This is a genomic window from Serratia sp. DFXYC6 (assembly GCF_057196085.1).
In genome coordinates this window covers 2636929-2737420 of the sequence record NZ_JBXUNV010000001.1, presented here as the reverse complement: position 1 = coordinate 2737420, position 100492 = coordinate 2636929, and the positions used below count along the sequence as shown (strand labels likewise).

The 100492-nt window shown below is 61.4% G+C and carries 99 protein-coding genes, 1 other RNA gene and 1 riboswitch (1 of these 101 cut by a window edge); of the genes, 48 read left to right on the top strand and 52 right to left on the bottom strand.

Annotated elements, in window-relative coordinates; translation table 11 throughout:
* Positions 1–149 precede the first annotated feature (149 nt).
* The 3 genes from AC2CGQ_RS13410 (at position 150) to pnuC (ending at position 2402) form a co-directional block, all read left to right on the top strand.
* A non-coding RNA gene (locus AC2CGQ_RS13410) (RtT sRNA) lies at positions 150–273 on the top strand.
* A 321-nt stretch (positions 274–594) separates the two neighbouring features.
* Positions 595–1656 carry a quinolinate synthase NadA gene (gene nadA / locus AC2CGQ_RS13405; RefSeq protein ID WP_060558799.1) on the top strand — a complete coding sequence of 354 codons (1062 nt, stop codon included), beginning with the start codon at positions 595–597 and terminating at the stop codon, positions 1654–1656.
* Positions 1657–1676: 20 nt separating this feature from the next.
* Positions 1677–2402: a nicotinamide riboside transporter PnuC gene (pnuC, locus tag AC2CGQ_RS13400; RefSeq protein WP_015376983.1), complete on the top strand. Its 726-nt coding sequence runs from the start codon at positions 1677–1679 to the stop codon at positions 2400–2402.
* A 36-nt stretch (positions 2403–2438) separates the two neighbouring features.
* On the opposite strand, the gene zitB is transcribed toward pnuC, so the two are convergent.
* From zitB to AC2CGQ_RS13385, 3 genes are read right to left on the bottom strand one after another with little or no spacing between them, the layout of a single operon-like run.
* Positions 2439–3401, bottom strand: coding sequence for a CDF family zinc transporter ZitB (gene zitB, locus AC2CGQ_RS13395; RefSeq protein ID WP_015376984.1), 963 nt, complete (start codon positions 3399–3401; stop codon positions 2439–2441).
* Complete coding sequence (locus AC2CGQ_RS13390; protein WP_484593711.1) at positions 3401–6601, bottom strand: ATP-binding protein; 3201 nt, start codon at positions 6599–6601, stop codon at positions 3401–3403. Before AC2CGQ_RS13390 ends, zitB begins: the two co-directional genes overlap by 1 nt.
* The gene (locus tag AC2CGQ_RS13385; RefSeq protein WP_033634136.1) at positions 6598–7203 is read right to left on the bottom strand and encodes a response regulator; all 606 of its coding nucleotides are present in this window, start codon (positions 7201–7203) and stop codon (positions 6598–6600) included. Before AC2CGQ_RS13385 ends, AC2CGQ_RS13390 begins: the two co-directional genes overlap by 4 nt.
* A gap of 212 nt (positions 7204–7415) precedes the next feature.
* Here AC2CGQ_RS13385 and aroG point away from each other — a divergent pair, with 212 nt between their 5' ends.
* The 3 genes from aroG (at position 7416) to AC2CGQ_RS13370 (ending at position 10972) form a co-directional block, all read left to right on the top strand.
* Positions 7416–8468 (top strand): 3-deoxy-7-phosphoheptulonate synthase AroG, encoded by a 1053-nt coding sequence (gene aroG, locus AC2CGQ_RS13380; RefSeq protein ID WP_033633901.1) that lies wholly within the window; start codon positions 7416–7418, stop codon positions 8466–8468.
* Between the two features lie 268 nt (positions 8469–8736).
* A complete protein-coding gene (locus tag AC2CGQ_RS13375; RefSeq protein ID WP_099981829.1) occupies positions 8737–9927 on the top strand; it encodes a YjgN family protein in 1191 nt (396 codons plus the stop codon).
* Between the two features lie 7 nt (positions 9928–9934).
* Positions 9935–10972 (top strand): M48 family metallopeptidase, encoded by a 1038-nt coding sequence (locus tag AC2CGQ_RS13370; protein WP_099981828.1) that lies wholly within the window; start codon positions 9935–9937, stop codon positions 10970–10972.
* Positions 10973–11018: 46 nt separating this feature from the next.
* On the opposite strand, the gene gpmA is transcribed toward AC2CGQ_RS13370, so the two are convergent.
* The 9 genes from gpmA to modE form a co-directional block, all read right to left on the bottom strand.
* Positions 11019–11771 (bottom strand): 2,3-diphosphoglycerate-dependent phosphoglycerate mutase, encoded by a 753-nt coding sequence (gene gpmA / locus AC2CGQ_RS13365; protein ID WP_004939834.1) that lies wholly within the window; start codon positions 11769–11771, stop codon positions 11019–11021.
* A gap of 216 nt (positions 11772–11987) precedes the next feature.
* Entirely contained in the window at positions 11988–12335 is a 348-nt protein-coding gene (locus AC2CGQ_RS13360; protein ID WP_033633898.1) for a PsiF family protein, read from the bottom strand.
* A gap of 197 nt (positions 12336–12532) precedes the next feature.
* Positions 12533–13576 carry a galactose-1-epimerase gene (gene galM / locus AC2CGQ_RS13355; protein WP_484593710.1) on the bottom strand — a complete coding sequence of 348 codons (1044 nt, stop codon included), beginning with the start codon at positions 13574–13576 and terminating at the stop codon, positions 12533–12535.
* Positions 13570–14721, bottom strand: coding sequence for a galactokinase (galK, locus tag AC2CGQ_RS13350; RefSeq protein WP_484593709.1), 1152 nt, complete (start codon positions 14719–14721; stop codon positions 13570–13572). Before galK ends, galM begins: the two co-directional genes overlap by 7 nt.
* Positions 14718–15770 (bottom strand): galactose-1-phosphate uridylyltransferase, encoded by a 1053-nt coding sequence (gene galT, locus AC2CGQ_RS13345; protein WP_004939829.1) that lies wholly within the window; start codon positions 15768–15770, stop codon positions 14718–14720. Before galT ends, galK begins: the two co-directional genes overlap by 4 nt.
* Positions 15771–16056: 286 nt before the next feature.
* Entirely contained in the window at positions 16057–16875 is an 819-nt protein-coding gene (locus tag AC2CGQ_RS13340) for a CPBP family intramembrane glutamic endopeptidase (protein WP_484593708.1), read from the bottom strand.
* A 166-nt stretch (positions 16876–17041) separates the two neighbouring features.
* Positions 17042–17614, bottom strand: a complete 573-nt coding sequence (locus AC2CGQ_RS13335; protein ID WP_033633892.1) for a cysteine hydrolase family protein — start codon at positions 17612–17614, stop codon at positions 17042–17044.
* Positions 17615–17708: 94 nt separating this feature from the next.
* Positions 17709–19196 carry a molybdate ABC transporter ATP-binding protein ModF gene (gene modF / locus AC2CGQ_RS13330; RefSeq protein ID WP_049278112.1) on the bottom strand — a complete coding sequence of 496 codons (1488 nt, stop codon included), beginning with the start codon at positions 19194–19196 and terminating at the stop codon, positions 17709–17711.
* Positions 19197–19286: 90 nt separating this feature from the next.
* Positions 19287–20078, bottom strand: a complete 792-nt coding sequence (gene modE, locus AC2CGQ_RS13325; RefSeq protein WP_049187129.1) for a molybdenum-dependent transcriptional regulator — start codon at positions 20076–20078, stop codon at positions 19287–19289.
* A gap of 188 nt (positions 20079–20266) precedes the next feature.
* On the opposite strand from modE, the gene AC2CGQ_RS13320 reads away from it, so the two are divergent.
* The 9 genes from AC2CGQ_RS13320 to modC all read left to right on the top strand — a co-directional run bounded on the left by AC2CGQ_RS13320 (position 20267) and on the right by modC (position 28979).
* Positions 20267–22429, top strand: a complete 2163-nt coding sequence (locus AC2CGQ_RS13320; RefSeq protein ID WP_484593707.1) for a TonB-dependent siderophore receptor — start codon at positions 20267–20269, stop codon at positions 22427–22429.
* Between the two features lie 4 nt (positions 22430–22433).
* Positions 22434–23429: an ABC transporter substrate-binding protein gene (locus AC2CGQ_RS13315; protein ID WP_484593706.1), complete on the top strand. Its 996-nt coding sequence runs from the start codon at positions 22434–22436 to the stop codon at positions 23427–23429.
* 1 nt (position 23430) lies between these two features.
* Positions 23431–24186 (top strand): class I SAM-dependent methyltransferase, encoded by a 756-nt coding sequence (locus AC2CGQ_RS13310; RefSeq protein ID WP_082996997.1) that lies wholly within the window; start codon positions 23431–23433, stop codon positions 24184–24186.
* 1 nt (position 24187) lies between these two features.
* On the top strand, positions 24188–25213 hold the full coding sequence (locus tag AC2CGQ_RS13305; RefSeq protein ID WP_280598067.1) for a FecCD family ABC transporter permease: 1026 nt from the start codon (positions 24188–24190) through the stop codon (positions 25211–25213).
* Complete coding sequence (locus tag AC2CGQ_RS13300) at positions 25210–25998, top strand: ABC transporter ATP-binding protein (RefSeq protein ID WP_060558821.1); 789 nt, start codon at positions 25210–25212, stop codon at positions 25996–25998. Before AC2CGQ_RS13305 ends, AC2CGQ_RS13300 begins: the two co-directional genes overlap by 4 nt.
* 145 nt (positions 25999–26143) lie before the next feature.
* Complete coding sequence (locus tag AC2CGQ_RS13295; RefSeq protein ID WP_004939813.1) at positions 26144–26293, top strand: AcrZ family multidrug efflux pump-associated protein; 150 nt, start codon at positions 26144–26146, stop codon at positions 26291–26293.
* A 158-nt stretch (positions 26294–26451) separates the two neighbouring features.
* On the top strand, positions 26452–27225 hold the full coding sequence (modA, locus tag AC2CGQ_RS13290; protein WP_015377002.1) for a molybdate ABC transporter substrate-binding protein: 774 nt from the start codon (positions 26452–26454) through the stop codon (positions 27223–27225).
* Complete coding sequence (modB, locus tag AC2CGQ_RS13285; protein ID WP_484593705.1) at positions 27222–27911, top strand: molybdate ABC transporter permease subunit; 690 nt, start codon at positions 27222–27224, stop codon at positions 27909–27911. The genes modA and modB overlap by 4 nt, the downstream gene beginning before the upstream one ends.
* Complete coding sequence (gene modC / locus AC2CGQ_RS13280) at positions 27912–28979, top strand: molybdenum ABC transporter ATP-binding protein ModC (protein WP_004939810.1); 1068 nt, start codon at positions 27912–27914, stop codon at positions 28977–28979.
* Positions 28980–29010: 31 nt separating this feature from the next.
* On the opposite strand, the gene AC2CGQ_RS13275 is transcribed toward modC, so the two are convergent.
* Together AC2CGQ_RS13275 and AC2CGQ_RS13270 are read right to left on the bottom strand one after the other, a co-directional pair.
* Positions 29011–29829 carry a pyridoxal phosphatase gene (locus AC2CGQ_RS13275; RefSeq protein WP_033633884.1) on the bottom strand — a complete coding sequence of 273 codons (819 nt, stop codon included), beginning with the start codon at positions 29827–29829 and terminating at the stop codon, positions 29011–29013.
* 96 nt (positions 29830–29925) lie between these two features.
* The gene (locus AC2CGQ_RS13270) at positions 29926–31896 is read right to left on the bottom strand and encodes an acyltransferase family protein (RefSeq protein WP_166729682.1); all 1971 of its coding nucleotides are present in this window, start codon (positions 31894–31896) and stop codon (positions 29926–29928) included.
* A 754-nt stretch (positions 31897–32650) separates the two neighbouring features.
* Between AC2CGQ_RS13270 and pgl the strand changes: the two genes are divergently transcribed.
* Positions 32651–33646 (top strand): 6-phosphogluconolactonase, encoded by a 996-nt coding sequence (gene pgl / locus AC2CGQ_RS13265; RefSeq protein WP_015377007.1) that lies wholly within the window; start codon positions 32651–32653, stop codon positions 33644–33646.
* Between the two features lie 64 nt (positions 33647–33710).
* Here pgl and AC2CGQ_RS13260 read toward each other — a convergent pair whose 3' ends face one another.
* Together AC2CGQ_RS13260 and dmeF are read right to left on the bottom strand one after the other, a co-directional pair.
* The gene (locus AC2CGQ_RS13260; RefSeq protein WP_015377008.1) at positions 33711–34193 is read right to left on the bottom strand and encodes a kinase inhibitor; all 483 of its coding nucleotides are present in this window, start codon (positions 34191–34193) and stop codon (positions 33711–33713) included.
* Between the two features lie 32 nt (positions 34194–34225).
* On the bottom strand, positions 34226–35194 hold the full coding sequence (dmeF, locus tag AC2CGQ_RS13255; RefSeq protein ID WP_088381340.1) for a CDF family Co(II)/Ni(II) efflux transporter DmeF: 969 nt from the start codon (positions 35192–35194) through the stop codon (positions 34226–34228).
* A 78-nt stretch (positions 35195–35272) separates the two neighbouring features.
* On the opposite strand from dmeF, the gene AC2CGQ_RS13250 reads away from it, so the two are divergent.
* Together AC2CGQ_RS13250 and AC2CGQ_RS13245 are read left to right on the top strand one after the other, a co-directional pair.
* Positions 35273–35548: a metal/formaldehyde-sensitive transcriptional repressor gene (locus AC2CGQ_RS13250; RefSeq protein ID WP_004939805.1), complete on the top strand. Its 276-nt coding sequence runs from the start codon at positions 35273–35275 to the stop codon at positions 35546–35548.
* Positions 35549–35550: 2 nt separating this feature from the next.
* Positions 35551–35952 (top strand): YkvA family protein, encoded by a 402-nt coding sequence (locus AC2CGQ_RS13245; RefSeq protein WP_484593704.1) that lies wholly within the window; start codon positions 35551–35553, stop codon positions 35950–35952.
* Positions 35953–35956: 4 nt separating this feature from the next.
* Here AC2CGQ_RS13245 and bioA read toward each other — a convergent pair whose 3' ends face one another.
* Positions 35957–37231 carry an adenosylmethionine--8-amino-7-oxononanoate transaminase gene (gene bioA / locus AC2CGQ_RS13240; protein WP_484593703.1) on the bottom strand — a complete coding sequence of 425 codons (1275 nt, stop codon included), beginning with the start codon at positions 37229–37231 and terminating at the stop codon, positions 35957–35959.
* Between the two features lie 88 nt (positions 37232–37319).
* On the opposite strand from bioA, the gene bioB reads away from it, so the two are divergent.
* From bioB to bioD, 4 genes are read left to right on the top strand one after another with little or no spacing between them, the layout of a single operon-like run.
* Complete coding sequence (bioB, locus tag AC2CGQ_RS13235; RefSeq protein WP_025160023.1) at positions 37320–38357, top strand: biotin synthase BioB; 1038 nt, start codon at positions 37320–37322, stop codon at positions 38355–38357.
* The gene (gene bioF / locus AC2CGQ_RS13230) at positions 38357–39508 is read left to right on the top strand and encodes an 8-amino-7-oxononanoate synthase (RefSeq protein WP_462199305.1); all 1152 of its coding nucleotides are present in this window, start codon (positions 38357–38359) and stop codon (positions 39506–39508) included. The genes bioB and bioF overlap by 1 nt, the downstream gene beginning before the upstream one ends.
* Positions 39492–40259: a malonyl-ACP O-methyltransferase BioC gene (gene bioC / locus AC2CGQ_RS13225; RefSeq protein ID WP_015377013.1), complete on the top strand. Its 768-nt coding sequence runs from the start codon at positions 39492–39494 to the stop codon at positions 40257–40259. The genes bioF and bioC overlap by 17 nt, the downstream gene beginning before the upstream one ends.
* Positions 40252–40932, top strand: coding sequence for a dethiobiotin synthase (gene bioD / locus AC2CGQ_RS13220; RefSeq protein WP_004939795.1), 681 nt, complete (start codon positions 40252–40254; stop codon positions 40930–40932). Before bioC ends, bioD begins: the two co-directional genes overlap by 8 nt.
* A 53-nt stretch (positions 40933–40985) precedes the next feature.
* On the opposite strand, the gene AC2CGQ_RS13215 is transcribed toward bioD, so the two are convergent.
* Together AC2CGQ_RS13215 and AC2CGQ_RS13210 are read right to left on the bottom strand one after the other, a co-directional pair.
* Entirely contained in the window at positions 40986–42620 is a 1635-nt protein-coding gene (locus AC2CGQ_RS13215) for a hypothetical protein (RefSeq protein WP_015377015.1), read from the bottom strand.
* A 129-nt stretch (positions 42621–42749) separates the two neighbouring features.
* The gene (locus AC2CGQ_RS13210; protein ID WP_350981073.1) at positions 42750–43460 is read right to left on the bottom strand and encodes an ATP-binding cassette domain-containing protein; all 711 of its coding nucleotides are present in this window, start codon (positions 43458–43460) and stop codon (positions 42750–42752) included.
* A 454-nt stretch (positions 43461–43914) separates the two neighbouring features.
* On the opposite strand from AC2CGQ_RS13210, the gene AC2CGQ_RS13205 reads away from it, so the two are divergent.
* From AC2CGQ_RS13205 to AC2CGQ_RS13195, 3 genes are all read left to right on the top strand, one after another.
* Positions 43915–44037, top strand: a complete 123-nt coding sequence (locus AC2CGQ_RS13205) for a hypothetical protein (protein ID WP_254901096.1) — start codon at positions 43915–43917, stop codon at positions 44035–44037.
* 531 nt (positions 44038–44568) lie between these two features.
* Positions 44569–46581 (top strand): excinuclease ABC subunit UvrB, encoded by a 2013-nt coding sequence (gene uvrB / locus AC2CGQ_RS13200; RefSeq protein WP_004939786.1) that lies wholly within the window; start codon positions 44569–44571, stop codon positions 46579–46581.
* Between the two features lie 100 nt (positions 46582–46681).
* The gene (locus AC2CGQ_RS13195; RefSeq protein WP_004939783.1) at positions 46682–46948 is read left to right on the top strand and encodes a VF530 family protein; all 267 of its coding nucleotides are present in this window, start codon (positions 46682–46684) and stop codon (positions 46946–46948) included.
* A gap of 6 nt (positions 46949–46954) precedes the next feature.
* Here AC2CGQ_RS13195 and AC2CGQ_RS13190 read toward each other — a convergent pair whose 3' ends face one another.
* Entirely contained in the window at positions 46955–47872 is a 918-nt protein-coding gene (locus tag AC2CGQ_RS13190; protein ID WP_004939781.1) for a gluconeogenesis factor YvcK family protein, read from the bottom strand.
* A 260-nt stretch (positions 47873–48132) separates the two neighbouring features.
* Positions 48133–48277, top strand: a riboswitch (molybdenum cofactor riboswitch).
* Between AC2CGQ_RS13190 and moaA the strand changes: the two genes are divergently transcribed.
* From moaA to AC2CGQ_RS13160, 6 genes are all read left to right on the top strand, one after another.
* A complete protein-coding gene (gene moaA, locus AC2CGQ_RS13185; RefSeq protein WP_118892345.1) occupies positions 48264–49250 on the top strand; it encodes a GTP 3',8-cyclase MoaA in 987 nt (328 codons plus the stop codon). Its footprint overlaps the riboswitch before it by 14 nt.
* Before the next feature lie 24 nt (positions 49251–49274).
* Positions 49275–49790, top strand: coding sequence for a molybdenum cofactor biosynthesis protein B (gene moaB, locus AC2CGQ_RS13180; protein ID WP_015377018.1), 516 nt, complete (start codon positions 49275–49277; stop codon positions 49788–49790).
* A gap of 3 nt (positions 49791–49793) precedes the next feature.
* Positions 49794–50273, top strand: a complete 480-nt coding sequence (gene moaC, locus AC2CGQ_RS13175; RefSeq protein WP_004939770.1) for a cyclic pyranopterin monophosphate synthase MoaC — start codon at positions 49794–49796, stop codon at positions 50271–50273.
* A complete protein-coding gene (gene moaD / locus AC2CGQ_RS13170; RefSeq protein WP_004939768.1) occupies positions 50270–50515 on the top strand; it encodes a molybdopterin synthase sulfur carrier subunit in 246 nt (81 codons plus the stop codon). The genes moaC and moaD overlap by 4 nt, the downstream gene beginning before the upstream one ends.
* Before the next feature lie 2 nt (positions 50516–50517).
* On the top strand, positions 50518–50985 hold the full coding sequence (gene moaE / locus AC2CGQ_RS13165; protein WP_004939764.1) for a molybdopterin synthase catalytic subunit MoaE: 468 nt from the start codon (positions 50518–50520) through the stop codon (positions 50983–50985).
* Between the two features lie 130 nt (positions 50986–51115).
* Positions 51116–51826 carry a Bax inhibitor-1/YccA family protein gene (locus AC2CGQ_RS13160; RefSeq protein WP_004939761.1) on the top strand — a complete coding sequence of 237 codons (711 nt, stop codon included), beginning with the start codon at positions 51116–51118 and terminating at the stop codon, positions 51824–51826.
* Positions 51827–51896: 70 nt separating this feature from the next.
* On the opposite strand, the gene AC2CGQ_RS13155 is transcribed toward AC2CGQ_RS13160, so the two are convergent.
* From AC2CGQ_RS13155 to AC2CGQ_RS13135, 5 genes are read right to left on the bottom strand one after another with little or no spacing between them, the layout of a single operon-like run.
* On the bottom strand, positions 51897–53003 hold the full coding sequence (locus AC2CGQ_RS13155) for an ABC transporter permease (protein ID WP_076740464.1): 1107 nt from the start codon (positions 53001–53003) through the stop codon (positions 51897–51899).
* Between the two features lie 12 nt (positions 53004–53015).
* A complete protein-coding gene (locus tag AC2CGQ_RS13150) occupies positions 53016–54170 on the bottom strand; it encodes an ABC transporter permease (RefSeq protein WP_004939756.1) in 1155 nt (384 codons plus the stop codon).
* Positions 54167–55903 carry an ATP-binding cassette domain-containing protein gene (locus AC2CGQ_RS13145; protein WP_076740463.1) on the bottom strand — a complete coding sequence of 579 codons (1737 nt, stop codon included), beginning with the start codon at positions 55901–55903 and terminating at the stop codon, positions 54167–54169. Before AC2CGQ_RS13145 ends, AC2CGQ_RS13150 begins: the two co-directional genes overlap by 4 nt.
* 8 nt (positions 55904–55911) lie before the next feature.
* Positions 55912–56898 carry a secretion protein HlyD gene (gene hlyD, locus AC2CGQ_RS13140; protein ID WP_076740462.1) on the bottom strand — a complete coding sequence of 329 codons (987 nt, stop codon included), beginning with the start codon at positions 56896–56898 and terminating at the stop codon, positions 55912–55914.
* An 18-nt stretch (positions 56899–56916) separates the two neighbouring features.
* Positions 56917–57615 carry a CerR family C-terminal domain-containing protein gene (locus AC2CGQ_RS13135; RefSeq protein WP_021503995.1) on the bottom strand — a complete coding sequence of 233 codons (699 nt, stop codon included), beginning with the start codon at positions 57613–57615 and terminating at the stop codon, positions 56917–56919.
* 297 nt (positions 57616–57912) lie between these two features.
* Between AC2CGQ_RS13135 and rhlE the strand changes: the two genes are divergently transcribed.
* From rhlE to dusC, 3 genes are all read left to right on the top strand, one after another.
* A complete protein-coding gene (gene rhlE, locus AC2CGQ_RS13130; RefSeq protein ID WP_076740461.1) occupies positions 57913–59292 on the top strand; it encodes an ATP-dependent RNA helicase RhlE in 1380 nt (459 codons plus the stop codon).
* Positions 59293–59405: 113 nt separating this feature from the next.
* On the top strand, positions 59406–60365 hold the full coding sequence (locus AC2CGQ_RS13125) for a D-2-hydroxyacid dehydrogenase family protein (RefSeq protein ID WP_015377025.1): 960 nt from the start codon (positions 59406–59408) through the stop codon (positions 60363–60365).
* Positions 60366–60449: 84 nt separating this feature from the next.
* Positions 60450–61382 (top strand): tRNA dihydrouridine(16) synthase DusC, encoded by a 933-nt coding sequence (gene dusC / locus AC2CGQ_RS13120; RefSeq protein ID WP_004939740.1) that lies wholly within the window; start codon positions 60450–60452, stop codon positions 61380–61382.
* Between the two features lie 41 nt (positions 61383–61423).
* Here dusC and AC2CGQ_RS13115 read toward each other — a convergent pair whose 3' ends face one another.
* The 8 genes from AC2CGQ_RS13115 to AC2CGQ_RS13080 all read right to left on the bottom strand — a co-directional run bounded on the left by AC2CGQ_RS13115 (position 61424) and on the right by AC2CGQ_RS13080 (position 70616).
* Complete coding sequence (locus tag AC2CGQ_RS13115) at positions 61424–61690, bottom strand: hypothetical protein (RefSeq protein WP_015377027.1); 267 nt, start codon at positions 61688–61690, stop codon at positions 61424–61426.
* A gap of 246 nt (positions 61691–61936) precedes the next feature.
* The gene (fbpC, locus tag AC2CGQ_RS13110; RefSeq protein ID WP_015377028.1) at positions 61937–62983 is read right to left on the bottom strand and encodes a ferric ABC transporter ATP-binding protein; all 1047 of its coding nucleotides are present in this window, start codon (positions 62981–62983) and stop codon (positions 61937–61939) included.
* An 11-nt stretch (positions 62984–62994) separates the two neighbouring features.
* Positions 62995–65073 (bottom strand): ABC transporter permease, encoded by a 2079-nt coding sequence (locus AC2CGQ_RS13105; RefSeq protein ID WP_015377029.1) that lies wholly within the window; start codon positions 65071–65073, stop codon positions 62995–62997.
* A 67-nt stretch (positions 65074–65140) separates the two neighbouring features.
* Positions 65141–66172 (bottom strand): ABC transporter substrate-binding protein, encoded by a 1032-nt coding sequence (locus AC2CGQ_RS13100; protein ID WP_311266166.1) that lies wholly within the window; start codon positions 66170–66172, stop codon positions 65141–65143.
* Complete coding sequence (gene uhpC / locus AC2CGQ_RS13095) at positions 66169–67491, bottom strand: MFS transporter family glucose-6-phosphate receptor UhpC (protein WP_255448225.1); 1323 nt, start codon at positions 67489–67491, stop codon at positions 66169–66171. The genes AC2CGQ_RS13100 and uhpC overlap by 4 nt, the downstream gene beginning before the upstream one ends.
* A gap of 66 nt (positions 67492–67557) precedes the next feature.
* On the bottom strand, positions 67558–69099 hold the full coding sequence (locus tag AC2CGQ_RS13090) for an MASE1 domain-containing sensor histidine kinase (protein ID WP_484593702.1): 1542 nt from the start codon (positions 69097–69099) through the stop codon (positions 67558–67560).
* Positions 69099–69728, bottom strand: a complete 630-nt coding sequence (locus AC2CGQ_RS13085; RefSeq protein ID WP_484593701.1) for a response regulator — start codon at positions 69726–69728, stop codon at positions 69099–69101. Before AC2CGQ_RS13085 ends, AC2CGQ_RS13090 begins: the two co-directional genes overlap by 1 nt.
* A 123-nt stretch (positions 69729–69851) precedes the next feature.
* Positions 69852–70616 carry an arylamine N-acetyltransferase gene (locus AC2CGQ_RS13080; RefSeq protein WP_197763667.1) on the bottom strand — a complete coding sequence of 255 codons (765 nt, stop codon included), beginning with the start codon at positions 70614–70616 and terminating at the stop codon, positions 69852–69854.
* Positions 70617–70774: 158 nt separating this feature from the next.
* On the opposite strand from AC2CGQ_RS13080, the gene AC2CGQ_RS13075 reads away from it, so the two are divergent.
* Positions 70775–71395, top strand: coding sequence for an HD domain-containing protein (locus AC2CGQ_RS13075; RefSeq protein ID WP_021503991.1), 621 nt, complete (start codon positions 70775–70777; stop codon positions 71393–71395).
* On the opposite strand, the gene AC2CGQ_RS13070 is transcribed toward AC2CGQ_RS13075, so the two are convergent.
* From AC2CGQ_RS13070 to pyk, 3 genes are read right to left on the bottom strand one after another with little or no spacing between them, the layout of a single operon-like run.
* On the bottom strand, positions 71355–72287 hold the full coding sequence (locus tag AC2CGQ_RS13070; protein WP_015377036.1) for an AEC family transporter: 933 nt from the start codon (positions 72285–72287) through the stop codon (positions 71355–71357). The genes AC2CGQ_RS13075 and AC2CGQ_RS13070 overlap by 41 nt on opposite strands.
* 7 nt (positions 72288–72294) lie before the next feature.
* A complete protein-coding gene (locus AC2CGQ_RS13065; protein WP_156865299.1) occupies positions 72295–73029 on the bottom strand; it encodes a TSUP family transporter in 735 nt (244 codons plus the stop codon).
* Positions 73029–74462: a pyruvate kinase gene (gene pyk, locus AC2CGQ_RS13060; RefSeq protein WP_484593700.1), complete on the bottom strand. Its 1434-nt coding sequence runs from the start codon at positions 74460–74462 to the stop codon at positions 73029–73031. Before pyk ends, AC2CGQ_RS13065 begins: the two co-directional genes overlap by 1 nt.
* A 304-nt stretch (positions 74463–74766) precedes the next feature.
* Between pyk and AC2CGQ_RS13055 the strand changes: the two genes are divergently transcribed.
* Positions 74767–75519, top strand: a complete 753-nt coding sequence (locus AC2CGQ_RS13055) for an SDR family NAD(P)-dependent oxidoreductase (RefSeq protein WP_021503990.1) — start codon at positions 74767–74769, stop codon at positions 75517–75519.
* Here the strand turns inward: AC2CGQ_RS13055 and AC2CGQ_RS13050 are convergent.
* Positions 75504–76400, bottom strand: coding sequence for a LysR substrate-binding domain-containing protein (locus AC2CGQ_RS13050; protein WP_076740460.1), 897 nt, complete (start codon positions 76398–76400; stop codon positions 75504–75506). The genes AC2CGQ_RS13055 and AC2CGQ_RS13050 overlap by 16 nt on opposite strands.
* A 117-nt stretch (positions 76401–76517) precedes the next feature.
* On the opposite strand from AC2CGQ_RS13050, the gene AC2CGQ_RS13045 reads away from it, so the two are divergent.
* Positions 76518–77297 carry a HalD/BesD family halogenase gene (locus AC2CGQ_RS13045; protein ID WP_015377040.1) on the top strand — a complete coding sequence of 260 codons (780 nt, stop codon included), beginning with the start codon at positions 76518–76520 and terminating at the stop codon, positions 77295–77297.
* 38 nt (positions 77298–77335) lie between these two features.
* Here the strand turns inward: AC2CGQ_RS13045 and ansP are convergent, their stop codons facing one another.
* Together ansP and AC2CGQ_RS13035 are read right to left on the bottom strand one after the other, a co-directional pair.
* On the bottom strand, positions 77336–78802 hold the full coding sequence (gene ansP / locus AC2CGQ_RS13040; protein WP_004939697.1) for an L-asparagine permease: 1467 nt from the start codon (positions 78800–78802) through the stop codon (positions 77336–77338).
* 432 nt (positions 78803–79234) lie between these two features.
* Positions 79235–79672, bottom strand: a complete 438-nt coding sequence (locus tag AC2CGQ_RS13035; RefSeq protein WP_004939694.1) for a PACE efflux transporter — start codon at positions 79670–79672, stop codon at positions 79235–79237.
* A 112-nt stretch (positions 79673–79784) separates the two neighbouring features.
* Here AC2CGQ_RS13035 and AC2CGQ_RS13030 point away from each other — a divergent pair, with 112 nt between their 5' ends.
* Complete coding sequence (locus AC2CGQ_RS13030; RefSeq protein ID WP_004939692.1) at positions 79785–80678, top strand: LysR family transcriptional regulator; 894 nt, start codon at positions 79785–79787, stop codon at positions 80676–80678.
* 16 nt (positions 80679–80694) lie between these two features.
* Here AC2CGQ_RS13030 and AC2CGQ_RS13025 read toward each other — a convergent pair whose 3' ends face one another.
* Together AC2CGQ_RS13025 and AC2CGQ_RS13020 are read right to left on the bottom strand one after the other, a co-directional pair.
* Positions 80695–81258, bottom strand: a complete 564-nt coding sequence (locus AC2CGQ_RS13025) for a DedA family protein (protein WP_021503987.1) — start codon at positions 81256–81258, stop codon at positions 80695–80697.
* A gap of 50 nt (positions 81259–81308) precedes the next feature.
* A complete protein-coding gene (locus AC2CGQ_RS13020; protein ID WP_021503986.1) occupies positions 81309–81986 on the bottom strand; it encodes a DJ-1/PfpI family protein in 678 nt (225 codons plus the stop codon).
* 91 nt (positions 81987–82077) lie between these two features.
* Here AC2CGQ_RS13020 and AC2CGQ_RS13015 point away from each other — a divergent pair, with 91 nt between their 5' ends.
* The 3 genes from AC2CGQ_RS13015 to pbpG all read left to right on the top strand — a co-directional run bounded on the left by AC2CGQ_RS13015 (position 82078) and on the right by pbpG (position 85252).
* Positions 82078–83022 carry a GlxA family transcriptional regulator gene (locus AC2CGQ_RS13015; RefSeq protein WP_015377043.1) on the top strand — a complete coding sequence of 315 codons (945 nt, stop codon included), beginning with the start codon at positions 82078–82080 and terminating at the stop codon, positions 83020–83022.
* Positions 83023–83067: 45 nt separating this feature from the next.
* Entirely contained in the window at positions 83068–84171 is a 1104-nt protein-coding gene (locus AC2CGQ_RS13010) for an adenosylhomocysteinase (protein WP_075684756.1), read from the top strand.
* A gap of 151 nt (positions 84172–84322) precedes the next feature.
* Positions 84323–85252: a D-alanyl-D-alanine endopeptidase gene (pbpG, locus tag AC2CGQ_RS13005; RefSeq protein ID WP_048322449.1), complete on the top strand. Its 930-nt coding sequence runs from the start codon at positions 84323–84325 to the stop codon at positions 85250–85252.
* A 34-nt stretch (positions 85253–85286) separates the two neighbouring features.
* Here the strand turns inward: pbpG and AC2CGQ_RS13000 are convergent, their stop codons facing one another.
* Entirely contained in the window at positions 85287–85742 is a 456-nt protein-coding gene (locus AC2CGQ_RS13000; protein ID WP_004939676.1) for a GNAT family N-acetyltransferase, read from the bottom strand.
* Positions 85743–85818: 76 nt separating this feature from the next.
* Here AC2CGQ_RS13000 and AC2CGQ_RS12995 point away from each other — a divergent pair, with 76 nt between their 5' ends.
* The 3 genes from AC2CGQ_RS12995 (at position 85819) to AC2CGQ_RS12985 (ending at position 88288) form a co-directional block, all read left to right on the top strand.
* A complete protein-coding gene (locus tag AC2CGQ_RS12995) occupies positions 85819–86223 on the top strand; it encodes a VOC family protein (protein ID WP_015377047.1) in 405 nt (134 codons plus the stop codon).
* Positions 86224–86302: 79 nt separating this feature from the next.
* Positions 86303–87265: an alpha/beta fold hydrolase gene (locus tag AC2CGQ_RS12990; RefSeq protein ID WP_254071067.1), complete on the top strand. Its 963-nt coding sequence runs from the start codon at positions 86303–86305 to the stop codon at positions 87263–87265.
* A 102-nt stretch (positions 87266–87367) separates the two neighbouring features.
* Entirely contained in the window at positions 87368–88288 is a 921-nt protein-coding gene (locus tag AC2CGQ_RS12985) for a DUF808 domain-containing protein (protein ID WP_004939666.1), read from the top strand.
* Positions 88289–88330: 42 nt separating this feature from the next.
* On the opposite strand, the gene AC2CGQ_RS12980 is transcribed toward AC2CGQ_RS12985, so the two are convergent.
* From AC2CGQ_RS12980 to AC2CGQ_RS12945, 8 genes are all read right to left on the bottom strand, one after another.
* Entirely contained in the window at positions 88331–88414 is an 84-nt protein-coding gene (locus AC2CGQ_RS12980; RefSeq protein WP_016928643.1) for a small membrane protein YohP, read from the bottom strand.
* 103 nt (positions 88415–88517) lie between these two features.
* Positions 88518–89057: a GNAT family N-acetyltransferase gene (locus AC2CGQ_RS12975; RefSeq protein ID WP_015377049.1), complete on the bottom strand. Its 540-nt coding sequence runs from the start codon at positions 89055–89057 to the stop codon at positions 88518–88520.
* A gap of 111 nt (positions 89058–89168) precedes the next feature.
* A complete protein-coding gene (locus tag AC2CGQ_RS12970; protein ID WP_015377050.1) occupies positions 89169–90194 on the bottom strand; it encodes a MerR family transcriptional regulator in 1026 nt (341 codons plus the stop codon).
* 233 nt (positions 90195–90427) lie between these two features.
* On the bottom strand, positions 90428–90877 hold the full coding sequence (locus tag AC2CGQ_RS12965; RefSeq protein WP_004939660.1) for a type II toxin-antitoxin system PemK/MazF family toxin: 450 nt from the start codon (positions 90875–90877) through the stop codon (positions 90428–90430).
* A gap of 152 nt (positions 90878–91029) precedes the next feature.
* Positions 91030–91842: a MetQ/NlpA family lipoprotein gene (locus tag AC2CGQ_RS12960; RefSeq protein ID WP_015377051.1), complete on the bottom strand. Its 813-nt coding sequence runs from the start codon at positions 91840–91842 to the stop codon at positions 91030–91032.
* A 130-nt stretch (positions 91843–91972) separates the two neighbouring features.
* A complete protein-coding gene (locus AC2CGQ_RS12955) occupies positions 91973–92824 on the bottom strand; it encodes a DUF1460 domain-containing protein (protein WP_172574557.1) in 852 nt (283 codons plus the stop codon).
* A gap of 104 nt (positions 92825–92928) precedes the next feature.
* Complete coding sequence (locus AC2CGQ_RS12950) at positions 92929–93471, bottom strand: GNAT family N-acetyltransferase (RefSeq protein ID WP_103085812.1); 543 nt, start codon at positions 93469–93471, stop codon at positions 92929–92931.
* On the bottom strand, positions 93471–93938 hold the full coding sequence (locus AC2CGQ_RS12945) for an acyltransferase (RefSeq protein ID WP_004939644.1): 468 nt from the start codon (positions 93936–93938) through the stop codon (positions 93471–93473). Before AC2CGQ_RS12945 ends, AC2CGQ_RS12950 begins: the two co-directional genes overlap by 1 nt.
* 205 nt (positions 93939–94143) lie before the next feature.
* Between AC2CGQ_RS12945 and AC2CGQ_RS12940 the strand changes: the two genes are divergently transcribed.
* Positions 94144–94734, top strand: a complete 591-nt coding sequence (locus AC2CGQ_RS12940) for a Yip1 family protein (RefSeq protein WP_004939641.1) — start codon at positions 94144–94146, stop codon at positions 94732–94734.
* A gap of 57 nt (positions 94735–94791) precedes the next feature.
* Here the strand turns inward: AC2CGQ_RS12940 and AC2CGQ_RS12935 are convergent, their stop codons facing one another.
* Positions 94792–95643, bottom strand: a complete 852-nt coding sequence (locus AC2CGQ_RS12935; RefSeq protein ID WP_088381354.1) for a DMT family transporter — start codon at positions 95641–95643, stop codon at positions 94792–94794.
* Positions 95644–96241: 598 nt separating this feature from the next.
* On the opposite strand from AC2CGQ_RS12935, the gene AC2CGQ_RS12930 reads away from it, so the two are divergent.
* From AC2CGQ_RS12930 to AC2CGQ_RS12920, 3 genes are read left to right on the top strand one after another with little or no spacing between them, the layout of a single operon-like run.
* Positions 96242–96958, top strand: coding sequence for an ABC transporter ATP-binding protein (locus tag AC2CGQ_RS12930; protein ID WP_088381355.1), 717 nt, complete (start codon positions 96242–96244; stop codon positions 96956–96958).
* 16 nt (positions 96959–96974) lie between these two features.
* The gene (locus AC2CGQ_RS12925; RefSeq protein WP_166444959.1) at positions 96975–97931 is read left to right on the top strand and encodes an ABC transporter substrate-binding protein; all 957 of its coding nucleotides are present in this window, start codon (positions 96975–96977) and stop codon (positions 97929–97931) included.
* Positions 97928–98935: a FecCD family ABC transporter permease gene (locus AC2CGQ_RS12920; protein ID WP_015377058.1), complete on the top strand. Its 1008-nt coding sequence runs from the start codon at positions 97928–97930 to the stop codon at positions 98933–98935. The genes AC2CGQ_RS12925 and AC2CGQ_RS12920 overlap by 4 nt, the downstream gene beginning before the upstream one ends.
* Before the next feature lie 63 nt (positions 98936–98998).
* Here AC2CGQ_RS12920 and dld read toward each other — a convergent pair whose 3' ends face one another.
* On the bottom strand, positions 98999–100492 hold the 3' portion of the coding sequence (dld, locus tag AC2CGQ_RS12915; protein WP_261438196.1) for a D-lactate dehydrogenase. The gene runs 213 nt beyond the window's last position; only the last 1494 of its 1707 coding nucleotides appear in the window; its start codon lies beyond the right edge, outside the window; the stop codon is at positions 98999–99001.

Below are 100492 nucleotides of genomic sequence, written 5' to 3'. Positions count from 1 at the left end.
GTCGTTAGCTCAGTTGGTAGAGCAGTTGACTTTTAATCAATTGGTCGCAGGTTCGAATCCTGCACGACCCACCAATTCAGAAAAAAGCGCCTTTTGGCGCTTTTTTCGCATCTGCGCCACCTGCTCCCGACTTCATCTTCTCGCAGGCATAGTTTACCGAGTCGTGCAGGATGAAGAACCGTAGAGGTTCGAGCATCGCGTAGCGATACGACAACGCGCAGCGTTGCCCGCAGGGTGAGGCCACAGGCCGAATCAATCCTGCACGACCCACCAATTCAGAAAAAAGCGCCTTTTGGCGCTTTTTTCGCCTCTGCAGCACCCCAACCTGAATCCCTGCTTTCTCGTTTCAACACTGCATCGATCGGCATCTCGCTCTTCTCTGAACGCCATACGCCCTCACCAGGACATTATCCGTCGTGATCTGCGTGGTCAATGTCTGTATTTTTAATCTATTAAACACTGAGTGCGTAAACATGAAAATATCAGCGGACTTTTCGCGCGGTTTTAGGTATTTTGTTTAGTATATAAAACGAGGGGCGTTGCGGCAGGCGATATTCACGCGGCAGGCGCCCAGCCTAGCATGAGATTGCAGCGATGAGTGAAATGTTTGATGTCAACGCGGCGGTGTATCCCTTCCCGCCGAAACCGGTACCGCTGGACGTAGCGGAAAAAGCCTTTTATCGCGAGAAGATCAAAACCCTGCTCAAGCAGCGCAACGCGGTAATGGTCGCCCATTATTATACCGACCCGGAAATCCAGGCGCTGGCGGAAGAAACCGGCGGCTGCGTGGCGGATTCGCTGGAAATGGCGCGCTTCGGCAGCTCGCATCCGGCTTCCACGCTGTTGGTGGCCGGCGTACGTTTCATGGGGGAAACCGCCAAGATCCTCAGCCCGGAAAAGCAGGTGCTGATGCCGACGCTGTTTGCCGAATGTTCGCTGGATCTGGGCTGCCCGGAAGAGGAATTTCATGCGTTTTGCGACAGCCATCCCGATCGCACCGTGGTGGTCTATGCGAATACCTCGGCGGCGGTCAAAGCGCGCGCTGACTGGGTGGTGACCTCCAGCATTGCCGTCGAACTGATCGAGCATCTGGATAGCCTGGGCGAGAAAATTATCTGGGCGCCGGATCGTCATCTCGGCAGCTACGTGCAGAAGCAGACCGGCGCCGACGTGTTGTGTTGGCAAGGCGCCTGCATTGTCCATGACGAGTTTAAGACCCAGGCGCTGCGGCGCATGAAGGCGCTCTATCCGCAGGCGGCCATCCTGGTGCATCCCGAATCGCCTCAGGCGGTGGTCGAGCTGGCGGATGCGGTGGGATCGACCAGCCAACTGATTCAGGCGGCGAAAACATTGCCGCATCAACAGCTGATTGTCGCCACCGATCGCGGTATCTTTTACAAGATGCAGCAGGCTTGTCCGGACAAGGAACTGTTCGAGGCGCCGACCGCCGGAGAAGGCGCGACTTGTCGCAGCTGCGCGCACTGCCCGTGGATGGCGATGAATGGCCTGAAGGCGATTGCCGAAGGGCTGGAGCGGGGGGGCGCGCAGCATGAGATCCACGTGGACGCCGCGCTGCGTGAAAAGGCGCTGGTGCCGCTGAACCGCATGCTGGATTTCGCCGCTCAGCTTAAGATGCAGGTTAAAGGCAACGCTTAACCGTTTAAAAGGATGACCTCATGAGCTTCTTCAGTACCAGCAATATTCTGGTGCATATTCCGCTTGGCGCGGGCGGTTACGATCTGTCGTGGATCGAAGCCATCGGCACACTGTTCGGGTTGCTGTGCATCTGGTACGCCAGCAAGGAAAAAATCATCAACTACCTGTTCGGCCTGATCAACGTCACGCTGTTCGCGGTGATTTTCTTCCAGATCCAGCTGTACGCCAGCCTGCTGCTGCAGCTGTTTTTCTTCGGCGCCAACATTTACGGTTGGTATGCCTGGAGCCGCCAAACCCAGGATAACCAGGCCGAGCTGCAGATCCGCTGGCTGCCGCTGCCGAAAGCGTTGGTCTGGGCGGCGGTTTGCGTCATCGGCATCGGCCTGATGACTTTCAACATTGACCGCGTGTTCGCCTGGCTGACGCAGATTGCGGTGGCGGTGATGCAAGGGCTGGGGCTGAACGTGCAGATGCCGACGCTGCAGCCGGACGCGTTCCCATTCTGGGATTCGGCGATGATGGTGCTGTCCATCGTGGCGATGATCCTGATGACGCGCAAGTACGTGGAAAACTGGTTGCTGTGGGTGGTGATCGATGTCATCAGCGTGGCGATCTTTGCCTACCAGGGCGTGTATGCGATGGCGCTGGAGTATGTCATTCTGACGCTGATCGCCCTGAACGGCTCCTGGCTGTGGATCAAGAGTGCCGGGCGCAACCATTCCAATCCGTTATCTTCCGCTCCGTAATAACAGCAGAGGGCGCCGTGATGGCGCCCTCTTGGCTTAGTGGCGATGCCCCAGGTGCGAATGCGCTTCGGCATGTGAGTGTTCACTCGGCTCCGGCGCCCGGTTGATGCCGCAGTCCGGCGTCTCACAGTGCCGGTACTCCATCTGAATGGTCACGTGGCCAATCTTGTAGTGTTCCAACAGATAAGCCTGAATGCGTTGCAACAGCCCATCGTGGTCATGCGGCGGGATCACCTGCGCATGCAGCGTCATCAGCTTCTGTTCGCCGATCTGCCAGACGTGTACGTGGTGGATATTGCGCACTTCCGGGATGTTCAGGCACAGGTCTTTTTGCAGCTTGGCGATGTCGACCTCCTGCGGCGTGCCTTCCAGCAGCTCGTGGAAGCTCTCCTTCAGCAGCCGCCAGGCGCTGCGCAGCACCAGACAGGAGACCAGCACCGACAGGATCGGGTCAATCGGCGTCCAGCCGGTGGCAAGAATGACAATGGCGGCGACGATGGCCCCCACCGAGCCGAGCAGGTCGCCCAGTACATGCAGCGCGGCCGCCCTCACGTTGATATTTTTCTCTTCGTTGCCGCGATGCAGCAGCCAGAAGGCGAACAGGTTCGCCAGCAGCCCCGCTATGGCGATGATCAGCATCGGAGTGCCCATCACCGGCTGGGGTTCGAAGAAACGCCGTATCGCCTCCCATAGGATGAATACCACGATCACCAGTAGCGCCGCGGCGTTGAGGAAGGCCGCCAGGGTGGTCAGGCGCAGATAGCCAAAGGTGTGGCGCGCGTTGGGCTTGCGCTGGGAAAAGTGCACCGCCATCAGCGCCACCAGCAGCGCGGCGGCATCGGTCAGCATGTGTCCCGCGTCGGCCAACAGCGCCAGCGAGCCGGACAACAGGCCGCCGACCACCTCGGCCACCATAAAGACGGCGGTGACTAAAAAAGCGGTCAGTAGGCGTTTACTATTACTGTCTTTCGGCAGGTGTACGTGTGGAGTGTCCGACATTATTCATCCTTATGCATAGCGAAAGTGGGGGCGGCGGCGAGCAGAGCGTCCAGCTCCGGTTCTATCTGCGCCACTAACGCCTTTAATTTAGTATAAGCGGCGGCGGCAAGCTCGCCCCGACGTGCGGTTTCCACCAGTTGCTGGCACAGCTGCGCGGCTTCCGGCAGCTGCAGCATCAGCAGGCTGCCCTTGATGCGGTGCGCCGCCTGTTCCAGGCGTGGCCAGTCGCTCGCGGCGACGGCATCCGCGAGCCGCTGCCGGTCTTGCCGCAGCGTGTCGCTGAGCGTCTGCGCCAGCCGCTGCATCATGGCGCGATCGCCGCCCGCCATTTCGGCCAGCGTTTGCCGCAGGTCAGTAAGGACTGACTTTTCTTCCTGAACCTGCGGTTGCTGAGCCAATACCTGGCCGATCGCCGCCAGTGAAATCGGCTTGGTCAGGAAGTGGTCGATCGCCACCAGCCCTGGCGGGATGCGGGTAAACTCCTGCACGTCTGCCGAGCAGAGCACGATGCGGCAAGGCGGGCGCCGTAGCCGCTGTTCGTCGCGGCGGATCAGCCTGGCCAGCGTCAGGCCGTCCGGGCGCGGCATGTTATAGTCGATAAACAGCAGATCGAAAGGTTGCCGGCGCTGAGCCTTCAGCAGCGCATAGCCTTGTTCAAAGCGGGCCGGCTGCAGCCCGAAGTGGCGCAGCTGGCGTTCCAGCAACAACAAATTGGTGGGATGGTCGTCGATCAGCGCGGTACGCAAGGTGGAAGACGGCAGAGCAAAGGTGTGCTCCTCCTGGGCGCCAGCCGTCGCGGCGCCGCTCAGCTCGACCGGTATCGCGACCTCGACGCGGGTGCCGACGCCCGGCTGCGAGTGCAACTCGATGCGGCCGCCCATCTGTTCGACGATTTCTTTGCAGATCGACAGGCCCAAACCGGTACCTTGCACCGAGATGCGTTGCGCGCCGCGCGCGCGGTAAAACGGTTGGAACAGTTTGCCTATTTCATCGGCGGCGATGCCGCAGCCGCTGTCGTTCACCGTTAATCGCAATTCCCCCTGCCGCTCATCCTGCGCGCGCCAGCCGACGTAGACCTGAATGGCGCCGCGCGGCGTGAACTTTATCGCGTTGTTTATCAGGTTGTTAGCCACCTGAAGTAAACGCTCACCATCAATAATCACCGCCTCCGGCAGAGCCGGATCCGCCACCACGCTCAAGGTCAACGGCCGTTCGCCGATCAGCGGTCTGTAAAGGGCGTCGATGCGCGCGACCCAGGGGCGCAGCGCCACCGGTTTCGGCGCCAGCGTCAACGACCCGGTTTCCAGCCGCGCGTGATCCTGCAGGTCGTTGAGCAGGTTGAGCAGCGATGAGGCCGAACTGTAAATCACCGGCAGGCCTTCCGGCGCAGGTTGGCGTTTGAGCTCCAGTTCCAGCAGGCCGAGGATGGCGTGCATCGGCGTGCGCAGTTCATGGCTGACGGTGGCGAGGAATTTGCTCTTCATGCGGTTTTCCGCTTCGGCGCGGCGGCGCGCCTGCTCGAGCTCTTCGCGTTCGCGTTTTTCACGGCGCTGCAGCATGAAACGGCGCAGCGTCAGCGCCAGCAGCAGCACGGTGGCGGCGGCCAACAGCGCCAGCAGCCAGGTGGTCTGCGGCGGCATGCGGTTGTCGTTCACCGCGTCGATCAGGTTGCTGCGGTCGACGATCCACTCGTCGCGCAGCGATTGCAGGGTATCCGCCGGGATCTGCATCAGGTTCTTATCCAGGATCGCCAGCAGCAGCGGCCGATCGCGGCGCACGCCGAAGGCCACCGGATAGGGGATGTTGTTGGCGGCGAAGGCCAGCTTGATGGCGCCGGAATAGCGCGACAGCGCCAAAAAGTTGGCGGAGATGACGTTATCCACCAGTGCATCCAGCTGGCCGTTGGCCAGCGCGTCGTACATCGACTTGCTGTCGGCGAAGCTGACGGTCTGTTCCTGCTCCGGCACCAGCCCCTGAGCCAAATCGCCCTGCAGCACGCCGATGCGCTTGCCGGCCAGATCGCTCCAGGTCGAGACGCCGTTGGCATACTGGCCGACGTAAACGCCCCACAGCGAACGGTGGATCGGCATGCTGGCGCCGTAGCGCGCCTTGACGCCGCGCGCCAGCGGCAGGGCGGCGCGGAAGCTGGACTGGCCGGACTGCACCAGCTGATCGGCCTGCTCGGCATTGCGCGCCCACAGCGGCGCGAAACGCAGCCCGGTGTTTTGCGCGATGATGTTGAGAATATCGATGGCGTAGCCGCGCGGCTGGCCGTCGGAACCGCGGTAGGCGAACGGGAAGTTGTTCTCGATGGCGGCGTAGTAAACCACGCGGTGGCTCGCTACCCAATTCTTCTCCATCGTCGTCAGATCGGCATTGCCGGTATCGAGGTAGCTGGGGATCTTTTTGCTCCAGCGGCTCTGCAGGGCATTCATCAGTTCCATCGGCGCGTCGGCGATGGCGGTGTTCAGCGTGTCTATCAGCCGCGGATCGGCGGCGGCGAACACGAAGGAGAGGTTGCCCAGGTTCTCGTTGCTTTCAATCTGATAGAGCTGGCCAAGCTGCAGTTGGTCGATGATAAAGCTGGCGCTGGCCTCGTCGGCGATAAAGTAGTCGCTGCTGCCGTTCAGCAGCGAATAGACCGCCTGCAGGTTGTTGTCGTAGCGCTGGATCTGCGATGCCACCGCCTGCAGGGCGCCGCCGGACTGCATGTCGGTCAGCGCGCCGATCGCGACGCGGGCGTTGGCGGAATTGAGCATCACCGGCCGATCGTTGCTGCGATCGCGCAATACGCGCAGGTTGCTGACGTAGTAAGGCTGGGAGATCTCCAGCCCGTGCAGCGCTTCGCTCTGCGGGATGCCGTACAACAGATCGACCTTGCCGTCGTGCAGCGCCTGCTCCAACTGGGTCAGGTCGGCGAAGCCGTAAATGGCGAAGCGGATGCCGGTCACCTGCTGAATATAGCCGAGGTAGTCGGCGTTCAGCCCATACAGATCGTCATCCACAATGATGTTGTACGGGCTGGTGTTCTCACTGATGATGCCGACGCGCAGCGTGCGATCGCGCCAGGGATTTTTCTCGCCGACGATCAGCATATTCTCGGGGGGATTCAGGTTGCTGACCAGCTGATAGCGCACCGGCTCCCCCGCCTGCGCCAGGCCGCACCACAGGATCAGCAGCAGCAGGGCGCGGCGCATCATGGCGCCAGCTCTTTAAACACCGCTACCAGCTCCAGCAGATTACCGGCGCCGGTTTTGCGCTGGATGTTTTTCTTGTGGGTGCTGACGGTCTTGTTGCTGATGTGCAGCCGGTCGGCGATCTGCAGGTTGGACAGCCCCTGGCTCAGCAAACCCAGCACCTCGAGCTCCTTGGGCGTGAGCAGCCCGCCGTCCGCCGTCGGCGCTTCTTCGGCCAGCGCGGCGGCGGGGAAACTGGTTTCACCGTCCAGCACCTGCTCGATCGCTTGCACCAACTCCGCCAGCGAGCTGCCTTTGTTGACGAAACCGTCGGCGCCGGCGGCATGCGCCATGCGCGCATACACATCGGCCTCTTGCGCGGTATAGATCAGGATCTTCTGTTGCGGGTAGCGGCGGCGGATTTTTTTCAACAGCTGCAGCCCGTCGACCTGCGGCAGGCCGATATCCAGGATCACCAGGCTGAAAGCGGTCTCGGCCAGCAGAGCCAGCGCCTGGACGTCGTCCTGCGCCGCCTGCAGACGGTAGGGGCGGGATGATTTCATTAGCGCCGCTTCCAGTGCGACATGAACCACCGGGTGGTCATCAACTAATAACAGAGAAGGCATGTTCAACTCGGGTCGCTTTATATTCCGATCGCTAGCATAGCGAAAAAGGAGGCTCTGCGCTCCCCTGATGAAACAGCACAATCTGCTGTTAATTTGGCGGTTCCAGCGGAGGGGGGCAAAGGTGATTTACAGCGCCATTCCCACAGGCTAGATTGTTGGGATCTACACCGTTACGCACTGCGAAATACCCCTCGATACCGAATGGAAAAGCTATGAATTACCAAAACGACGACTTACGCATTAATGATATTAAGGAACTCCTGCCGCCGGTGGCTCTGCTGGAGAAATTCCCGGCCACTGAACGCGCGGCAAAGACGGTGTCCCAGGCCCGCAGCGCAATTCACAATATCCTTCGTGGCAGCGACGATCGCCTGCTGGTGGTGATTGGTCCTTGCTCCATCCACGATACCCAAGCCGCCAAAGAGTACGCGGGGCGCCTGCTGGCGCTGCGTGAAGAACTGAGCGGCGAGCTGGAAGTGGTGATGCGCGTATACTTCGAAAAACCGCGCACCACCGTGGGCTGGAAAGGCCTGATCAACGATCCGCAGATGGACAACAGCTTCAACATCAACGACGGCCTGCGCCTGGCGCGCAAGCTGCTGGTGGAGATCAACGACAGCGGCCTGCCGGCCGCCGGCGAATTCCTCGACATGATCACGCCGCAGTACCTGGCGGATCTGATGAGCTGGGGCGCCATCGGCGCGCGCACCACGGAATCGCAGGTGCACCGCGAGCTGGCCTCCGGCCTCTCGTGCCCGGTCGGTTTCAAGAACGGTACCGACGGCACCATCAAGGTGGCGATCGACGCCATCAACGCCGCCGGCGCGCCGCACTGCTTCCTGTCGGTGACCAAGTGGGGCCACTCGGCGATCGTTAACACCAGCGGCAACGGCGACTGCCACATTATCCTGCGCGGCGGCAAAGAGCCGAACTACAGCGCGGCGCACGTGAAGGACGTCAAAGCCGGCCTGAGCAAAGCCGGGCTGCCGGCGCAGGTGATGATCGACTTCAGCCACGCCAACAGCAGCAAACAGTTCAAAAAGCAGCTGGACGTGAGTGCGGACGTGTGCGGGCAGATCAGCGGCGGTGAAAAAGCGATTATCGGCGTGATGATCGAAAGCCACCTGGTGGAAGGTAACCAGAGCCTCGAAAGCGGCGAGCCGCTGGTTTACGGCAAGAGCGTCACCGACGGCTGCATCGGCTGGCAGGACACCGAAACCGTGCTGCGCGATCTGGCGGCGGCGGTGAAAGCGCGCCGCGGTTAATCGCAAACAATGAAAAGGGCCCGATAGCGGGCCCTTGTTTTATCCTTGCCATTGCACTTCTCTATATTCCACGACTTTAAGGCTTACAGTTAATGGGCCAATTAAGTCATTAAGCGACCCCCTTCGCATTATTCCTATTTAAGAAAAGAATAATTGTCACTGCTCGCGGCATTGTGCTTATATAAGACGCTTTTTTTATTCCATAAACCCCGCGGGCCTAATAAGCGGGGGAGTGGTATGACCTTTTTCCTTTCAGGATGAAAGAATTATGACAAACAATACCTCGCAGCCGCTGGGGCTGCACCGGATTAAATTCCATGGGAAAGGTGGTGAGTACTTCGCTATTTGGTTAGTCAATGCATTATTGACCGCCCTGACCCTGGGCATCTATTCCGCCTGGGCGACGGTGCGCCGTCGCCGCTATTTTTACGGCAACACGGAATTGGACGGCGATCGTTTCGACTACCATGCACAACCGCTGCAAATTCTGAAAGGGCGGCTGTTGGTGATCGGCGGCATCATCGTGTTTTATATCTTGCTGGCGATAACGCCACTGTTGGGGCTGCTGGCTTTGCTGGTGTTGCTTGCCCTGCTGCCGTGGATCGTTATCCGCAGCTGGCGCTACAATGCGATTATGTCGAGCTATCGCGGCGTGCGTTTTAATTATGTCTGCCGCACCGGGCGCGCCTATTGGGCTTTACTGTTCTGCCCGTTATTGCTGATTATCGGGCTGTATGTCGGTCTGATCATCTTGCTCGGCATTGGCAGCGGTCTTGGCAGCATCAACGCCATCGCTTTTATGCTGGTGCTGACGTTGATTTTGGCCGTGCCGGCATTTGCGGCGGTAAATGGTATTATTAGCGCACTGCAGCATGATCTGTACGTTAATAACCTGTTCTTCGGGCGCACACCGTTTATTGCCGAACTGAAGAAATCAGCCTTTATCAAATTTGCCTTGATCGGCCTGCTCATATTCCTGCCATTCATGTTGGTCGCGTTGGTATGCATCGGTTCGTTCTTCTTTACTCTCTATCAGATGGTGTTGATGGGGATGTTAACCAACGAAGCCATTGATGTGCTGGTGCTGGACAATATCAGCAGCCTTCTGCTGATGATGGTGGTGCTGTTGATTGGCGCGCTGGTGGCCAGCAGCTACCAGGTCGTTGCCCAGCGCAATTATCTGTTTAACCAGGCAAGGCTGAACGGCGACATCAAGCTGCATTCCTCAATGAAAACGCTGCCATACATGGGATTGTTGATCACCAATACCCTGATTACCCTGTTCTCGCTCGGTTTGGCGACGCCGGTGGCGGAAGTGCGTCATGCCCGTTATCTGGCGGCCTGCACGGCGGTTGAAGGCGATCTGGCGCTGCTGGACATTACGGCGCATCAGGAAAGCGCCAACAGCGCGGTGGCCGAAGAAGCGCTGCAGGCGCTGGATCTGGGCGGCAACTTCTGAGGCGCCGATGATCCTTGAAGGCGCTTATCAGTTGCCGGGACGGGCCGCACGTGAGGCGGCTCGTCTGCTGGTGAACGAAAGCGGCGAAGGCGTGACGTTGCAGCGGCAGGATGAACAGCGTTACATCCCGCTGACGGACATCACCGTTTCTGCCGCGCTGGGTAATATTCCGCTGACGCTCACCTTCAAGGGCGGCGGGCGCTTTGTGCCTGACGACGACGCGGCCTTTCGCCGCTGGTTCTATCAGCGCCGTTCGCCAGGGTGGGTGCATCGCCTGGAACGCCATAAACGCGGCGTCGCCCTGGCGCTGCTGATGACGCTGCTGGCGGTAGTGGCTTACGTTTACGTGGTACTGCCGTGGGCGAGCAGCGAGATCGCCATGCGCATCCCCACCTCGGTGGAACAGACGCTGGGCAAACATACGCAGACGTTTTTGGACCAGAGCGGCTTCGCGCCCTCTGCACTGCCGGTCGAGCGGCAACGGGCGTTGCAGCAGCTATTCCGGCAGGTGATGCCGGCCGAGATGCGCCAGGAGCGCACGCCGCTCTCGCTGAAGCTGATGGCGGCGCCCGGTGCGCCGAACGCCTTTATGTTGCCCGACGGCACGCTGGTGCTCAGCGATAGCCTGGTCACCTTGTCAAAAAACGACGATGGCCTGGCGGCGGTGATGCTGCATGAGATGGGGCATCACGCTCATCGTCACCCGATGCGCATGTTGGTGCGTTCGTCACTGGTGGCGTTGACGCTGATGTGGATGACGGGTGACGTCAGCGGCATCGGCGATACGCTGCTGCAGTCTGCGTCCTTCGTGAATGAGATGCAGTTTTCTCGCGGGATGGAGCGTGAGGCGGATGCGTTTGCGATAGCGGAAATGCAGCGCCAGGGGCGTTCGCTGGCGGAAATGGCGGCGATCTACCGCGCGTTGGCGCAGGCGCCTGAACGAGAAAAGACCGATGACTGGGCGCTGCCTGCCTGGCTCAGCACCCATCCGGCGATGCAGGAACGGCTGGACGCGGTGAATGAGGCGATGGCGCAGCAGCAATAAAAAAGCCCCCGGTGAAAACCGGGGGCTTTTTCGTGAACGGGCGAAATTACTTCGCTTTACCCTGGTTCGCTACGGCCGCTGCTTTTGCTGCGATCTCGTCGGCGTTACCCAGGTAGTAACGTTTGGTCGGCTTGAAGTTCTCGTCGAACTCATACACCAACGGCACGCCGGTTGGGATGTTCAGCTCGAGGATTTCATCTTCGCTCAGGTTATCCAGGTATTTCACCAGCGCGCGCAGCGAGTTGCCGTGCGCCGCAACGATCACGCGCTCGCCGCTCTTGATGCGTGGCAGGATCTCTTCGTCCCAGTAAGGGATAACGCGATCGATGGTCAGCGCCAGGCTTTCGGTCAGCGGCAGCTCTTGCTCGGTCAGAGAAGCGTAGCGCGGATCGTGGCCAGGGTAACGTTCGTCTTCTTTGGTCAGCTCAGGTGGGGTCACCGCGAAGCCGCGACGCCATTGTTTCACCTGCTCGTCGCCGTATTTTTCTGCGGTTTCCGCTTTGTTCAGACCCTGCAGCGCGCCGTAGTGACGTTCGTTCAGCTTCCAGGATTTTTCGGTTGGCAACCAGGCCTGATCCAGCTCGTCGAGGATGTTCCACAGGGTGTGGATCGCGCGCTTCAGTACGGAGGTGTAAGCGAAGTCGAAAGTGAAACCTTCTTCTTTCAACAGCTTGCCTGCTGCTTTCGCTTCGGTGCGGCCCTTGTCGGACAGATCAACATCATACCAACCGGTGAAGCGGTTTTCTTGGTTCCACTGGCTTTCGCCGTGACGCACCAGAACCAGCTTAGTTACAGCCATAGCTTAACTCCTTAATAATCTGACATTTCAATGATAACGAAAATCATTATATTGCCGCGGGCCGGGGCTCGGCAATCGATAGTGTCTAACCATAGCCAATTTCTTGCCGCAAAGTAAGGGCTGGCGAAAGGAAAAAGCTGAATCGTTCAGGCTGAGGCGGAAGGGGGAGAAACGGCACGTCGGAATCGCTCCGGACGCGCCGTGGCGTGGGGAAAATCAGGCCGATTTTTTCAGGCAGTTGCTCATGAAGGTTTTACGCGCGTCGCCCTTCAGATCCTTGGTCTTGGCGTCGGCATTGCAGCTTTTCATTTTCTGCTGCTGCGGCGTCAGGGTTTTGCCGGACGCAGCGGTGCCTTCGGACTTCAGGCAGGTGCTCATAAAGGTGGAGCGATCGGCGCCTTTCAGCGACTTGGTGGATGCCTGCTGGTTGCAATCGGTCATGCGTTTCTGTTGGGCCGCCTGCGCCGGCGAAGGCGTTTTCGTCGCCGTCGTCGCGTCGGCCGCCATCAGATTGGTGCTCAGCATTAAGCCCGCCAGCAATGGAAGTGCAGTAATCAGACGCATAGGTGTTCCTTCAGCTATTGATTGGCCGCCATCGGCCGAAAATTGTGACGTTGCACAAGGCGTTGTGCTTATCACGGTAGCCTGAGTGTAGTGCGCGCTTTGGAATAAGGGAAGGTGGGCGCCGTTGGGGGGATGGCGCTAAAAGGTAAGCATTTATAACAAATTGCCCCCGGCCGCACGGCGAGGGGCGTAGCGGGTCAGATAGGATAAAACTGATAATGCGTGGCGCTGCGGTAGCGGCTCCCCGGTTGCAGCCAACAGTCCGGCTGCGGCCACTCGGGATGGTGCGGGCTGTCCGGCAAAAACTCGCTCTCCAGCGCCACGCCGGCATGGTTGGCGTAGCTGCCGCCATCGCGCGCCGGCGTGCCGGCCAGATAATTGCCGCTGTAGAGCTGCAGCGCAGGCGCGTCGGTGAACACGCTCATTTGCACTTGCCCGTCGGCGGACCACAAATGCGCCGCCGGGCTCTCCAGCGCCCCGCAGGTACGATGCAGCAGAAAGGCGTGATCGTAGCCTTGCACCCGCTGCTGGTCGCGATCGCGCAGGAAATCCTGCAGCAGCGTTTTCGGCTGGCGGAAATCCATGCCGCTGCCGTCCACCGGCGTCAGATCGGCGCAGGGAATGCCCTCGGCGTCGACAGGCAGGTAGCGATCGGCGAACAGCTGCAACCGTTGGGCGCGGGCGTCGGTGCCGGCGCCGTCCAGATTGAAATAGGCGTGGTTGGTCAGATTGACCGGGCAGGGGCGATCGACCTGCGCCAGATAGTTGATTTCCAGGCGATTATCCGAGGTCAGGCGGTAACAAACCTGCACGTCGAGATTGCCGGGGAAACCCTGATCGCCCTCCGCCGAATGCAGCGCATAGCAGACCTGCTGCGCATCATGCTGCACCCGGCGCCAGCGGCGGGCATGAAAACCGTCGGGGCCACCGTGCAGCTGATGGGCGCCCTGATTGGCGGCCAGCGCATGGAGTTTCCCGCCGATGGGCAGACTGGCGTTGGCGATGCGGTTGGCGTAACGGCCGACGGTGGCACCCAGATAGGCGCCCTGACGTGGGTAGTCCGCCGGGCTGTGGCAGCCCAGCAACAGCTCGCGATTTTCACCGGATTTGAGCGGCAAGACGGCGGACAGCCAGGTGGCGCCCCAGTCCATCAGCGTCACCGTCATGCCGCCGGCGTTTTGCAGTAGTGTCAGCTGGTAAGGTTGCCCATCGGGCGCCGCTGCCGCGGTTGCCGTCAGCATGTACCGGCTCCCTGCGAAGCCTGGCAGACATAGAACGTTTCCTGCAATCCGCCGGTTTGCCGCGGATACTCGTGCGCCACGGCGGCACGCACCGTCTCCACGAGATCCTGCGGCATCAGCGCGACGATGCAGCCGCCAAAGCCGCCGCCGGTCATGCGCACGCCACCGCGCGGGCCGATCGTCGCTTTGACGATCTCGACCAACCGATCGATCGGCGGTACGGTGATTTCAAAGTCATCGCGCATCGAGGCGTGGGATTCCGCCATCAGCTGGCCCATGCGCTGCAGGTCGCCGGCCGCCAGCGCGTCGGCCGCCGCCAGCGTGCGGGCGTTCTCGCTGATGACGTGCCGCGCGCGTTTGGCCACCAACGGATCCAACTGATGTTGACGCGCTGCAAACTGTTCGGGGCTGACGTCGCGCAGCGCCTTGACGCCGAAGAACCGCGCCGCTTCTTCGCACTGTGTGCGGCGGGTGTTGTACTCGCTGTCCACCAGCCCGCGTTGCACATTGGAGTTGATGATCACCACCGCGACGCTGCCCGGCATCGGCACCGCACGGGTCTCCAGCGAGCGGCAGTCGATCAGCAGAGCGCTGTCGCGCCGGCCGAGCGCGGAGATCAACTGGTCCATGATGCCGCAGTTACAGCCGACGAACTGGTTCTCCGCCTCCTGGCCGTTCAGCGCCAGCGCCACGCCGTCCAACGGCAGCTGATAGAGCGCCTGCAGCGCCTGGCCCACCGCCACCTCCAGCGCGGCGGAGGAGCTGAGCCCCGCCCCTTGCGGCACATTGCCGGCGATCACCAGATCCGCGCCGCCGAAGTCGGCGTTGCGGCGCTGAAGATGTTTCACCACGCCGCGCACATAGTCGGACCAGCGCTGATCGGGGTGGCTGACGATCGGCTCGTCGAGCGAGAATTGATCCTGCTGATTCTGATAATCGGCGGCCAGCACGCGGATCTGACGGTCGTCGCGCTTGGCGCAGGCGATGACGGTTTGGTAATCGATGGCGCAGGGCAGCACGAAGCCGTCGTTGTAATCGGTATGCTCGCCGATCAGGTTCACCCGCCCCGGCGCCTGGATGGTCAACGCCGGCGCGTAGCCGAAGTGTTCGGTAAACAGGGAATGGGTAAGCGGTTTCAGGCTCATGCTTGGGCTCCGGCTTCACGGTAATGTATATCGCTGACGGCGCGCAGACGCTCTGCGGCCTGTTCGGCGGTCAGATCGCGCTGGGTTTCCGCCAGCATCTCGTAACCGACCATAAACTTGCGCACGCTGGCTGAACGCAGCAGCGGCGGATAGAAATGGGCGTGCAGCTGCCAGTGCCGGTTGTCGGCACCGTTGAACGGCGCGCCGTGCCATCCCATCGAATAGGGGAAGGAACACTGGAACAGGTTGTCGTAGCGGCTGGTCAGCTTCTTCAGCGCCAGCGCCAGATCGCGGCTTTGCGCCGCACTGAGATCGGTAATGCGCTGCACCGCCGCTTTCGGCAACAGCAGCGTTTCAAACGGCCAGGCGGCCCAGTAGGGCACCACCGCCAGCCAGTGTTCGGTGTTCACCACAATGCGCTCGCCTGCGGCCAGCTCGCGCTGCGCATAATCCAGCAGCAGCGGGGAGGCGTGTTCCCGAAAATAGTCGTGCTGCAGGCGATCTTCGCGTTCGGCCTCGTTCGGCAGAAAGCTGTTGGCCCAGACTTGCCCGTGCGGGTGCGGGTTGGAGCAGCCCATCGCCGCGCCTTTGTTTTCGAACAGCTGTACCCAGGGATAGTGCTTGCCCAGCTCATCGGTTTGCGCCTGCCAGGCGGCGACCACCTGTTCCAGCGCCGGCAGCGCCAGTTCGGGCAGGGTCTTGCTGTGATCGGGAGAGAAGCAGATCACCCGGCTGACGCCGCGCGCGCTCTGGCTGCGCATCAGCGGATCCTGGCTATCGGGCGCCGGTGGCGTATCGCTCATCAGCGCGGCGAAATCGTTGGCGAAAACATAGGTACCGCGATAATCCGGATTGCGATCGCCGGTGACGCGCGCATTGCCCGGGCACAGGAAACAGTCGGGATCGTGCGTTGGCAGCGTTTCCGTCGGGACGGCTTCTTGTTGGCCCTGCCAGGGGCGCTTGGCGCGGTGCGGTGAAACCAGCACCCACTGGCCGCTGAGCGGGTTGTAGCGGCGGTGCGGATGATCGATAGGGTTAAATTCCGTCATACGGTTCCTTTCTAGGCGCCGACGAAAGTGTAATCGCTTCCAATTACCGTCTTGAGACGCCCGTTGCTGAACAGGGAGAGGCTATTGCGCAGAAAGATAGCACGCCCGCGGCGGTAAAAAGGTGATCTAACGCGAAAAATGGAATCGTTTACACTTCATAGAAAAGCGCAGGAAGGGCGAAGAAAAGCGGGCGACAACGTGATTGAGGGCATTGCGGTGAGGTGCCGGTGATAGCGTTTTCACCCGACCAGCCGGCAGAGAGGGGGCTCTCTGCCGGCTTCAGCCGTTAAGAATGCTGGTACAGCGGATAGGTGAAGAACAGCAGATGGGTCAGATTAAGCCCGAAATGGAACAGAATCGGCACCCACAGACGGCCGCTCCACATCCACGCCAGGCCGTAGATCACCCCGGCGAGGGTCGCGAAGATCACCATCAGCGTACCGCCCGCCAGATGCGCGGCGCCGAACACCAGGGAGGCGACGATCAGCGCCGGCCAGGCGCCCAGCCAATGGCTGAGACGCTGTTGCAGGTAGCCGCGAAACAGCGCTTCCTCAGCCATGCAGACGAAGAACAGGTTTGCCATCACGAAAGGCAGGATCCAGGCGGGCGCATGCAACTCGATTTTTAAGCCGCCCAGCGCGACGGCCAGCAGCAACAGCGCCGGCACGGCCAGCAGCAGCGCAATCCAGCCCGCTTTGCCAGCGTTGCCGCCGCGTTCGGCGGAAAACAGCGTGGGCAAGCAGGCGAACAGCAGGAAGGGCACCATCGCCTTATCGAAGTTGTAATACATCGTGAACGGCGCGCTGAGCGGGCCGGCTTTTTCGCCGTCGATCATCAGCTGATTGTGGATGCCCGGCACCAGATGCAAGAACAGCGCCACGCAGCCGGCGACCACCAGCCCTTCGAGCGCAATCGCCAGATTACGCTGCTCGCGAAAATGGTGGCGCAGCCCCGCCAACGCCACGATGGCCAACAGGCAACCCAGGCTGAGCGGCGTCAGTACCCCATGATAAAGCCCCATGCCCGCCGAGGCGGCCAGGATCACCCAGGCTATCAGCCGATTAAACGGCAAGAAAAATAACGAAGCAGCCAGTACGCCCCACATAATATGTCCCTTTAAATATGTACACGGCGCTCAGCGCCTTTGCGGCGTGCGATGATGGCGAAATTGAGCGCTAGAGCGGATAGTAGCACACCAAGATGACGCTAAAGGTCGGGGCAGTGATGCATTTGTGCATGATGCTGGCCCACACGACCGGCGGCGATGAGGGTTAGCCTTTCATCCAGGCCTGCGAACGGGTGATTTCGGCCAGGTTTTGCAGGGTATCCAGGCTCTGCTGGTGGATCTCCTGCGTGGGGGCTGCGCACAGATCGTGCAGTACGGTCACCTGAAAGCCGGCGTCGTGCGCCTGCCGCGCGGTGCTCTCGATGGCGAGCGGCGTGCTGACGCCCGCCAGCAGCAGATGGTGGCACCGATGTTGCCGCAGCCAGGCTAACAAATTGTTACCGGAGAAAGCGCTGACTGCCGTTTTTTCAAACAGCAGATCGGTCTCTTCCTGATGCAGTTCGGGCATCCAGCGGCAGCCCGGGCCGTTTAACCGCAGCGCGCCGATCTGCTTGAGATGGTTGAACAGCGGCGAATGGGGCGGAATGTCATGATAATCGTCGGCGAATCCCACCCGCACCCAAATCACCGGGATTTTTCGCACCCGGGCATAGGCCGCGGCGGCATTGACGTTGGCGAGCAGGTGGGTCGCCGCCACCTGTTCGCGGCAGTGGTTGGCGCGCCCTTTGGGCCCGATCAGATCTTCGATCAGGTCGATGATAATCAACGCAGCGGACATGGCGTCTCCAAAAATGGCCTTCTTCCTTTCTATGATAAAAGGCCAAATGTGATGTGCTGCGGTGAAGTGTTGCCGGATATGTTTACGCCGCGTTTCAGGCGGAGGCCGCCTCCAGCCGTTGCTGTTGGTAACCATAGCCGCCTTCGCCGTCGGGCACGAAGCTGAGGCGGTGAGTGATGCACTGCGGCGCATCTTCGGCATGGTGCGAGACGAACAGCAGCTGGGTAGCGCCCTGGCCGATCAGCACGTCGATGAAGCGGCGCACCAGCTGGCGATTGAGCGGATCCAGCCCCTGCAGCGGCTCGTCGAGGATCAGCAGCGCCGGGTGTTTCACCAGCGCGCGGGCGATCAGCGCCAGCCGCTGTTGGCCCCAGGAAAGGCTGTGGAACGGGGCGTCACCGCGCGCGCCGTTGAGCCCGAGCAGCGCCAGCCATTGTTCGGTCAGCTGCCGCTGACGATCTGAAACCGCCTGATAAATGCCGATCGAATCGAAAAACCCTGACATCACCACGTTGCGCACGCTGGTGTTGACGCGATAATCCAGATGCAGGCTGCTGCTGACGTAGCCGATATGGCGTTTGATTTCCCAGATGGTTTCCCCGCTGCCGCGGCGGCGGCCGAATAGCGTCAGATCGTTGCTGTAGCCCTGTGGATGATCGCCGGTGATCAAGCTGAGCAATGTGGATTTGCCGGCGCCGTTCGGGCCGACGATCTGCCAGTGTTCGCCGGGATTTACCTGCCAGTCGAGGTGATTGAGGATCGGCCGATCGTCATAACTGACCACGCCGTCACGCAGGACGATCAGCGGCCGATCCGCCTGCAGGGCTACTTTTTGCGTCGGATCCTCGGTTTCCGGCAGCGCCAGCCCGCTGAGATTTTCGCTGTGCGCCAGCTGCGCCACCAGCGCGTCCGCCATCACCTGGCTGCGCGGCCCGCGGCTGGTCAGGGTGCAGTCCGCCAGCACGCCCACCCGCCGGACAAAATCCGGGATTTCGTCGAACCGGTTGAGCACCAGCACCAGGGTCTGGCCCTGGGCGGAAAGCTCGCTCAGCAGCGTGGCGAGCTGCGCGCGCGAGTGCACGTCCAGCCCGTCGAAAGGCTCGTCGAGGATCAGCAGGTCAGGCTCGGGCATCAGCGCCCGGCACAGCAGGGTCTTGCGCGTTTCGCCGGTGGAGAGGTATTTGAAGCGGCGCGTCAGCAGGGCGGTGATGCCGAACTGTGCGGCCAGCCGCTCACAGCGCGCGGCGTCTTTCACCTCTTCCTGAATGATCTCAGCCGCGGTGCGGCCGGTGTCGTCCTCGTCCGCGCTGAGCAGATCGGTGTTGTTGCGTTGCCACTCGTCGCTGACCATTTTTTGCAGCTGTTCAAAGGAGATGCGCACCGCATGCTGAAAGTCGCTGCGGCGCTCGCCGCCGAGCAGAACCAGTTCGTCGGCCAGCGCCCGCGCCAGGGCAGATTTGCCGCTGCCGTTGGCGCCGACGAAGGCCCAGCTGTCGCCGGCCTGGATTTCCAGCGCGTCCAGCGTCAGGGTGCGGGTATCGCTTAAGCGGAATGAACCTTGCGAAATGTGCAACGACGACATCACCTGTTCCTTTTTTTGCAATTATTTGCCTTAGAAATAGGCGCATTGCAGGGGGATGTCAATCAACAAAAATGCAACGTTACGTTGCGCTTAACACAACGTGGCGACAATCACGTGGTCGGCGTTGAACAGGGCGTGTACGGCGGCGCCGACGCTCAGCTGCAGACGCTGCAGCTCCGCCGTCGTCAGCGTGGCGCACAGGGTTTCGCCGCCCGCCAGCGTCACCAGCACCTCACTGTGTTCGGCGCCTGGCTGAATGCCGGCCACCACGCCCGCCAGCGCGTTATCCGCGCCGGCATGTTCCGCCGTCTCGACGCTTAACCGCACCCAGGGCGCCTTGATCAGCGCCAGCACCTCTTTGCCCGGCGTCAGCTGCAGCCGGTCGGCGCTTTGCTGGGTAATGGCCGCCGTCAGACGAGTGCTGCCGTCGTTCAACAAAATCGCCAGGTGCTGCTGCACCTGCTGATGATCGCGTTCGATGACGGTACCGAAGAACTGATTGCGCGCGCTGGTTTGCAGCGAGAAGCGCGAGATGGCCGCCAGCAGGCTGTCGAGCGGCAGATCGTCCTGCTGCAACACGTCGAAGGCCTTTTGCTGCACCTGGCCCAGCAGGTCATACAGCTGGATCAGCCGCTGGCCATAGTGCGTCAGCTGTGCGCCGCCGCCGCCTTTCCCGCCGGTGGCGCGGTCCACCACCGTTTGTTCCGCCAACTGGTTCATCTCATTGATGGCATCCCAGGCGCTTTTGTAGCTGATGCCCGCCAGTTTGGCGCCCTGGCTGATGGAGCCGGTGTGCTGCACCTGTTTCAGCAGCGCGATGCGGCGCGGATCGGCGAACAGCTTTTGCTGGAGTTTGAGAGTCAGAAGAATTTCGGCCTGCATAGCGCATCCTGTCGGCGGCAAAAACCGTATTGTCGCCGATTTGGCGGCAAAGCGCCAAACGCAGTGCGCTGGAGAGCGGGGTAATAAAGACTGGCATTGCTTTGTTGTTATAATATAACATAACAGAAAAACGATAAGGCTTTACGCCGGCTGCGGCCGGTTTTTATTTCACCACAGGGATGCTCCACATGAGTACGACACGCCGGCGTCTTGTCACGCCCAGAAAATCTTTATGCCTGGCCGCCGCCTGGGTCGGTGGCGCACTGACGGCGCCGCTGGCTTTCGCCGCCGACTGCGATAAAGCCCGCAGTGCCACGGGATGCGAAGAACATCTCACCGTGGAGGCGGCGGCCCCCGCCGGGCGCTACGATGCGTTGAACGCCGTGAGCCGCAGCGCGTCACAGCTCGGGCTGACCGCTCGGGAGACGCCGCGCAGTGTCGATATCATCAGCGCAAGAGCGATCCAACAGCGGGGCGATCGCTCGCTGGCCGCCGCCGTCGAGCGCGCCACCGGTCTGTCCGGCGTCGCTTCGCCAACGTTGTCCAATAACTTTTCCGCGCGCGGTTTCCGGCCGATCGCCTGGCTGTATAACGGCGTGGAGATGCCCGGCAGCACGCTGCAGCTGGGCGATCCGGCGCATTACGACAGCATCGAGGTACTGCGCGGGCCGGGATCGGCCTTGAACGGCCTGAGCGCCGCAGGCGGCAGCGTCAACCTGATCTCGCGGCGGCCGACCTTCAGCCGCCAGCCGGTTGAACTCGACTATGGCTTCGGCAGCTACCGCAGCCAGCGTTTGCATCTGGGAGCCGGCGGCGCGCTGGTGGACGATGCGGTGGCGTACCGGTTGGACGTCAGCGGCAACGACAGCGGTAGCAACGTGCAGGACGAGCGCGATCGGCAGAAGCGGGTTTCCGGCTCGCTGCTGTTTAAGCTGACCGACGATGCGCTGTTGACGCTGAGCCTGGACCGCATGCTCAACCGCACCAATAACCCTTACTACGGCACGCCGCTGCTGGATGGGCGCATTGCCGGTGAGCTGCGCGACATCAATTACAACAACCTGACCGACAGCCGCATCCAGAGCAACGCCACCGCATTTCAGGCCAGTCTGGACTGGTTTATGACGCCTGAAGTGGAGTGGCATAACCAATTCTATTACTACAGCGGCTTTCGCGAATGGCGCAACGTCGAGCGTTTCCGCGTCGCGGCGGCGGCCCGGCCCGGCGACGTCAACCGCGACTCTTTCGGCGCCCTGGCACACGACGACGATCTGATCGGCAACCGCAGTTCGCTGGTGTTCGACCGCGCCATTGCCGGTTTCGATAACCGGTTGCTGGTCGGCTTCGATCTGAGCAAGCGGCATTTTCAGTACTACTCCAACGGTTTCCCCGGTTCCGAAGACGTGCCGCTCGGCGCGCCGCCCAGAGAGCCGTTCGCGCAGGGCACCGATCGCCAACGCGCGCCGGTGCGCCACGTCACCCAGAATCAGTACGCCGCCTTTCTTGAAGATCGCTTCAGCCTGACCGAGCGTTTAGCGTTGCTGGGCCAGTTGCGCTACAACCATATGGACATGGACTGGCGCTTCCAGGGGCCGCAGGAAGAGAGCCGCGCGCGCACCTACGTTTTCAGCACCTGGAGCCTGGGCCCCAGCTATGCATTGACCGATAACCTCACGCTCTACGCCAACTACACCACCGGCCAGGAGCCGGGCAACGATCTGTTCTTCCTCAGCCCGACGCAGACCGATCTGCCGCTGACGCGAGCGCGCCAGTGGGAGGCCGGTGCCAAAGGGCAGTTTTGGGGTAACAAGGGCGAGGCGACGCTGGCGCTGTACGAACTGCGCAAGGACAACCTGTTTGTGCCCGACGCGCAGCGGCCGGATGCGTTGAACGCGGTAGGCAGGCAGACGTCACGTGGCATCGAGCTTGGCGTGGTGCTGCGTCCCGACGATCGCTGGGAGCTGGCCGGCAACGCCGCCTACACGCACGCCCGCTACGACGACTATCGCGGCGGTAGCCCGCTGCGCAGCTACAACGGCAATCGCCCGGCCTATATCCCGGACTGGACCGCCAACCTCAGCGTGCATTATCAGGCGACGGAACGTTTGGGGCTGGCTTCTTCGCTGCGCTACGTCGGCAGCAGTTACAACGACGATGCCAACCGGCGCAAGATGCGCGCGTACACCACGCTTGATCTGGCGGCGGATTATCAGCTGACGCCGATCGTCGATGTCGGTTTCCGCATTCGCAACGCCACCAACCAGCTGTACGCCTATCAGCGCACCTACCCGGATCAGGCGCTGATCGCGCCGCCGCGCAGCTATGAAACCTTCGTGTCGGTCAGGTTCTGACGGCGTGAAACGTTCGCTTTACCTGTTGTTGTGCGCCCTGGGATTGGGCTGGGGCGCGCCGCTGCGTGCCGACGCCGTCAGCCTGCACAATTGCGGGGTAACGCGCGATTACCCGCAGCCGCCGCAGCGGGTGCTGGTTTACGCCAACCCGGCGCTGGAAAACCTGCTGGCGCTGGGGCTGGCCGGCCGTGCGATCGGCGTGGTCGGGTATGACCGCGCGCGCGATCTCGCGCCGACGGCGCCGGCCGAGGCGCTGCGGGTGCCAGCCAGCCCGGCGCCGCCCACGGCGGAAGCGTTGCTGCTGATGCGGCCGGATTTTGTCTATTCGGCCAGCTATTACTGGCTGCACAGCCCGGAAACGCCCGATCGGGCGCGGCTGGCGGAATGGGGCATCGGCACTTATCTCTCTCCCGGCGCCTGCAGCGGCCAGCAAAGCGCGATCGCCGCCGCGCTGACGTTCGAAGACATTTTCACCGAGCTGCGGGAGCTGGCGCGTATCTTCAACGTCAGCCGCGCCGGTGAAGCGCTGATCGAACGGCTGCGCGGGCAGTTGAGGGCGCTTGAGCCGCAGCGCGCACAGCTGGCGCATTGGCGGCTGCTGTGGTGGTATGCCGGCGCGCAGACGCCCTACGTGGCGGGCTGCTGCGGCGCGCCAGGCTTGCTGAGCCGCAGCGTCGGCAGCGAGAACATGTTCGGCGATCTGCCCGAGCTGTGGCCTACGGTGTCCTGGGAGGTTATCGCCGCCCGCGATCCGGATGCGATCGTGCTTGGCGATCTGCCGCGCAGCGGCTTCGGCGACAGCGCGGCCGACAAGATCGCCTTTCTGGAGCATCACCCGCTGACCGCGACGCTGCGCGCCGTGCGTCAGCGGCGCTACGTGATCCTCCCCGGTTACGACATGGACCCTTCCGCCCGCACCGTGGCGGCGCTGGGCCGTTTGATTCGGGGCCTGGCGGCCTTGCCGCCGCAGGCTCCGACGCTTTCCAACAAGGAACCTTGATATGACTGCCGTTTCATTCTCTTCGCTGCTGGACTCCTGGGATCGCCAGCAGGCGGCCTACATCGCCGAACGCGAAGCGCGTTTTAACGCCCAGCTGGACGTGCTGGCGCTGGCCGTCGGCCAGGATTTTCACGTGCTGGATCTGGCCTGTGGCCCGGGATCGCTGAGTCTGCGTATTTTGCAGCGCTTTCCGCAGGCCAGGGTGACCGCCATCGATCTCGATCCGCTGCTGCTGGCGGTGGCGCGCGGCGCACTGGCGGAGTATGGCGATCGGATCCGTATCCTGCAGGCCGATCTGGCGGATCCGGCCTGTTTTTCCGTGCTGTCCGGCCCCGCGCCGCAGGCGGCGGTGTCCAGCACGGCGCTGCACTGGCTGATGCCGGAGCAGCAGCTGGCGCTGTTCCGCAACGTCGCCGGGCTGCTGGCCGCCGGCGGCGTATTCCTCAATGCCGATCATCAGCGCTATGACCATCGCCATCCGCGGCTGAAAGCGTTGGCGGAGCGGCATGATGAGCAGACCCAACAATGCGCCTGGGACAGCGGCGTTGAGGATTGGGATCGTTGGTTCGCCGGCGCACTGCAATCGCCGGCCTTGGCCGCTTATCAGGCCGAGCGCGAAGCGCTGTTCGCCGGCCGCCCGGTACCGCCGCCGACGCCGGTGGGTTTCCAGCTTGCGGCCCTCAGACAGGCCGGTTTCAGCGAGGTGGGGACGGTATGGCAGCTGTTGGACGACTATGTGATTGCAGGCTGGAAATAGCATGAGCCGGCGGTTACTGCCCGGCCGTGAGAGCGGCTGGTTGTTGCTGCTGGCGGCGGCGCTGCCGCTGGCCCTGCTGGGCGCCACCTTGTCGGGGCCCGCGCCGATCGCGTGGCGCGACGCCTGGCGCATTGTACTCGGCGTCAGCGGCGGCGCAGCGTCCGATGCCGAGGTGTATCAGCGCATCATCTGGTCGCTGCGGATGCCGCGCGCGCTGCTGGCGGCGCTGGCCGGCGCCGGGCTGGCGTTGGCGGGCACCGTGCTGCAGTCGCTGACCCGCAACCCGCTGGCCGATCCCTGGGTGCTGGGGATCTCCTCCGGCGCCGGCGTGGGGGCGGTGACGGTGTTGGTGTTGGGGCTGGGGGGCGGCCTGCTGTCGGTGTCCGGCGGGGCGTTTATCGGCGCGCTGGGAGCGTTTGCGTTGGTGATGTTGCTGGCCGGGCGTTCGCTGCAGGGGGAGTCCACGCTGTTTATTCTGGCCGGGGTGGCGGTGACGCAGCTGCTCTCCGCGCTGACTTCGCTGATCACCCTTTGGCAGGCGGACGCCAACGCCACGCGCGGCGTGATGTTCTGGCTGCTGGGATCGTTCAGCGACGCGCGCTGGCCGCAGGTCGGGCTGTGCGGGCTGGCGCTGGCGGCGACGCTGCTGCTTTGCTGGCTGCGGGCGGGCGAACTGGACGCGCTGGCGTTTGGCGGCGTGACCGCCGCTTCGCTGGGGGTGACGGTGGCCCCGCTGAAGCTGCTGCTGTATGTGGCGGCCACCGCGCTGACGGCGGCGATCGTCGCGTTCAGCGGCGCGGTGGGGTTTATCGGGCTGACGGTGCCGCACGTCGCCCGGCGGCTGGTCGGTTCGCGGCATCGGCTGCTGTTGCCGGCCAGCGCGCTGTGCGGCGCCCTGTTCGCCGTGGCGGCGGACACGCTGGCCAGAACGCTGTTTGCCCCGCGCGAGCTGCCGGTCGGCGTGCTGACGGCGCTGCTGGGGGTGCCGATATTCCTGCTGTTGCTGTATCGAAAGGTCAATGCATGACGATTGAAAAAGCGCGATCCGGCCTGTGCGCCGAGGCGGTGAGCTGGCGAGCGGGGGCGCGTACGGTGCTGGAAAATCTCAGTTTCTGCGCCTTGCCCGGTGAGATCACCGGCGTGCTCGGCGTCAACGGCAGCGGTAAATCGACGCTGCTTAAGCTGCTGGCCGGGCTGCAGACCGCCGCCGGGGGCCGCGTTTGGCTGGAAGGGCGCGAGCTCGCTGAGTTTTCCGCGCGGGAACGCGCCAGGCGCATCGCCTTTCTCGAGCAATCCGCCCCCGGCGCCTTCGCGCTGCCGGTGAAGGAGGCGGTATTATTGGGGCGCCTGGCCCATACCGGCCGCTGGCGCGGTTTCGGCGCCGAGGATCGCCGCCTCGCCGGGCAGGCGATGGAGCAAGTGGGCATCAGCCACCTGGCCGACCGCGATTGGCAGCGGCTGTCCGGCGGCGAACGGCAGCGGGTGCATCTGGCGCGCGCGCTGGCGCAGCAAACGCCGTGGCTGCTGCTGGACGAGCCCGCCAACCATTTGGATATCGCCCATCAACAGCAGTTTATGGCCTTGCTGCGGCGGCTGAAACTCAGCGTGGTGGTGACGCTGCACGACCTTAATCTGGCGGCCTGTTATTGCGATCGGGTCGCGCTGCTGCAGCGGGGCGGGATCTGTGCGGCAGGCGCGCCGCGGCAGGCGCTGACGCCGGAGAACATTCACGCGGTATACGGTGTGGAGGCCAGGCTGGCGGCGCCCGCCGGCTATGCGCCGCCGTTGATCTATTACCCCGCGCCGGGATGAGGGCGGCTGAAAGGGCACGTTTGGCCGATCACAATTTCGCCTCGCTGGCTAAAATAACTCCGTTTTATCGATTTTTTTGGGTTAGAATAACCGGATATGCGGTGAAAGGTATTTGCCGCTCAATGGGCAGTTAAGCGAGGCTATCATGTTGGAATTATTGAAAAGTCTGTTGTTCGCCGTGGTGATGGTGCCGGTGGTGATGGCGCTCATTCTCGGCCTGATCTACGGTTTTGGCGAAGTGTTCAACGTCTTCTCCAAAGTGGGCCGTTCGAAAGAAAACCGCACCCAGCACTGACCGTTCCCCATCCCGATACCCGCCGGTATTCCCCGGCGGGCATTCCTCAAGTTATCTCACGCTTTGCCGATAAACCGCATGACAAGCTTTCGCGCAACGTTATATTATTTTTTATATAACGAAGAGTGATAATGCACGTTAACTTGCGGAGAAAAACAATGAAACAGCAATGGACCAAATGGGTTGGCGGGATCGTTCTGGCATCGGGCCTGGTGGCTCAGGCTTCGGCGGCGGAAAAGATCACCGTGTTCGCTGCCGCGTCGCTGACCAACGCGCTGCAGGACATCGCCACCCAATATCAAAAAGGCAAGGACGTGCAGGTGGTTTCCTCCTTTGCGTCGTCCTCGACGCTGGCGCGCCAAATTGAGCAGGGCGCTCCGGCCGATCTGTTTATCTCCGCCGATCAGCAGTGGATGGATTACGCCATCGACAAGCAGCAGATGGTGAAAGACACCCGTTACACGCTGCTGGGCAACGAACTGGTGCTGATCGCCGCCAAGAGCGATAAGCAAGACAAGATCGCCATCGACAAGCAGACCGACTGGGCCAAGCTGCTCAACGGCGGCCGCCTGGCGGTGGGCGATCCGGATCATGTGCCGGCCGGCATCTACGCTAAGGAAGCGCTGGAACACCTGGGCGCCTGGAGCGCATTGGAGCCGAAACTGGCACGCGCCAACAATGTGCGCAGCGCCATGGCGCTGGTGGAGCGCGGTGAAGCGCCGCTCGGCATCGTCTACGGCTCCGACGCGGTCGCCAGCGACAAGGTGAAAGTGGTGGGCGTGTTCCCGGAAGACAGCCACAAACCGGTTGAATATCCGATGGCGATGGTGAAAGATCGTCAAAATCCGACGGTCAGCGCTTTCTATACCTATCTGAAGAGCCCGGAAGCGGCCGCTATTTTCGAACATTATGGATTCACCCCGCGTAAATGATTCTGAGTGAGTACGAGTGGCAGGCGGTTGAGCTGAGCCTGAAAGTCTCCGGTTTGGCGGTGGTCTGCAGCCTGCCGTTCGGCATTCTGATGGCCTGGGTGCTGGTGCGTTGCCGCTTCCCCGGCAAGGCGCTGCTGGACGGCGTCATTCACCTGCCGCTGGTGCTGCCGCCGGTGGTGGTCGGCTATTTGCTGCTGATCGCCATGGGGCGGCGCGGCGTTATCGGCGAGTGGCTGTACGACTGGTTTGGTTTCAGCTTCAGTTTCAGCTGGCGCGGCGCCGCGCTGGCATCGGCAGTGGTGGCGTTTCCACTGATGGTGCGCGCCATCCGGCTGGCGCTGGAGGCGGTGGATACCCGGCTGGAGCAGGCGGCGCGCACGCTGGGCGCCAATCCGTGGCGGGTGTTTTTCACCATCACGCTGCCGCTGTCGCTGCCCGGCGTCATTGTCGGCGTGGTGCTGGCCTTCGCCCGTTCGCTGGGGGAGTTTGGCGCCACCATCACCTTCGTCTCCAACATTCCCGGTGAAACCCGCACCATTCCGCTGGCGATGTATACGCTGATTGAAACGCCGGGGGCGGAGGCCGCTGCCGCGCGTCTGTGCGTGATCGCCATCGTGCTGTCGCTGGCTTCGCTGATGGTGTCCGAATGGCTGGCCCGCTGGAGCCGCAAACGGATGGGGGTGTAAATGCTGGAGCTGGATTTCTCGCAGCAGCTGGGCGACCTCAATCTCAACGTCCGCGCCGATTTGCCGGCGCAGGGCATCACCGCGATTTTCGGCCTGTCCGGCGCGGGCAAAACCTCCCTGATCAACGCCATCGGCGGCCTGACCCGTTTGCAGCAGGGGCGTATCGCGCTCAATGGCCGTACGCTGGTGGATACCGCCTCCGGCCTCTGCCTGCCGCCGGAAAAGCGCCGTATCGGCTATGTGTTTCAGGATGCGCGGCTGTTCCCGCACTACCGGGTGCGCGGCAACCTGCAGTACGGCATGGCGGCCGGCATGCGCGCGCAGTTCAATACCATCGTCGAGCTGCTGGGCATCGGGCCGCTGTTGAACCGGCTGCCGCTGACGCTCTCCGGCGGTGAAAAACAGCGGGTGGCGATCGGCCGCGCGCTGCTGACCGCGCCGGAACTGCTGCTGATGGATGAACCGCTGGCTTCGCTCGATCTGCCGCGCAAACGCGAGCTGCTGCCGTATCTGGAGCGGTTGGCGCAGGACGTGAACATCCCCATCCTTTACGTCAGCCACAGCCTGGACGAGATCCTGCGCCTGGCCGAGCAGGTGATGGTGCTGGATCGCGGTGAAGTGCGCGCGTTCGGCGGGCTGGAAGAAGTCTGGGCCAGCAGCGCGCTGCGGCCGTGGCTGCAGCGTGAAGATCAGAGCAGCGTGCTGCGCGTCAGCGTGATTGAGCATCATCAACGTTATGCCATGACGGCGCTGGCGCTTGGCGATCAAAGGCTGTGGGTCAGCGGCATCGACGCTGAATTGGGCACCCAACTGCGCATCCGCATCAACGCCGCCGACGTCTCGCTGGTGCTGCAGCCGCCGGTCAACAGCAGTATTCGCAACGTCTTGCCGGCCAAGGTGAGCGAGTGTCTGGACGTGGACGGGCAGGTGGAAGTGAAACTGGCGGTCGGCGAACACGTGCTGTGGGCGCGCATTACGCCATGGGCGCGCGATGAACTGGCGATCCGCCCCGGGCAGTGGCTGTATGCGCAGGTGAAGAGCGTGTCTATCAGCCGCGAGAGCCGCTAAGGCAGGCCCTCCCGGCGGGAGGGCGAAAAGATTACAGCACGCGGGTGCGGATCACCTCGGCGATGCCCGGCTGCAGGTTATCGGCGATCACCAGATCGGCGCGTTCCTTGATGGCGTCATCGGCATTGCCCATCGCCACGCCCAACCCGACCGCTTCCAGCATGCTGATGTCGTTGTAGTTGTCGCCGAACGCCACCACCTGATCCATGCTCAACCCCTGCGACTCTACCCATTGACGCAGGCGTTTGCCTTTGCTGTTGCCGCCTTTGGCGATATCCACCTGATCGTGCCAGGACCATTCGCACGCCAGCCCCAGCTCTTTTTCCACCGTGTCGGCAAACTCGCGCAGCGCCGGAATATCGGCGTGCGAGGTGGCGAATTTCCAGATCGCCTGCGCGTCGTCGGCCGCCTGCGTCAGGCTGCCGACCTGCAGCAGCGTCGGGCGCTGCGCCGCCGGCAAAGTTTCGGCCCAGGCCAGCGAGCGAATCACGTGGCCGCTCGGCTCCTGATACAGCATGGCGTCGTCAACGTACATCAGCCCGTGAATGTCGGTCTGTTTGAGCATCTGCAGCACCTGCTTGGCCTGATCTTTCGCCAAGGGATCGGCGGCCAGCACCTTTTTCTGCTGAAAATCATACAGGTAGGTGCCGTTGCAGCAGATGGCCGGGGTATCTATCTGCAGCGCCTGGTAAAACGGATGGATGGCGACGTGGTGGCGGCCGGTGACCACCACCACCTGGACGCCGGCGGCGCGCGCCTGCGCCAGCGCTTCCAGCGACTGCGGTAAGATGCGTTTTTGGTTGTCCAACAGGGTGCCGTCAAGATCGAGGGCGATGACGCGGTAGCTCATAGGGTTCTCGTTATCGTTAGCCATAAAATTAATCCGATGGTACCTCTTCGCCCTGATGCAAACAATTCGGCCTGCCTGCTATCGCCGACCGATGACTTATTTGGACGCTGATGAGAACAGAGTTTTGAACATCGGTACCAGAAGTTTGTTGCCATATTCGCTAAGATGGTTATCGTCAAAATAGATGGGCCGCCCATTGTGAGTTCCCGCGCACTTGCCGTCTTCGCACAGGTAAGGAAGCGGATCCAAAATTTTTACGCCACATTTTTTCGCCGCTTCATCTTGAGCTTGCCAGACAAAAGCATGACGTTGTCGGTAATCTGTTTCGGAGATGGATATGTCGGGCTCTGAACCGCCAAAACTCAGCAGGCGCGACAGTGTTTTTGGCACATTGACGAGCATTTCCGGCACCGGACGCACAACATAAATTTGCCGTTCTGTAGCCATTTCACACAGAGTGTCGACGAGTGAAGTTTTGAACTCGGACAAAAATCCCGGCTCAGGGGTACGATATACCTTCGAAAAATACACCGATGGTTGGTTCTGCTTCGCGCCCGCAATTTGCTGGCCGAAGGCGTAAGCACTGGTTCGGTTAATCACGACTGCGGGGATATTGTTGTCCAGCGTGGATAGTTTTTCTTTTATCCACTGATTGAATGCGCTGCACTGAATATTATCGTCAAGCGCGCCGGGAACAACGTTGGCTCCGAAGAGCGTTGGGCAGCCTGCATAAGTGAGATTGAGAAGCCCATCAGTTTGATTTGGCAGGGCGGACTCGACTGCAGAGATCATCGCATCGCCGTGGCTATCGCCAACGATGATAACCCGAATATTTTCGCCTCCATAGATACAGGATGGCGAGCTGAAGCCGGACTTGGCGAAGCATTCATCTCTGTTGGCGAGCATGTTGGTACTTTCGTTGGCGATCAGATCGATTTGCTGCGGTAACCTGCCGGAGAAATTAACGGTAAACAGTGTGACACACAGCGCAGCAACCAGCATGGTAGCGATTCCGATTGTACACACTGATTGACGCGTTGTTTGCCTTGAAAGCCACTTGCGGACAGGGGTTTCTATAAGACGAAGCGACAACTCGCCAAGCAACACGCTGGCCAGTAATCCCGCAACTACCCATTTCATCTCGGATTGAGCATTGGTGTAGACAAGCAGCACCACAATCGGCCAATGCCAAAGGTAAATAGAGTAGGATGAAACACCCAGACGTGCAGCGACGGGGTTTGAGGTCAAGGGGGAATCCTGGCGGCCGGCGGCAAGCACCAACATGGCGCCGATAACCGGCAACAGGGCGTTGTAACCGGGCCAGGGTTTACTGGCATCACATCCCACGATGGCTATCGCGATGCATAGCATCCCAAGCCATTCCGTATAAATACGTCTTTTTCCGCTGAGCGTTCGGTTTTGCGTTAACCGCCAGACGATTCCTCCGGCAAGCATTTCCCAGGCTCGGGTTGGGATAAGAAAAAAACCGGCGGAGGGCGCGAGGGAAGACATGATGATTGATAAGCCAAAGGAGACCGCGCCGGCTAAAATGATGAAGCGCATGAAGCCGTTTTTGCCCCCCAATCGCCATATCAACATAAGGGCCAGCGGCAGGATAATATAGAACTGCCATTCTACGGATAACGACCAAGTATGCAGCAGCCATTTTTCATGGGATACGCTGTCAAAATAGCCGGCTTCTTTCCAAAACTTCACGTTAGACAGGAAGAGTATGGCGGTAAAGGCATGTTTTGCCAGTTGACTGTAATCCAGCGTTGGTAACCAGAACCATCCCAGGCACAGTAAGGTCGAACAGAGCGCAAGTAGGGCGGGAATGATGCGACGGGCTCGAGCCAGGTAAAAGCGCCAAAGTGAAAAACGATCTTGTTCCAGGCCGGTAATGATGATCTGCATCATCAGGAAACCGGATATGACGAAGAAAACATCTACGCCGACAAAGCCGCCGGCAAAACCCGGGATGCCGAAATGAAAAAGTACGACAGCGATCACTGCCCAGGCTCTAAGCCCGTTGATGTCATGTCTGAAATTCTGTGAAGAAGAAAGCATATCTATTACTCAGTAAATGTATTTTGGGTTTTTTATAGTCATCCATAAGGAGTGCGGGCACGCTTTTCCATGGTGTTATTGCAATCGCGATTGAAGTTTTTATTCATTCCTCTTAATTATTTTTCATTTGTATTTATGTAATCAGTCAAATTAATTCATTAGGTGAATTATTAAAGGGGCACGCCACTGGCATAGGAGGCATGCCAAACTCGACATAACTGCTATGTCCAGCGAGTCATGGGCGTGTCTGTGTCGACCTTGGGCGGCAATATGTTATGTATAGATTAATTGATATTTTTTATATTATTAATATATCTATATCTATATCTATATCTATATCTATATCTATATCTATATCTATATCTATATCTATATCTATTATGATTTGTTTCTTGTTATTTATATTAATTATGTTTTTAGTGACGCCAGGTGGTTATGTATATTGCTAATGTAAAGGTGACTAACCGTGCGGCGGCAAATTCTATTTTAAATTTTGAGCAGGCCTTTTAATTTATCAATAATTCGTGAGTCTGTCTTCCATTCTCTATGACTGCTCGTTTCCGATAAGAAAATCGCAGCAGACGCTAGGATGATGGCTTTTGGCATTTTGAACGTAGATGTTGTCTGGGGGGAAAGTATGTGGCTTGGGGATTTAAGCGTAATGCGGTAGTGCCATGTGACGGATGTGCGGTAAGCTAGGGACAAGCGAACGGCCTGAAACCGGTTCCTCTTTTACCCTTTGCAAGGAGAACACATGAAGCAAATCGTTTATGTCGCCAGCCCGGAGAGCCAGCAGATCCACGTCTGGCAGTTGGACGACGCCGGCGCGCTGGCGCTGCTGCAAACCGTTGACGTGCCGGGCCAGGTGCAGCCGATGACCCTTCATCCGGACAAGACTCACCTGTACGTCGGCGTGCGTCCGGCGTTCGGTATCGTCAGCTACCGCATCGAGGCGGATGGCACGTTGCAGCAGGCCGGCATGGCGCCGCTGCCGGGCAGCCCGACCCATATCTCGACCGATTTGCAGGGGCGTTACCTGTTCTCCGCCTCCTACAGCGGCAACTGCGCCAGCATCAGCCCGATCGGCCACGACGGCGTGGTCACGGCGCCGATCCAACAGATCGACGGCCTGAACGCGCCGCACTCGGCGAACATCGATCCGACCAACCAGCTGGTGCTGGTGCCGTGTCTGAAAGAAGACCGCATCCGTCTGTTTAACCTGAGCCTGGCGGGCCAGCTGACGCCGCACGCGCAGGACGCGGTGGATATCGCCGCCGGCGCCGGCCCGCGCCATATGGCGTTCCACCACAACGACAAGTTCGCCTACTGCGTCAATGAGCTGAACGGCACGGTAGACGTGCTGGCCATTTCGGAAAACGGCGGCAAATACAGCGTGACGCAAACGCTGGACATCATGCCGAGCGATTTCGACGGCACCCGCTGGGCGGCGGACATTCATATCACGCCGAACGGCCGCTTCCTGTATACCAGCGATCGCACCGCCAGCATTCTGACCCTCTTCAGCGTTTCCGAAGACGGCGGCACGCTGAGCGTGGCCGGCTATTATCCGACCGAAACGCAGCCGCGCGGTTTCAATATCGATCACAGCGGCCGCTTCGTGATTTCGTCCGGCCAGAAGTCCGATCACATCGCGGTGCATGAAATTGACCAGAGCAGCGGCGAGCTGACCATGCTGGCGCGTTATCCGGTGGGCAAGGGCCCGATGTGGGTGAGCGTGCTGGCGAAGTAATTCGTCAGCCAGACTCGAGTGGAAAGCGCGGTGCGGTTGACCGCGCTTTTTTATTGGCGGGGGATCAGTTGAACATCACCGTCAGCGTGGCGCTGCCGAGACTGTGGAAATGGACGTTGAAGCCCACCAGCGCGCCGCTGGAACCCTCATCCACGTCAATGCGCTCCACGTCCAACGCATGCACGGTGAACTGATAGCGGTGGCTTTCGCCATTCGGCGGCGCGGCGCCGCCGTAACCGGCCGAGCCGAAGTCGGTGCGGGTTTGCAGCGCGGCGCTCGGCAGCGGCGCTTTGCCGGAGCCTGCGCCCTGCGGCAGCTCACGCACGTCGGCCGGAATATTGGCCACCACCCAGTGCCACCAGCCGGAGCCGGTAGGGGCATCGGGATCGTACAGGGTGACGACAAAGCTCTTGGTGCCCTCGGGCACGCCGTCCCAGGCCAGGTGGGGCGACAGGTTATCGCCGTGGTAGCCCATGCCGTTGAAGACCTGCGTCTGCGGCATTGTGCCGCCGTCCTGCAGATCGTTGCTGTACAAACGAAAAGCCATAATGACTCCCAGTTGCGATAAAAGCAGAGCCTTTAAGCTAGATCTTTTTGGTGGAACAATACAACCCCTTGTGCCAGCGGCGGGCGGTTGATCTCGACGGTAACATGCACCAGTTCGGGATGAACTGCCAACAGTTGGCGCACCCGGTCGGCGGTGAGGGCGCGATCGGCGCTGCTCAGGGCGAGGACGCAATGATATTTTCCTTTACCGATGCGGCCCAAATGCAAATCGGTCAGCGTGAGTGGGTGGCCGGAGGTGGCCAGGGTCTGACGTATCTCTTGCGCCACGGGGGCGTCCATTTCGGCATCCAGCAAAATCTTCCCGCTATCGCGCATCAGGCTATAGGCCCAGGCGGCCACCATCATCGCGCCGACGATGCCCATCAACGGATCGAGCCAGGCGGCGCCCCAAAGCTTGCCGCCGAACAGCGCGACGAGGGCCAACACCGAGGTGGCGGCGTCGGCGATGACGTGGATATAGGCGGAGCGCAGGTTGAGGTCATGATGATGGTCATCGTGGTGATCCTCGTGGTGGTGATGGTGGCCGCCGCCGCGCAACAGCCAGGCGCAAAGCAGATTGACGGCCAGACCGATCGTACCGATGGCGATGGCTTCGTTGTAATGAATCGGGCTGGGATTCAGCAGCCGCTGCGCTGACTGAAACAGCATCAGCGCTGCCACCAGCACCAACAACACCGCGCTGGTGTAACCGGCCAGCACTTCTATCTTCCAGGTGCCGAGGCTGAAGCGGCGATCCTTGGCCAACCGGCGTGCGGCGCCGTAAGCCAGCAGCGACAGGCCCAGGGCCAGTGCATGCGAGCTCATGTGCCAGCCGTCGGCCAACAATGCCATCGAGTTAAACAACCAGCCCCCGGCTATCTCGATGACCATCATACTGGCGGTGAGTATCACCGCCCATCTGGTGTTTCTTTCGGCCAATGGGTTACCATCGTCAAAAACGTGGCTGTGCTCGCGGTGCAAAGCGGGCGCGTGAGACGTCATGGTGAAGTTCCTCAGCAAAAGGTAGTGCGCTGAAATATACTATACCCCAGTATAGTAAATAACAATCAGGCGGAAATAATGAGCCATACCCTCAGAGATCAAAAGAAGTTGTTGGCGCGGGTGCGCCGCATTAAAGGGCAGGCCGAAGCGCTGGAGCGCGCGCTGGAGAGCGGCGGCGAATGTTCTGCTGTGCTTCAGCAGATCGCGGCGGTGCGCGGCGCGGTCAACGGTTTAATGGCGCAGGTGCTGGAAGGGCATGTGCGCGAACATCTGGCTGCCGCAGACGCTACGCCGCAGCAGCGCGAGCAGGACATCGAGCAATTGATGACCGTTTTACGTTCTTATATGAAGTAATCATGATTTCACTGAAAAAACGCACGCCGTGGTTCGGCTGGCTGCGCCGTTGGGCCAAAGGCATCAAGCGCGATATCTACGCGCTGTGGCTGGCCGCCCGTGATAAGCGCACCCCGTGGTACGCCAAGCTGATCGCGCTGCTGGTGGCCGGCTATGCGATCTCGCCAATCGATTTGATCCCGGATTTCATTCCAGTGCTGGGCTATCTGGACGATGTGATTATCGTGCCGTTGGGCATCATGCTGGCGGTGCGCCTGATCCCCAAACCGCTGATGGCCGAGCTGCGCGAGAAGGCGCAACAGCGCGTCGACAGCCCCACCGGCCGCATGGCGGCGGCGATGATCATTTTACTCTGGCTGCTGTGTCTGGGATTGCTGGCCCGCTATCTGGACCAGCATTGGTAAGGCATTAACGCGCGGCGGCGGCCACGGCGGCGGTCAGGCGGCTGAGCTGTTCCGCTTCGATGATGTAAGGCGGCATCAGGTAAATCAGTTTGCCGAACGGCCGGATCCACACCCCGCGCTCGACGAACCCGCGCTGCAGCTCGGCGACATCCACCGGTTCGCGCATCTCCATCACCCCAATCGCCCCCAGCACCCGCACGTCCGCCACCTTCGGCAGCGCCGCCAACGGCAGCAGTTCTTGCTTCAGCTGGGCTTCGATGGCGCTCACCTGCGCCTGCCAGCGATTTTCCGCCAGCAGCGCCAGGCTGGCGTCCGCTACCGCGCAGGCTAGCGGGTTGCCCATAAAGGTCGGCCCGTGCATAAAGCAGCCGGCTGCGCCGTTGCTGATGGTCTCCGCCACGTGGCGGGTGGTCAGGGTGGCGGACAGGGTCATGTAACCGCCGGTCAGCGCCTTGCCCAGACAGAGAATGTCCGGCACTACCTGCGCGTGTTCGCAGGCGAACAGCTTGCCGGTGCGGCCGAAGCCGGTGGCGATCTCGTCGGCGATCAGCAGCACCTGATGGCGGTCGCACAGCTCGCGCACCCGCTTGAGGTAGGTTGGGTGGTAGATGCGCATGCCGCCGGCGCCTTGCACCACCGGTTCCAGGATCACCGCCGCCACTTCACCGGCGTGCTGCTCCAGCAGCGCGGCGAACGGCGCAATGTCCTCTTCGCGCCATTCCTCGTCGAAGCGGCACTGCGGCGCGGTGGCGAACAGATGCGGCGCCAGATAGCCCTGATAGAGGCTGTGCATCGAGTTGTCCGGATCGCAGACCGACATCGCGCCGAAGGTATCGCCGTGATAGCCATGGCGCAGCGTCAGGATGCGCTGCCGGCGCTCGCCGCGCGCCTGCCAGTACTGCAGCGCCATCTTCAGCGACACTTCCACCGCCACCGAACCGGAATCTGCCAGGAACACGCACTGCAGCGCTTCCGGCGTCATCTCCACCAGCCGACGGCACAGCGAGATGGCGGCCGGATGGGTGATGCCGCCGAACATCACGTGCGACATCTTCTCCAACTGCTGGCTGGCGGCCTGATTCAGACTCGGATGGTTGTAACCGTGGATCGCCGCCCACCAGGAGGACATGCCGTCCACCAGGCGCCGGCCATCCGCCAGCTGCAGCTCGACGCCGCTGGCCGACTCGATCGGGTAACAGGGTAACGGGCGGCTCATGGAGGTGTAGGGGTGCCAGATATGACGTTGGTCAAACGCCAGGTCGGAAGCGGTGACAGACATACTTGTAAACCAAATTGAATTAAGATTGGTTGACAGTATATCCACAATATTTAAACTGGCGACACTTTTTCGTTTTGGAGACGCCATGATGGCCGACCGCATTCACTGGACAGTAGGGCAAGCCCAGGCCCTGTTTGATAAACCGCTGCTGGAACTGCTGTTCGAAGCGCAAACCGTACACCGTCAGCACTTCGACCCGCGTCAGGTGCAGGTCAGCACGCTGCTCTCGATCAAGACCGGCGCTTGCCCGGAAGACTGCAAATACTGCCCGCAAAGCTCGCGCTACAAGACCGGCCTGGAGTCGGAGCGGTTGATGCAGGTCGAGCAGGTGCTGGAATCGGCGCGCAAGGCCAAGGCGAACGGCTCGACCCGTTTTTGCATGGGCGCGGCGTGGAAGAACCCGCACGAGCGCGATATGCCTTATCTGCAGCAGATGGTGCAGGGCGTAAAAGCGATGGGCATGGAAACCTGCATGACGCTGGGCACGCTTGACGGTACTCAGGCCGAGCGGCTGGCGGAAGCCGGGCTGGATTATTACAACCATAACCTCGATACCTCGCCGGAGTTCTACGGCAGCATCATCACCACCCGCAGCTACCAGGAACGTTTAGATACGCTCGACAAGGTGCGCGACGCCGGCATCAAAGTGTGCTCCGGCGGCATCGTCGGGCTGGGTGAAACGGTGCGCGACCGCGCCGGGCTGCTGGTGCAGCTAGCCAACCTGCCGAAACCGCCGGAGAGCGTGCCGATCAACATGTTGGTGAAGGTGAAAGGCACGCCGCTGGCGGATAACGATGACGTCGATCCGTTTGATTTCATCCGCACTATCGCGGTGGCGCGCATCATGATGCCGGCCTCTTATGTCCGTCTCTCTGCCGGCCGTGAACAGATGAACGAACAGACGCAGGCGATGTGCTTCATGGCCGGCGCCAACTCCATCTTCTACGGCTGCAAGCTGCTGACCACGCCGAATCCGGAAGAAGATAAGGATCTGCAGCTGTTCCGCAAGCTGGGATTGAACCCGCAGCAGACCGCCACCGAACACGGCGACAACCAGCAACAGCAGGTGCTGGCCAAGCAACTGCTGAACGCCGATACCGCCGAGTTTTACAACGCGGCGCCGTGATGAGCTGGCCACAACGCATCGAGCAGGCGCTGGCGGAACGGCGCCTCAACGCCGCCTACCGTCGCCGACAGGCCACCGAGGGCGGCAACGGCCGCCAGATCCGGCTTGGCGATCGTCTCTACCTGAATTTCTCCGGCAATGACTATCTGGGGCTGAGCCAGGATGCGCGGGTGATCGCCGCCTGGCAGCAGGGCGCGCAGCGTTACGGCGTCGGCAGCGGCGGTTCGGGCCACGTCACCGGCTTTAGCGCGGCGCATCAGGCGCTGGAAGAGCAGCTGGCGGCGTGGCTCGGCTATCCGCGCGCGCTGCTGTTCATCTCCGGTTACGCCGCCAACCAGGCGGTGCTGGCGGCGCTGATGCAGAAGGGCGATCGCATTTTGGCCGATCGCCTCAGCCATGCCTCGCTGCTGGAGGCGGCGGCTCAGTCGCCGGCCGAGCTGCGCCGCTTCCAGCACAATCAGCCGCAGGCGCTGGCGGATCTGCTGGCCAAACCCTGCGACGGGCAGCGGCTGGCGGTGACCGAAGGGGTGTTCAGCATGGACGGCGACGGCGCACCGTTGGCGGAGCTGCATCGCCTAACCCGCGCGGCGGGCGCCTGGCTGATGGTGGACGATGCCCACGGCGTCGGCGTGCGCGGCGAGCAAGGCCGCGGCAGCTGCTGGCAGCAGGGCGTGCGTCCTGAACTGCTGGTGGCGACCTTCGGCAAGGCGTTCGGCGTCAGCGGCGCGGCAGTGCTGTGCGATGAGGCGACCGCCGAGTATCTGCTGCAGTTCGCTCGCCATCTGATCTACAGCACCGCGATGCCGCCGGCGCAGGCCTGCGCGTTGCAGGCGGCGCTGGCCTGCATTCGAGAGAGTGATGAACTGCGCGCCCGGCTGCAGGATAACATCCGGCGTTTCCGCCAGGGCGCGGCGCCGCTGGCGCTGACCCTGACGGATTCCGACACCGCCATCCAGCCGCTGCTGGTGGGGGACAATCAGCGTGCGCTCGATCTGGCGACCCGTCTGCGCGATCGCGGCCTGTGGGTGAGCGCCATCCGTCCACCGACGGTACCGCCGGGCGGCGCGCGGCTGCGCATTACCCTGACGGCGGCGCACCAGCCGCAGGATATCGATCGCCTGCTGGAGGTATTGCATGACGTCAGCCAATGACACAGTGAACAAACAGGCGGTCGCCTCGGCCTTCAGCCGCGCGGCCGGCAGCTACGACGCCGCCGCCGCGCTGCAGCGTGACGTTGGCGAGCGCTTACTGGGGATGGGGAGTTCCCACCCGGGCGAACGGCTGCTGGATGCCGGCTGCGGCACCGGCTATTTCAGCCGTCTGTGGCGCGAGCGCGGCAAGCAGGTGACGGCGCTCGATCTGGCGCCGGGGATGTTGGCATTCGCCCGCCAGCAACAGGCGGCGCACCATTATCTGCTGGGCGATATCGAGCAGGTGCCGTTGCCCGACGCGGCGATGGACATCTGTTTCAGCAGCCTGGTGGTGCAGTGGTGCAGCGATCTGCCCGCCGCGTTGGCGGAGCTGTATCGCGTCACCCGGCCCGGCGGCGTGATCCTGTTCTCCACGCTGGCGGCGGGCTCGCTGCAGGAATTGGGGGACGCCTGGCAACAGGTGGACGGCGAACGTCACGTGAACGCCTTCCTGCCGCTGGCGCAGATCCGCGCCGCCTGCGCCGACTATCGACACGAGCTGGTGACGGAGCTGCGCACCCTGAATTACCCGGACGTGATGACGCTGATGCGTTCGCTCAAGGGCATCGGGGCGACGCATCTGCACCAGGGACGCGAGGGAGGCCTGATGTCGCGCGGCCGCCTCGCCGCGCTGCAGGCGGCTTACCCGTGCCGGCAGGGGCAGTTCCCGCTCAGCTATCATCTGGCTTATGGAGTGATTTATCGTGATTAAACGTTGGTTCGTGACCGGCACCGACACCGAGGTCGGGAAAACTGTCGCCAGCAGCGCCTTGCTGCAGGCCGCCAATCTGGCGGGCTACCGCAGCGCCGGCTATAAGCCGGTGGCTTCCGGCAGCGAGATGACCGCCGAGGGGCTGCGCAACGGCGACGCGCTGGCGCTGCAGGCCAACAGCGGCGTGGCGCTGGGGTACGACGAAGTGAACCCTTACGTTTTTGCCGAACCGACTTCGCCGCATATCGTTAGCGCCGATGAAGGCCGGCCGATAGATGCAGCGCGGCTGTCCGACGGCCTGCGACGGCTGGAACAGCGCGCCGACTGGGTATTGGTCGAGGGCGCCGGCGGGTGGTTTACTCCGCTGTCGGCGCAGTACACCTTCGCCGACTGGGTGCAGCAGGAGCAACTGCCGGTGATCCTGGTGGTGGGCATCAAACTGGGCTGCATCAACCATGCGGTGTTGACGGCGCAGGCGGTGCAACAGGCGGGGCTGACGCTGGCCGGTTGGATCGCCAACGACGTGGCGCCGCCGGGGCGGCGGCATCAGGAATACCTGGCCACGCTGCGCCGCATGCTGCCGGCGCCGCTGCTGGGCGAAATCCCGCACCTGCCGCAGGCCGAACGAGCGCCGTTGGGGCAATATCTGGATATCAGCCTGCTGGCGCAGTGAGAGGTTCTGGCTGATGAATCATAACGCCGGGTCTTATGACCCGGCGTTGGCTTTTACATGGCGGTAATACAGGCGTTATCGAGATAAAGCACGCCATTTTTCGCCAGGGCAAACAGGTTGAACGTCAGGATGACATGGGTCGCCCAGACCGGGACTTTTCGTCGATTGGCGTTGAAACGATATTCGGTGTACTCGGCGTAAGCATCGGCTTTCAAGGCGGCGTCCCAGGCTGCCGGCGCGGCTTTGGCTACGAGCGAGACGCCGTTGTCCGCATGTTCCTGGATACAGGCATATTGCAGCGTCGCGAACAGATTGCCGGTACCGCCGTTGACCGTTTTCAGGGTAAAACAGGCGCCCAACTGCTCATATTGCGCGGCGGGCACGATCACTCTCACCCCTGCGTTGGTATTGGCGTTGCCCAACTTGGTCACTTTCAGGGCATTACTGCCGTTGACGCCCGCGCCGGCTTCGATACTGATAGTCACTGCGTCTGAGGTAAAGGGCTCGCTGATCGTGCCGCCTGTTACTTCCCAGCCAAACGGCTTAGCGGAAAAGGCGAACTCACCGTCTTTTAACTTGTTATTCACGGCGCCGACCAGCGTCTGGATCCCGGCGCCACCCCCACCGCCATCCAGTCGGCTATTGACGATGACAAAGTCGCCGGTACCGCTGAAATAGCGGCCGCTGGCGGTTCTTACGCCATAGAACTTCACGCTGTCGACGATAATCCCGCTACTGCCGGCCTCGGCGTAAAACAGCGACGCTTGCGCCAGTCGGCCGCCGGCGACGATGATTTCGCCGCCGTGAATCAACAGCGATGCATTTTGATTGGCGCTGCAACGGAAGGGAATTTCCGTAAGCGGACTATTACCGTTGTTGAATTCCATATGGCAGCCATGCAATTCAATGCTACCGGCCTCAACGTCGGCGATCGAGCCGGCATAGTCGATCGAAGTGCCGAACAGGCGGAAGGCGCCGTTGGGGTTAGCGTTGCGAACGGCCAACCCCTGGGAATTGCCGAGGGTGCCACCGAAGAAGTTGATGCCTTCGCCGAAGTTTTGGGCGCCGCTGTTCGTTGAAGGCATATGCAGGCACTCAAAACAGCGAATGACTTCACAGGCGTAGTGGTGGGCGATATAGGCATTGGTGCCGTAGTACAGGCCGTAGTAGAAGCCGGAAATATAGACGTTATTGACGGAAAAGTTGCCCAGCGGGCCTTCAGGCGAATCGAAACGGACGCCGTCGATATAGGTGTATTCGATCGTCGTTTCATCTTTGCTGTTGTTAATCTTGGCGCCGATGCCCTTTACGGTGAAATCTTTCATGATAGGTGCCGGGCGAATAGGAACGTTGTTATCCAGCGCGCCGCTGCTGGTATAGCAGCGCAGGAAATAGTTATGGTCGCTTTCCGTGCCGTTGGGGATCTCGGTAGTGATGTTGACGCCGTTGCCGTCGATATAGACGAACCCGACATTGATATCGGTTTTAGGCGCCGACCAAAGGGCAAAAGGCGCGGCGAATCTGACAATCGCAGGGCGTTTTAACGTTTTGATGATAAAGTCTTGTGCGCCGACCAGTTCGTCGCGCGAACTGACGTAAATGCCTTCAATATTAAGACGTTCCTGCAGATTCCAGTTTTTGTTGCGCAAATCCGCGTATTGAATAAATGCCGCGTTGTTGTCTGTCATGCTTACATCCCTCGATATTATGGTGTCGGTGTGACCCCTATCGAGTATGAAAAGACGGCGGGCCCGTGCCTATTGGGCGCAGACCGGCCGTGGCTGATACAACAGCAACCTAATCGCTAACCCGACCACTCACTCCGCCAGCCCGGCGCCGATCAGCGCCTCATCCAACTGCGTCAGCGCGCCGTGCGCCACGGTGCGCCCGCTATCGAGCAGACAAAAGCGGTCCGCCACCCGGCGCACGAACGGCAACTGATGCTCTACCAGCAAAATGGTCATGCCCAATTCATAGTTGAGCCTGCGGATCACGTTGCCGATGTCGGCGGCGATCGACGGCGGCACGCCCGCCGTGGGTTCGTCGAGGATCAGCAGCGCCGGTTCCTGCGCCAGCGCACGACCGATCGCCAACTGGCGTTGGGCGCCTGCGCACAGATCGCCGGCGCGGCGGGTACGCATCTGGCGCAAATTGGGAAACAGGCTGTAGATTAGCGGCGGAATGCGGCGAGGGGCGCCGCGCACGGCCATCTGCGCCACCTGCAGATTCTCTTCCACGCTCAGCTGCGAGAAGAGTTGCCGCCCTTGCGGGACGTGGCTGATGCCGAGTGCGGCGCGGCGCTCCATCGGTTGCAGCAGCAGGTTTTGCGGCGGCTGATCTGCCGGCTGCCAGGTCATGCTGCCGCTCACTACCGGCAAATGCCCCATGATGCAGTTGACCAGCGTGGTCTTGCCCACGCCGTTGCGCCCGAGCAGCACGGTGCACTGGCCGCGCGGCAGCTCCAGGTTGATGTCCCACAGGGTGTGGTTTTGACCGTAGAATTGATTGACCGATCTCAGGCTCAGCATTTGGCATTCTCCTCATAGACGCTCGTTTCACTCGTTGGCGGGGGACAGCAAAGGCCGCATGCGCGGCGAATTTCCCGAGTGTGGCAATGTCTGGAACAAGATGCCGTCCGTCCGATGAGCCAGAGCAAGGTCTGCGGTGGACGGAATGACAGTCAATATGTCGTTAAAAACGACGCTTGTGACGACTTGGTGTCGTTCTTGCGCTTTTACTGGCGATAGCACCGCGAGGGGTACACGCTGCGGCTGGCAGCGCATCACGCCGCCGCACCGCATTGATACGCAGGAAGATAAAGCAACTCCCAGGCCAATTTTGTCGCCGGGTGAAAACGGGAGGTTGTTATCGCCTTGTTAACCGCTAATCAGGCCTGACGCGCTCTGCCGCGGCGGCCTGAAAATACGCCGGGAAGTTAACCCGGACGTTTTTTGCACTCTTGTGGTGCTCTGCGGTGAGGGCATGGTGCAAGGCATTGCGCCGCCGTCAAGCGCGATCCGCGAGAAAGGGGGCAATGCGATTTTAGCAATGGGGATTTTTAGTATTAATCGGCATAAACAAAGCGATATTTTTATGAAAAAATAACTAAAAAAGCCATTTTGGCGAGTGTAAAGGGCGAAAAGCTTTCTTTCTGTAACTCCCGCCCCGGGCGGGGCGGTGAGAGTTATCCACTATTCCTGTGGATAACCTTGTGCATTAGATTTAGAAAAACGCTGTAAAGCGAGAGCGGACGCGGGTTCTGTTCGCTTTGCCCGCATTCTCGTCTTTTTATTAAAAATGTTATATATCAATAGATTAATTAAAATCAAGACACAGGGGTATTGATCAGGTCTCTATGTATGATTTTTCGACGCGGTGCTATCAATAAGTTAATTTTCGGCAAGTTCTGGGGATAAATCTGTTATTGACAATAAAAATGTCACCCGGCTGTAACCTCACGGTGCAACGGCATCGCCGCCGTGCCGGGCGCAGCGACGAATCCGCTTGAAGCTGGTTTTATATCCAGTATCATGGGCACTGGCGCAAATCGCCGACACTTTCCATAATTAGGGGCCATGTCCGGCGCAGAGCCGGCTGGCCGCCTGAGCGCGCGCATCTCCACAGGGTAGCCGAGCAATGAGTAAACTTTTCAAACTGCATTCCGAGTTCAAACCGGCCGGCGATCAGCCGGAAGCCATCCGCAAGCTGGAAGAGGGGCTGGAAGACGGCCTGGCGCACCAGACGCTGCTGGGGGTCACCGGTTCGGGCAAGACATTCACCATCGCCAACGTGATAGCCGATCTGAATCGGCCGACCATGGTGCTGGCGCCGAACAAGACGCTGGCGGCGCAGCTGTACGGCGAGATGAAAGCGTTTTTCCCGGAGAATGCGGTGGAATACTTCGTCTCCTACTACGACTACTACCAGCCGGAAGCCTACGTGCCCAGCTCCGACACCTTCATTGAAAAAGACGCTTCGGTGAACGAGCACATCGAGCAGATGCGTCTTTCCGCCACCAAGGCGTTGCTGGAGCGGCGCGACGTGGTGGTGGTGGCGTCGGTATCGGCGATCTACGGCCTGGGCGATCCGGATCTTTACCTGAAGATGATGCTGCACCTGACCCAGGGGATGATCATCGATCAGCGCTCCATTTTGCGCCGCCTGGCGGAGCTGCAGTATTCCCGCAACGATCAGGCTTTCCAGCGCGCCACCTTCCGCGTGCGCGGCGAGGTGATCGACATCTTCCCGGCGGAATCGGACGAGCTGGCGCTGCGCGTCGAGCTGTTCGACGAAGAAGTGGAACGGCTGTCGCTGTTCGATCCGCTGACCGGGCAGATTGAGCAGGTGGTGCCGCGTTTTACCATTTACCCGAAGTCGCACTATGTGACGCCGCGCGAGCGGATCATGCAAGCGATGGAAGAGATCAAGGTCGATCTGGCGGACCGCCGCAAGGTGCTGTTGGCCAACAACAAGCTGCTGGAAGAGCAACGCCTGACGCAGCGCACCCAGTTCGATCTGGAGATGATGAACGAGCTGGGCTACTGCTCGGGCATCGAAAACTACTCGCGCTACCTTTCCGGGCGTGCCGAGGGCGAGCCGCCGCCGACGCTGTTCGACTACCTGCCGGCGGACGGCCTGCTGGTGGTCGACGAATCCCACGTCACCATTCCGCAGATCGGCGCGATGTTCAAAGGCGACCGCGCGCGCAAGGAAACGCTGGTGGAGTACGGCTTCCGTCTGCCGTCGGCGCTGGACAACCGCCCGCTGCGCTTCGAGGAGTTCGAGGCGCTGGCGCCGCAGACCATCTATGTTTCCGCCACGCCGGGCAAATATGAGCTGGAGAAATCCGGCGGCGATCTGATCGATCAGGTGGTGAGGCCAACCGGGCTGCTGGATCCGATCGTGGAAGTGCGGCCGGTCGCTACTCAGGTGGACGATCTGCTCTCCGAGATCCGCAAGCGCGCGGCGATCAACGAGCGCGTGCTGGTGACCACCCTGACCAAACGCATGGCGGAAGACCTGACCGAATACCTGGAAGAGCATGGCGAGCGCGTGCGCTACCTGCACTCGGATATCGATACCGTGGAGCGGGTCGAAATCATCCGTGACCTGCGTCTGGGCGAGTTTGACGTGCTGGTGGGCATCAACCTGCTGCGTGAGGGCCTCGACATGCCTGAGGTGTCGCTGGTGGCGATTCTGGACGCCGACAAGGAAGGCTTCCTGCGTTCCGAGCGTTCACTGATCCAGACCATCGGCCGCGCGGCGCGTAACCTGAACGGCAAGGCGATCCTGTATGGCGATCGCATCACCGATTCGATGGCCAAGGCGATCGGTGAAACCGAGCGGCGCCGCGCCAAGCAGCAGGCCTATAACGAAGCCAACGGCATCGTGCCGCAGGGGCTGAACAAGAAGATCGGCGATATTCTGCAGATCGGCCAGCCGGTCAACCGCGCCAAGGGGAAAGGCAGGAGCAAGGCGGCGGACGGTGGCGCTCAGTTGCAGAACCTCACGCCGAAAGCGCTGGATCAGAAAATCCGCGATCTGGAGGCGCAGATGTACACCCATGCGCAGAACCTGGAGTTCGAGCAGGCGGCTGCGCTGCGCGACGAAATCCACCAGCTGCGCGAGCAGTTCATCGCGATTTCCTGACCGTTGGACGGCGCCCGCGCTGTGGGCGTCAAAATTCCTTGTCGGCCGCGTCAAAGCTGTTATGGTGTGCGGCCCGATTTGACCACGAAGAGTACCGAACATGAGCCAACACCAGTCTAAAGACCCGCTGCACGGCGTGACGCTGGAGCAACTGCTGAATAAACTGGTGGATCACTACGGTTGGTCCGAACTGGGCGCGCGCATTCGCATCAACTGTTTCCGCAGCGATCCGAGCATCAAGTCCAGTCTGAAGTTTTTGCGTCGCACGCCCTGGGCGCGCAAAGAGGTGGAAGATCTGTATATCGATATGGTCAGCCATCCCGCCCCGGCCAGCGATAACCCCTGGCTGCGCGGGCGCGACGGCTAAATTCGGTCAGCGGCGGGCAGCCAGCTCCACCAGCGCGTGATCCAGCGCCTGGCGCAGCAGCTGGCGATCGTGGCGGTAGGGGATGTCGCTCGCTTCCAGCGGCTGTTGAATCACCACCCGATCCTGCACTTCACTGGTGTCCACCGCCGGGCCGACAATCAGCGCATCGATCATCCGGCGGCCGATCTTCTCTTCCATCAGCGTTAGCTTATCCTTTAACGACAGTGCCGCGGCGGCCACGCTCAGTTCGCGGCCGAGGTTGCCGATATAGATCATGCTGGCGCTGCTGCGGCGCAGCGCCTGGGTGAGATCGTCCAGCAGCAGCAGCGGCATCAGGCTGGTGAGGAAACTGCCCGGCCCGATCAGGATCACGTCGGCTTGCGCGATGGCGTCCAGCGCTTCGCGCGTGGCGTTGACCGGGGGCGACAGCATCAGCTCCTGCGGCATAAGAGTCAGTTGGTCAACATTCACTTCACCGTAAACATGGTTGCCTTCGTGATCGTGCGCCATCAAATCCACCGGCTGCTCCGACATCGGGATCAGCGCCGCGTCCACCTTCAGCAGGCTGCGCACCAGGTTGATCGCTTCCAGCGGGCGCACGCTCAGGTGATCCAGCGCTTTCAACATCAGGTTGCCCAGGTTATGGCCGGCCAGTTCGCCGTTGCCGCTGAAGCGGTATTCGAACATCGCCGAGGCGACGCTCGGCTCGGTGATCAGCTGGTTGAGGCAGTTGCGGGTATCGCCCCAGGCAATGCCGCCTTCCGAACGGCGGATGCGGCCGGTGGAACCGCCGTTGTCGGTGGTGGTGACGATGCCGGTCAGGCGGGAGCCTAAGGACGACAAGGCCGACATCACACGGCCCAGACCGTGTCCGCCGCCCAACGCCACCACGCGGTCGAGATCGGCCAGGGTACGATTACGCATAAATTTCCTTACAAAGGGGCTGAACTGCCCGCATAAGGTAGCGGATCCGGCATAAAAACGCGATAAAGAGTGTCATTTGCGTGATTCTGGTCAATTCGTCCACGCAAGCGATGTTTATCATGGTTTACCCGAATAGACGGCGTCTAAAAACGCTGTATAGACAATTATATAGCGAATTAACGCGTTGGCTATCGTTGCCGATTAGCGCTAGAATTCTGCTGAAAACCACGGTTTCATTCCGGCTACTCAAGGTAGCGGGAAGAGAAATCAAACTCCTAGCCCCTGCGCCTACGTTGTTCATCCGGAACGATATGGCGCCTGGGCCGTGGCGAAGTCAGCCACCAGGGTGCAGAGGGGAAACGCTCGCATCTCCCGACTTTGGAAAGGTGTTATGGTACCGCAACTCATTGATGCTTATGAGCGCAAGTTCTATTACCTGCGCTTGTCGATCACCGACGTGTGTAACTTTCGTTGCACCTATTGTCTGCCCGATGGCTACAAGCCGAGCGGCAGCCCGAAAAGCTTCCTGTCGCTGGATGAAATCCGCCGCGTCAGCCGCGCGTTCGCCGAACTGGGCACCGAAAAGGTGCGCCTGACCGGCGGCGAGCCTTCGCTGCGCCGTGATTTTACCGAGATCATCGCCGCCGTGCGGGAAAACCCGGCCATCCGCACGCTGGCGGTCACCACCAACGGCTACCGTCTGGCGCGCGACGTCGCCGCCTGGCGTGACGCCGGTTTGACGGCGATCAACGTCAGCATCGACAGCCTGGATCCCCGTCAGTTTCACGCCATCACCGGTCAGGACAAGTTCCGCCAGGTGATGGACGGCATCGATGCCGCCTTCAGCGCCGGTTTCAGCAAGGTCAAGGTCAACGCCGTGCTGATGCGCGACGTCAATCACCAGCAGCTCGGCGCCTTTCTCGCCTGGATCAAGGATCGGCCGATCCAGCTGCGTTTTATCGAACTGATGGAAACCGGCGAGGGCGGCGAGCTGTTTCGCAAACACCACGTTTCCGGCGAAGTGATTCGCCGACAGCTGGAACAGCAGGGCTGGCAGCGCCAGGCGCGCGGCCGCAGCGACGGCCCGGCGCAGGTGTTCAGCCACCCGGACTACCAGGGTGAGGTGGGTCTTATCATGCCGTATGAAAAAGACTTCTGCGCCAGCTGCAACCGGCTGCGCGTTTCTTCCATCGGTAATCTGCACCTGTGCCTGTTCGGCGAGCAGGGGGTGCCCCTGCGCGATCTGCTGGCGGACGACGGCCAGCTCGATGCGCTGAAGGCGCGCATCCAGCGCGGGCTGCTGAGCAAGAAGCAGACCCATTTCCTGCATCAGGGCAACAGCGGGATCACCCAGAACCTGTCGTTTATCGGCGGCTGACAGCCAATAGGAGCTTATTGAACCATGAGCCATGCGAGCAGCGAGTTTATTGCGGCGCATATCGCCATCCTGACCGTGTCCGACAGCCGCGGCGCGGCGGAAGACACCTCCGGCCAATATCTGCAGGACGCGGCGCAGGAAGCCGGCCATCAGGTGGTGGATCGCGCCATCGTCAAAGATGACATTTACCAGATCCGCGCACGGGTTTCCGCGTGGATCGCCGATGACAACGTGCAGGCGGTGCTGATCACCGGCGGCACCGGTTTTACCGCGCGCGACAACACGCCGGAAGCGCTGTTGCCGCTGTTCGACAGAGAGGTGGAAGGGTTCGGCGAACTGTTCCGCATGGTGTCGTACGAAGAGATCGGCACCGCGACGATCCAGTCGCGCGCGCTGGCCGGCCTGGCCAACCGCACGGTGATTTTCGCCATGCCGGGTTCCACCCGCGCCTGCCGCACCGCCTGGGAGCGGATTATCGAAGAGCAGTTGGACGCGCGCCATCGGCCGTGCAACTTCCAGCCCCATTTAAAGAAGCCCTGAGTCATGACACAGCTAACCCACATTAACGCCGCCGGCGAAGCCCATATGGTCGACGTTTCCGCCAAGGCCGAAACGGTGCGCGAGGCGCGCGCCGAAGCCTTCGTCGAGATGCTGCCCGCCACGCTGGCGATGATCGTCGACGGCAGCCATCACAAGGGCGACGTGTTCGCCACGGCGCGCATCGCCGGCATTCAGGCGGCCAAACGCACCTGGGAGCTGATCCCGCTGTGCCACCCGCTGATGCTGAGCAAAGTCGAAGTGCAGCTGGAGGCGCAAACGGAGCACAGCCGGGTACGCATCGAAACCTGCTGCCGGCTGACCGGCAAAACCGGCGTCGAGATGGAGGCGCTGACCGCCGCCTCGGTGGCGGCATTGACCATCTATGACATGTGCAAAGCGGTACAGAAAGACATGGTGATCGGCCCGGTGCGCCTGCTGGCGAAAAGCGGCGGCAAATCCGGCGATTTTAAGGTGAACGCATGATCGATATTCTTTTCTTCGCGCAGGTGCGCGAACTGGTGGGTACCGGCGCGCTGTCGATGCCGGCGGATTACCCGACCGTCGAGGCGCTGCGCCAGGCGCTGTGCGCGCGCGGCGATCGCTGGGCGCTGGCGCTGGAGTCCGGCAAACTGCTGGCGGCGGTCAATCAGTCGCTGGTGGCGGCGGATCATCCGCTGCGCGCCGGCGATGAGGTGGCCTTCTTCCCGCCGGTCACCGGGGGGTAAGCATGGAAAACACCCGCATTCGCGTGGGCGAAGCGCCGTTCAACGTCGGCGACGAGTATCAGTGGCTGGCGCAGTGCGACGCCGACGGCGCGGTGGTGACCTTCACCGGCAAGGTGCGCAACCATAACCTTGGGGACGACGTCAGCGCGCTGACGCTGGAACACTACCCCGGCATGACCGAGAAGGCGCTGGCGGAGATCGTGGCCGAGGCGCGCAGCCGCTGGCCGCTGCAGCGCGTGACGGTGATCCACCGCGTTGGCGCGCTGTATCCCGGCGACGAGATCGTGTTCGTTGGCGTGACCGGCGCGCACCGCAGCATGGCGTTCGCCGCCAGCGAGTTCATCATGGACTACCTGAAGACCCGCGCGCCGTTCTGGAAGCGCGAAGCGACCGGCCAGGGCGATCGTTGGGTGGACGCTCGCGACAGCGATCGCGAGGCCGCGCAGCGCTGGCACGACGCGGCTAAATAACGCGTCAACAGCGGAAACAAATCAAGACCTTTGCCGCTTTCGCGCGGCCTATTCTGTGGTACGCTTATAGCAGGCGAAGCCCCGTTCGCGGGGCTTCGGAATCTTGTTTACAACGCAAAAGGTAACCGTCATGGACCGATATCCACGCTCTAATGGTTCAATCGTCGAACGTGCCAACAGCGGCATTCAGGCCTACATGGCGCAGGTTTACGGCTGGATGACCTGCGGTCTGCTGCTGACGGCGTTCGTTTCCTGGTATGCGGCCAATACGCCCGCGATCCTCAACTTCATCTTCTCCAGCCAGATCACCTTCTTCGGTCTGATCATCGCCCAGTTGGCGCTGGTGTTCGTGATTTCCGGCATGGTCAACCGCCTGAGCGGCGCGGTGGCCACCTCGCTGTTCATGCTCTACTCGGCGCTGACCGGGTTGACGCTGTCGAGCATCTTCATCGCTTATACCTACAGCTCGATCGCCAGCACCTTCGTGGTCACCGCCGGCATGTTCGGCGCCATGAGCCTGTACGGCTACACCACCAAGCGCGATCTGAGCGGCTTTGGCAGCATGCTGTTCATGGCATTGATCGGCATCGTGCTGGCCTCGTTGGTGAACATCTGGCTGAAAAGCACCGCGCTGATGTGGGCGATTACCTACATTGGGGTGGTGGTGTTCGTCGGTCTGACCGCGTACGACACGCAAAAACTCAAGGCGATGGGCGAGCAGCTGAACGCCGATGATAAAGACGGCTTCCGCAAGTACGCCATCGTCGGCGCGCTGACGCTGTATCTCGACTTTATCAACCTGTTCCTGATGTTGCTGCGCATCTTCGGCAACCGCCGCTAAATCCGTCGTCTTTCAAGCCTTAGGGTATCTGGCGATCAAAAAGCTCTGCATGTGATATGCAGAGCTTTTTTTATGCGATCTTGCGGCGGAACAGCGCGTAGGCGGCGCTGCCGGTGGTGGCGGTGATCACCAGCAGCGGCCACAGGCTGCGCCAGATGATGCTGAAGCTGGCGTCCTTCAGGTAGATCTGCTTGGTGATGTCGGTGAAGTGGCGTATCGGGTTCACCCAGGTCAGATCCTGCAGCCACACCGGCATATTCTCCACCGGCGAGACGTAACCCGAGAGCAGGATCGCCGGCATCATGAACACGAACACGCCGATAAACGCCTGCTGCTGAGTGGCGCACAGCGACGAGATCAGCAGGCCGAAACCGACCAGCGACAGCCCGTAGAGCAGCATGGTGGCATAGAACAGCAACAGCGATCCGGCGAACGGGATCTGGTACAGGAAGATGCCGATCAACAGCACGATGCTGGACTGGAAGCTGGCGACGATCAGCGCCGGCACCGCCTTGCCGATAAAGATCTGCCAGGTGGTGAGCGGCGAGACCAGCAGCTGTTCCAGCGTGCCCTGTTCGCGTTCGCGCGCCACCGACAGCGAGGTGACGATCAGCACGCCGATGGTGGTGATCATGGCGATCAGCGACGGTACCACAAACCATTTGTAGTCCAGATTCGGGTTATACCAGTTGCGCACCACCAGTTCGCTGTTGTTGGGTTTGGCGCGGTTGCCGAGCAGCTCGTTCTGATATTCCTGCACGATCTGCTGCACGTAGTTGGCGGCGATCTGTGCGCTGTTGGAGTTGCGCCCGTCGAGCAGCAGCTGCAGCGGCGCGGTGTGGCCGGCGGCGATATCGCGCGAGAACTGCGCCGGGAAGCGGATCAGCAGCAGCGCCCGCTGGTTGTCGATGGTGGTCTTTATCTCCTGAGGATTGAGCAGCAGCAGCACATGGGAGAAGGCTTTGGCCTTGGCGAAGCGTTGGGTCAGCTCCACCGAGGCCTGGCCGCTGTCCTCGCTGTAGACCGCGATGGTGGCGTTGGTGACTTCCAGCGTCGCGGCGAACGGGAACAGCAGCACCTGCAGGATCACCGGCATGATCAGGATGGCGCGGGTTTGCGGATCGCGCAGCAGCGCCTGCATTTCCTTGATGATAAGCGTCAACAGACGGTGAAACATCGCTCTTTCTCCTTAATCCAGCCGGCGCTGGGTTTTCCAGGCCGTCAGGCCGATGAACACCACGGCGGAAGCGATCAGGAACAGCAGATTGATCGCCAGCACGGTGCCGACGTTGCCCGCCAGGAACAGCGTTTGCAGCGTGCTGACGAAGTAACGCGCCGGAATGATGTAGGTCACCGCGCGCACGATGGCCGGCATGCTGTCGATCTGGAAAATGAAGCCGGACAGCATGATCGACGGCAGAAAGGCGGCGTTCAGCGCCACCATCGCCGCGTTGAACTGGTTGCGGGTGAGGGTGGAGATCAGCAGGCCCATGCCGAGGGTGCTGGCGAGGAACAGGCTGCTGATCAGCAGCAGGATCGGCAGCGAACCGCGATAGGGCACGCCGAGCACCCACACCGCCACCGCCATGCACAGCGCCATGGCGATCATGCCGAGGAAGTAATAGGGGATCAGCTTGGAGAGCAGCAGCTCGCTGCGCGTCACCTGGGTGGACAGCAGAGCCTCCATGGTGCCGCGCTCCCATTCGCGGGCGATCACCAGCGAGGTGAGAATGGCGCCGATCACCGTCATGATGATGGTGATGGCGCCGGGAATGATGTAGTGCCGGCTGATGGCCGCCGGGTTGAACCAGTAGCGCATCTGCACGTCAATCAGCGGCTGGTCGCTGCTCCCCCGATCGGCGGCGCGTTGCTGTTGCCAAACTTGCCATACGCCCTGGGCATAGCCCTGCACGAAGTTGGCGGTGTTCGGCTCGCTGCCGTCGGTGATCACCTGGATAGGGGCGCTGTCGTGCGGGCGCGCCATGCGCTGGTCGAAATCCACCGGGATCACCACCAGGCCGCGGATCGTGCCGGCCTGCATCTGCTGGATCAGCTGCTGGCGGTTATCGCTGATGGTCGGTTCGATATAGGGCGAACCGGCGAAGGCGTGGGCCAAATCGCGCGCGTCTTCGCTCTGTTGTTCCATCAGAATGCCCAGATGCAGCTTGCTGGAGTCCAGGTTGATGCCGTAGCCGAAGATAAACAGCAGCATCAGCGGGATGACGAAGGCGATCAGGCCGCTGCTGGGATCGCGCAGTATCTGCCGCGTCTCCTTCAGGCACAGCGCGCGCAGCCGGCGCCAGGAGAAGCCGCCGTCGTCGATTGGGGGTCGGTTATCGCTCACCGCGTTTCCTCCTCGTCGTAGCCCTGCACCAGCTCGATAAACGCCTGCTCCATCGAAGGGCTGGGATTGTCGTCGCGCGCCACCTGTTGTTTGAGATCGTCCGGCGTGCCGGCGGCGATGATCTTGCCGCGATACACCAGGCCGATGCGGTCGCAGTATTCCGCCTCGTCCATAAAGTGGGTGGTCACCATCACCGTGACGCCCTTGTCGACCATGCCGTTGATGTGCAGCCAGAACTCGCGCCGCGTCAGCGGATCGACGCCGGAAGTCGGTTCGTCGAGGAACAGAATATCCGGTTCGTGCATCAGCGCGCAGGCCAGCGCCAGGCGCTGTTTGAAGCCGAGCGGCAGCGCGTCCGGCGTCTGATCGAGGATCGGCGCGAAGTTGAAGGCGCGCGACATTTCGTCGATTTTGTCGCGCTGCGCCTTGCCGCTCAGGCCGTAGACACCGGAGAAGAACTTCAGGTTCTGCGCCACCGTCAGGTTGCCGTACAGCGAGAATTTTTGCGCCATGTAGCCGAGGCGTTGGCGCGCCTTGCCGGAACTGGTCTTCAGATCCATCCCCAGCACCAGCGCCTTGCCGCCGGACGGCACTAGCAGGCCGCACATCATTTTGAAGGTGGTGGACTTGCCGGCGCCGTTCGGGCCGAGCAGGCCGAAGATTTCTCCGCGCCGCACCTGAAAGTCGACGTGATCGGTGGCGGCGAAGTCGCCGAATTTTTTGGTCAGCTGCACCGCTTCGATCACCGTTTCGCCGCTTTCACCGTTGACGGTCGGCATGATCTCCGCCAGCGCCGAGCGATGGTTGGGGCCGCCGCCGAGCAGATCGATAAACGCATCCTCGAAGCGCGGATCCGCCTCGTCGAGTTCGGCGTCCGGCAGATCCAGCGCCTGCAGCAGCTGCCGGTGATCTTCGCCTTCTTTCAGGATCAGGCGCAGGTACTTGCCCTGGATCACGCCGTCGGTGACCGCCGGCAGGCAGATCGCCCGCTGCAGCAACGATCGATGGCTGCCTGGCGGCGCGGCGATCAACACCGTGCGCCCGGCCATGCGCTGGGTCAGATCCTGCGGCGCGCCGCTGAACAGCAGCTCACCCTCGTTGAGCAACAGTACTTCGCGGCACTGCTCGGCCTCGTCGAGATAAGAGGTACTCCACAGGATCAACATGCCGTCATTGGCCAGCTCGTGCACCATGCGCCACAGCTCGCGGCGCGAGATCGGATCGACGCCGACGCCCGGCTCATCCAGCAGCAGCACCTGGGGTTCGCCCACCAGCGTGCAGGCCAGTCCCAGTTTTTGCTTCATGCCGCCGGACAGCTTGCCCGCCAGGCGCTCGGTGAAACGCGTCAGATCGGTAAATTTCAATAGCCGTTCGAAGGTCTGGCGCCGCAGATCGCCGGTAACGCCGCGCAGATCGGCGTACAGCGTCAGGTTCTCCATCACCGTCAGATCCTCATACAGCCCGAACTTCTGCGGCATGTAGCCGAGGATCGCGTGCAGTTGACGATCCTGCTCGATCGGATCCAGCCCGGCGACCCGCAGCTTGCCGCTGCTGGGCTGCAGCAGCCCGGCCAGCATGCGCAGCAGGGTGGTTTTGCCGGCGCCGTCCGGCCCGACCAGCCCGATGACCGCGCCGCTGCGCAGGGTGGTGGTCAGGCTGGCGACCGCCGGTTTCTCAAGCGACGGGAAGCGCTTTTCCAGCCCTTCCAACTCGATGGTGTGCGCCTGTTCCATGGCCGGCCTCAGGGTTTGGTGAAGCGCAGGGTGACCGGCATGCCCTGACGCAGCGCGTCGTCGGCGTCGGTGACGATCACCCGCAGGCGATACACCAGATCGGTGCGCAGATCCGGTGTTTCAACGCTTTTCGGCGTGAATTCCGCGGTCGGCGAGACGAAACCGATCTTGCCGTGGTAAGGCTTGCCGGGGCGGCCGTCGGTGTAAATTTCCAGCTCGGTGCCGGGCACCGCCTGGTTCAGGCTGGTCTCGTTGACGTAGGCGCGCACCCACACCGGCCGGGTCAGCGACAGGGTGAACACCGTGCCGCCGGCGCCGAGCATGGTGCCCGGCTCTACCGCGCGGGTCAGCACCGTGCCGGCGGACGGGGAGACCAGCGTGGCGTCTTGCAGGTTCAATTGCGCCTGCGCCAACGCCGCTTCGCTTTGCGCCACCTCGGCCTTGGCCTGTTCAATCTCTTGCGGGCGATTGCCGCTGCGGTATTGCGACAGCTTGTCCTTCGCCGCTTGCAAATTGGCCTGCGCCTGATTGCGGGCGGTGCGCGCATCCTCCAGCGCGTCGGCGGACGTGGCGTTTTTCGCCCACAGCCCTTGCTGGCGCTTCAGGAAGCTGTCGGCGTAGGCGAAGGCGGACTGGCGCTGCGCCATTTCTGACTGCACCTGGGCGATCTCTTCGGTGCGATAGCCGGCCTGAAGCAGCGACAGTTTGGCACGCGCGCTGCCGACGTTGGCCTCGGCCTGCTGCAGCGCGTTGCGATAGGGGGCATCGTCCAGTTTGCCGAGCAGCTGGCCCGGCTGAACGGTATCGCCTTCATCCACCGTCAGCGACGCCAGGCGGCCGTCGACGCGGAAGCCGAGGTTGACCGTGCGGATATCGACGTTGCCGTACAGCGTCAGCGGCTTATCCTGCTGCTGTTGGTAATGCCAGACCGCGTAAGCGGCGGCCGCGATCAGCAGAATTAACAACACGACCAAGGCACTGCGTTTTTTGTTCATAACACTCCCTGCCTGAATTTACGCGCCGTGACGTTGGCGCAGCCCAATAACCAAAATCTCGATATGCTCGCTCAGCACCGCCGCGATCTGCGCAGCTTCACTTTCACCAATCTCTTGCCAGCCGGCCTGACGGCGGATGGTCTCTCGCGCTACGCGGAACGACAGCACCTCGCCGATCAGCGCGTGGGTATGCAGCACCAGGCGAGTGGCGTGCTCGTCAATGCCGGTGGCGGCCGACAGCAGGCGGCACAGCCGCTCGTGCATCGGCGCGATCACCTGGCGGTGGATCAGCGGATAGGCCTCGGTCGGGGCGAGCTGTTCGCGCGACATGATTTTGCTCAGGTTCAGCGTGTGCGGCTGGGTCATCAGCTCGCTGAAGGCCAGCAGGCCGCGCTGCAGCAAGCGTAGCGCCGCGTCGGGTGAGCGTTGTTCGGGCGCTTCTTGCCCAAAGCGATCGACCTCTTCGGCCAACGGGGCGAACGCCTGCTGGATGAAATCGGCGAGCGACTGCGCTACGGCCAGATACAGCCCCTCTTTGGAGCTGAAGTAGTAGGTGATGGCGGCGATGTTCTGGCCGGCGCGCTGGGCGATATCGCGCGTGGTGGCGCCCTGCAGGCCGAATTCGCCGAACAGTTCGGTCGCCGCGGCGAGCAGTTGCCGGCGCGTTTGCTCGCCGCGCGCCCGGCCGGCGGCCTGATGAGGTACGGAAGCTGGCATGGGTCACGCTCGAAGTTAATCAATCATATGATTAACTTTATGCCAGATTGTCTAAAACGCAACCGCTAACCACAATGAGTTATGTGATCGGCTTCAGACAATGCTGAATTTACGGCAGATTGTGCTCTGGGTGCGTAAAAGTGCTTTTTATTGCGCGACTTCTGTTACAATCGCCGCCTGGTGCACTGCAGTTTGTGCCAATCCCTCGTGGTCATGCTTAATGCCCCGTCTGATCATCCTCCCAGGAAACTGCACCGAACACCGTTAGGTTAGGGGGGATCTGGAGTTTTTCTCTTTATGTCATTTGAAACCCTCGGCTTAAGTGCTGAAATTGTGCGCGCTGTTGAAGAACAGGGCTATCGTGAACCGACGCCAATCCAGCGTCAGGCTATCCCTGTCGTGCTTGAAGGTCGTGACCTGATGGCCAGCGCCCAGACCGGCACCGGTAAAACCGCCGGTTTTACCCTGCCGCTGTTGCAGCTGCTGAGCAAGCATGACCATCCGGTCAAGGGCCGTCGCCCGGTGCGCGCGCTGATCCTGACGCCAACCCGTGAGCTGGCGGCGCAGATCGGCGAAAACGTCGATGCCTACAGCAAACACCTGCGCCTGCGTTCGCTGGTGGTGTTTGGCGGCGTGAGCATCAACCCGCAGATGATGAAGCTGCGCGGCGGCGTCGATATCCTGGTGGCGACGCCGGGCCGTCTGCTGGATCTGGAGCATCAGAACGCGGTTGACCTGTCCAAAATCGAAATTCTGGTGCTGGATGAAGCGGACCGCATGCTGGACATGGGCTTTATCCACGACATTCGCCGCGTGCTGGCCAAGCTGCCGGCCAAGCGCCAGAACCTGCTGTTCTCCGCGACCTTCTCCGACGACATCAAGGCGCTGGCCAACAAGCTGCTGCATAACCCGGCCTCGGTGGAAGTGGCGCGCCGCAACACCGCGTCCGAGCAGATTGAGCAGAGCGTGCACTTCGTCGACAAGAAGCGTAAGCGGGAACTGCTGTCGCAGATGATCGGCGAAGGCGACTGGAAACAGGTGCTGGTGTTTACCCGCACCAAGCACGGCGCCAACCACCTGGCGGAACAGCTGAACAAAGACGGCATCACCGCCGCGGCGATCCACGGTAACAAGAGCCAGGGCGCCCGTACCCGCGCGCTGGCCGATTTCAAAGACGGCCGCATCCGCGTGCTGGTGGCGACCGACATCGCGGCGCGCGGTCTGGATATCGACCAGCTGCCGCACGTGGTGAACTACGAGCTGCCTAACGTGCCGGAAGACTATGTGCACCGTATCGGCCGTACCGGCCGCGCGGAGCGTACCGGTGAGGCTATCTCGCTGGTGTGCGTGGATGAGCACAAGCTGCTGCGCGACATCGAGCGTCTGCTGAAGCGTGAAATTCCGCGCATTGCGCTGCCGGGCTACGAGCCGGATCCGACCATCAAGGCCGAGCCGATCATCAACGGCCGTCAGGGTGGCGGGCGCGGCGCGCCGCGCGGCAACGGCGGCGGCCAGCGTTCCGGTAACGGCGGCGGTCAGCGCAGCGGTAACGCGAACGGCGGCCAGCGTGAAAACCGTGGCAACGCTAACGGTAACGCCCGCCCGCAGGGTGATGGCCAGCGTCGTTCCGGTGCGCCGTCTTCGCGCCGCCCGCGCAGCCGCAAACCGGCCGAATAAGCCTGATTGCTCAAAGAGTAAGCCGCCGATACGGGCGGCTTTTTTTTTGCCTGGCGGAACGGCATTTTCGTACTAGGCTGGACGGTGGCTAAACCTAATTCCAGGAGACGGAGATGAAATTGAAGTGCGCAATTCTCGATGATTACCAACAGGTGGCGCTCAAGATGGCGGACTGGTCGGCGCTGGCCGATCGGGTGGAGGTGTCGGCCATCAGCGCGCACTTTACCGATGAAGCGGAGCTGGCGGTGCATCTGCAGGAGTGCGACATTCTGGTCATCATGCGCGAGCGCACGCCGATGACCGCCTCGCTGCTGGCTCGGCTGCCGAAGCTGAAGCTGCTGATCACCTCCGGCATGCGCAACGCCGCTATCGATCTGGCCGCCGCCGCCGAGCGCGGCGTGGTGGTGTGCGGCACCGCCAGCGGCTCGGCCGCGCCGATGGAACTGACCTGGGCGCTGCTGCTCGGGCTGGCGAAGCATATCGTGCCGGAAAGCGTCGGGCTGCAAAACAATGGCCCGTGGCAGCTGGGCTTAGGCGTCACGCTGCAGGGCAAGACGCTGGGGTTGCTGGGGCTGGGCAAGATCGGCGGCCAGATGGCCCGGGTGGCGCAGGCGTTCGGCATGCGGGTGCTGGCCTGGAGCCAGAACCTGACGGCGGAACGGGCGGCGCAGGAGGGCGCTGAGCTGGCGCCGTCCAAGCGGGCGCTGTTTGAGCAGAGCGACTTTGTCTCCATTCACCTGGTGCTGAGCGATCGCAGCCGCGGGTTGGTGGGGCGTGATGAATTGGCGGCGATGAAGCCCACCGCGTACCTGATCAATACCTCGCGCGCGGGCATCGTCGATCGGGCGGCGTTGGTGGACGTCCTGCAACAGCGTAAGATCGCCGGCGCCGGGCTGGACGTGTTCGAGACGGAGCCGCTGCCGGCCGACGACGTGTTTCGCCAGCTGCCCAACGTGCTGGCGACGCCGCATGTGGGTTATGTGGCGGACGACAATTACCGCGCCTACTTCACCGAGGCGGTCGAGGACATTGCGGCGTTCCTTGCCGGCCAACCGATCCGCCGGCTGGGCTGACGGCATTTTTAATGCCCGCTGAGGCTTGTCTGGCGCGGGCATTCACCCGTATCATTGCGGGTCTTTTTTTAGCTGGGATTGGTCATGCGCGTATTATTGGCTCCGATGGAGGGCGTTCTCGATTCTTTGGTGCGTGAGTTACTCACCGAAGTGAACGACTACGATCTGTGCATCACCGAATTTTTGCGCGTGGTCGATCAGCTGCTGCCGGCCAAGTCGTTCTACCGGCTGTGCCCGGAGCTGCGTCACGCCAGCCGCACGCCGTCGGGCACGCTGGTGCGGGTACAGCTGCTGGGGCAGTATCCGCAGTGGCTGGCGGAAAACGCCGCGCGTGCGGTGGAATTGGGCTCTTACGGCGTCGATCTCAACTGCGGCTGCCCGTCCAAGCTGGTGAACGGCAGCGGCGGCGGGGCGACGCTGCTCAAAGATCCGGAATTGATCTATCAGGGCGCCAAAGCGATGCGCGCGGCGGTGCCGGCCCATCTGCCGGTCACGGTGAAGGTGCGCCTGGGCTGGGACTCCTCCAATCGCAGCTTTGAAATCGCCGATGCGGTACAGCAGGCGGGCGCCAGTGAGCTGACGGTGCACGGCCGCACCAAAGAGGACGGCTACAAGGCGGATCGCATCAACTGGGCGGCGATCGGCGAGATCCGTCAGCGGCTGAGCATCCCGGTTGTCGCCAACGGCGAGATCTGGGATCACCAGAGCGCGCAGGATTGCCTGCAGGCGACCGGCTGCGACGCCATCATGCTGGGGCGCGGCGCGCTCAACGTGCCGAACCTGAGCCGGGTGGTGAAATATAACGAACCGCGCATGCCCTGGCCGCAGGTGGTTGAGCTGCTGCAAAAATACGTCCATCTGGAAAAGCAGGGCGACACCGGTCTGTATCACGTGGCGCGCATTAAACAGTGGCTGGGTTATTTGCGTAAAGAATATGATGAAGCGACTGAACTGTTCAGCGAAATACGCGCGCTGACGACGTCCGGGGATATTGCGCGCGTCATCTGCCGCAGCTGAAAATAAACCCGCGCGCAGCGGGTTTATTTAAATCGGCATTATCAGGCGGCTTTATCAAGACGGTTTAATTCTATCTCGATATCCTGAATGGTTTTTTCCAGTCCTTCCAGACAGGCGCCCTGTTTATTCAACAGGTCGTTAATGGCTTCGGCGAATACCTTATTTTTGCATTCCCCCTGATCGAAGGCCAGCCAGTGTGCGGAGAGCGTCTCGATATTCGACTGTGCGTAGTGGCGCATTTCCTTCAGCTGGGAAGCGACGTTGCGTAAATTATCCAGCTGCGCCTGTGCATTTGCATTGTTGCTCATGAATTTCTCCTTGAGTTGGCCGTTAAATAATTTCGACTGCGGGACTAAGCTTACCCTATCCAAATAAAAATATCACCCTCGGTGGTCTGGGTGGTTATTTTTGAGTGGGTGTGGCTATATTTATTGTTCGGCTGAACAAGGACTTGGGTGGAATTGTAAAAATAGATAAATACGGTGTTTTTGGCGATTATTTTCGGCCATCCCATACGGGATGACCGTTATTCTAACGCTTAAGAGTGATGCTTATTATGCCGCGTCCGCCAGCATAAACATGCCGTAGGGGTGAATTTCCAGATAATACTGCTCGCCGACGTTCGGTTGCAGGCGGGTGGCGTTAACCTGCAGCAAAATTTGCTGCCCGTGCCACGCCACCGTTACCTCATACTGCGGCCCCATGTAGGCGACATGTTCGATCACGCAGCGCTGGCTTTCATCGCCATGCTCGCTCAGCGTGATCGCCTCCGGGCGCACGCCCACCGTGCCGGCGCCCTGGGCGGCAAAGTGCGCGGGGCGCGGCAGACGATAGCCGCTGATATCGACATGGTCGGCGCTGAAGCTGGCCGGGAACAGGTTGGCGTCCCCCATAAAGCTCGCCATAAAGCGCGAGGCGGGCTGCCGATAGAGATCCTGCGGCGAGCCCATCTGCATGATATGCCCTTTATTCATCACCAGTACGGTGTCGGAGACCGCAAAAGCCTCGCTCTGATCGTGGGTGACGTACAGCGACGTGATATCAAACTGCTTTTGCAGCTCGCGGATCTTTTCACGCATGCTGCGGCGCAGGTTGGCGTCGAGGTTGCTCAACGGCTCGTCGAACAGCAGCACTTTCGGCTTGAGGATCAGCGCGCGCGCCAGGGCCACGCGCTGCTGTTGGCCGCCGGAGATCTGATCGACATAGCGATCGTCAAACCCCGCCAGATCTACCATCGCCAGCGCTTCCTGCACGCGCGCTTTCACTTCGGCGCGCGGGATGCCGAGCATCTTCAGGCCATAGCCGACGTTTTCCCCCAGTGACATATGCGGGAACAGGGCATAAGACTGGAACACCATGCAGATATCACGCTGCTGGATGGAACGATGGGTAACGTCTTCACCATCAATGAATATCTGCCCGTCGCTCGGCTTTTCCAGCCCGGCGACCAGGCGCAAAATGGTGGTTTTGCCGCAGCCGGAAGGGCCGAGCAGCGTCACCATTTGCCCCCGCGGGATGGTGAGCGTGATGTTATCGATTACCGTGTTGTTGCCGAACCGTTTGGAGACGTTGCGCAGTTCAACGAAATTTTTCTGGCTCATCATGGGCTCCATTACGCCTGGTTTTTGGCTTTTGAACGGGAGATGCGTGCCTCGCCGATCAGCCAGTCAAAGAGGAAAATAATCGCCAGCATCACCACGATCAGAATTGAACCGTAGGCGATCGCCACGCCGTATTCGCCGTCTTCCACGCGGTTGAGGATGTAGGCGGTGGCCACGCGGGTATCGGGCGTCACCAGGAAGACGATGGCGCTGACGGTAGTGATGGCGCGCACGAAGCTGTAGATCAGCGCCGACAGGATCGCCGGGCGCAGCAGCGGCAGCAGAATGTGCGTGATGGTGCGCAGCGAGCCGGCGCGCAGGCTGAGCGAGGCTTCGTCCAGCGATTTGTCTATCTGGCCCAGCCCGGCGATCCCGGCGCGAATGCCCACCGGCACGTTGCGCATCACCATCGAGATAATCACGATGGCGGCCGTGCCGGTGAGGTACACCGGCGCGCCGTTAAAGGCGAGAATGTAAGAGACGCCCGCCACGGTGCCCGGCACCGCAAAGCACAGCATGGTGGTGAACTCGATGGTCTTTTTGCCCTTGAACTGCTGGCGCACCACGATCCAGGCGATCAGCAGGCCGAACGCGGCGGTGATCGGCGCGGCGATCCCGGCGTACAGCAGCGTATCGAGCAGCGAAGGCCACGCGCCGTCGCTCATGCCCTGGCCGAACAGCTTGATGAAGTTATCCAGCGTCAGCGTGTAATCCACCCCCCAGTTGACGGTGAAGCTGCCGTAGAAAATGCTGCCGTAAAGCAGGGCGTTAAAGGCTACCCACACCGCCAGCAGCGCGATCACGCTCCATACCAGCGTGACCGGCAGCGGCTGTACGTCGCCGCGATAGGATTTGCCGGACACGGTGACGTAGGAACGCTTGCCGATCCACATATACTGGATGCAGAACACCAACAGCGAGAACAGCAGCAGGAAGGCGCCGAGGGTGCTGGCGGCCTGATAATCGAGCTGTGAACCGGTAATGTAGAAATAGATTTGCGTCGCCAGCACGTCGAAGTTGCCGCCGAGCACCAGCGGGTTGCTGAAGTCGGCCAGTGATTGCACCACCACGATCAGAAACGCGTTGGCCAGCGCCGGTTTCAGCAGCGGCACGAACACGCCGTTAAAGGTTTGCCAACGGCTGGCGCGCAGGGTGTAGGAGGCCTCTTCCAGCGAAGGATGAATGGTCTTGATCGCGCCGTCGAGGATCATGAACGCCATCGGGGTGAACGCCAGCACCTGCGCCAGCCAGATGCCGGTAAAGCCGTACAGCCAGTTGGTGTTGGTCAGGCCGAACCAGGCCACCATCCACTCGGTCACGTAGCCGGAGCGCCCCATCATCAGCGTGACGCCCAGGCCGACGACGAACGGCGGCGTGACGATGGGCAGGATGGAGAAGATGCGGCCGATAATGGCGCTGCGCTTGGCGATGCGGGTGGTGTAAATCGCCAGCACCAGGCCGAAGAAGGTGCAGCCGGCGCCTACCGCGATCGACAGGGCGATGGAGTTGAGGATCACCTGGACGATGTGCGCCTGCGACAGCACATTCATAAACGCCAGCGGCGCGAAAGCGCCCGTCTGGTCGGTGAACATCGGAATGAAAATCGCGATGCTCGGCCAGACGATGAAGACGCCGATCAGCGCCACGATGGTGACCAGCGCGCCGATAACGAAACGGTCGCCGCCCAGCCAGTCGAGGCGGGTCAGCGCCAACGTCATGATGGCGCCCAGCGCGGTCAACTGCACCAGGGTGGCGTAGCCTAAACCGCGCCCCGCCAGCGTGGCGCTGACGACGATAAAGGCCATGCACAGCAGCGCCCAGCCTGCGTCGAACGCGTGGCGCCGCCGCCGTTCACCGCCCGCCGCAGCGTAAGGGCGCAGCAGCAGCAGGCTCGGCAGCAGGCACCAAAGCCAGCTGATATTGCGATTTGACCAGCCGTAGGCCGCGAGGATCTCTTCGCCGGTGGACTCCAGCAGGCCGTAATCCAGGCTCCAGCTCGGCAGCAGGGCGAACGCCAGCCAGCCGAGCAAAACCCAAAGGAATATCGCATCTCGTTTTTTCACGAGATGGAGTGCATGTGTATGTGACATAAGTTTCCCGGATGTTCAGGCCGGGCAAACCGTGAGGCTTACCCGGCAACAGGCGCAGAATGTGGGCTTATTTACCCATCTTGACTTCGCTGACCCATTTGTTGATCAGCGCCTTGCGGACCTCGGTCGAGCCGTACTTGTCCATGTCGTAGTTGATCAGCTTCAGGTCGTCGAGCTTCAGCGAGTTCGGCGAGGTGTCGGCGGTGGTGTTGGTCAGGATCTGATAGGATTTGCCTTGCTTCCACGCCAGCTCCTGCGCCTCTTTCGACAGCACCCAATCCACGAACAGTTTGGCGTTGTCGAGGTTGCGTGCGCCTTTGAGGATGCTGACGCCGCCGATTTCATAGCCGGTGCCTTCGCAAGGCGAGATCAGCTCCAGCGGCGCGCCCTGTTCCTTTTCAAGCGAATAGTCATGCAGGAAACCGATGCCGATCGCCGTTTCACCGCGGGCGGCGTTGCGCGCCGGGGCAATGCCGGACTTGGTGTACTGCGAGACGTTGGCGTTCAGCTGCTTGAGGTAATCGAACGCCTGATCGTCTCCCCACAGCTGGGCAAAGGTCGCCAGCGCGGTGTAGGCGGTGCCGGAGCTTTGCGGATCGGCGATTTGAATCTCGCCTTTGTATTCCGGCTTGGTCAGGTCTTTCCAGCATTTTGGCACCGGCAGGTTTTTCTCTTTCAGGCGCTGGGTATTGACGCCAAAGCCGAGAATGCCGACGTAGACCGCCGAGGAGTAGTTGCCTTTCAGCTTGGCCGGATCGCGGAATTGCGTCATCACCTGGTCGAGGTTCGGCGATTTGTACGGCTGCAGCAGCCCCATTTCACCGGCCTGGGATTGCGGATCGAGCGTGCCGCCGTACCAGACGTCCGCCTGCGGGTTCTTCTTCTCGGCATCCACTTTCGCCAGCGTGCTGCCGGAGCCGTTGCGGATGAACGAGGTTTTCACGTCATATTTCTCGCCGAAGGCTTTGGTTTCCGCTTCGCACATTTCATTGGTGGCGCTGCAGTAGACCACCAGGCGGCCCTTGGCGTGCGCGCCGCCGCTCAGAGTCGCCAGCGCGATGCCGGACGCTATCAGGGTAGTGACCCACGTTTTTTTCATTGTTTTATCCTTCTCTCGGTAGAGGTGGTAACGCTCGCCATCAGCAGCGGCATCAGCAATAAACCCATAAGAACGGCGGCGATGGACAGCAAACTGAACATGCCCGACCAACCGTAGCCTTCGATGACCCGCGACAGCGGCCAGCCCGCCAGCGCCGCCCCCAGGTAGGCGAACAGGCCGAGAAAGCCGGTGATGGAGCCCGCGGCGCCTTTGTGCCCGCATTCCACGGCGGCGAGGCCAATCAACATCTGTGGGCCGAAGACAAAAAAGCCCACCGTAAAGAAACAGCCCGCCAGCAGCGCGTAGTGATGCACCGGCGCCAGCCACAGCGCGGCGACGGAAACCATCAGCCCGAGCGTGAACAGCAAAATCATCGGCGCGCGCTGCCCGCCGAACAGCACATCCGAGCCCCAGCCGGCGAACAGCGCGCCGAGCAGGCCGCCTATCTCGAACAGCATCACCGTCGCGTTGGCGCTGAGCAGGTTGACGCCGTGGCTTTCCGTCAACCACAGATTGCCCCAGTCGTTCAAGGCGATGCGGATCAGGTAGACCAGCACGTAAGAGACGCCCAGCAGCCAGATCATCGGGTTCTTCAGCATCGTGGTGCGCAACATCCGCCACAGCCCCATCGGCGGGCTTTGCTGTTCCTGGCGCAGCTCCAGCGGATCGTGACGCCATCGGCCGACCGACGGCAGGCCTTCTTCCTGCGGCGTGCCTGTCAGCCGCCGCGTGAGCCAGAGGCCCAACACCATGCTGACGGCCCCCGGGATCAACATCGCCGCCTGCCAGCCCCAGCGCTGGGCGGCGAAGGCGCTGATCAGCGGCACGATCGCGCCGCCGAGGTTGATCGACATATTCCAGCAGCCCCACCAGAAGCCGCGCTCGTTGCGCGAATACCAGTGGGTCAGCAGCCGCGCGCAGGGCGGCCAGCCCCAGCCCTGAAAGAAGCCGTTCAGCGCCCAGACCGCCAACAGCAGCGTCAGCGATTCGCCGAAGGCGAACGCCACGTTCAGCACGCCGGTGGCGAACAGGCCGATCCCCATAAACCTGCGCTGCCCGTGGCCGTCGTGCCACAATCCGGCGCTGAATTTCGACAGGCCGTAGCTCAGATAAAACAGCGAGCCGAGCAGGCCGATGTCCCCTTTATCCAGCCCCAAATCCATTTGCAGCGCCGGCAGCACGTAATTCACGCTTTTGCGCGTCAGGTAAAAGGCGGCGTAGCCGATGACCATGTACAGCAGCAGTCGCGGGCGCAGCGCGCGGTAACGATGATCGATTTCAGATGCCGAGCGTGTCTGCATAGCCGTCTCCCTGGTGATGACTATAAGAAGGTGAAAGGGAAAGGGGATGAGAGAAAGTCCGGACTGGCTAAGACTTTTTCCTAGTTAGTCGGCGGTTTGTTGCAAATTTGTGGGCAGGTTAACAATTACCCGCGTGCCGCGCTGTGTGTCCAGCGTCAGTTCGCCGCCGAGCGCGCTGACCCGTTCGCGCATCCCCTGAATGCCGAGGCCGGGCGCCTTGTCCGCCCGGATGCCGATGCCGTTGTCCCGCACCTCGAGGTGCAAAAGTGCCCCCTGTTGATACAAAACGATGGCGACTTCGCTGGCTTCGGCGTGTTTGCACACGTTGTTGAGCAGCTCTTGCAGCAGTCGGTAGAGGGTAAAGCGCACCGTCTCGCCGGCGGGCGTGTTGATGAGCCGGTAGTCGAAACGGCAACGGATGCCCCGTTCGCTGAAGGCGAATTCATTCAGCAGGTGGTGAAGCGCGTCTTTGAACGCCAGCTCGTCCAGCGCGGGCGGGCGCAGCTGGCGCAGCAGCTGGCGCGTGGAGTGATGTATGCGCCGGGCGAGATCGGCTATCTGGTTCGCGGCGGCCTGGGTTTGCGCCGGATCGCGCGCCCGTTTGACCAGCTGCGACTGAATTTGAATCGCGGTGATGTTCTGGCCGATTTCATCGTGCAGCTCGCGCGCCAGGTTCTTTCGCGTGTCTTCTTCGGTGTGGATCAGTTTTTCGGTCAACGCCCGCCGCGCCGCCAACTCTTCTTCCAGGCGTCGGCGATAGTGGTGCAGGTTTTGCGCCAGGTGCTGCTGACGGCTGATGGCGATGCCCAGACCGATGCCGAGCAGCGCCTGCGTCGCCAGAAAGATTTCCAGCTCGATCAGATTGCCGAACCCCACGCCGACCTGCCGCGCGAGGGTGATCATCATGCTGCCGAGCAGGCCGGACAGCACGCCGCCCTGCCAGCCGAACTTCCACGCCATCACCACGTTCGGCAAAAACACCACGATCAGCAGCAGGCGTTCGATTTCCGGCGACAGCACCATCTGGGTGCCGATGCCGATAACGAAAAACAGGCTGCACCAGATGATTAAGGACGCGCGCAGCGGCGGGTTGCTGGTGTCCAGCCCCAGCAGATGGTAGCGGTGCTGCTGGCGCAGAAATTCAAAAATCAGGTAGACGAACGGGGTCAGCAAGACGCCGCCGGTAAATGACGCCAGGCCGAGCAGCATCGCCGGGCTGTGCGCGAAAGGCGCAAGCAGGGCGGTATTGAGCAGCGAGGCGGCGGTCACTGCGGCCAGCAGCAGCGTCAGCCGCTGCCAGTAGAGTGGAAAACGGCGCCAGAATCGCTGTGCGAGCGCGGCCGGGAGCAGGGTGATGAACGGCGCGGCCAGCAGGCTGTAGCCGCTCAGCAGGCGTTCGCCGTGCAGCCAGAACAGCAGCAGCACCGGCGGTATTATCAGGGCGGGCCAATAGCGGCGCGCCAGCAGGATCAGCAGCGCGAGATAGACGCCGTGAGGCAGAAACAGCGCCGCCTGATTGCCGTTGTGGGTCAGGTAGAAACCGAGCGTCCACAGCATCAGCCAACCGCTGCCCCAGGCCAACAGGATAAACAGCGAGATAACCCAGGGCCGGAAGCGGGGCGACATCAATGCCCCGCCAGCAGCTGATGGTCGAGGGCGAAATGCACCAGTTCAATGGTGCTGCTGCACTGCAGCTTGCCCAGGACGTTGGCGCGATGCACGTGCACCGTTTTATGGCTGAGAGCGAGCTTGAAAGCGATCTCCTTTACGCTGTCGCCTTTGACCAGCAGATCGAAGATCTCGCGCTCGCGCGGGGTCAACGCCTCCAGCGCCGTGGTCGGCTGCTCGCCGCCGCGCAGCGCCCGCAGCGCGTCGGCGCACAGGTAATGGCCGCCCATATCGACGGAGCGCACCGCCTGCACCAGTTCTTCCGGCCCGCAGCGTTTGGTCAGATAGCCGCTGGCGCCGGCATCCAGCGCGCTCTGCACGAAGGTCGGGGTATCATAGATACTGAGGATGATCGCGCGAAACTGCGGCTTCTGCGCCCGCAGGCGTTTCAACAGGCTCAGGCCGTTTTCATCCGGCATGGCGATGTCCATCACCGCGACGCTGACGTCGTCGCGCAGCAATGCCGGCCAGGCCGCCGCCGCGCTGCTGTATTGCCCCACCACATCGAGATCGTCCTCGAGGCTGAGCAATTGCGCAAAGCCGGAGCGCACCACCACATGGTCATCCACCAGTATCACACGGATCATTTTTCGCACTCTGTTGCCGAATCATGGCCCTATGATGCCTGCCGCCGCGGTGCTGGCAATCAGCCAAGCGCGGTTATGCAATCGGTGTAACAGAATCGCAATAAAAGGGCGCCGCTGGCGCCGTCAACGCTCCAAATCGATGGCGAAATGCTGCCACAGTACGGCGCGCCGTTCCTCTTCCGAATGCAACGTCGTTTCGTGGCGCTGGTGATCTTCGGTCACGATCAGCTTCATGTCGCTGAGGGTCACCCGGCCGTGGTCCGTCGGCCGTGAACACACCAGGCGCTGGGTGAAGTGCGACTGCGGCGAGGTGCTGTGGAATCGGCACATCTCGTCGAACTCGTGCAACTCGCGCGGCTGAACGGTAAAGCGATACAGCGTTTTGGCATGCGAGCGTTGGTCGCCGTTGCGGCGCTCCAGCAGGTAATACTCGCCTTCCCGCTCCAGGTGGAAGGTGCCGCTGGCCTGCGGTTGCGGCTCGGCGACGACGATCTTCAGCGGCGTCAGGAAGGAATCGCCGAAACCGACATCCACCAGCCAGGCCTGCCCCGCCAGATCCACCCGCAGCGCCAGATGGTCGTAGGGCGGGCCGAAATGGCCGTCGCGCGTGCGGATCTCGCCGGAGATGAAGCTCACCTTGAAACCGATCTCCCGCAACAGCAGGGCGAACAGCGTGTTCAGCTCATAACAGAAACCGCCGCGGTTACGCTCGACCACCTTGCTGAACAGCGCCTCCGGCGCCAGCTGAATGCCCTGATGATAAATAATGCTCAGGTTCTCGAACGGTACGCTCAGCATGTGGCGATGGTGCAGCTGTTGCAACGTGGGGAGGTCAGGGCGGGCGGTGCCGGCAAAGCCGATATGCTGCAGGTAGCGTTGGGTATCCACAGGGTGTCTCGCATGAGAAAAAGTAGGCATAAAATAGCGGGCTTTGCGGCGTTTGTGAGCGCATTACGTGCTGCGTTGTTGGCATAACTCATAACCAAATCGACTCAGATGTCAGCATGGCTGCCGTTACACTGAATCGATATGGATAAGGAGAAAGTATGGATTTAACCTTGAAAGCGCAGCGATTTGCCAATGACGCTCACCATGCCTGCAATCAGCGGCGCAAGTTCACCGGAGAGCCGTATATCGTGCACCCCGCGGCGGTGGTGGATTTGCTGCAGCGGGCTGAGCCGACGCCAGAAATGGTCGCCGCTGCCTGGCTGCATGATACGGTAGAAGATACGGCGGTGACCCTGGCGGATATCCGGCGAGAATTCGGTCCGACGGTCGAGCGTTATGTGGAAATGTTGACCGACGTGCAGCCTCGCAGCTACGGCGGTGAGCGTCTGCACCGTAAAAATGCCAATCTGCAGCACAGCGCGCAGGCCTGTGCGGAAGCGCAGACCATCAAACTGTGCGACTTGATTGACAACAGCAAAAACATTACCGATTACGATGTCTCCTTTGCCCGTCACTATCTGGTGGAAATGGCGCGCTTATTGGCTGTTTTATCGGCGGGCGAGGCCGGCCTGTTGGCCTTGGCCCGCCGACAGTGTGCGGAAGCGATCGAGCGCATCAACGATCGTCATGGAGACGACGGCTGGTTCGACGCGTTGTGGCGGAAGTATGAGGCCCATCTTAAGCTGGATGAGCTGAAAACTGGGTCAGCAGCAAAATAACAGGAATGGTGACCGCCGCCAGCAACGTTTGGATCGTGATGATACCGGCCGACAAGCGATGATCGCCGCCCAGCAGTTTCGCCATGATGTAGGCGGAAGGTGTACAGGGTAAGGCGTTAAACAGGACGATAGTCGCCAGCACCGGGCCGGAGATGCCCAGGGTGATGCCGATTCCCAGCGTCAACAGCGGTACCAGCAGTAACTTGACGAAGGTCGATTGCAGTACGGGGCCCTGTGCCGTACGCGCCGCTTTGATATCCAGCCCCGCGCCGACCGCCAGCAACCCCAACGGCAGAGAGGCGCCGCCGAGAATGGTGAGAATGTTCTCCAGCGCCGTGCCGAGCGACCAGCCGCTGGCATTGAAGGCCAGACCGGCCAAGACCGAAAGGATCACTGGGTTTTTCCCCAGCGCTTTGGCGATCTGTCTGCCGCCGGGGCGGGAGCCCTGGCCGTAATGCATCAGTATGACAATCGAGGCCACGTTCAACAGCGGGATGGCGACGGCGATGCTGATTGAGGTCACCGTCAGGCCGGTGTGGCCGAAAGTCGCCGCCGCTGCGGCAACCCCGATGTAGGTATTGGGGCGCAGAGCGCCCTGTATGACGGAAGAGAAAACCGGCCCGGGCTGTTTTAGCCAGATTCGCCAGAGGTACAACGACAAGGCGCCGATCAACACGGCGCCCAGGACCGACAGGGCGATCGGCCGTACCGGAAACTGGCTCAGGTCGGCTTTGCCGACCTGAATAAACATCAGCGCCGGGAAGAGATAAAAGTAGTTCAGCTTCTCGCAGGGCAGCCAGAAAGCCCGATCGATCAGGTTTTTGTGCCGCAGAGTGAATCCCATGGCGATTAAAAATATCACCGGGATCAGAGAAAAGAGAGTCGTCGTCATGGGGAGCCTATAAATAGCCTTTAGTGAGAACGGCCACGCCATAGAAGGCAATAAAGCCGGTTACCATTTTTTCATAAACGGGAGCGCTGGCCCTCTTGAACAGCAGATTGCCGACGACCAGATACACCAGCAGAGCCAGCGGTGCCGCGGCGAAACCGTCGAGGTTCAGGGCTTGCCATTTAATGCAGGCCAGCGTGGCCAATTGGATTAAACCGAACATCAGGTAGTAACGGGAGACGGTGGTTCTTATCTCCAGTTTCTCGCGATGGCTGGCGGTAGCGTAGAGTGCCAGCAAGGCGCCACCCATGTTGGTGACGCCATGTATCAGGCCCATGACTGCGACATAAGCGCGCTGATGTTTGCCGAGATAATGCTTCACGGTTTCCTGCAGTGACAGACGAAAGCGCATCAAGGCGGAAAACAGCAGGATGGCGCCCACCAGCAGATCGACATTCATCTTCAGCGTCGAATGCAAGACCAGGCTCAGCGCCAGAATGACGAAAATGGCGCAAATCAGCATATTGACCTTTTCGCGAGCGGGAAAAGCAATTCGTCGGGCGCCAAGCGTCTGCGTCAGAGAGATCAGCACCGACGACGGCAGCAGCAGCCCAAGTACGGAGGAGAAATCAACGCCCAGCATTAATAGTGTCGGTGTACCGAATACCAAGATGCCCATGCCGAAAACCGATTGGATCACGGCAAATAGCGCAATCACCAGATAGAACAACGCATGATTATCCATCAGGCCACCTCTTCTTTCCGGTAGGGTTCCCGCGCCGCGTCAGATTGCAGGTAGGCATCGGCGCTGAGCGTGCGCAAGATATTCCCGCTGATATGCTGATTGTCTTGCTGGGCGCTGACCAGCAGCAAAACATCGTGCCGATTTATCAATCCATTGTCTGACAGGACATTCAGAGCCAAACGTTCGGTTTCCGGCTGTGTCAGATCGATCCGAGGCAATGTCAGGCCGGTGATGCCTGGCAGCATATTCCAGCTGCGCACCGTCGCCGCATCGTTGCCGAATGCGACGATCGGGAGGCCGATGTTGGCCATGGCGGCGATGCGCACGCTGTAACCTGTGCGAGAAAACACCACCACCCGGGAGATCGGCAAGGCGCGGATAAGGGCGCCGACAGCCTGTCGAATATCGTCAACCTGCGCAGGGGGGGATGAGTGGGGCGCATGCGCTAAATGCTGTTCCGCCTGATGGGCTACGCTGGCGATACGGGCAACGGCCTCCAGAGGATAGCGGCCTACGGCGGTTTCACCGGAGAGCATCACCGCCGCGGCGCCATCCAGCACCGCGTTGGTGATATCGCTGACCTCCGCTTTGGTTGGCAGCGGGTTCTCTATCATGCTGTGCAGCAATTCCGTCGCCACGATGGTGGGTTTGCCCGCATGGGAGGCGGCTCGGAGGATCTGTTTTTGGTAGAGAGAAACGCGGTCGATCGAGGTTTCCACCGCCAGATCGCCGCGATCGATCATGATAACGTCGGCGGCGGCGATGACTTCCTCCAGATGCTCTATGCCGCCGCTGTTTTCCACTTTCGCCACGATGCGGGGCGTATCGCCTCCGATCAGCGTTCTGATCGCGTTGATGTGTGCCGCGCTTTCGACGAAGCTTATGCCGATGTAGTCCACTTGATGCGCTTTGGCGAAGGCGATCATGTCGCGATCTTTCTCCGTTATCAGCGCCTGCCCGAGATCGATGCCAGGCACATTGATGCCTTTGCGGCTTTTCAGTTGGCCGTCCATGTCGGCCTGCAGGTAGATGTCCCGATCGACGATGTTAACGACCTGGAACGAGAGGGTGCCATCATCGGCGAAAACCTTATCACCCACCGTCAGCCGTTCATGCAACCGGCCGTACCCCACCGGGACTTTTTCCTCCCCGTTATGTGAGGTATCGGTCGTGAGGATCAGCGTTTGCCCTTTAGTGAATGAGGGTTCGTGTTTCAGTTGCAATGTGCGGATTTTTCTACCGGGAATGTCCAACAGCACCGGCGTATCCGGCAACGTTTTACGCAGCAGGGCGATGGTTTCCGCATGCCAGTCGAGCGTGTTGTGTGAACCGTTCAATCGGGCGACGGACATGCCGGCTTTTTCCAGCGCTGCCAACGTGTTGATGTGGCGAGAGGCGGGGCCGATGGTAGCGATAATGCGAGTCTTTGCCATGATAAATGCTCCGAAAAGTTAAGATGCATTTATCTATGACAGTTTTGTGACAGCGGGGAAAATAGGGGTTTAATCTAACTAATATATAAAAAGTTATAATGAGTTTTGGCGTCAGAGCGGGTGCGCCTTATACATTTAATGATGAAAATAAAATGGTTATACAATTTACTTCCATCGTATAGATAAAATATTGATAAGCATTACTCCTTTTATTCCTCGCCGTGTTGGGCATCACTGCTGCCGCAAACTGTCACTTGCCGGCGCTAGCCTGTCCCCCTGAGTTCAACGTTGCAGGAGAACGGCTATGCAAGATTTCAAACATCGGGTGGCGCTGGTGACCGGCGCGTCCACCGGCATTGGCGAAGCGATCGCCGCCGAGCTGTTTCGGCGCGGAGCCACGGTGGTGATGACCGGCCGCCACACAGCGCCTCTCACCGCCGCCGCCGCGCGGCTCGATCCCGACGGCCGGCGGGTGATGACGTTGCGGATGGACGTGCGCGACGCGCAGTCGGTGCAACAGGGGATTGAAGAGATCGTGCGGCGCTGCGGCGCGCTGCATCTGCTGGTCAACAACGCCGGGATCACCGGCCCGCACGAGGTGGATATCGATCGGTACGCGGTCGAAGATTGGCATGAGGTGATCGCCACCTGCCTGAGCGGCACGTTTTTCGGCATGAAGTACGGCCTGCCGGCGATCGTCGCCGGCGGCGGCGGGGCGGTGGTGAACCTCTCTTCCGCCAACGGCGTGGTGGGCATTGCCGGGATTGCGCCCTATACCGCCGCCAAGCATGGCGTGCTGGGCCTGACGCGCTCGGCGGCGCTGGAATTCGCTACGCGCGGCGTGCGCGTCAACGCCGTCGGGCCGGGTTATGTAGATACGCCGGCGATGGGGGAACTGCCGGCGTCGGCGCGGGCGCAGATGGCCGCTTCGCACCCGATGGGGAGAATGGCGACGCGGGAAGAAGTGGCGAAAACGGTGGCTTTCCTGCTTTCGGACGACAGCAGTTTCACCACCGGTGCATTTTACAGCATCGACGGCGGTTATACCGCCTGCTGAGCCAGCGCCTGCAGCCAACGGAGAAACGCCGCTGCGCCGGGTTTTTCCAGCGTGCGCGGCGGGTAAACCACGTAGTAGGGTTTGCTGAGCGGCAGCGCCGGTTCGGCCAGGGTGACCAGCCGGCCTTCCGCCAGTTCACCGGCGATCAGCCGCCGCTGGCCGAGCAGCACCCCGCGCCCTTGCACGGCGGCGTCGATGGCCAGCGAGGTCAGGTTATAGGTCAGCCCGCGCCGCGGCGGCGGCGACCGATCGGCGGCGGTGAACCACTCGTGCCAGCCCGGCAGAAACTGGCTCTCCTTGCCCCAGTCGACGTGGATCAGCGGCAGCTGCGTCCAGTCGCCGCGATCGCGCAGCGCCGGGCTGCATACCGGCTGCACCCGATCCTGAAACAGTTGCACCTTTTCCAGCAGCGGATAATCCTGATCGCCGAAGCACAGGGCGAAATCCGCCGCCGAATGGGCGAAATCGACCGCCGCATGGGTCGCGTGCAGCCGCAGATCGCCGTCGGGGCACTGCGCCAGCCAGTCGCCCAGCGCCGGGTTCAGCCATTTGGAGGCCAACGCCGGCAAGGTGAACACCGTCAGCGTCTGCTTGCCGCGCTGGCGTTCGACGTGTTGCTGCGCCACGCGCAGCGTTTCAAACGCCTCCTGAACATAGGCCAGGTAGTCCGCGCCCTGTTCGGTCAGCGTGACGCCGCTTTTGGCGCGAATGAACAATGTGATGCCCAGATGTTGTTCGAGCTGGCGGATCTGTTGGCTGACGGCGGCGGCGGTCAGCGCCAGCGCATCCGCTGCGCGGGCCAGGCTGCCGGTGCGAGCGGCGGTTTCGAACGCCAGAATGGCGCTCAGCTTGGGCAAGCGCGCACGGGACGGTGAGTGCATGAGCAGGGCTTATCGCTAAGAATTCGTTAGCTTATCCATAACGTATTTTTGTTATGGCGGCAATGCGGCATTCGCTACAGTGAGAGGCATCCGGCTTTCGCACACGAGGGGAACGTCATGCCGCCACTTGCCGATATTATCGATCTGTCCGCCCATCCCATCGATGACGCCGCGTTCCGCGCCCGCTGCCGACAAACGCTGGCGCGCGCCGGCGCGCTGGTGCTGCCGGGATTTCTGCGTGAAGCCGCGCTGGCGACGGTGCGGCTGGAGGGCGCTGAACAGCACCATGCGGCGTTTTACGCCACCAGCAAACACAACGTGTATCTACGGCCGCAGGACGACGCGCTGCCGGCCGATCACGCGCGCAACCGGCTGGTGGTGTCGTCCAAGGGGTGCATTACCGACGAGGATATTCCGCCGCAGTCGCCGCTGCGCGCGCTGTACGACGCCCCGGCGTTTCGCGCGTTCCTGTGTGCGGTGCTGGGCGAGGCGCAGCTCTACCCCTACGCCGATCGGCTGTCGTCGATCAATCTGCATTACGCCCATACCGGTCAGGAGCTGGGCTGGCATTTTGACAACTCCTCGTTCGCCATCACGCTGCTGATCCAGAAACCGCAGGCGGGCGGGCGCTTCGAATACGTGGAGAACCTGCGCGACGCCGATCGCGGCGAGATGAACTATGCCGGGGTCACGCAGGTGCTGGACGGCGAGCGGGCGGTCAAACGGCTGGCGATGGAGGAGGGGGATTTGGTGCTGTTTCGCGGGCGCAACGCCATGCACCGGGTGACGCCGACCGAAGGCGACACCACGCGCATGCTGGTGGTGTTGGCCTACAATGCGCAGCCGGACGTGATGCTGTCGGAAAGCGCCAGAATGACGTTCTACGGGCGGTTATAGCGGATAAAAAAAACCGCCCCGGAGGGCGGTTTGTCGATTCAGCGTTGGCTCTGTTCTTCGTGAGCCTGCTGTTCCAGCTTCACTTCCTGCGCGCGTTTGCGCAGGCCGAACCAGCCCAGCGTCAGCAGCACCGCCAACACCGGAATGGTGGCGATGGTCCAGGTGCCGTTCGGGTAGTCGAAGGCCATCATCACCACCACGACCAGCAGGAACGCCAGCGTCAGCCAGGAGGTGAACGGCGCGCCCGGCATTCTGAACGACACCGGCTGCGCGCGGCCTTCGCGCACGGCTTTACGCAGGCGCATCTGGCAAACGATGATAAACGCCCAGGAGGCGATGATGCCCAGCGAGGCGATGTTCAGCACGATCTCGAACACCTGCGCCGGCACCAGGTAGTTGAGCACCACGCCGATCACATAGATGCCGCAGGTGACCAGGATGCCGGCGTAAGGCACCTGCTGGCTGCTCATTTTGGCCATCAGCTTCGGCGCGGAGCCGCCCATCGCCAGTGAACGCAGGATGCGGCCGGTGGAGTAGAGGCCGGAGTTGAGGCTGGACAGCGCGGCGGTCAACACCACGATGTTCATGATGGTGCCGATGTAAGGCACGCCCAGCTTGCTGAAGAAGGTGACGAACGGGCTTTGGCCGGCCTGATAGGCGTTCCACGGCAGCAGCAGCACCAGCAGCACCACGGAGCCGACGTAGAACAGGCCGATACGCCAGATCACGCTATTGATCGCTTTAGGCATCATTTTGGCCGGATCTTTACACTCGCCGGCGGCGGTGCCGATAAGCTCGATGCCGGCGAAGGCGAAGATCACCCCTTGCACCAGCACCAGAGCAGGCAACAGGCCGTGCGGGAACATGCCGCCGTTTTCGGTGATCAGGTGCATGCCGGTAGTGTGGCCGGCGACCGGGGTGCCGGTGCCGAGGAAGACGACGCCGACAATCAGGAACAGCGCGATGGCGGCGACCTTGATCAGTGCGAACCAGAACTCCATCTCGGCGAACCACTTCACGCCGATCATGTTCATGGTGGCGACGATACCGAGCGCGCCGAGGGCGAACAGCCACTGCGGCACGTCGGCGAAGGTGCCCCAGTAGTGCATGTACAGCGCCACGGCGGTGATGTCGACGATGCCGGTCATTGCCCAGTTGAGGAAATACATCCAGCCGGCGACGTAAGAGGCTTTTTCACCGAGGAATTCGCGGGCGTAAGAAACGAAGCTGCCGCTGGAAGGGCGATGCAGCACCAGTTCGCCCAGCGCGCGCAGGATGAAGAAAGAGAAGATCCCGCACACCAGATAGACCAGCGCCAGCGCCGGCCCGGCCAACTCGAGACGGCCGCCGGTACCGAGGAACAAGCCGGTGCCGATGGAGCCGCCGATGGCGATCATTTGGATTTGCCGGTTGCCCATGCTTTTGTGATAACCGGATTCATGAGAGTCTAGCCAGCGTCTTCTGGCGGCGTGTTTGTCATCCGCCGACTTTTTTTGTGAGTGCATTATCCGTCCTGTTTACCTGTCTATGTTAACCCTGCTCTTACCGAGAGCAAACGATTGCTATGACCAATCGTCATGAGAATGAGGTCGTGGCATCATTCCGCTGTTTATTGTGTATACAGCCATCATTAAAATAACGGCGAAGCATGCTACCTTTTCTCCGTAATGGTGGCAAAAAATACTGCGCATAAAACGTGAACAAGTGTGTTTATTTTTTAATCCAAATATAAAAGGATATATTATTCAAAAAGATGTGATGTTTTATCAAGACGGAAATATCGAAGAATAAAAAGTGATTAAAATCACAAAATAATAATTACCGTGCAAATTACAGGGTGTTGTTCTTATATTTCGCGGCGAGAAATAAGAGGAAGGAAATGGCGACCCGCGCAGAAAATGGGATAAAGCAGCGGGTCGGTGGGTGCGTAACGAGTCTTAGGCCGATTCACCGGCCGGCAGTGCCGATGCGGGCAGGCCGAACAGCTTGTCGAACGCCCAGTTAAACAGGAAGGTGTAGCAAGGAATGATAACGATCAGCGCCATATCCAGCAGCAGCGCCTGCCACAGCGTGATGCCCATCCACCAGGCGATCAGCGGGATCAGATACACCACCAGCGTCAGCTGAAAGCCGACGGCGTGCAAAATGCGGCGTTTGAGCGTGCGGGTGCGCGACACCTGGCGGCTTTCCCACCACTCGAATAAATAGTTGTAAATAAAGTTCCAGCTGACCGCGATGGTGGTGATCACCACCGCCAGCGGCCCGGTGCTGCTCGGCGCATGGCCCGACAGCAGCGCCAACCCCAGCGCCGAGATCGCCATGCCGATGATTTCATAAGCGGTGACATACACCAGTTTGCGTTTGACGCCTTGCATCGTTTTCTCCCGATCTGTTTTTAGTTGCCTCTGTGGCGACGGCGGCTAAGATAACGTCAACCACATTGATAGAAAAAGTCAGGAGTTGTCAGTTTTACTGACAGATAAAACAATGAATTTCTCCAGCGACAATATCGAACTGTTTTTGGCGGTGCTCGATCGCGGCTCGTTTTCCGCCGCCGCCCGCGCGCTGCGGCGCGTGCCCTCCGCCGTCAGCATGGCCATCGCCAACATGGAGGCGGAGCTCGGTTTCGCCTTGTTCGACCGTTCTCACCGTGAACCGACGCCGACCGCGCTGGCGTTGGCCCTGGCGCCGCACGCCCGCCTGATCGCCGGGCAGCTCAAGCAGCTGCAGGTGCACGCCATCGAACTGTCTCAGGGGCTGGAGAGTCGGCTTTCGATCGGCGTGGCGTCGGATATCAACGGCGCCGGCCTGCTGGCGGCGGTGAAAACGCTGTCGCAGCGTTATCCGCTGCTGAACATCGAAGTGCTCAGCGCGCCGCAGGACGACGTGTTGCACATGCTGCACGAGGGGCGCATCGGTGTTTGTCTGGCGTTCGGCGGGCTGAACGTCAACAGCGCGGAACAGTTCCACTTCGTCGGCGCGGAGTCGCTGGTGGCGATGCTGTCGCCGCAGCACCCGGCGCTGGACGGCGCGGCGGGTGAGCTGTTTCTCGAGGATCTGGTCAACGTGCGGCAGATCATGGTGGCCAGCCGCGATCTGCCGATCGGCGATCTGCGTCCCCAGGTGGCGGAGGCGTACTGGCGCACCGACAGCCTGCCGATGGCGCTGAACATGGTGGAAGCGGGCCTGGGCTGGGGCAATTTTCCGCTGTCGCTGGCCGAGCCGCTGCTGGCGCAGGGGCGTCTGGTGCGGCTGAAATTCAAAAACACCAAGAACGAGCTGCGCTTGCCGATGCATTTGATCTGGCTGAAGAACCGCCCGTTGGACAAGGCGGCGCGCGAGCTGGTCGAGCTGATGCGCGCGGCGCCGCAGGAAAGCTGACGCCCGCTGCGTTTGCTTACTCCGGGTGGCGTTTACGCCACCAGAAACGCACCAGCAGGATAGCGGCGATCGCCAGCGCGACAAACAGCAGGCTGGAGAGCTTTTTGTCGAAGCCGGTAACGAAGCGTTCGATCGCCTGGCCGCCAAAATAACCGAGCATGACGAAGATCGTCGCCCAGAGAATGGCGCCGAGGATGTTCAGCGGCACGAAGCGCGACGGCGGCAGGCGGCTGGCGCCGATCAGAACCGGGCCGATGATGCGGAAACCGTACATGAAACGCACCCCGATAACGAACAGCATCGGGTGGCGGGCGATCAGCCTTCTGGCGCGCGCGATGCGCTTTTCCTGCCCCTTGAGCCGCGAGATGACGCGGCCTTCGAACCGGCGGCCGGCGAAGTACAGCAACTGATCCCCCAGCGTGCCGCCCAGCGCCACTACTGCGATCACCCACGGCCAGTGCAGCAGCCCTTCATGGGCGGCGATGCCGCCCAGCAGCGTGATGGTTTCCCCCTCAGCCAGGCAGCCGATAAACAACGCCCAGTAGCCATAGTCCGTAATGTAGTGGGCCAAATCGGTCATTCCTTACTCCTTATGTGGCTGACGCATAAGGGCAAGTATACGCCCGATCGCTAGCCTTGGGCGATCTGGGCCACCAACGCTCTGCGCTGCGCCAGACTTTCCGCCATTTGTGCCTGTACCCTGGCGTAAATGTGCGGCGGGGCCAGTTCCGGCGTGCCGCCGGTGAACGGCGGGGCCGGGGCGTATTCCAGATAGAGTTGGATCGTTTGGGCAGTGTCTTCGCCGTGCAGTTCGGCGATCAGCGCCAGCGCGAAATCGATGCCGGCGGTAACGCCGCCGCCGCTGATCACGTTGCCGTCACGCTCTACGCGTGCAGCGCTGGGTATGGCGCCGAACAGCTTCAGGCTGTCGCGCATCGACCAGTGGCAGGCGGCGCGTTTGCCCGGCAGCAGGCCGGCGGCGGCCAGGATCAGCGAACCGGTGCATACCGAAGTCAGATAGCGGGCATCGGCGCCCAGCCGCCGGATTTGCTGCATGAATGCTTTATCCTGCAGCGCCTGGGTGCAGCCGCTGCCGCCCGGCACGCACAGCACATCGCAGCGTGCGATCTCCGGCAGCGGGCGCAGCTGGGTGAAGTGCAAGCCTTCCGACTCGACATCCGCGCCGTCTACTGAAGCGACGATGATTTCCGCGCCCGGCATGCGGCGCAGAAACTGCAGTGGGCCAGTGAAATCGAGCTGGGTGACGCCTTGATAGATGGGAAATACAATCACGAGTGGTTCAGACATGACATTCGCCTCATTTTTATCGTTGGACCTGAGCCATAATAGCCGCCCTGCATTTGGCTGATATGACAGATAACCCTCAAAAAGCGCCATCATGAAAACGATCGGTTTTGTGGTTTTTCCCGGTTTCAACCTGCTGGACTTTGCCGGCCCGCTGGCGGCGTTCGATAACGTCAACCAGTTCACTGACCCGCCGGCCTACCGCTGCGTGGCGATCTCGCCGCAGGGCGGTATGGTCGCCAGCTCGGCCGGGGTGGAAATCGCCACGCAGCCGTGCGGCGACGAGCGTTTCGATACGTTGGTAGTGGCCGGCGGCAGCGGCAACGTGATGGCGGCGCAGTCACCGGCGCTGGTGGCGTTCCTGGCCAACCAAAGCCGACGAGCGCGGCGTATCGCCAGCGTATGCACCGGGGCGTTTATTCTGGCGGCCTGCGGGCTGCTGGACGGCAAACGCGCCACCACTCACTGGTATCATGCGGCGCGGTTGCAGCAGAGTTATCCGCGTATCCGCGTCGACAGCAACCGCATTTTCATCCGCGACGGCGATATCTGGACCTCGGCGGGCATCAGCGCCGGCATCGATCTGGCGCTGGCGCTGATCGAGGACGATCTGGGCGCCACCCTGGCGGCGGCCGTGGCGCGGCAGCTGGTGGTCTATCACCGCCGCCCCGGCGGGCAGTCGCAGTACTCGCTGCTGCTGGCGTTGAACCCGTCGTCGGATCGCATGCGCGCCGCGCTGTCGTACGCGCGTGAACATTTGCACCAGCCGCTGTCGGTGGCGGATCTGGCCGACGCCGCCTGCCTGAGCGAGCGGCAATTCGGCCGGCTGTTCCGCGCTGAAACCGGGCAGACGCCGGCCAAGGTGGTCGAGCAATTGCGGGTAGAGGCGGCCAGGGTGCGCATCGAAGAGAGCGCCGAGCCGCTGGAAGCGATCGCCCGCTCGGTGGGGTTCAGCGATCCGGAACGCATGAGGCGGGCGTTTATCCGCGTATTTGGCCTGTCGCCGCAGGCGATCCGCCGGCTCGGCCGCGCGGGATAACTTTTTTGCCACGCCTGGCGGCGGGGTACACCAGAGGAGCAACGGATGTATCAGGATTTTGACAGTGAATTGAGCTGGGCGATGCGTCATATGCCGCGCACCCGGGCGGCGGTGGCGGCGTTGCCGGACCTGCACGGGGTGCGGCTGGCGTGCAATATGCACCTGGATCTGAAAATGGCGCCGCTGGTGGCCGGCCTGCTGGACAAGGGCGCGGCGATCTTTCTGACCACCTGCAATCCCACTACGGTGCAGGACGACGTGGTGGCCTGGCTGGAACGGCGGGGCGCGCAGGCCTATGCCTGGCGTGACATGAGCGCCGGCGAATGGTCGGAATCTTTCGATCGCGCGTTGGCCTGGCAGCCGACCCACCTGTGCGAAATGGGAGCGGATTTGACCACCCGTTTGCACCAATCGCCGAACGGCCCGCAGATCGTCGCCGGGCTGGAGGCCACCGGATCGGGCATCAATCGGTTAAACGGCGTGGCGCCGCGCTACCCGATCTTCAACTGGGACGATCTGCCGGTGAAAGAAGGGCTGCACAATCGGCATATGGTTGGGCTGACCGCCTGGCACACCTTCTTCCAGACCACCCATTTGACGCTGCATGAAAAGCGCGTGCTGGTGATTGGCTACGGCCTGGTCGGGCAGGGGACGGCGGCCGCGGCCAGGGCCTACGGCGGCCAGGTGATGGTGGCGGAAATCGATCCGGCGCGTGCGCTGCAGGCGCGTTATGACGGCTGGCAGGTGGTGGATCTGGCGAGCGGGGTCGCGCAGGCGGACGTGATCGCCACCGCGACCGGCGCGAAAAACGTGCTTTCGGCGCAGCATCTGCAACAGGCGCAGGACGGCGTATTTATTCTCAACGTCGGCCACGTGGCGGAAGAGATCGACGTCGGCTTCCTCAAGGGCCTGCAGCACCACGAGCCGATGCCTTATGTGAACGCTTACCAACTCAATGAGAAGACGGTTTATTTGCTGGCCAACGGCTCGATGTTCAACCTGACCGCCGGCTACGGCGACAGCCTCAACGCCTTCGACGTCACGCTGGCGGTGATGGCGGCCGGCATCGGCCATATCGTCGGTGCAGGGGCGCGGCAAACGCCGGGGTTGTACCTGTTGCCGCAGTCGGCCTGGCAGCCGGCGCTGTAACTTTTTCTACGCGGGCGTTCATCCCAGAGCGCCCGCGGGCTGTGCCGATTTTCGGCCGACAGAATTTGTCACAAATCCGCCCTATAATCCCAGTGCCAAGCGCTGAACCCTCACATATAATTCGCTGAGTTCAAGCCCCCATTTCAGAGTAATGCCTGTGAAAATACGTGTTTTGGTTCTGACCCTGCTCGCTTTGCAGGCGGGCGCAGGCTTTGCGCCGCGCGCGCTGGCCAGCGACAACGCTGCCGCCCTGCACGCCACCCAGCCTGAGCTGGCCTCCGGCAGCGCGATGGTCGTCGATATGCAAACCCATAAGGTGATGTACGCGCGCAACCCGGATGAAGTGGTGCCGATCGCCTCGATCACCAAGCTGATGACCGCCATGGTCACGTTGGACGCGCACCTGCCGCTCGACGAGATGCTGTCGGTGGACATCCACCAGACGCCGGAGATGAAAGGGGTGTATTCACGGGTGCGGCTGAACAGTGAAATCAGCCGCAAAGATATGCTGCTGCTGGCGCTGATGTCGTCGGAAAACCGCGCGGCCGCCAGCCTGGCGCACCACTATCCGGGGGGCTACAACGCCTTCATCAAAGCGATGAACGCCAAGGCCAGGGCGCTGGGTATGACCAACACCCATTACGTGGAACCGACCGGGCTCTCTATTCATAACGTGTCGACGGCGCGCGATCTGACCAAACTGCTGATCGCCACCAAGCAATATCCGTTGATCGGCCAGCTCAGCACCACCACCGAGCGCATGGCCAGCTTCAAGGATCCGAACTACACGCTGCCGTTCCGCAACACCAATCACCTGGTGTACAACCCGAAATGGAACATTCAGCTGACCAAGACCGGCTTCACCAACCAGGCGGGGCACTGCCTGGCGATGCGCACCGTGATCGGTAACCGCTCGGTGTCGCTGGTGGTGCTGGACGCCTTCGGCAAATACACCCACTTCGCCGACGCCAACCGTCTGCGCAGCTGGATTGAAACCGGCAAGGTGACGCCGATCCCGGCCGCCGCCCGTGACTATCGCCGCCAAAAAGACGCCCGTCTGGCGAAGAACGACAGCGAATAACCCGCCTGACGGCCTGCTCGTTTGCAGCAGGCCGCTATCGGCCCTCGGGCCGTCTGATGACAAATCCCCGCTCGCGATCGCCGTCGAAACCCGCTTTGAGATAAAGCTGGTGCGCGCCGGTGCGTTGCTGCCCCGACAGCAGCATCACCTTGTAACAGCCTTTACGCCAGGCCAGCTGCAGCGCGTATTCAATCATGGCGAGCGCTACGCCGTGGCCGCGGTAGGGCTCCGCCGTCACCACGTGTTCGATGACGCCGAACGGCTGCGCCTGGTGCGCCAGCCCCGGGATCAGCGCCAGCATGCAGGTGGCGATCGGCTGTTCCTCGTCCGCCGCCACCACCAGGCGGATCGCCGGATCGTCCAGCAGGCGTTGCAGGGCACGGCGCGCGTCGTCGGCGCGCAGCGGCGCGTCCTGCGGGCGCAGCTCGCGATACAAGGCTAACAGGCCGTTGAGATCGTCCGGCTGCGCCAGGCGATGAATGATGCTCATGATTGCTCCTTTCCGCCGCTTCAACGGTAATCCGCTATCCTCCATTAATACCACAACGATTGTCGGAGGGGATGTTATGAGTCAGGTTTCGACCTTTGTCATGTTCCAGGGAGAGGCGCAGCGGGCGATCGACCTTTACAGCCAGGTGTTCGAGCGTTTTCGGCTCATGCAGGTGCAGCATTACGATCCGACGCCGGACGGCCGGCGGTTGATCAAGCATGCGTCCATCGATTTCGACCGGCAGAACCTGGTGTTCATCGACAGCCCGATCAGCCATGACTTCAGCTTCACCCCGGCGGTGTCGCTGTTCATCAACCTGCCTAACGAAGAAGCGTTGGAGCGGGCGTTCCACCGGCTGGCGGAAGGCGGCAAGGTGCTGATGCCGCTCGATGACTACGGCTTCAGCGCCCGGTTCGGTTGGCTGAACGATCGTTTCGGCCTCTCCTGGCAGCTCAATGTGCCGGCGGGCGATCTGCCCTGACGCCAAGGGCGTGCAAAAGGGATGGTAGCGCCTGCGGTTGTTTCATATGCTTACCCCCGTGGTGGCAGGGAGTTCTGCCGTGGGCAATACCGACAACATCATGGAAAGGTGCGCTTTGATTGATTTTGACCGCTATGTTGAGCAAGCGAAGTCTTACGGCGAGTGGCCGGGCGGGCACGTGGAGATGTCGTCCGGTCGCGTTGAGGGATTGAGCTATCGCCTGTATCGGCAAACTGCCGCGAGTGCAGACGTGATGGTGGTGTATCACGGCGGCGGGGTTAACAGCGCCGCCGGGTATGACGTTCTTGCGCGCCAGTTGGCGGCCGAGCCAACGCTCGCGGTGTGCCTGGTGGATATTCGCGGACATGGCGATTCCACGGGAGAGCGGGGGACGGTTGAGCGGCCTGAGCGTATTTGGCGCGATGTCGATGTCATCCTGGCGGAAATGCGCCTGCGTTTTCCGTTGGCGCGCAGGCACCTGCTGGGCCATTCGAGCGGCGCCGGGATGTTGCTCAACTACCTGACCCGCTATCCTTGCGAGCAGCAGGCGGATAGCCTGATCCTGCTGGCGCCCGAGCTGGGGCCATTTTCCGGCATAGCCCGCGATCTGGCGGCGGCTCGTTTTGCCCAGGTGCGTCAATGGCCTTTTGTGGCCAATGCGCTTAGCGGTGGGCGATGGTTCGGGCAATCTCGGGCGGTCAGCCTGAATTTTCCCCCGGCCGTACTGGCCGCCGCCCCCGATTTTGTCTGCCAATACAGTGTCAATATGGCTAACGCCTTGACGCCTCGCGCCCCGGCCAAGCAACTGGCGGCGCTGCGATTACCGACTTTGCTGCTGGCGGCCGCGCAGGACGAGTTGTTCAATGCGCAAGCGATGCAGCGTTTCGTTGAACAGCATGGCAGCGTGCATGTGGCATTGGGTTTGCTTGAGGGGAGTACGCATTTATCGTGCGTCTTTGATGCCCATCGCCTTGTCCTTCAACATATCTCGCGTGTGTCCGCTATCGGATCCGATGAGGGGCTGGCGGGCGAGGGGGCTTAACGTCCACCCGGCGTTTTCCGAGATCCTCCCATATCCTTTTATGACGCTTTACCGCTATGCTAAACATAGAATGGCCCGTGAATATGAAAAGGATGAATCATTTTGGCAGGAAGTAGTTTACTTACCCTTATCGACGACATCGCCTCATTGCTGGACGATGTCTCTTTAATGAGCAAGATGGCGGCGAAAAAAACCGCCGGGGTGTTGGGGGACGATCTGGCGCTCAACGCGCAGCAGGTCACCGGCGTTAAAGCCGACCGCGAGCTGCCGGTGGTGTGGAGCGTCGCTAAAGGCTCGCTGATCAACAAGGCGATCCTGGTGCCGTTGGCGCTCTTGATCAGCGCCTTCGCGCCCTGGGCGATTACGCCGCTGCTGATGGTGGGCGGCGCCTACCTGTGTTACGAAGGGTTCGAAAAGGTGTTTCACAGCCTGAGCCACGGCAAGGCGGCACAGGAGGAAAAATCGGACGGGCCCGGCGCCAATGAGGATGCCGCAGCCTATGAGAAGCGCAAGGTGAAAGGGGCGATACGCACCGATTTTGTGCTGTCCGCCGAGATTATCGCCATCACCTTGGGCACGGTCGCCGGCGCCACCTTCAGCCAGCAGGTGATCGTCTTGTGCGGCATCGCCGTCGTGATGACGCTCGGTGTGTACGGCATTGTCGCTGGCATCGTCAGGCTGGACGATCTGGGGCTGTACCTGAGCCGCAAAGGCAGCGCGTTGGCGCGCGCCATCGGCAGCGGCATCGTGCGCGCCGCGCCTTATCTGATGAAAACGCTGTCGATCGTCGGCACTGTCGCCATGTTTATGGTCGGCGGCGGTATTCTGACCCACGGTCTGCCGCCGGTGCATCACCTGTTCGAAGATTGGGCCTCGTACACCACCGTGGTGCCGACGTTTGGCCATCTTTTGCAGGGTGTGGTTCCGGCCCTGCTGAACGTGGCGTTCGGGCTGGTGGCCGGCGGCGTGGTGCTGGCGGTGGTATCGGCGCTGGGGGCGGTACGCGCGCGTTTCAAGGCATGATGAAAAGTCTCGCCCCGGAAGGGGCGGGACGTATTAAGCGCATTAAAAGATCAGTTTGAGAACGCCGGTAATCGTCAACAAACCCACGATAAAGATGATGGCGACTATCCACAGAATAATTTTCATTTGATTCTCCCTTACCGGTTAAAGGTGGCGTGCGATTGGCGCTAACTCAATGAAATCACTCTTCACTATAGACGCTAACTCCCTATCGTGCGTCGCCATGCCTTCAAGGATGCTGATTGTCGCCCGCGCCCAGCGCGCGCTGCATGATGTGGGTGTCGCGCCACTCCCCCAGCTTGAATCCCACGGCCTTTAACGTCCCGACGCTGGTAAAGCCGAGCGACTGGTGCAGCGCCAGCGAGCCGCGGTTGGCGGCGGAATCACCGACGATCGCCAGCATCTGGCGCCAGGGGCCTTGCTCGCAGCGGGCGATCAGTGCGCTCAGCAGCGCCTTGCCGACGCCTTTGCCCTGCTGCCCTTCGGCGATGTACACCGAGTCTTCCACGGTAAAGCGGTAAGCCGGCCGGGGGCGATACGGCGTGGCATAGCAGTAGCCCACAATACGGCCTTCACTTTTCGCCACCAGCCAGGGCAGCCCGGCTGCTTGCACCTTGGCCAGCCGCAGCTGCATTTCCGCCCGCGTCGGCGGTTGTTCTTCAAACGAGGCGGCTCCGTGCAGCACGTGGTGGGTGTAAATACGCTGCACGGCGGCCATATCGTCCGGTGTGGCGTCAAGGAGGCTGAGTACGGGAGCGGAGAGCGTCATGGCGGGTCTGTTTACCTTGAAAATCAGTGGATAAACGCCATTATGCGCGCCGCTTGCCGCCGGGGTAAATCGGGTTTTCTTATGGTGAGATAAGAAAACCCTATGGGGTCGTCAACCGCGCATCAGCCGGGTCACGGCCTGGCGCAGATAGGCCAGCAGCGGCGGAGTCAGCCAGGTGCCCTCGGTCAGCGAGGGTTCCCGTTCCATCGCTTCGCGGATCTTCATTTGCGTCGCCGGGTTGGTGCCTGCATAGGATTGGAACAGCGCCAGCCAACTGGCCGCCAATCGCACTGCCTCCGGCGAATCGGACGGTATGCCGTCGTTCATCGCTTGATGGAATTGAGCGATCAGAGCCGGCCACTCCTGCAGGCGGGTGAAATAGTGTTGACGCACATAGGCGTACTCTTCCGCCGACAGGTATTTTTGATAGACAGCCAGCTTGGTTTCGGCAAAGGCGCGGGTGATGTAGTCCGTCATCGTCGGTGTAATGCCGGTCTGTTCGCGCATCGACGGTTCGTCGGCGTGCATGGCGTTCAGCCGGGTGAGAAAGGCCGGGTTGCCGGCGGTGTCGCGCTCCAGCATCAGCATCCAGCGGCGCGCCAGCGCCTGTGCCTGTGGCGCCTGAGGTTCGACGCCTTCCGCCATCAGTTGTCCCACGCTGCTCACCAATGCAGCCCATTCCTGATTGCGGGTGGGATCGGCCTGGTAGAACGGCAGTTGCGCCAGCTCATCGGCGGTAAAGTATTTATCGTACATGGTCATTAACTCCAACGTAGTTAGCCAGTCGTTCAGTTCTGGTTCGTGCCCGGCGGAGAGTTGGGCATGCATGTATTGCAGCCGGCCGCGCAATGCGGCGATCTGTGCCAACTGCTGGTCCAACATGGCGATCTGCTGCTCAATCACCGCCGGAAGCGCCAGCCCTGAACGCGCCAGAATTGCCCCGACTTCCGCCAGCGAAACGCCCATCCGGCGCAGCGCCTGGATGTGGTGCAAGCGGGTGATGTCAGCCCGGTTGTATAAACGATAACCGGCGTCGGAACGCGCAGAAGGGACCAGCAAGCCAATGCTGTCGTAGTGATGCAGTGTGCGAACGGTAATGCCGGAACGGCGCGCCAGTTCGCCGACTTTCAATAACATATGTAGCTCCTCCCTTGTGCGTGCCAGGATACTAAAGCCTGACGCCACGTAAGGGTCAAGAGCGGGAAGAAAAGATGACGTTTTAAAAATCGGTGGGCGCTTGATAGGCAAAAGCCCAGCTGGATGGCTGGGCTTCGCAGGTCCCTGAAAGGGAGGGTATAGCATAAGGGCCTTTATCGGCTACGGCGACAATTTCACCTGATTTGTCTGTTTTGTCAACAACAGCGTACTGGTCAGAACAGCATATTTTTGGCGTTGATCGACTTAATGACGGCGCGTTGTATGTCAGCAACAAGCTCGCGCGACAGACACTGGGTAAGAAAGCCTCTCTCTTTACGGGCTCTGTTCAGCCGTTGGCGGCTGACTTGCTGCACCAGATCGCCCTTTGCCCAGCGGGTTTGCGGATGAAAGAATCTCATATCTTCGATGAGTTCACGCGTAATTTCGATGTGCAATCCCCGTTCGATCTTGTTCGAATCTCTGGTGGTCGACAGCGGTACGATAATGCAGGCGTTGCCGTTAATTTTGCCATTTAACACAACAACTAAACGGTTCTTCACCATTTCTGGTGGAATGTGGCCATCATAAAAGCCGGCTTCATGCGGTTGGCAGACTGATAGGGGATAGTTGCCATAGTTGCACTCAAGAATTTCCCCGACCTTGGGGGCAAATTTGATCGGCATCGAGACACTCCTTTGTTGTGAACAATCCGTGTTATGGAGGAATGAGCATGCGGGCGTTTTGCTTTTAGAGAAAGGTGTGGCGTAAGGAAACGGGGAATGAAAGTGAAATATTGCGGATTCGTACGCAGAATCCGCCTTGATGGTGGCCGAATTTACCAGCCTTTCACCGCGCCGCCGTTGAAGATTTTTTCGGCGGCTTTGGCCACTTCATCCGACTCATAGGCCTTGATGAAGTTCTGCACGTTCGGCGCGTCCTTGTTGTCTTCGCGGGTGACGATGATGTTGGTGTACGGCGAGTCTTTATCCTCGATGAAGATGCCGTCTTTGGTCGGCGACAGGCCGGTCTGGTTGATGTAGGTGGTGCTGATGACGGCGACGGTGACTTTCGGATCGTCCAGCACGTGCGGCAGCTGCGCGCCTTCCAGCTCCATGATCTGATAACGATGCGGGTTGGCGCTGATGTCCAGGGCGGTAGGCAGCAGCCCCTTACCAGGCTTCAGGCTAATCAGCCCGGTTTTTTCCAGCAGCAGCAGGGCGCGCCCCAGGTTGGTCGGATCGAGCGGGATGGCGATCACCGCGCCGTCCGGCAGCTCTTTCAGCGATTTTATCTTTTTGGAGTAGCCGGCCATCGGGAAGACGAAGGTATTGCCGACCGCCACCAGCTTGTAGCCGTGATCTTTGTTTTGCTGTTCGAGGAATGGGCGGTGTTGGAACACATTGGCGTCCAATTCGCCCTTGTCGGTGGCGTCGTTCGGCAACAGCGAGCCGCTGAAGCCGACCAGCTCGACGTCCAGCCCATATTTCTCTTTCGCCACCTGCCTGGCGACTTCCGCCACGTCCTGTTCCGCGCCGTTGATGACGCCGACTTTGATATGGTTTTGGTCGGTTTTTTGATCGCAGCCCTGCAGCGCCAATACGGCGGCGAAGGCCGCCGCCAGAGGGGTGATACGCCAGCGTAAGGTCATCGAAGTCTCCCTGAAAAGAACAATAAAATCAGTTGGTTTTTGTTCTTACAGCTAAGCCTGAACCGCCGATGAAGTCAAACGCTCGTTCAGCATAAACGGCTATAGCTTATAGCCGTTATGCAGCGGGGAGTTATCGGCTGAGCGAACGCAGCACCACGATGCCCGGCGTAGCCATCACGTAATCCATAAAGGGCGAATCGACCACCCGCATGTTGGCTTTGCGCGAAGAGGCGTTGCGCAGCACCGGGCCGTTGTCGGTCATCACGAAGATGCCGGTGTGGGTCACGTCCAGCCCGGCGAGGTTGGTGTAAATGCCGATGTAGTCGCCGGTGCGCAGTTGGGCCAGCACCTTGTCGTCGACGCTGTCGCTGGGAATGTAGGTCACGCTGCGCTGTACGTTGGGCAAACCGGGCAGGTAGCTGCTGCCGTCCGCCTTCTGGTTGAGGTTTTTCACGAGGGTGACGGCGTGTGGGCTGAGCTGGGCGGTGATGTCTTCGACCACTTTTTTCGGCCGCTGCGCCCAGTCGGTGAAGAAGTGTTTGCGCTGTGGGAAGGCGATTTTGCCGTCGACGTAGCGAATGTCTACCAGACGCTGAACGAACTCGGTCTCGCTGCGGGCGGTGCTGAGCGCTTCCACATAATCGATGTAGGTGAAGCAATCCAGCCCGCGGAAGTCGATCACCAGTTGCTCGGGCGTGCTCTGCGAGCCGATCAGGCGGTTGGCGAGGTAGGGCGTGCCGAGGAATTCACGCGAAATCAAATCGACGGTGCGGCCATGCGGCTGCGCGGCGGGCCAACCGGCGCGCAGCGCGAGGATCTCACGCAGCTTGCTGCGGGTGCTGGCGTCTATCTGCGGTTGCAGGTTCGGCGGCGAAACGGCGGCGTCGGTCGGCGGCGTTGCGGGGGTGACGGCGGTGGGGCGATCGGCGCATCCGCTCATGGCGATAGCTAACATCAGTAAAACAACCTTGTTCTGGTTCATACGGCCCTCCCTGGGTGTCGCTGGCTTATCAGAGTAAGTGATAACAGTTCTCATCCGATGGTAGGGGTTAAAAAGTAAACATAGCCTCAATGGCAATCGATAAATCAGTAACCGATTTCGCTATTGAACGGCAAATACCAGAACAGCGCGATTTCGTGATCGGCGATCTCCGGCTCGGCGCGGTACAGCAAACGATCGATGCCGCCGAGAATAAACCCGTAATGCTGGTAGCAGCGGCAGGCCGCCAGATTGTTGTTCTGCGTTTCGAGCATCATACCTGAGGTTTCCTGCTGCCGCGCCCACTGTTTGGCGCAGTCCAGCAGCGCCCCGGCGATGCCCTGACGGCGCGCGTCAGCGCTGACCGCGATCTCGTCGATCAGGGTGTAACCGTTCCAGTTTTTGCTCAGCGTAATATGGCCAACGGCGTCGTCCTGGCGATACGCCAGGAAGGTCACGCTGTCTTCGTTGGCGAACGGCGCCAGCGGATACTGCTTGCGAAACGGTGCCACCGGGCGGGTTGGCCAGCTGTCCACCGGGCTGTCGAACTGCGGCAGGGCGTAACAGGCGATGGTGAAGCTGAAATCGCCGCGGGCCAGATAATCGTCGGGCAACGTCTCAATGGCCGCGATGCGGATGGCCGGGTTCATTACGGCAGCTCCCGCAGCAGACGCGCCGGGTTGCCGGCGTAGATCCCCTTGCGGGTGATGTCGCGGGTCACGACCGCCCCGGCGCCGATCACCGCGTCGCTGCAGATCTCCACCGCCAGGATCGTGGCGCCGGAGCCGATGGACACCCGATCGCCGATGCAGGTGCGCCCCCAGCTGGCCGGATCGGCATTGGGCGCGCCATCTTTGAACAGATCGTTGGCGAAGGTGACGCCGTGGCCGACAAAGCACGCTTCGCCGAGGGTGACGTATTCGCAGATAAAGCTGTGCGATTGAATTTTACTGCGCGCGCCGATGCTGACGTGGCGCTGGATCTCGACGAACGGGCCGACGAAGACATCGTCACCGAGCCGGCAACCGTACAGATTGCAGGGTTCGATCACGGTAACGTTGCGCCCGGCTTCGACGTCGACGATCCCCGCCTGGCGGGTGGTGATAACGGATGACATGACCTTCCTCACAGCCTGGTTTTCATGGTGGGAGTATAAGACAAAGCGCCGCGGCGTTGCGCTTTCCGCACGTTTTTTCGCCGAAAGACTATAATGAGTACAGGGGAGAGAGCCCCGTGGCCGCAATCCTCGCACGGGTAGCAGTCCGTCAGAGGTGTGAAATTCGTTCGCCGATCGCGGCCTACGGCGAGATTGGAGGTGTCTCATGGTCAGTCATGTTTGGGGACTTCTGGCGCATCCCAGCGCCGAGTTCGAACAGATCAAAAGCGAGAATGAAAGCGTCTCGCACCTATACACCCATCACGTGTTGCTCTTGGCTGCCATCCCGGTGGTCTGCGCCTTTATCGGCACCACCCAGTTGGGCTGGCTCTCCGGCGAGGGACATGCCATCAGGCTCGACATGTTTACCGCGCTTTATACCGCCGTGGCGTTCTACCTGCTGATGCTGGCGGGCGTAGCGGCCATGGGGAAAGTCATTCACTGGATGGCGCGGCGCTATGAATCGCGCCCCAGCCTGCACCGCTGCATGGTGTTCGCCGGCTACGTGGCGACCCCGATGTTCCTCAGCGGGATTGTGGCGCTCTATCCGGTCGTCTGGCTGTGTCTGTTTGTCGGCATTATCGGCCTGTGCTATTCGGGCTATCTGCTGAATCTGGGGATCCCGCACTTCCTGAATATCGACAGTAAGGAAGGGTTCATCTTCTCCAGCTCGACCTTCGCTATCGGCATCCTGTTGCTCGAGCTGCTGCTTGGGGTGACGGTGCTGCTGTGGGGGTACGGTTCCTGGTTGTTCTGAGTTAACGGCTGTTGTTATCGCCCCCGCGCCGGTGGAACGGCGCGGGGGCTTTTGCTTTTATGCGCGGCGGAAAACCAGCATCACGCCGAGCACGATGCCCGCCATCCCCAACAGGCTCAGCGTGGCCAGCGCGTGGCCGAGCAGCAGGTAATCCAGCAGGGCGGTCACTGCCGGGATCAGATAGAACAGGCTGGTGACCTGCACCAGGTTGCCGCGCTGGATCAGGCGATACAGCAAGAACGTCGCCAGCACCGAGATCACCACCGCCATCCACAGCAGCGGCAGCACGAACTCAGGCCGCCAGTCGACCCGCAGCGGCTCAAACGGCAGCGCCAGCGTACACATCAATAGCCCGATGGCATACTGCAGCGGCAACACCGCCAGCGGCGGCTGCGTCATGCCCTTTTGCAGCAGGGTGCCGGCGGTCATGCTCCCCAATGCGATAAAGGCGAACAGCATGCCGCTCGGCGAGAAATGAGCCACCATCAGGCTTTGGTACACCACCAGCGTCAGCCCGGCCATCGCCAGCGCCAGCCCGAATGCGCGCAGCCCGGTGCAGCGCCGTTCGGTGATGAACTGGGTGAGGATCGGCTGTACGCCGAGCAATGTGGCCAGCACGCCGGGCGTAATGCCCTGTTCCAACGCCAGCAGATAGCAGATCTGATAGCTGCCGATCATCAACACGCCGATCAGCGCGACGCGCCGGCGGGTGCCGGGGGCGGGCAGGCACTGGCGCCGCCACAGGCCGATGGCAAACAGCACCGCCAGCGCGATGGCGCAGCGGAAGAACAGAAAAGCGAAGGCGGAGGCGTGCTCCAATCCCCAACGGGAGATGATCGCGCCGCTGCTCCAGAGCAGGACGAACAGCGTAGCCAGGCCGGCATTGGCCCAGAGAGAAGGTAATCGCATATCAATTTCACCTGTCGTGAAAATTACAGGCTCCGGCGCGCGCGGCGGTCTACGCCTGAACGCAACAGATCACTAAGCCGGAGGTAAAAAGTCGGTTTGGCTTAACGCACAACCACAAGGCGTGGCGGGTAAGCGGCAACCGCAGAAACGACAGAAGAAACGGCGGGTGGGGCGGAGGAAGCACACAGCAAAACGACGGCCGGAACGGTCGCGTTTGTCGGATCTGTACTGTGCGCCAGGTAGGTCATGTGAGTTCCTGAAAATCGGGAATGAGACGAATCGCTTCAAACATAACCAAGTTCAGCGGGGCGTGCAATCGGAAATCACAGAGACATTAATGATAATGAAAATCATTATCATTAATAAAAAGGTGTGCTATGTTGCTTTAACCACGCCGTTTTGACGCAGGGCGCGGCTTGCCCTCTGCCTTGCTTCACGCAGCGCGTGCGGCATAAGAGTTTGCGATTCGCTTTTGCAGAAGGCGAGCAATCGTGGTAAAAACACTGATATGTTATAATATAACAATCCATGCATGATGAATTCAGCTCACGACATCCTCCATGTTGATGGAGTTAGCCTGACCGGCCACGGCGGGGCATTGATACTCGACAACATCCATTTCGCGCTCCGCGCCGGTGAGAAGCTGGCGGTGATCGGCCCCAACGGCAGCGGCAAGTCCAGCCTGTTGCGCACCCTGATCGGCGAAACGCGGCCGGACAGCGGCGGCATTTACTGGCGAGGGCGCGCCTTGTCCGCGTGGCCGGCGGCGGAGCGCGCCAGAAGCATCGCCTTTCTGGCGCAAAACGATCTGCCGGATTTGCGGCTTTCGGTTGAGGATTACGTGGCGTTGGGCCGTTTACCGCATGGCGAACGCTCTGCGACGGGAAAGTGCATCGTTGATGAGGCCATCGGGGAAACCGGGCTGGCGCCGTTCAGGCGCCACCCGTTAGGGCGGCTCTCGGGCGGCCAGCGTCAGCGCGCCGCACTGGCCCGGGCGTTGGCGCAGTCTCCCGACCTGTTGTTGCTGGATGAACCGACCAATCATCTCGATCCGCCCGGGCGCTCGGCGCTGCTGTCGTTAGTGAAAAATAAAGATATCGCCGTGATTGCGGTGCTGCACGATTTGCCCGTGGCGGAGGCGTTTGCCGATCGGATCCTGGTGCTCAACGAAAGCCGCCAGGTAGCCTGTGGTACGCCCGAGGCGGTGTTGCAGACCCCGGTTATTCTGCCGGTGTTCGGCATGAACAGTTTCAAGGTGGCGCACCCCGTCAGCGGGAAAACGCTGCGTATTTTTGACGTTCCCCATTGCGCTTGATAAACCAGAGAGAAATATGAACACACGCGTATTCCCCCTGCTCCTGCTGCTGGCCGGTGGGGCGGCGGTGGCCGAAAAATTTCCCGTCACCGTAGACAGCTGCGGTTCGCCGATCGCCTTCAACCAGGCGCCTCAACGCGCCGTCATCAACGACATCAACATGGCCGAGATGGCTTTTGCGCTCCATCTGCAGGATCGCATTGTCGGGCTGACCGGTATCACCGGCTGGTACAAACTGACGCCCGACTTCAAGGCGGCGATGGGTGCCATTCCCGAACTGGCGCCGAAATATCCCGCTTTGGAAACGTTGCTGGCTGCGCAGCCGGATTTCTTCTTCGCCGGCTGGAATTACGGCATGAAGATCGGCGGCGACGTCACGCCGGAGAAGCTCGCCCCGTTCGGCATCAAAACGCTGGTGTTGAGCGAGAGCTGCGTGCAGGCCGGCGGGCGGCCGCAGAAGGCCGATATGAACCTGCTGTATGACGATGAGCTGAAGCTCGGCAAGATTTTCGGCAAGCCGCAAGAGGCCGCCGCGCTGGTTGAAGGCTGGCGGCGCCGGTTGGCTGCGCTTCCCGCCAGACCGGCGGGTCAGCCACCGCTCAAGGTGTTCGTCTACGACTCGGGGGAGGAGAAGCCTTTTACCAGCGGCAAATACGCCATGCCGACGGCGATCATCGAAGCGGCGGGCGGCCGCAACGTGATGGACGATTTACCGGCGAGCTGGACGACGGCGTCCTGGGAGGCGGTGGCGGCGGCCGAGCCCGACTTCATCATTCTGCTGGATTACCAGACCGGTTCGGGGGCCGATGCGCTGCGGCGTTTCCTCGAGTCTCACCCGTTGATGAAATTGACCCCCGCGGTACGGCACCACCGTTATCTGAAACTGCAGTATGCGGAGCTGACGCCGGGGCCGGCCAACATCGGCGCGGTGGAAAAGCTGGCGCGGGCGCTGTACGCGCCGGAGGCTGAATGAACTCGCCGACCCGGCGATTTATGCTGCTCGCGCCGTTGGCGCTGTCGGTATTGTGTGGGCTAATGATCTGGAGCCTGCAGCTGGGCAGTGTCGCGCTGTCATGGCGGCAGGCGTTGGCGGCGTTAGGGCTCGGTTCGGCGCCCCTCTCCGGCATGCTGGATACCATCGTCGTGCAACTGCGCATGCCCAGAGCCCTGTTGGCGGCGTTGACCGGCGCCGGGCTGGCGATGACCGGCGCGTTGCTGCAGACTACCACCCGCAATGAGCTGGCCGATCCTTTTCTGTTTGGGCTCTCCTCCGGCGCCTCCGCCGGCGCGGTGCTGGTCATAACGCGCTTCGGCGATGCGCTGGGCGCGCTGACGTTGCCGCTGTCCGCTTTCGCCGGCGGCATTTTGTCCGCGATGGCGGTGATGATCCTGTTTCGCGTCAGCCGGGTCAGGCGCGCCGAGCAGCTGATCGTCTGCGGCCTGGCGGTCTCGTTTTTGTTCAGCGCGCTCACCAGCTACCTGGTGTTTTCCGGCGATCAGCGGGCGGCCGGCTCGGTGTTGTTCTGGTCGCTGGGCGGGCTGGGGCTGGCGCGTTGGGATAATCTGTTCATTCCGTTGGCGAGTTTCGTGCTGCTGGCCGGGTTTACGGCGCTGCGTTGGCGGGCGCTGGACGCGCTGCTGGCGGGCGAGCACACCGCCCATTCGATGGGGGTCAACGTCGCGCGCCTGCGCACCGAGACCTTTCTGTGCTGCGCACTGTCCACGGCGTTTCTCGTTTCGCTGACGGGCGTGATCGGTTTTGTCGGGCTGATGGTGCCTTATCTGGCACGGCGCCTGGTGGGCGTGCGCCACCGCTTGTCCGTGCCGATGTGCGGCCTGCTGGGGGCGATGCTGCTGACCGGCGGCGACATGCTCAGCCGCAGCCTGATCCCCAATCAGGAGCTGCCCATCGGCATCATTACGGCGGGGCTGGGGGGCGCGTTCATCGTCTCCTTGCTGCTGCGTGCGGAACGCTGAATGGGCCATTGAAGGTCAACAGGAAGGTGAGGTGGCCCGCCTCGGCAGGCCAATCGGGCGCTCTTAGCGGGGGTCTTCGGCCCAGCCTTTGCGTTTGCTGGTTTTGCCGATGCCGGGGTTGAAGCTGTTGGTCGGATCGGCAGTGCGGTAGAACGCCTGCAGATCCGGTTTGGCATGGTACAGGTGGCCGACGTTATGCTCCGCCGGGTACTCGGCGCCGCGCCGGTTGAGGATCTCGAGCATCTTTTCTTTCAGCGCATGGCTGTCCACGCCTTTTTTCACCACGTAGTCCTGGTGGAAGACGTGGCACATAAAGTGGCCGTAATACAGCTTATGCACCAACTGACTGTCGATCTCCGGCGGCAGCGTTTCGAACCAGTCGGTGTCGTTGCGGCGCAGGGCGATGTCCAGCGCCAGAATATCCTCCACCTTGTCGGCGTGCACCGCGTGGTAGCGCACCGCGGCGCCGGCGGCGGCGAAGCGGTGCAGGAAGGCCTTTTTGCCCTCATCAGGCGTGCAGGCGAAGAAAGCGCCCTCGGCCTGGGTGAAGTACTCGGTCAGGTAGCGCTGCGCTTCGTCTACGCCGGGGCCGGCCATCTTCAGCAGCAGGTGATGCTCGAAACGTTCGCGGTATTCTTTCATGCGTTTCGGCAGGTGGCTCGGCGCCAGATGGCTCAGGCCCTGCATCAGCCGGTCGGTCAGGTTGTGCGGCAGCAGCGGCAGCTTGTTGAGGCTGGCGTCCATGCGGCCTTTCAGGGTGAAGAAGCGCGGCATCTGATCGGTGCCGAGCTTGTCGATCATCATAAAGGTGTCTTTGCCGTAGACCTCGGCGATGTCGAAGATATCGCGGTGCATGTATTCACCGGCCACCGGCAGGTTGTCGAACCGGCTCAGCATGTGGCGGCGCAGTTCGGTCAGCACCGCGGTGTCGTTGGTGCCGATATAGAACACCTGCTCTTTGCCTTCCTTCTCGAAGGTGTCGAGCCGCACCGCGAACACCGCCAGCTTGCCGGCGCAGCCGGAGGCTTCGTACAGACGGCGTTTATCGGCGTTGAAGCGGGAAGGGGTGTCGGCGTCGACGTCGCGCACCCGGCTGGCGTACTCGTTATCCGAGGCGCGCAGCTCACCGTATTCGACGTCCTCCGGGCGATAGTCGCCTTTTTCCAGCCGGGTGAGGATCTCTTCCGGCGTGTCGCCAAGCCGGATGCCCAGATGGTTCACCAGGCGCAGCTGGCCGTCTTCCCCTAGCTGGGCGTACAGTGCCATTTCGGTATAGGCCGGGCCGCGTTTCACCAGCGAGCCGCCGGAGTTGTTGCACACGCCGCCGATCACCGAGGCGCCGATGCAGGAAGAGCCGATCACCGAATGTGGTTCGCGGCCGTAGGGTTTGAGCAATTTCTCGAGGTGGTGCAGGGTGCTGCCGGGAAAACCGACCACCTGCTTGCCGTTGTCCAGCACCTGAATATGGTCGAGGCGCAGGGTGCTGACGATGACGATATCGCGATCATAGTCGTTGCCGCTGGGGGTTGAGCCTTCGGTCAGGCCGGTATTGGCGGC

Coding starts and splice junctions, on each gene's coding strand:
- AC2CGQ_RS13125 (WP_015377025.1), top strand. CDS start 59,406: ATGAAATTGAAGTGCGCAATTCTCGATGATTACCAACAGGTGGCGCTC.
- AC2CGQ_RS12945 (WP_004939644.1), bottom strand. CDS start 93,938: ATGTCATCCGTTATCACCACCCGCCAGGCGGGGATCGTCGACGTCGAA.
- AC2CGQ_RS13205 (WP_254901096.1), top strand. CDS start 43,915: ATGGTGCAAGGCATTGCGCCGCCGTCAAGCGCGATCCGCGAGAAAGGG.
- AC2CGQ_RS12955 (WP_172574557.1), bottom strand. CDS start 92,824: ATGAACCAGAACAAGGTTGTTTTACTGATGTTAGCTATCGCCATGAGC.
- AC2CGQ_RS13340 (WP_484593708.1), bottom strand. CDS start 16,875: ATGTGGGGCGTACTGGCTGCTTCGTTATTTTTCTTGCCGTTTAATCGG.
- AC2CGQ_RS13075 (WP_021503991.1), top strand. CDS start 70,775: ATGGATTTAACCTTGAAAGCGCAGCGATTTGCCAATGACGCTCACCAT.
- dmeF (WP_088381340.1), bottom strand. CDS start 35,194: ATGACGTCTCACGCGCCCGCTTTGCACCGCGAGCACAGCCACGTTTTT.
- modA (WP_015377002.1), top strand. CDS start 26,452: ATGAAACAGCAATGGACCAAATGGGTTGGCGGGATCGTTCTGGCATCG.
- AC2CGQ_RS13055 (WP_021503990.1), top strand. CDS start 74,767: ATGCAAGATTTCAAACATCGGGTGGCGCTGGTGACCGGCGCGTCCACC.
- dusC (WP_004939740.1), top strand. CDS start 60,450: ATGCGCGTATTATTGGCTCCGATGGAGGGCGTTCTCGATTCTTTGGTG.
- modF (WP_049278112.1), bottom strand. CDS start 19,196: ATGTCGTCGTTGCACATTTCGCAAGGTTCATTCCGCTTAAGCGATACC.
- AC2CGQ_RS13305 (WP_280598067.1), top strand. CDS start 24,188: ATGAGCCGGCGGTTACTGCCCGGCCGTGAGAGCGGCTGGTTGTTGCTG.
- AC2CGQ_RS13360 (WP_033633898.1), bottom strand. CDS start 12,335: ATGCGTCTGATTACTGCACTTCCATTGCTGGCGGGCTTAATGCTGAGC.
- bioA (WP_484593703.1), bottom strand. CDS start 37,231: ATGTCTGTCACCGCTTCCGACCTGGCGTTTGACCAACGTCATATCTGG.
- pgl (WP_015377007.1), top strand. CDS start 32,651: ATGAAGCAAATCGTTTATGTCGCCAGCCCGGAGAGCCAGCAGATCCAC.
- AC2CGQ_RS13335 (WP_033633892.1), bottom strand. CDS start 17,614: ATGTCCGCTGCGTTGATTATCATCGACCTGATCGAAGATCTGATCGGG.
- AC2CGQ_RS13295 (WP_004939813.1), top strand. CDS start 26,144: ATGTTGGAATTATTGAAAAGTCTGTTGTTCGCCGTGGTGATGGTGCCG.
- galK (WP_484593709.1), bottom strand. CDS start 14,721: ATGAGCCTGAAACCGCTTACCCATTCCCTGTTTACCGAACACTTCGGC.
- bioB (WP_025160023.1), top strand. CDS start 37,320: ATGGCCGACCGCATTCACTGGACAGTAGGGCAAGCCCAGGCCCTGTTT.
- nadA (WP_060558799.1), top strand. CDS start 595: ATGAGTGAAATGTTTGATGTCAACGCGGCGGTGTATCCCTTCCCGCCG.
- AC2CGQ_RS13250 (WP_004939805.1), top strand. CDS start 35,273: ATGAGCCATACCCTCAGAGATCAAAAGAAGTTGTTGGCGCGGGTGCGC.
- modB (WP_484593705.1), top strand. CDS start 27,222: ATGATTCTGAGTGAGTACGAGTGGCAGGCGGTTGAGCTGAGCCTGAAA.
- AC2CGQ_RS13375 (WP_099981829.1), top strand. CDS start 8,737: ATGACAAACAATACCTCGCAGCCGCTGGGGCTGCACCGGATTAAATTC.
- AC2CGQ_RS13000 (WP_004939676.1), bottom strand. CDS start 85,742: ATGAGCATCATTCATCGCCTGGCGCAGCCGGACGATCTCAACGGCCTG.
- AC2CGQ_RS13190 (WP_004939781.1), bottom strand. CDS start 47,872: ATGCGTAATCGTACCCTGGCCGATCTCGACCGCGTGGTGGCGTTGGGC.
- AC2CGQ_RS12965 (WP_004939660.1), bottom strand. CDS start 90,877: ATGCCGATCAAATTTGCCCCCAAGGTCGGGGAAATTCTTGAGTGCAAC.
- moaD (WP_004939768.1), top strand. CDS start 50,270: ATGATCGATATTCTTTTCTTCGCGCAGGTGCGCGAACTGGTGGGTACC.
- AC2CGQ_RS13105 (WP_015377029.1), bottom strand. CDS start 65,073: ATGTCACATACACATGCACTCCATCTCGTGAAAAAACGAGATGCGATA.
- AC2CGQ_RS13320 (WP_484593707.1), top strand. CDS start 20,267: ATGAGTACGACACGCCGGCGTCTTGTCACGCCCAGAAAATCTTTATGC.
- AC2CGQ_RS12920 (WP_015377058.1), top strand. CDS start 97,928: ATGAACTCGCCGACCCGGCGATTTATGCTGCTCGCGCCGTTGGCGCTG.
- AC2CGQ_RS13390 (WP_484593711.1), bottom strand. CDS start 6,601: ATGATGCGCCGCGCCCTGCTGCTGCTGATCCTGTGGTGCGGCCTGGCG.
- modE (WP_049187129.1), bottom strand. CDS start 20,078: ATGCAGGCCGAAATTCTTCTGACTCTCAAACTCCAGCAAAAGCTGTTC.
- AC2CGQ_RS13090 (WP_484593702.1), bottom strand. CDS start 69,099: ATGTCGCCCCGCTTCCGGCCCTGGGTTATCTCGCTGTTTATCCTGTTG.
- AC2CGQ_RS13310 (WP_082996997.1), top strand. CDS start 23,431: ATGACTGCCGTTTCATTCTCTTCGCTGCTGGACTCCTGGGATCGCCAG.
- AC2CGQ_RS12970 (WP_015377050.1), bottom strand. CDS start 90,194: ATGTTATTGAAAGTCGGCGAACTGGCGCGCCGTTCCGGCATTACCGTT.
- modC (WP_004939810.1), top strand. CDS start 27,912: ATGCTGGAGCTGGATTTCTCGCAGCAGCTGGGCGACCTCAATCTCAAC.
- AC2CGQ_RS13270 (WP_166729682.1), bottom strand. CDS start 31,896: ATGCTTTCTTCTTCACAGAATTTCAGACATGACATCAACGGGCTTAGA.
- AC2CGQ_RS13050 (WP_076740460.1), bottom strand. CDS start 76,400: ATGCACTCACCGTCCCGTGCGCGCTTGCCCAAGCTGAGCGCCATTCTG.
- rhlE (WP_076740461.1), top strand. CDS start 57,913: ATGTCATTTGAAACCCTCGGCTTAAGTGCTGAAATTGTGCGCGCTGTT.
- AC2CGQ_RS13085 (WP_484593701.1), bottom strand. CDS start 69,728: ATGATCCGTGTGATACTGGTGGATGACCATGTGGTGGTGCGCTCCGGC.
- galT (WP_004939829.1), bottom strand. CDS start 15,770: ATGACGGAATTTAACCCTATCGATCATCCGCACCGCCGCTACAACCCG.
- AC2CGQ_RS13030 (WP_004939692.1), top strand. CDS start 79,785: ATGAATTTCTCCAGCGACAATATCGAACTGTTTTTGGCGGTGCTCGAT.
- AC2CGQ_RS12925 (WP_166444959.1), top strand. CDS start 96,975: ATGAACACACGCGTATTCCCCCTGCTCCTGCTGCTGGCCGGTGGGGCG.
- AC2CGQ_RS13260 (WP_015377008.1), bottom strand. CDS start 34,193: ATGGCTTTTCGTTTGTACAGCAACGATCTGCAGGACGGCGGCACAATG.
- gpmA (WP_004939834.1), bottom strand. CDS start 11,771: ATGGCTGTAACTAAGCTGGTTCTGGTGCGTCACGGCGAAAGCCAGTGG.
- hlyD (WP_076740462.1), bottom strand. CDS start 56,898: ATGAACAAAAAACGCAGTGCCTTGGTCGTGTTGTTAATTCTGCTGATC.
- pbpG (WP_048322449.1), top strand. CDS start 84,323: ATGCCTGTGAAAATACGTGTTTTGGTTCTGACCCTGCTCGCTTTGCAG.
- bioF (WP_462199305.1), top strand. CDS start 38,357: ATGAGCTGGCCACAACGCATCGAGCAGGCGCTGGCGGAACGGCGCCTC.
- AC2CGQ_RS13020 (WP_021503986.1), bottom strand. CDS start 81,986: ATGTCTGAACCACTCGTGATTGTATTTCCCATCTATCAAGGCGTCACC.
- AC2CGQ_RS13045 (WP_015377040.1), top strand. CDS start 76,518: ATGCCGCCACTTGCCGATATTATCGATCTGTCCGCCCATCCCATCGAT.
- AC2CGQ_RS13115 (WP_015377027.1), bottom strand. CDS start 61,690: ATGAGCAACAATGCAAATGCACAGGCGCAGCTGGATAATTTACGCAAC.
- AC2CGQ_RS13145 (WP_076740463.1), bottom strand. CDS start 55,903: ATGGAACAGGCGCACACCATCGAGTTGGAAGGGCTGGAAAAGCGCTTC.
- aroG (WP_033633901.1), top strand. CDS start 7,416: ATGAATTACCAAAACGACGACTTACGCATTAATGATATTAAGGAACTC.
- AC2CGQ_RS13100 (WP_311266166.1), bottom strand. CDS start 66,172: ATGAAAAAAACGTGGGTCACTACCCTGATAGCGTCCGGCATCGCGCTG.
- uvrB (WP_004939786.1), top strand. CDS start 44,569: ATGAGTAAACTTTTCAAACTGCATTCCGAGTTCAAACCGGCCGGCGAT.
- moaC (WP_004939770.1), top strand. CDS start 49,794: ATGACACAGCTAACCCACATTAACGCCGCCGGCGAAGCCCATATGGTC.
- AC2CGQ_RS13010 (WP_075684756.1), top strand. CDS start 83,068: ATGTATCAGGATTTTGACAGTGAATTGAGCTGGGCGATGCGTCATATG.
- moaE (WP_004939764.1), top strand. CDS start 50,518: ATGGAAAACACCCGCATTCGCGTGGGCGAAGCGCCGTTCAACGTCGGC.
- AC2CGQ_RS12995 (WP_015377047.1), top strand. CDS start 85,819: ATGAGTCAGGTTTCGACCTTTGTCATGTTCCAGGGAGAGGCGCAGCGG.
- zitB (WP_015376984.1), bottom strand. CDS start 3,401: ATGTCGGACACTCCACACGTACACCTGCCGAAAGACAGTAATAGTAAA.
- AC2CGQ_RS13160 (WP_004939761.1), top strand. CDS start 51,116: ATGGACCGATATCCACGCTCTAATGGTTCAATCGTCGAACGTGCCAAC.
- moaB (WP_015377018.1), top strand. CDS start 49,275: ATGAGCCATGCGAGCAGCGAGTTTATTGCGGCGCATATCGCCATCCTG.
- AC2CGQ_RS13025 (WP_021503987.1), bottom strand. CDS start 81,258: ATGACCGATTTGGCCCACTACATTACGGACTATGGCTACTGGGCGTTG.
- AC2CGQ_RS12960 (WP_015377051.1), bottom strand. CDS start 91,842: ATGACCTTACGCTGGCGTATCACCCCTCTGGCGGCGGCCTTCGCCGCC.
- AC2CGQ_RS13385 (WP_033634136.1), bottom strand. CDS start 7,203: ATGCCTTCTCTGTTATTAGTTGATGACCACCCGGTGGTTCATGTCGCA.
- AC2CGQ_RS13195 (WP_004939783.1), top strand. CDS start 46,682: ATGAGCCAACACCAGTCTAAAGACCCGCTGCACGGCGTGACGCTGGAG.
- ansP (WP_004939697.1), bottom strand. CDS start 78,802: ATGCACTCACAAAAAAAGTCGGCGGATGACAAACACGCCGCCAGAAGA.
- AC2CGQ_RS12975 (WP_015377049.1), bottom strand. CDS start 89,057: ATGACGCTCTCCGCTCCCGTACTCAGCCTCCTTGACGCCACACCGGAC.
- AC2CGQ_RS13035 (WP_004939694.1), bottom strand. CDS start 79,672: ATGCAAGGCGTCAAACGCAAACTGGTGTATGTCACCGCTTATGAAATC.
- AC2CGQ_RS13245 (WP_484593704.1), top strand. CDS start 35,551: ATGATTTCACTGAAAAAACGCACGCCGTGGTTCGGCTGGCTGCGCCGT.
- AC2CGQ_RS12940 (WP_004939641.1), top strand. CDS start 94,144: ATGGTCAGTCATGTTTGGGGACTTCTGGCGCATCCCAGCGCCGAGTTC.
- AC2CGQ_RS13155 (WP_076740464.1), bottom strand. CDS start 53,003: ATGTTTCACCGTCTGTTGACGCTTATCATCAAGGAAATGCAGGCGCTG.
- AC2CGQ_RS13210 (WP_350981073.1), bottom strand. CDS start 43,460: ATGCTGAGCCTGAGATCGGTCAATCAATTCTACGGTCAAAACCACACC.
- AC2CGQ_RS13370 (WP_099981828.1), top strand. CDS start 9,935: ATGATCCTTGAAGGCGCTTATCAGTTGCCGGGACGGGCCGCACGTGAG.
- moaA (WP_118892345.1), top strand. CDS start 48,264: ATGGTACCGCAACTCATTGATGCTTATGAGCGCAAGTTCTATTACCTG.
- pyk (WP_484593700.1), bottom strand. CDS start 74,462: ATGGCAAAGACTCGCATTATCGCTACCATCGGCCCCGCCTCTCGCCAC.
- AC2CGQ_RS13015 (WP_015377043.1), top strand. CDS start 82,078: ATGAAAACGATCGGTTTTGTGGTTTTTCCCGGTTTCAACCTGCTGGAC.
- AC2CGQ_RS13135 (WP_021503995.1), bottom strand. CDS start 57,615: ATGCCAGCTTCCGTACCTCATCAGGCCGCCGGCCGGGCGCGCGGCGAG.
- AC2CGQ_RS12950 (WP_103085812.1), bottom strand. CDS start 93,471: ATGAACCCGGCCATCCGCATCGCGGCCATTGAGACGTTGCCCGACGAT.
- galM (WP_484593710.1), bottom strand. CDS start 13,576: ATGCTGACGGCAACCGCGGCAGCGGCGCCCGATGGGCAACCTTACCAG.
- fbpC (WP_015377028.1), bottom strand. CDS start 62,983: ATGAGCCAGAAAAATTTCGTTGAACTGCGCAACGTCTCCAAACGGTTC.
- AC2CGQ_RS13275 (WP_033633884.1), bottom strand. CDS start 29,829: ATGAGCTACCGCGTCATCGCCCTCGATCTTGACGGCACCCTGTTGGAC.
- AC2CGQ_RS12935 (WP_088381354.1), bottom strand. CDS start 95,643: ATGCGATTACCTTCTCTCTGGGCCAATGCCGGCCTGGCTACGCTGTTC.
- AC2CGQ_RS13215 (WP_015377015.1), bottom strand. CDS start 42,620: ATGACAGACAACAACGCGGCATTTATTCAATACGCGGATTTGCGCAAC.
- AC2CGQ_RS13300 (WP_060558821.1), top strand. CDS start 25,210: ATGACGATTGAAAAAGCGCGATCCGGCCTGTGCGCCGAGGCGGTGAGC.
- AC2CGQ_RS13070 (WP_015377036.1), bottom strand. CDS start 72,287: ATGACGACGACTCTCTTTTCTCTGATCCCGGTGATATTTTTAATCGCC.
- AC2CGQ_RS12980 (WP_016928643.1), bottom strand. CDS start 88,414: ATGAAAATTATTCTGTGGATAGTCGCCATCATCTTTATCGTGGGTTTG.
- pnuC (WP_015376983.1), top strand. CDS start 1,677: ATGAGCTTCTTCAGTACCAGCAATATTCTGGTGCATATTCCGCTTGGC.
- bioC (WP_015377013.1), top strand. CDS start 39,492: ATGACGTCAGCCAATGACACAGTGAACAAACAGGCGGTCGCCTCGGCC.
- AC2CGQ_RS13065 (WP_156865299.1), bottom strand. CDS start 73,029: ATGGATAATCATGCGTTGTTCTATCTGGTGATTGCGCTATTTGCCGTG.